The organism is Maribacter sp. UH1, assembly GCF_056839145.1.
The window spans coordinates 2,737,303-2,852,645 of sequence record NZ_CM166387.1 but is presented as its reverse complement, the minus strand read 5'-3'; the positions used below and the strand labels follow the sequence as shown (position 1 = coordinate 2,852,645).

The window sequence follows — 115,343 nt, the reverse complement described above, 5'->3', positions numbered from 1 at the left end:
TTATAGCGGTTTTGCTGTAATTGGGAAAGAAAATCCTTTTGTTGAAAAAGGATTACAACCCTTAATTTTCAAAAAAATGAATCAACAGCAAATTGATAGTAACCTAAAGAAACAAATAATCTCAGAAGATTTGGTGAACGATTCTATTTTTAAACCCTACACATCAAGTTATAAAAACATAAGTGCATTTGTAAAGGCAAATACAGAATATTCAAATTGGTCTGATTTAATTATTATAAATACACAGACAAAAGAATCTTTTGAAATTTATCAAGAAGAAGGGGAATCAAGCGGTAAGGCTGACCTAAATCTAGAAGATGCAGTGTCAGAACGCCCAGAAAACTATCAATATATCGGCAATTTATTTAAGAACAAACCGCCTGTTGTATTTGGGTTTATGTGGGAGTCTTTTGGTTGTTCTCAAATTCAGTTTTTAGATAATAATGAATTACCTATTGGAATTTTATGTGATAATAGGCATTAAAAGATAAACCCATTACTCTAGCAACATTATCACTAGAAATATCTATAATTGCCAAAACTAAAACATTAAATTAAACAGCTGTTACATATCTAAATAGGAAATGAAAAAAATAGCAATTGGTTGCGGAATATTCTTAGTGCTGGTCATAGGTACCGTTGCGATATTGTTCTATATACTTACCAGACCTAAATATAGAGATGTATCTAGCGAAAAACCGTTTACAGAAATCATAAATCAAAAATTAACTACGAAAAGACCTACACTAATTTTAAATTATGATATGCCCAAATATGAAGACTATAGCTATCACTTAGAAGATGGCAATAGCTTTGGTATGGACTCTGATTTAGAGACAATTGCAGAAATCCCTACAGGTACAGAAGTAGTCTTAGATAAAATTGAAATACACTCCAATTGGGTAAGCGGTTCATCTACCATATATCTTTTCGGTAATATATATAGCGAAGAGAAACAAAGAAGCTATCCATTTCAGTATACTTGGGGCGATTACCATCTGCTATATGAAGACAACCCATACTGGACCTTTGAGCTTGCCTTTTGGCAAAACGAAGCGTTGACTGAAAAGTATTATATAGAGCTTCCATAATAATTATATACCTGAGTGATGCATATAAAAAGAATAAGAAAGAAATTTCATATTTATGATCAATACTATACTTGGTAATTAATCTTTGCTTTAAACAGTTTTAAATTATCGGTTTAAAGGGTATTTGAAGAATTGTTTCAGCTATTATAGTTTACCGATGACTAATCAATAGATTGATATACTACCAGTATAAAAGCCAAAACACTAGGTTTTAGCATCAAAAGAAAAAACGCCAAATAAATACTATTTGGCGTTTTTTGATTTTTACTACTAACTATTTGTAGCTACGGTTATTTCATCTCATAAATAGCAATAGTACTAGATACTTCATGAGTTGCGATCATTAAATAATTTCCTGTAGGACTATCATCCTTATCCACAACAATTAACCCTTCTGGTGAAATATCTTCGGCATCATAGATCCAGGTAACAAAAACAGGGTTATATGGGTTGGTTACATTGTAAGCTAAAATTCCACTAGTTCTTTCCAAACCAACGAACAACAACGTTTCTTCTCCTACTTTTAAGGTTTTTACAGATTCTGGCTCGGCACCTTTATCATCTGACCTGCCATCTACTTCGCCTTCATCTTGGTTGAATATAGACGGTGCCAAAGCTAATGTTCTTCGTGCTATCTCAGAACCGCTATCAAACACCAATTGTCCGTTAGTATCCCAAATAGAAAAAGAGCGCGCACCGTACGAATAGATTTGCTCATATAATCCGTCATTATCTTCGTCTCCGTTTGCAGTTGTCGTTTTTAATCGACCTAAATTTTCATCTGCTTGCACTACTTCAAAATCAGGATAAAAAGCAGGATCTAAATCCAAATCCTTTACACGCACTTCTTCAGAATAACCGTCATAGTCTCTTGAATCACCTTCATTGGCAGAAACGATAAAACCGTTTCCATTAGCTGTGAAATAGTCTATTGCATCGGGCATATAAAAACCTAAAACATTCCAGTTTGCCAAATTTCCAGCAATACCGTCTCTATTGGAGGCGTCTAACTCATTACCGGAAACGTTGTGATTCTTTGTTCCTAAACCTACCAAACCGGTGATGGTCTTAGAGGTAAGGTCAACTATTGCCATTCCGTTATTCTCTTGCAAACCAATATATGCAGTGCTAGAATCATCAGAAATAGTAACATACTCCGGCTCCACATCTTGTACAAATGAAGAAGCACCATCATTACCAAATACTCTAAATCCGTTACCAGGATCCATCTGTCCGGCAAAAGAAATTTGCGTTGCAGTTTCCGTAGCTACTTCTATAACCGTTATTGAACCTTCTGGATCAACCGTATAATCATCGTTTGGCTCACCTTCATTAGCAGCAACGATATATTCCCCATCAGGAGAAAAAGCAACCATATCAGGTAACGCACCTGCTACATATGATTTGATTAAAACTTGCGAGTCAGTGTCATAGGTATCAACAGTACCCTCTAATTGTTTATCGCTATTTTCAACGGCAATTGCCAAAATACCATTGTGAACAGCTACAGAATTAGGACTACCTGTTAAAGCGATAGAAGCACCTTTTACAGGGTTTGTAGCATCTGTCAAATCTAATACCGAAATTTCATCCTCTTCCGGATTCACTATGAATAATTTGTTGGTAACGGCATCAAAAGCAGATATTTCTGCAAAAGCTTCGTCATTACCATTGGTAAACGTTCCTATTTTAGAGAAACTAAGTTGATCGATGGTTATTGGAAATTCGGCATCCATACCATCGGCTCCGTCAGCCCCGTCAGCACCATCGGCGCCATCTACACCGTCCACTCCATCAACACCGTCCATTCCATCTATACCATCATCGGCACATGAGGTACATAAAATAGAAATTCCAAGAATTGCTACACAAAAAGGTCGTAATACATTTTTCATTTTAATACAGTTTGGTTTTAAATATCAAAACAAGAAGATCAATGTAAAGTTGGGGTTAACTGCATTGTAAATAATTATTATAAAGATGTTAAATAAAAGATACAGATTTGTAAATACTTTAATAACAGCAATATGAACCTTCCATAATTTAAAAAAGTAATACCCAACAAAAATGATACGATTAAAGTGAAACAAACCTATAAGCCTAACCTAAAAGTATGTTTCACTCATTTTTCATTGTATATAAAATTACCTTGGCACAGTTTTGTATTGTAATTTTACTATGATGAAAAAGCTATATTTAATTCTAATCCTATTTATGTCCGTACAATTTGGTAGCGCCCAACAGAACAATTCTTACGATCAACTTTGGAAACAGGTTGAGAATTTTGAAGATGGGAACCTTTCTAAATCTGCATTAAAGCAAACAGAAGCCATATTTAAAAAGGCGAAAAATGAAAATAATGGGGTACAGACTATAAAGGCTCTTCTTTATAAATCTGGCTTCATCAACAGACTTGAGGAAGATTCTAAATTAAAGATCGTTAATGATTTCAAATCTGAAATAGCAACTGCAGATGGTGCCACAAAAAACATTCTCCATAGTCATTTAGCAAATTTATACTGGCAATACTACCAGCAAAACAGGTATCGATTCAACAATAGAACCAAGACAGCCGTTAAGGTTGATTCGTTAGATTTTAGAACTTGGGATTTAGATACCATATTTAAAGAAATAGATCATCATTTTACCGCCTCCTTAGAAAACGCGGGCATTACACAACAACTTCCTATTTCAGATTTTGATACAATTCTAGAAAAGAATGAAGAAAACAGAAAGTATAGACCTACGTTATTTGACGTTCTTGCACATACCGCTTTAGAATTTTACACGACCAGCGAAAATAGCATTAACAAACCCGCAGATTCTTTTGAGATTGACAACGAAGCTATTCTATGCGAAGCATACACTGCTAGTTTTCTGACTTTTGATGATAGTAAAAATCTGTCTTTACAATCTAGGGCACTTGAAATATACCAACAACTCGTAGCATTTCATTTTGGCAACCCAGATATGAGCCCGTTGGTATTGGTAGATATAGAGCGATTACGCTTTATTCATGAAAACGCGACATTTGACAATAAGGACGATCTATACTTAGAAGTACTTAAAAATTCATCTGAAAACATAAAGCACAGTCCATTATCCGGTTTATACACATTTGAAATTGCACTACAACACCAGCAAGTAGCACACAATTATACTTCTTTAGGCGACGCGGCATATCAATGGAAATTGAAAGATGCCATTGCACTTTTAGATGATGTAATAGCAAGATTTCCTAATAGTTTAGGTGCACAAAAAAGCGAGGTTTTGAAAGCAAAGATTCAAGACCACAGCGTGCAGTTAACTACTGAAAAGTACATTCCCAAAAATACGATCAGTAAACTTTTGGTTCAATACAAGAACGTTGAAAGTTTGCATCTACATGCATATAAAATCACTCAAAATCAACTATCAAAACTAGAAGAAACTTACCCAGACAGTAAAAAGAAATCGTTTATTGAAAATCTTCCTATTGCTAAAACGTGGTCTGCACAGTTAAAGACCGAGAATGATTATCAATCGCACAGCACAGAAATTATAGTGCCGGCACTAGAGAACGGAAGTTATATTTTAACCGCTGAATCTAATGATGACAAAATTGATGTATTCAGTTATACAACCATTCAAGCAACAGATATGGCCGTTATTGAATCTCAAACCAACACACAGCAACAATACCAGATCATAGACCGAAACAGCGGTAAACCAATTACTGGTGCAGAGGTTATTTTAAGTTATAGAAAAAACTATAAAGACGCACTAAAACGAGCAACTTACACTACAGATAAAACAGGTTTTATAACCATTCAAAAAAGTAAAGAAAACTGGAACAATATTAACATTACGGTTAAGACTAAAAGTGACAAAGCCCATTTTGGCGAATACTACGTTAACCGAAATTATGCTCAAAACAATGACCAAATCAACTATTCATGCTTTCTTTTTATAGACCGAAGTATCTACAGACCAGGGCAACCTGTTTATTTTAAGGGTATTGCCATTAGTCAAAATAAAGGCATATCTAAAGTATTGGAAAAAACAAATATTGATGTTACACTAAGCGATGTAAACGGACAAGAAATTAAAACACTATCATTGACATCTAATGAATATGGTTCAGTTTCGGGTGAATTTATGTTACCAAACTCCGGACTCACAGGGCAATTTTCTATTCGTGCCAAATCGGACGACCTGAACTTAAATGGATACGCAATTATTTCAGTTGAAGAGTATAAACGACCTAAATTCGAAACTAATTTTGAACCTGTTACAGACACCTTTAAAGTAAACGATAGTATCACCGTAACCGGTAAAGCAACAGCCTATGCAGGCAGTTCCATCTCAGATGCAAAAGTAGTTTACCGTGTAAAAAGAGTGGTGAATTTACCAAGATGGTATTATTGGTTCAGACCTCATTTTAATGGCTCTTCTCAAGAAATTGTACAGGGAGAAACTATTACGGATGCAGCAGGAAACTATAAAATCACCTTTAAGGCTAATCCTGACAATAGTGTTGAAAAAGAAAACCTACCCACTTTTAATTATGAAGTTACGGCAGATGTAACCGATATCAATGGAGAAACACGCAGTACTACAACCACTGTCAACGTTGGTTATCACGCATTGGACGTAAGATTGCTAGTACCCGATGCTGTAGACAAGACCCAGAAAAACGCAAGCTTTAACATTACCAGCAAAAATTTAAACGGACAATCTGTTTTTGCCACGGGTGAAGTAAAATTATACAAACTTCAGGCACCCGATCATGTGCTTAGACCAAGACCTTGGCCAGCACCTGATTATTCCGGTTTTTCAAAAGAAGAATTTAAAAAGTTATATCCGTATGAAGCTTTTAAGAATGAAGACAATTCTTCTTATTGGCAGAAAGGCAAAATGGTTTGGCAATCTAAATTTGACACTAAAAATGCTAATGAAATCAGTTTTGGTAAAATCAAAAATTGGGATTCTGGAAAATATAGAATGGAACTCTTCTCTAAAGATAAATTTGGACAAGCAGTAAAAGATATTGCCGTTTTTTCAATTACGGGAGATGAGGAAACCCTAGCCGATAACCAATTACTTTATGTAAAAACGGATAAGGAACAGTATGCAATTGGTGACAATGCACAAATCACCTTTTTTTCTAGCGCAAAAAATCTGAACATCACAGTAATTGTTGAAAAAGACCAGAAGATTTTTGAAGAAAAGGTACTGGCGCTAAACGACAATTCTAAATCAATAACAATACCTGTTACCAAAGATGATTTGGGTGGCTTTGCCATCACCTACAGCTATGCATTTGCAAATCATTTTGATGAAAATACAGTGAACGTGCTTGTTCCCTACCCTTCTAGTGATCTACAAATAGAAACTATGAGCTTTAGAGACAAAATAGCTCCTGGTGTTGATGAAACTTGGTCTTTCAAAGTCAAAGGTCCTAAAGGTGAAAAAGTCAGCGCAGAACTATTAGCAAGCATGTATGATGCTTCTCTAGATCAATTTAGAGCTCATTCGTGGAACTTTTACCCTATAAACCAGCCTCATTATTATTCTCGAAGAAGAACTGGTGCGTACAATAGTTTTTCAACCATAGGCTTTCAGACATTTTCTCACCATACCAACTTTAACTACCCAAGACTTAGCTTCGATGCTTTTGAATCATTTGGTCTGAATTTTAATTTAGGTAATTTTTACGAAAGGCCTTCTATTAATTATAGTTCCGCACCCTTAAGAAAATCTATGATGGCAGACGATGCTGCATTAGATGAGGTTGTTACCGTTGGCTATGGTACTGTCAGAAAAGAAAATGAATTATCAAGTGCTGTTGAAAGTATAGAACCAACAGAACTAGAACCAGAGACAGATAATGAAGATTTTGATTCTGTTAGTATTCGTAAAAATCTACAGGAAACCGCTTTTTTCTTTCCAAAATTACAGACCGATAAAGAAGGAAATGTAAGTTTCAATTTCACTACTCCCGAAGCATTGACGCGTTGGAATTTGCAACTTTTGGCACATACCAAAAATTTGGAAAGCACGATAACCAACCTATCTACGGTAACCCAAAAAGAATTGATGGTAATCCCAAATGCACCACGGTTTTTACGTGAGGGTGATGAGATTATAATTAGCACTAAAATTTCTAACCTTGCTGAAAAGCTACTTTCCGGTCAGGCTAAAATAGAGTTGACAGATGCGGTAAACGGCACAGATATTTCAAAAGAATTATTAGCTGCTTCCAATGCACTAGATACATCACCTTTTGAAGTTGATGCTATGGGAAATACCCAAGTATCATGGAAATTGAATATTCCTGAAGGGTTGCAATCCGTTCAATATAAAATCATAGCAAAAGCAGGTGATTTCTCTGATGGCGAACAAAACATGTTGCCTGTATTATCAAACAGAACTTTGGTAACGGAAACATTACCTATGTGGATTCGTAGCAATCAGACCAAGACCTTTACCCTAGACAAGTTAAGGAACACCTCATCAACAACACTGAAGCACCATAAGCTGACCTTAGAAATGACATCTAACCCAGCTTGGTATGCAGTACAGGCATTACCCTACTTAATGGAGTACCCGTACGATTGTAACGAGCAGACATTCTCAAGGTATTTCGCAAACACCTTGGCTAGTCATATTGCGAACAGTAACCCTAGAATTCGCGAAGTGTTTGATCAATGGGCAAATTCAGATGCGTTATTAAGCAACCTTGAAAAGAACGAGGAATTAAAATCGTTATTAATTCAAGAAACACCATGGTTACGCGATGCACAATCTGAAACCGAACAAAAGAAAAGAATCGGATTATTATTCAATTTGAATAAGATGAAAAACGAGCAACAATCAGCATTAAATAAGCTGGCTCAAAATCAGAATTCAAGTGGAGCTTGGTCGTGGTTCAATGGTGGTCCAGATAATAGATACATTACCCAGCATATTATTTCGGGAATGGGGCATTTGAATCATTTGATCACTTCAGCTACGCTTAACAACCAAAATTCGTCAACTTCGTTCAACTCTCAATCAGATATGATTGAAGAAGCAATTTCATATTTAGATGCTGAGTTTGTGAAAGAGTACGAGCAAATGAAGAAATACACATCAAATATTAACGATGATCATTTAAGTGCAAACCAGGTACATTATTTATATATGCGCAGTTTTTTTCCAGAAATTAAAACCTCTAAAAAAGTAGATGATATCACTACCTATTATATAAAACAGGCACAGAAATATTGGAAAAAAAGAGGTTTATATGCACAAGGAATGTTAGCCTTGGTTTTACACCGAAAAGACGATGTAAAAACATCTGCCAAAATTCTACACGCTTTAGAAGAAAATAGCATTACCAGCGATGAACTGGGCATGTACTGGAAAAGTAATACCAGCTCATGGTTTTGGTATCAAGCACCAATTGAAACACAAGCTTTGCTAATTGAAGCATTTTCTGAAATCCGCCCTGCGGATATTGAGACGGTGGATAATCTTAAAATTTGGTTACTTAAAAATAAGCAGACCAATCAATGGAGCACTACTAAAGCAACAACCGAAGCTGTCTACGCTTTATTATTACAAGGTAGCGAGTGGTTATCAGTTACAGACGCAGTTGAAGTTTTAATTGGCGGTGAAAAGATTGATCCTTCTACCTTAGAAGATGTAAAAGTCGAAGCAGGTACCGGTTACTTTAAAACTTCTTGGAATACTGCTGAAATTCAACCAAAAATGGGTGAAGTACAAATCAGTAAAAAAGGCAACGGTATTGCTTGGGGAGCATTGTACTGGCAGTATTTTGAAGATTTGGATAAAATTACAAGTGCCGAGACTCCGCTGAAATTGAAGAAAAAAATCTTTTTGAAAAAGAATACGGATTCTGGCGAAGTGATTTCTGAAGTGACCGATAATACCAATTTAAAAGTGGGCGACTTGGTTAAGATAAGAATTGAGCTAAGATCCGACCGAGATATGGAATTCATACACATGAAAGATATGCGTGCTGCCGGTTTTGAACCTGTAAACGTAATTTCAAGATACAAGTGGCAAGACGGCTTAGGGTATTATGAAAGCACTAAAGATGCTAGCACCAATTTCTTCTTTGACTATTTACCAAAAGGAGTTTATGTATTTGAATATGATGTACGTGTAAATAACGCTGGAGATTTCAGTAATGGCATTACTACCATACAAAGTATGTATGCACCAGAATTTAGTAGCCATAGTGAAGGAGTTCGTGTTTCGGTGGGGAATTAATGTCATTACGAACGTAGTGAAGTAATCTGTTTATGGGCTGACTAAAACTCACCCATAACTAATAACAAACAGATTGCCACGTCGCGAAAAATGTTCCTCGCAAGGACGAAATAGCACAAAAAAAAGGGCACTACAATGTAGCGCCCTTTTCGTCTTTTACTAAAAAATAATCTACCAAATACTAACTCTCTTTTCAGGAGCTAAATACATAGCATCACCTTCTTTAATATCAAAGGCATCGTAAAATTCTTGAATATTCAACAAAGGTTGTGTTGCTCTTACCATACCTGGAGAGTGTGGATCTGTTTTGATCTGAGTTCTTAAAGCCTCATCTCTACTCTTTGTTCTCCAAACTGTAGCCCAAGACATAAAGAAACGTTGCTCAGCAGTAAAACCATCAATATCTTCAGGACGACCGTTTTCAGCGTAGTATTTCTGAAGTCCATCATAAGCACCTAACAATCCGCCTAAGTCACCTATATTCTCACCTAAAGTAAATTTACCGTTTACATAAACTTCTGGCAATACCATCACGCTATCATACTGTACCGCTAAAGCATCAGCTCTTTCAGTAAAAGCAGCTAAATCAGCATCTGTCCACCAGTTTTTAAGGTTTCCATCAGCATCGAAACGAGAACCGCTATCATCAAAAGCATGAGATATTTCATGACCTATTACAGCACCAATTCCACCATAATTTACAGCTTCATCAGCAGTATAGTTATAGAAAGGAGGTTGTAAGATTGCAGCAGGAAAAACAATCTCATTGTTCAACGGATTAAAATATGCATTTACGGTCTGTGGAGACATTCCCCACTCCGTTTTATCAACAGGCTCACCAATTTCAGAGTAATTCTTTAACTCTCCCCATTTGTTAACAGCAGTCATATTTTCAAAGTAAGACTTGTCTGCAGAAACTTCCATAGTAGAATAATCTTCCCACTTATCTGGGTAAGCAATCTTAACAGTGAATTTATCTAACTTTTCAATTGCTTTGGTTTTTGTGGAATCGCTCATCCAATCCAAAACAGAAATACGTTCTTTAAAAGCATCGATTACATTCGCAATCATTAATTCAGCTTTAGCCTTAGCTTCTGGTGGAAACTTAGCATCAACATACAACTGACCTAATGCTTCACCAACTGTACCGTTTACCGTTGCCAATGCACGCTCGTCTGCAGCACGTTGTTCTTTTGCACCTCTCAAGTATTTGCTATAAAATTCCCAATCTGCGGTTTCAATATCAGTCGTTAATTTTCCAGCAGCACTATTAAAGGTATCCCATCTTACCAATGTTTTGATATCTTCAATCGGTGTTGTTTTTAAGAACTTGTCCAACGCTTCGGTATATCTTAATTGAGTAACCAAAAGAGTATCAAACTTTTTATTGATCCCCAAATCAGAGATAAGTTTTTTCATGTCAATTGTAGACATCATTTTATCTACCTCAGCAATTGTTCTTGGGTTATTGTAATTTCTAGCATCTCTACGTTCAACCTTGTTTAAACGTGGTTCTGCCAATTGCGTTTCTAGAGCTAGAATTTTATCGGCAGCTTTAGTTGCATCAGCTTCAGAATCACCTAATTTCTGCAACATTGTAGATACGTGTTTTTTGTACTCTTCACGTATTTCAACAGACTTCTCATCTTCTTCTAAATAGAAATCACGATCAGGTAAACCTAATCCGTTTGCACCTAAATACACAGCGTTCATACTACTGTTATTTAAATCTGCACCAGCGCCAATATTTAAGAAAGGAGAAGATACAGCAGCATTGGTTGCCAAAACAGTTTGCAAATCTTTTAAATTCTTTACCGAAGCAATTGCTTCAAATGCCGAATTCAACGGAGTAATACCCGCTTTGTTTCTAGCAGCAGTATCTAACTTAGTATCAAAAATTGCCAAAGCCTTTGCCTGATCGGTATCTGCAGCATAGTTACCACTTTCTTTTGCAGTAGCTAATATTTTTAAAACATCGTCGTCAGTAGATTTACGAAGTACACTGAAACCACCCCAGCTAGTTCTATCATCAGGAATTTCGGTAAACTTCATCCAGTTTCCGTTCACATAATTATAAAAATCTGACTTTGGGTTTTGAGTAGTATCCATGTTCGTAAGAACAATACCAGGTATTGTTTCTACTTCCGCAGTAGGTTTCGCTTCCTCTTTACAAGAAGCTAAGGCTACCAGTCCGGCAGCTAGAAAATAAATCTTTTTCATTTTGTGTGAGTTAGTTTTTAACGTGTCAGACTATATGACGCTCGTTTTAAGTTTTGTTACAAAAATAACAGGATTTTATTTTAAGCAGGTTTATTTCACTATCAATTTAGAACATTAACATTTGAAATAGAGTTGTTTACTCCTTTAAAACCGATTAATAAACTTAAGAATACCATGTTAACTCATTGAAAGTGCCGCTTCACTCATTATCTATTTTAAAAGACCCCGTTCCATTTTACTTTAGGGGTATAGATATAAAACCAAAATAATATGAAAAGCACATTAACAATTGACGTAAAAGAACCTTGCAAAGAAAAATTCAGTAATTTTAGTAAAACCGAAAAAGGAGGTTTTTGCCAAAGCTGTGAAAAAGAGGTTATTGATTTCACCAATTTTTCTGATAACGAACTTATAAATTATTTGAGCCAAGGCAATAAGAAAGTTTGCGGAATGTTCAAGGCATCGCAATTAAAAACATATGAAACCAACTCTTTACAGACTATGAATAATTCTATGTTACATAAAGGAATTGCAGTGATGAGTTTTTCTCTACTAGCCCTATGCGCTACTGAAGTTAAAGGTCAAGAAACTGCAAGTATTGAACCACCTATTGAAGTAGTTTCAACAGATATTATAGGCGATATTTCATATGTTGAAATTGTACAAGAAAAACACATCGTAACAGGTACCATTGTCGATGAAGCAAATGAACCATTACCAGGCGTCAACGTAGTTTTGAAAGGAACTACAGTAGGTACACAAACAGATTTTGATGGTAAATTTGAATTTCCTCAACAACTAGAAGAGAATGACATTCTAGTACTTAGTTTTATAGGATATGAAACCAAAATGTACAAAGTTGCAGCAAACGGTAGTGCTGATATAGATATCAATATTACATTCGACACCTACGATGTTGAGCTGATGGGCGAGGTTGTAATTGGTGGAGCTTATACGAGCAAAAGAAATATTTTTCAGAAGATCGGGGATATTTTTAAATAATGAGAAACCTTGTTCTACTATTTATGCTCTTATTTTCAATAACGAGCTTTGCTCAACGCGCAGATTTTCAAGAAATTGATTTTACAAAAGCGGACAGCATTGCTCATTATTATAAGGATGAGAACCTTAAAAACCTACCGGTACTAACCCATAATTTAACGGCATCATTAAAAACCGATGTTGAAAAATTTAGGGCAATATACACCTGGGTCAGTTCTAACATTGCCAATGATTATTCTTCTTATCTTAAAATAAGCTCAAAGAGAAAAAGACTTGCTAAAGACCGAGAAGCCTTTTTAGATTGGAATACAAGCATTACACCTAAAGTCTTTAAAAGTTTATTAGAAGACCGAAAAACTGCCTGTACGGGTTATGCGTATCTGGTAAAAGAAATGGCAAATTTGGCAGGATTTAATTGTGATATTATCGATGGCTACGGACGTACACCTAACTTACTTTTAAAAGAGGATAGCGCACCCAATCATTCTTGGAATAGGGTTCAGATAAATGATAAGTGGTATCTGTGCGATGCTACTTGGTCTGCCGGGGAAACTATAGTTGTTAATGGCACTCCGTTTTTTCAGCAAGACTATTTTGACGGCTATTTTTTAGCTGACCCAAAATTATTTGTAAAAAATCATTTCCCGATCAACAGCGATGAAAATCAAGATTTGAAAACGGATGCATTCAAAGACTACGTTGCAGGACCCGTTATTTACAAAGAAGCGTTTTTAGCACCGCTAATTCCTATAGCACCGGCAGTAATGCATAACAACATTAAAAAAGGCGCATCTGTAACTTTTACATTACAAGTGCCAAAAGAATTTAATGAAGACATTCAACTTTTATTGAATAAAGGAGGTAGTCAAAAGAAAGGTTATACGATTATCAATAGAGAAGAAAATGAAGTTCATCTAGAACAAAAATTTGATAAGAAAGGACTTTATGACGTTCATATTTCAGTCGAAAATCAACTAATTGCTACTTACGTAATTAAGGTAAAATAGTATCATTGTGGTGGATACTTACTAAAGATCTTATCAACCACAGCTTGAATCTTTTCTGATTTTTCTTGTGGTGTATCTCCTTCACGAAATGGACTTTCGCTAATGGCTTGCCAAATAAGCATGTCTTTGTTAGAATCTACAAAATCTATTTGAAGCTCTCTTGTCATTTTTGGTCCTCCAACGGGAATACCTATTGACACTCCGCCACCAATACCTCTGTTACCACCACCAAGCCCTACACCTACATTATTACCGGACTGTGATTTAAATACTGAACTTTTAATATTTATAAACATGTCTGGCTCTTCTGCGAACATGAATCCTTTTTCACCCAAAGTAGCATCTAAGGCATCCATCAACCTTTTCTCGTCTAATTCACTTAGACCAGTTTCCATATCTCCAAAATAGTTATAGGTAGAATAGGCTGTAAAATCGGTTTGATCATCATAATCATAATTTACTTTTGCAGCTCCGCAAGAAGTTAAAATGATTAATACAACACTAAAAAGGAAAATTCTCATGACAATGTATTTTCTTAAAATTAAAGAAATTAAAAGAGTATTATATGATTTTACCGCCATATTCGACTAAATAAGCTTCCATAGAACCTAATATTTCCATTACTCAATTCTAAAACCGTTATACCTCTTCGTTTTTATCTACAGATTTTGTTAAGGCAGAAGAAATAATTCCTGTAGGAATAGCTACAATACCCAGACCGATCATGAGAATAAAAAAAGTAAATACCTTACCACCTACCGTTATAGGATAAACATCACCATAACCCACTGTAGTTAAAGTTATAATAGCCCACCAAAGACTATCAAAAATAGAAGAAAAATTTTCTGGCTGCACTTCATTTTCAAAATAGTAAATACCTACAGCAGAAAAGTAAATCAAAATCAATGTTACTATTAAGAAAAGTAGAATTTCCTCTTTTGCTAACGATATAGCCTTTGTAAAGTGATTAATAGCCCTATTATATCGCATAAGCTTTAAAATACGGAACAATCTCAAAAACCTAAGTGCTCTTAACGATCGCAAATCTATACCCAAGGCTAAATAAAAAGGGAGAATAGCTAAAAAATCTACAATTCCATAAAAGCTGAAAATAAACTTGAACTTATTATCAGCCACATAAATTCTAAGTACATATTCTATTGAAAATACAACTACAGAAAAGACCTCGATTATTCTTAAAACTTTACGAGTATCCGGTTCCAAATCGGGTACAGTTTCATAAGAAAAGGATATAATAGATAAAAAAATCAATGCTTGTATGAAATAGGCAAAGGTTCTACTTTTCCTATTATCATTAATTTCAACAATATTCTTCAGATACTGTTTCATCACATAAACGTATTACGCGTTAAGCATTGCCCAAAGCTTATCTTTCAATTCTACAATGCCCATTTGCGCAACAGATGATATAAACATGAAAGGCATTCCGTTTAATTCTTTATTCAGTTCCTCTCTCATTTCATCCATCAACTCCTCATCAAGCATATCGCTTTTAGAGATACAGATAAGACGTTCTTTGTCTAACAACTCTGGGTTATAACGACGTAGCTCATCCAATAAAATCTCATACTCCTTGCTGATATCCTTACTATCCGCAGGTATTAAGAACAGCAAATTGGCATTACGCTCTATATGTCTTAAAAAGTAGTGTCCTAAACCTTTGCCTTCTGCAGCACCTTCAATTATACCAGGAATATCTGCCATTACGAAACTCTTAAAATCTCGATATTCCACAATACCTAAATTAGGTTTTAATGTGGTAAACTCGTAATCGGCAATTTTTGGCTTTGCTGATGTTATAACTGATAACAAAGTAGACTTGCCAGCATTTGGAAAACCAACTAGACCAACATCTGCCAATACTTTAAGCTCTAAAAGAAACTCCCCTTCTAGACCGTCCATACCGGGTTGTGCATATCTAGGCGTTTGGTTTGTAGACGTTCTAAAGTGCCAGTTACCACGACCACCCATACCACCTTTTAGAAGAATTCTCTCTTCACCATGCTCGGTTATTTCAAAAAGCACTTCTTTGGTTTCAAAGTCTTTAACTACCGTACCTAATGGCACATCTAAATATACATCTTCACCATCAGCACCAGTACTACGGCTTTTACTACCGTGTGCGCCATGACCTGCTTTAAAATGTTTGGTGTATTTAAAATTGATCAAGGTCCAAAGGTTTTCGTTACCTCTAACAATTATATGTCCGCCACGACCACCATCACCACCATCAGGACCACCTTTGGTAATAAATTTTTCACGGTGCAAATGCACAGATCCCTTGCCTCCCTTACCAGAAGTCAAACCCACTTTTACGTAGTCTACAAAATTACCTTCGGTCATTGTTATTCTTTCAATTCAAAATCCCCATCAATATCTTCAATGCGAGAATTTCTATATTATTTTAAGCCTTCTATTACTTCTGTAAGGCGTTCCGTAATTTCGGAAATGGTACCTATACCGTTTACACTATGGAACTTACCCTGTGCCTCATAAAATTCTTTTACAGGAGTAGTTTTTGCATTGTACTCGTCAAAACGATTTCTAATCTTGGCTACATCTTGGTCATCTGTTCTACCGCTAACCTTACCTCTCTCTAAAAGACGTTCAATTAAAATTTCATCATTTGCCTCTAACGCAATAGTAGCATTTATGCCCATATCTTTAGATTCTAGAAAATTATCTAAAGCTTCGGCTTGTGCAGCGGTTCTAGGGAAACCGTCAAAAATGAATCCGTCTGCATCAGCATTCTTCTCCACTTCTTCTTGCAACATTTTAATAGTCACCTCATCTGGCACTAGCTCTCCTTTATCAATATATGACTTAGCCAAAGTACCTAACTCCGTTCCGTTTTTGATATTGAATCTAAAAACATCTCCCGTAGAAATATGTTTTAAATTATATTTCTCTTTTAAGAATTGTGCTTGTGTGCCCTTGCCGGCTCCTGGCTTACCAAAGAGTACAAGATTAATCATATGTTTCTGGTTTAATTGGTATACTTCTTTTAAATTTCTTCCTTGTTCTTTATAATCTAGACCGTAACCTACAATAAAATTATCTGGTATGGCCAAACCAAAATAGTCAATGGCATATTCGCCTTTGTACACATCTGGTTTATAAAAAAGACTGGCTATTTTAAATTCTTTGACCTTGGTCTTGGAAAACAAATGCACTAATTTCTGCAAGGTACGCCCGGTATCAATAATATCTTCCAATATAATGACACTGCGCCCTTCTATATTCTCTGGTACATCTAATAAAGTCTCTACAATACCCGTAGATGTTAAGCCTTGGTAAGAACTCAATCTTACAAAAGAAACTTCGCATGGGTGCTGGTAAGCTTTCATTAAATCTGAAACGAACATAAAAGATCCGTTTAACACGCCAACAAAAATGGGTGTTTCATCTTTATAATCTACAGCAATTTTATCGGCAACCGTTTTTACCGCCTGCAAAATTTCAGATTCGCTGAGATAAGGTTTAAAAAACTTGTCGTGAATTTGTATCAATTTTCATAAATTATCAAGGTCAGCAAAGATAAGGTATTGCCTTGTGTTTTTAATTAGAAAGGAATTGGTTTCTAAGATTTAACCGTATTTTTGTAGTACTTAAGGCGTTTTTTCAACTGCCAAAAGCAACAATTATATGGATTATTTTTCTTCAGAATTTAAATTAGGCATTTTAGGTGGTGGTCAACTAGGTAAAATGATGTTATACGAAACCCGAAAATGGGATATTTACACCAAAGTATTAGATGGTTCTGCTGAAGCGCCAAGTAGAATGTCATGTAACGAATTTGTTCAAGGCAGTCTGTTGGATTTTGATACGGTTTACAATTTTGGCAAAGATGTAGATGTGTTAACCATTGAAATTGAAAATGTAAATTTGGATGCTTTAGAGAAATTAGAGGATGAAGGCGTTAAAGTATATCCGCAACCAAAGGCGTTACGCATTATTCAAAATAAAGCCAAGCAGAAATTATTTTATGTAGACAATGAAATACCTACTGCAGATTTTCAGCGATTTGCTTACCTAAGTGAAATTGAAGATAGTATTGAAAATGAAGCATTGCAGTTTCCTTTTGTATGGAAGGTTGCGCAATTTGGATATGACGGACAAGGTGTAAAAGTCGTTCGTAGTTTAGCCGATTTAGAAGGATTACCTACTGGAGAGTGCATAGCAGAAACTATGATACCGTTTAAAAACGAATTAGCGGTAATTGTTTCTAGAAATGCGGAAGGAGAAATTAAGACCTACCCAGTTGTAGAGATGGAATTTCATCCAGAAGCCAACCAAGTGGAATACGTGATTTGTCCTGCCCGTATAGATGAAAAAGTGGCTGAAAAAGCAAGAGCGCTCGCATTAAAAGTAGCGGATAAAATAGGACTTACAGGATTGTTAGCGGTTGAAATGTTCCAAACCGAAGATGACCAGATATTGGTTAATGAAGTAGCACCAAGACCACATAATAGCGGGCACTATAGTATTGAAGCCAGTTACACCAACCAGTTTGAACAACACATACGTAGTATTCTAGGGCTACCATTAGGAATAACCGATAGTAAAGTAGCAGGTGTAATGGTGAATTTGGTAGGAGCGGAAAACCATACGGGAAATGTGGTTTACAAAAACATCGAGGAAATTTTAGGGATGGAAGGTGTTACTCCACATATATATGGTAAAGCACAAACAAGACCATTTCGTAAAATGGGACATGTAACCATCGTAAATAATGATTTGGCAAAAGCGAGAGCAATTGCCGAAAAAGTAAAAGAAACAATACAAGTGATTTCAAAATAAAAAACATGAGTAAAGTAGCCGTAGTAATGGGCAGTACAAGTGATATGCCCGTAATGCAAGACGCCATAGATATTTTAAAAGGTTTTGATATAGAAGTAGATGTAGACATTGTATCTGCCCATAGAACACCTGAAAAATTGTTCGATTTCAGTAAAAACGCACATACCAACGGATATTCGGTTATTATAGCCGGTGCTGGTGGTGCAGCGCATTTACCTGGTATGGTAGCATCCATGTCTCCGTTACCTGTTATTGGAGTTCCGGTAAAAAGTAGCAACTCTATAGATGGATGGGATTCTGTACTTTCTATTCTTCAAATGCCAGGTGGTGTACCAGTAGCAACTGTAGCATTGAACGGTGCAAAAAATGCAGGGATTTTAGCTGCTCAAATTATAGGTAGCTCAGATAAATGTGTTTTAGACAAGGTGATTTTGTATAAAGAAGGTCTAAAGCAAAAAGTTATCGATGGCGCTAAAGCTGTAAACGGCAAATAGTCATCTACAAGAAATTTCAATTCTCAAATCTAATTTCTCAATACTAGAAATATGAATCCATTATTATCCCCTTTTGATACTGCTCCATTTTTACAAATAAAAAACGAGCATTTTAAACCCGCTTTTTTACAATCTATAGAAGATGCAAGAGCGGAAATAGATGCAATTACCAATAATACGGAAGCACCAACTTTTGAAAACACGATAGAAGCATTGGAATTTTCAGGTCAGCAATTAGACCGAATTTCAAGTGTGTTTTTCAACTTGAATTCTGCCGAAACCAACGAGGAAATTCAGAAAATTGCACAAGAAATTTCTCCATTACTTTCAGAATTCGGTAATGACATTACCTTAAATGAAGATTTGTTCAAAAGGGTAAAAGCAGTTTATGATCAAAAGGATGATTTAGACCTTACCGTAGAGCAAAACACCCTTTTAGATAAGAAATATAAGAGCTTTAGCAGAAACGGAGCTAATTTATCCGAAGATAAAAAGACACGTTTACGTGAGATCGATGCTAAACTGGCAAAGCTAAAACTAACATTTGGCGAAAACGTACTTGCCGAAACCAATAAATTTCAGCTACACCTTACGAATGAAGCCGACCTAGAAGGTTTGCCAGAAGGTGAAAAAGAAGCTGCCGCACAATTAGCGATTTCAAAAGGCAAGGAAGATGGCTGGATGATCACATTAGATTACCCAAGCTATATACCTTTTATAAAATATGCGAAAAACAGAGAACTTCGCAAGAAACTTTCGTTGGCATTTGGCAGCAAGGCTTTCCACAACGATGAATTGGACAATCAAGAAAATGTGCTAGAAATAGCGAAATTACGTTTTGAGAGAGCCAACTTACTAGGCTATAAAACACATGCCGATTTTGTATTAGAAGAGCGAATGGCAGAAACACCTGAAAAAGTACATTCATTCTTAAACGAGTTACTTGAAAAAGCGAAGCCGGCTGCAGAACGTGAGTTTAAACAATTAGAAGATTTCGCTAAAAAACTAGATAATATTGACCGTTTAGAAAAATGGGACAGTAGTTACTATTCTGAAAAATTAAAGCAAGAGTTATTTAATTTAGATGATGAGAAACTGAAGCCATATTTCAAGCTTGAAAATGTAATCAATGGAGTTTTTAAAGTAGCAGAAAACTTATTCGACTTAAATTTTGAAGAGGTTCATGACATTGAAAAATATCATGACGAGGTAAAAACCTATAAAGTTTATGATGCTGATAAAAACTTTATTTCATTATTCTATGCCGATTTTCACCCAAGAGCAGGCAAGCGTGGTGGTGCGTGGATGACTTCATACAAGTCGCAATGGAAAAAAAATGGCGAAAATGTGCGTCCGCATATATCTAACGTGTGCAACTTTACTCCGTCAACAAAGAGCAAACCTTCATTATTGACTTTTAATGAGGTTACAACCCTATTCCATGAATTTGGACACGGTTTACATGGTATGCTGGCAAACACTACCTACCCTAGCCTATCTGGTACCTCTGTATTTTGGGATTTTGTAGAACTGCCTAGTCAAGTTTTAGAAAACTGGTGTTATGAAAAAGAAGCATTAGAGTTATTTGCAAAGCATTACGAAACCGGAGAAACCATACCAATGGAACTGGTTGAAAAAATAAAGGAGTCTGCCACTTTTCAAGAAGGTATGCAAACGCTACGTCAACTAAGTTTTGGACTTTTAGATATGTCTTGGCACGGTATAGACCCAACAGGCATTACCAATGTAAAAGCACATGAAGATGAAGCTTTTAAAGACACCAGTCTTTACCCAGAAACGCCAGATACATGTATGAGCACAGCATTCTCCCATATTTTTCAAGGAGGGTATTCATCTGGTTATTATAGCTACAAATGGGCAGAAGTGTTGGATGCAGATGCATTTGCTTATTTTAAAGAAAAAGGAATCTTTAACAAAGAAGTAGCAACCAAGTTTAAAGACAATGTTCTTTCACAAGGGGGTACTGAAAACCCTATGACACTTTATAAAAGATTTAGAGGAGCAGAACCTAAAGTAGAGGCTTTATTGGAAAGAGCAGGATTATTGAACTAATTCAATTTCAAAAAAAACCTAGTAACTCTACATAAATATTAAAAACAACCTGATATTGATTTATGAATATGATTCAGAATCAATATCAGGTTAATTTAGTACAAAGCTCAAGAAATTACTTACTTATTATAATATTATAACTCTACCCCCATTACCGTACTATCAGGACTTATTCCTTTTAGAAATAAAGTGGCAAATAACAATTTTAATCTCTATACGGCTGCTCATCATCTTTCTTAAATTAATTTTAACTCGCCTCTATATAAATGATTAGGCACTACATGTAATAGATGTAACCAATCAAGACCATTTTCATAAACAAATTCTTAAAGCACTGAAAATTAGATGGCAGAAAACAAATGGAGAACGGATAAAAATCTAATCATCAACAAACCCCAGGTTACATCTTCGAATTGTCCATTGACGTACAACGTTGATTTAATGCATAAACGTTGCAATAACTGACTTGAGAATTCATTTAACTCACAAACCTTCTGCTAATCAAATATTTATTAATTATATTGTAGTAATATAACTACAGCACAAACCATTACAACTAGTAGTTTATTCTTTCTGCCTTTGGCGTCAATCATTAAACACATTTGACTATGGAAAAAGGGAATACTCTTTTACATCATGATCAACTATTAGTAACAAGCAATAAGGTTCCATGTATTGGTATATTTCAACTAGACATCAAATCCAACCATATTTACTGGAATAATGACTTAAAAGAAATTCACCAAGCACCTTTGAATTTCACACCTCGAACAGAAGATTTATATGGCAATTGCGACAACCTAAAACAGAAAGATTTAATTACTAAAGCTCATAAAAAAGCAATAAAAGAAGGTATTTCATTTGAGCTAACATACGACATACTAACCCAAAAAGGTGAAAAACGTATAGTAAGAACTACAGTGCAACCTGTTTTAAAAAATGAATGTTGCACTAGCCTACATGGCACCACTATAGATGTTTCGCAATTTAACAATTCAAAGGTTGAAACAGTACAACACCTAGAGCAATTAAATACCGCCGAAATTTTGGCGAACTCCGGATCATGGAAATGGAATATTATTACCGACAAATTAATATGGTCCGATAATTTCTATAGCATTTTTGATCATGATCCAAACAGTCCTATCTCTTTTGAAGTTTATTTAAATTATGTTCACCAAGAGGATAAAGAAAAAATTGCCGCAAAATTTGAACGTGCATTAAAAGATAAAATATTTCCAGAATCCATTTACCGTATTCAATTATCCAACGGCACTATTAAAACCCTAAGATCTTCGGGCAAGGTTATTATTAATGATGAAGATGATATTGTTTCATTAATGGGAACTTGCCAAGATATTACAGAACAAGTAGCAAAAGAACAGGAGCTCTTTGAAAAAAAACAACAATTAGAATTATCTGAAAGTATAAATCAAGCAGGTTCATGGCAATTTTCACTAGCGAGTGGAAAATTCAAATGGTCAGACAATCTTTATACCATTTTCGACCTGGAGGTAGGTGTTCCAATGAATTTTGAAAAATTCAAAAAAGTCATCCATCCAGACGATATTAAGCTCGTAAATGAAAAACTTGAAGAAATAAAGAGAGAAAAGAAATCTCACACTTTTACACATCGCGTTTTATTAGAAAACAATACTACTAAAATGGTAAGAGTCGTCTCCGATGCCATAACAGATTTAAACGGTAACGTTATTGAGTTAATAGGTACGACACAAGATATTACTAGAAAACTGGATATTGAAATAGAATTAACGAAGAAAAATCAACTTTTAAATTTTGCGGAACATTTAACCACCATGGGGTATTGGAGGTACAAACCTACCACAGACGAAGTGTTTTGGTCGGATAACGTTTATATCATTTTTGACCACCCAAAAGACAAAAAGATAACTTTTGACACTTACTTTCAAAAAATTCACCCAGAAGACAGGGAGGTCACAAAATTAAAAATAGATCGATCTAGAAACGATCACAAGCCCTACAATTTTACACACAGAATTATTACGGACAATAATGTCATAAAAATCATCCAAATTATTGGAAAGGTCACGTATAATAATGAGGATGGTCTACAAGAACTTTTAGGCACCTGTTTGGACATTACCGAAAACCAAACAAAAGAGTTGGAACTGGCTCAAAAAAACCATCAATTAAACAGTGCCGAAAAAATGGCAATGATTGGTTATTGGCATTGGAATACAGCAACCAATGAAGTTTTTTGGTCAGACAATTTACACGCCATATACGGTCATGACAAAAACAAACCACTAACTTTTGAGACCTACATAAATTATATTCACGAAGACGACCGCCAAACAATTACCACTAAGCTCTCTAATGCAATGCAAAATGGTGATTTTCCTAGTTCCACGTATAAAATTCAATTAGATGACGGCACAATTAAGATAATAAAATCCATTGGTAAAATTGTAAGAAACAGTAAAGGGGAGGTTGTTGAAATGTCTGGTACTTGCCAAGATATTACAGAAAATAAAAAAAAGGAACTAAAATTACTTGAAATAAACCGTCAATTAAACCTTGCGGAACAAATGGCCATGTTAGGAATGTGGGTATGGAAACCAAGTAAAAACATTTTTAAATGGTCTGATAGCCTTTATAAAATTTATGGATTTGAACTAGGCTCTGAGGTAAACATAGACAGAGCCATATCTATGATATACCCAACAGATAAGGAAAAGGTAAAAAAAGTGATTAAAAACTTATTAAATGGCATAGACGAACCAAGGTCTACATATCGAATTATAGTAAACACTAATGAAATTAAAACCTTAGAAGTTAGACGTGAAATTTCTAAAGACGAAAACGGAAATATAGAATTATTAGGCACTACACAAGACATTACTGATATTGTAAAAACAGAACAATTACTCCAAGAAAAAAACCACTTACTTTCAGTATCCGAAGAAATGGCGATGATGGGATCTTGGAAATGGAATCCTGTTACCGGGCTTTCCACCTGGTCAGATAATCTTTATAAGATATATGGGATTGAATTACATACTCCTATTACTATTGAGTTGTTTTTATCTAAAATACACCCTGACGATGTTGACAATATAAACTATCAAATAAAAAATATTTTAGATACCCATAAAAGTGATAAAACACTAGCATTTCGTATTATAAAAAATGACGGTTGCATAAGGTCATTAGAGTTATTGGCTGAAATTATTGAAGATGAAAATAGAAGTATAGTAGAATTAATTGGCTCAACACAAGATGTTACTGCAAAAGTAAAAGCCGAAGAAAAAATTAAAGAAAAAAACCAATTACTCTCATATGCAGAAGAAATAGCCCTTATGGGATCTTGGCATTACAACGTACAAACAAATAAACTAAAATGGTCAGACAACCTATATAAAATGTATGACTTAGAAGTGAACTCTCCAATGAGTATGAATATCTTTTACTCTAAAATTCACCCAGATGACTTAGAAAGTGTAAAGAACCAAGTTAAAAAATGTGTTGAAGGAGATGAGAATATTAAGTCCATATTTTTTAGAATAATTCTCAATAATGGTACTATTCTCTCTATAGAGTCCATAGCTGGAATTACGAAAAACCATATTGGGGAAGTTATAGAAATAGCCGGTACAGCTCAAGATATTACAGAACGTTTAAAAATAGAAAAAGACATCTTAGAAAAAAATCAACTGTTAAATTTTGCCGAACAGCTCTCTAGCATTGGTTATTGGAAATGGAATATTGTCAATGATGTTATGGAGAAATCGGAAAATTTATTGAAAATTTTAGATTTTGACCAAAAGACGAAACTTAATTTCAATACATATATAAACAGAGTTCACCCTGCCGATCGCGAAAAAGTAATTGATATCAATCAGAAAATTATTGAAACAAAAAAGTTCAATACCTTTCATCATAGAATTTTAAAGAATGACAATTCCATTAAAACAATAAAAATAATAGGCGAGGTTATTTTAGATACTGAAGGCAATGTTATTGAATTAATTGGATCAAGCCAGGATATTACAGAACAAATAGAAGCTCAACAAAAAATACTGGACACTAATAGAAATTTAGAAAAATCAACAATTACGCTAACTTCAAAAAACAAACAACTTGCCGAATTCAATCATATAACTTCACATAATCTACGATCCCCAGTAAGTAATTTAAATGCCCTTTTAAGCCTATACAACAAAACCGATGATGAAAATAAAAAACTAGAAATTTTTAAGAAGTTCGAAATTGTTGTGGAACACTTATCAGATACTCTCAATGCCCTAATAGAGACGATAACAATTAAACATAACGCTGCAGCCATTAAAGAAGAACTTTCTTTTGAACATGCTTTACATAAAACTAAACAAATTTTGGCTGCAGAATTAATAAAAACAGAAGGACTTATCACCTGTGATTTCACAAAAGCTAAAAATGTAAAATACAATCCTATCTATTTAGAAAGTATTTTTCTTAATTTAGTTAGTAATTCATTAAAATACAGATCACCAGATAGAATACCTGAAATTTTTATATCATCAGAAATTGTAAATGGCAGAGTGCTTTTAGAGTTCAGGGACAATGGATTAGGAATAGATATGAAAATGCACGGAAATAAAATATTTGGTCTCAACAAAGTTTTCCATAAACATCCGGAAGCTCGTGGTCTTGGGCTATTTTTAACAAAGGCACAAATATCATCAATGGGTGGTTCTATCTCAGTAGATAGTGAAGTAAACAATGGAACAACATTTTATATCACTTTAAACTAACTAAAATGGACAATAGTATTAAAGTTTGTGTAATTGATGATGATGAAGTCTTTCAGTACACTATATTCCATACTTTAGAAGCTCACAAAACCGTAGATAAGATTATTCCATTTACAGATGGCGCAGAAGCAATGAGCTTTTTCAACATGAATATTGATGACCATAACAAATTACCTGACATTGTTTTTTTAGATGTGAATATGCCGGTTATGGACGGATATAGATTTATGGATGAATATCTAAAATTAATGCCTAAAATCTCAAAGAAAATAACATTTTATATATTGTCATCTTCTGTAGACTTAGTAGATTTTGAAAAAACAAAAATGATAAAGGAAGTATCGGATTATATTGTTAAACCGATAAGAGATAATCAATTGACTAAAATTTTAGCAGAAATATAAAACTTAAGAGCTAGCTACTTAAATACGTATTTATTATTTGTTATTTCTTAGAAAAAGCATCGTAACCACCTTCTAAGTTAACCACATTTTTAAAACCAAGATCTGCCAATCTCTCTTGAGATTTTAAACTTCTACCGCCTTTTTTACAATACACAAAGATTTTTTTGTTTTTATCTAAATGCTGTATTTTTTGGTTAAATTCTTCTGAAAGCCAATCTATATTTACGGCACCGGATATATAACCTGCATTGAATTCTGCCGGTGTTCTAACATCTAATAATATTTCTATAGTTTCGTCATAGCCATTAAACTCTGATATAGGCTTTGACTCTATTTGCCCTATTGCAAATTGGGTACATAGCAGTAGTATAAAAAGCAACAAAATCTTCATAGTTTAGTGTTTATAATCAAAAATAAACATAATAGACAAAATTCAATTACTTTTGAAGCGCAGAATAAAAAATGGAAACAAACAACCTTAATCCAGATAAGTGGGTAAATCTCTATGCAGATTACCTGTTCAATTATGCCGTAACAAGAGTAAGTGATGCGGAAATCGCAAAAGACCTTGTTCAAGACACCTTTATTGCAGGTCTAAAATCTGCAAAAAACTTTAAAGGTGATGCAGCAGAGCGTACTTGGTTAATCGCTATTTTAAAACGCAAGGTCATTGACCACTATCGCAAAATAAACTCAAAAAAGGGAAAAGCAGAGGTACGCATGACTTACAGCTCCCAAACAGATGCAGAAGGCGATTGGATAGAAGAGCGTATAGCAGATCCTAACAGTAATTTTGAAAACGATTCGCTTGAAAATGAAGAATTAGGACTTGCCATTCAAAACTGTATCTCTAAATTACCAAAAAAACAAGCTCAAGTTTTTACCATGAAAACTATAAAAGGAATGGAAACTGAAGATATTTGTAATGCTTTAGGTATTAATGCGTCTAACTTGTGGGTAATGATACATAGAGCCAGAACTGGCTTAATGGGTTGTTTAAATCAAAATTGGTTTTAGTTATGATGATTTCATGTGAAAAGGCAGCAGTTATTTGCAATAAAGCTCAGTATGACGAGGCTTCTGTTTTAGATAAAATAAAATTAAAGCTTCATACATTTATTTGTAAAACTTGTGCAAAACATAGTAAAAATAATGCAAAGTTGACATCTCTTTGCAATAAGGCAAGCATAAATTTTTTGACAGATGAAGAAAAGAGAAAAATGAACGAAAATTTCAACAAAGCTAAATAATATACTTTGTACTTATTATAAAAAGCAACCACCAAAACAATGGTATTGCTTCTACCCAAAAAGACGAAAAGTACTTATTTTGGCATAATTTAGTATTATATAGTGTAAGCATTAATACAATGAAAAGTATTGTTTTAACGGCTACATGGACAATATCCAAATCTGTTTTTAGAAATGTAGCTGCATAAAAAAGAATTGTCCAGCCATAACCAATCATCTTTGTTGTTTTTACACCAACCCTTTGTGGCAATGTTTTAAGTGCTGCACTATCATATTTTAAATCCCTGATTTCAAAAGGTACTAGTAATATCAACACAAACAGAAATCGCTGCACGGTCTCTATTTTTACATTCCAAGAAATTTCATCTAAAACAGAAATAGCTGGTAATACCACTGTAGCACCGGCCCAAACAGCAGCAACAATTAAAATTTTTAATCCGCTGAAACTTCTGAAATTTTTATTCTTGGGCAATACGGGCAAAGCATAAAGCCCTGTAATTCCTGCTAAAATAAATAACCCTACAAATACCCTTTCCGATAGAAAAAACAATTGATAGCCTGCAACCAATAAACAACCTAAACTAAAAAACTGAATGTTTTTTTGATATGTATTGGCTACAAGAATATACTTCTCTGCTTCTACTCCAAATTTTACAAAATTATAACAGCTAATAGAACCAAAAAAAATAAAGAAATAGAGTTCTAAAGGTACACTTATGTTTAATGTTAAAGCCGTAACATGAACCAAGCTAAATATTGCCAAAGCGACATGAATACTAGCATCAAGGTAAAAATCAAAAATCTTTTTGATAATGGTCATTAAACAAAAGTAGTTAAAGTGTTTATAACCTTTTGTTTTGGTTAAAAACTTTCAGGATATGGGCATCTTACAACACTAATTTAAACACATAAAAGTGGTAATTTTGCAACATATATAACAATAGTATCTATGAAGACTGACGTGTTTGCTTTGCGCCATATCGGCATTAGGGAAGAAGATTTAAATACCATGTTCAACACTGTTGGTGTTGAAAATCTTGAACAGCTTATTTTCGAGACCATACCGGAACATATTCGTTTAAAAGAGCCCCTAAAATTAGATTCCCCAATGAGTGAGCATAAGTTTCTTGCACACACAGAGGCATTGTCTAAAAAAAATAAAGTTTTTAGAACCTATATTGGCTTAGGGTATCATGAAAGTTTGATTCCGTCAGTAATCAAAAGAAATATACTAGAAAATCCGGGATGGTATACGGCATATACTCCGTACCAAGCAGAAATTGCCCAAGGTAGATTAGAAGCATTATTAAACTTCCAAACCATTGTATCGGATCTAACAGGTATGAAATTGGCCAACGCCTCTCTACTTGATGAAAGTACAGCCGCCGCAGAAGCCATGACCATGCTTTTTGATGTTAGAAGTCGTGAACAGAAAAAGAATGCCATTGTTAAATTCTTTGTTTCTGAGGAAATATTACCACAAACATTATCACTTTTAAAAACACGTTCCATTCCATTAGGCATTGAATTGGTTATAGGTAATCATGAAGTGTTCGACTTCAGTTCTGATTTTTATGGTGCATTATTACAGTACCCTGGTAAATATGGACAAGTGTATGATTATGCTGGTTTTGTAGCCAAAGCAAAAGAAAATGATATAAAAGTAGCCGTAGCTGCAGATATCATGAGCTTAGTGTTATTGACCCCTCCAGGAGATTTTGGCGTAGACGTAGTTGTAGGTACCACGCAACGATTTGGAATTCCACTTGGTTATGGTGGTCCTCACGCGGCATTCTTTGCCACTAAGGAAGAATTCAAAAGAAATATTCCAGGGAGAATAATCGGTGTAACTAAAGATACTGATGGTAAGCCAGCTTTAAGAATGGCTTTGCAAACCAGAGAACAGCATATAAAGAGAGACAAAGCAACTTCCAACATTTGTACCGCACAGGTTTTGCTTGCTGTAATGGCGGGTATGTACGGTGTATACCACGGTCCAAAAGGACTTAAATATATAGCCTCAAAAATTCATGCTACTGCAGTTACTTTGGTAGATGCTTTAGAAAACTTGGGTATTTATCAAATAAACTCTGCTTATTTTGATACCATAACGGTAAAGGCAGATGCTAAAAAAATACGCACAATAGCCGAAGCTAATGAAGTAAACTTCTACTATGTAGATAATGATACTATTTCCATTGCAGTCAATGAAGCTACTTCTTTAAAAGACCTTAATCAGATTGTATCTATTTTCGCGGAGGCTCTTGGCAAGTCAGCACCAGAAGTCACAAGCTTATTGGACTCAACTTCAATACCAAATAACATTCAACGCAGTAGTTCTTTCATGGAGAACAAGGTGTTTAATTCTTATCACTCAGAGACTGAATTAATGCGTTACATTAAAAAACTAGAACGTAAAGATTTAGCCCTTAACCATAGCATGATTTCTTTAGGAAGCTGTACCATGAAGTTAAACGCAGCTAGTGAAATGCTACCTTTAAGTTCATCTAACTGGGGCAATATTCACCCATTTGTACCGGTAGACCAAGCGGAAGGATACCAAACCATTTTAAGAGAACTTGCAAAAGATCTTTCAGTTATTACAGGTTTTGCAGATACATCATTACAGCCAAACTCTGGCGCACAAGGAGAATATGCAGGATTGATGGTTATTAGAGCTTATCACGAATCTAGAGGAGAATCTGAAAGAAATATTTGCTTGATTCCTTCATCTGCACATGGTACCAACCCGGCTTCTGCGGTAATGGCAGGTATGAAAGTTGTGGTAACCAAAACGGATGAAAAAGGAAATATCGATGTTGCCGACCTAGAAGAGAAAGCAAAATTACACTCAGACAAATTAGCTGCCTTGATGGTAACCTACCCTTCTACGCATGGTGTATTTGAATCTTCTATAAAGCAGATTACAAAATTAATTCATGACCACGGCGGACAAGTTTATATGGATGGTGCCAACATGAATGCACAAGTTGGTTTAACAAACCCAGCAACTATTGGTGCAGATGTTTGTCACCTGAACCTTCACAAGACTTTTGCCATACCACATGGTGGTGGTGGTCCTGGTGTTGGTCCAATATGTGTTGCTCCACAATTAGTACCATTTTTACCAAGTAATCCTGTAATAACTACTGGTGGTGAAGATGCAATTACGGCTATTTCCGCAGCACCTTGGGGAAGCTCATTGGTTTGCCTTATCTCTTACGGATATATTAAAATGTTAGGAGAGCAAGGTCTAACTCAATCTACAAAAATTGCAATTCTTAACGCCAACTATATTAAGCATAAACTTGAAGGTAAGTTTGATGTTTTATACACAGGTGAAAAAGGGAGAGCAGCTCATGAAATGATATTGGATTGTAGACCTTTCAAGAAAAATGGTATTGAGGTCACCGATATTGCAAAGCGATTGATGGACTACGGATTTCATGCTCCGACAGTATCTTTTCCTGTAGCAGGAACGGTGATGATAGAACCTACCGAAAGTGAAAATTTAGCTGAATTAGACCGCTTTTGTGATGCCATGTCATCTATTCGTGCAGAAATTGACGAATCAAATATTGACGAGCCAAATAATGTACTTAAAAATGCACCGCACACTTTAGAAATGGCCACCACAGATGATTGGCAATTTCCTTATTCCCGACAAAAAGCAACTTTTCCTCTACCCTACATTGCCGATAATAAATTTTGGCCATCTGTACGTAGAGTTGACGATGCATATGGAGACCGTAATTTAATTTGTACTTGCGCACCTATAGAAGCGTATATGGAAACTGAATAATAGCTACAAACCCATAATACAAAGCCTTTTCACCATTTTGAAAAGGCTTTTTTTATACTCCGCATTTAAAATAAAATAGCTTGACCATCGTAAAATTTATTATGCATGCATATAATATTTTTTACAATTTGATTAAATTTCGGTTACAATTCAAAATTTAAAAATGAGCATTTCAATTACGGGAACAGGAAGTTATATTCCTGATTTAAAAATTTCTAATACAGATTTTAATAACCATAATTTTTTAAATTTAGACGGCACTTCCTTCAAACATAATAATGAGGTTATTATAGAGAAGTTCAAAGCCATAACAGGTATTGAAGAAAGGCGATATGCCCCCAAAGAATATACTACATCTAACCTAGCTTTTTTTGCCGCAGAAAAGGCTATAGAAAATGCCAAATTAGATAAAGAATCGCTAGACTATATTATCGTTGCCCACAATTTTGGAGACCTTAAAGACGGCTATATACAAGGAGATACGTTACCAAGTTTAGCTACCAGGGTGAAACATCAATTACAGATAAAAAATCCTAAATGTGTTGCTTATGACTTAATATTTGGTTGTCCAGGTTGGTTAGAAGGTATGATTCAAGCCAATGCGTTTATAAAAAGTGGTATTGCCAATAAGTGCTTGGTCATAGGTGCTGAGACATTATCAAGAATTGTAGATGATTATGACCGTGATTCTATGATTTATTCAGATGGTGCCGGTGCTACTATCGTAGAAAGATCAGATGATGGCGGAGAAATTATTGCTCATGAGTCGGCAACCTTTGCAAATGACGAAGCCAACTTTCTTTTCTTTGGTGAAACTTATAATAAAGACGACGAAAAAAAGGCATACTACATAAAAATGCTAGGAAGAAAAATTTATGAATTTGCCGTTACCAATGTACCATCCGCTATGGCATCATGCCTAGATAACAGCGGTATTAAAATTGAAGAGGTAAAGAAGATTTTTATTCACCAAGCAAACGAAAAAATGGATGAAGCCATAGTTAAACGCTTCTACAAAATATATGGCAAAGAAATGCCAGAAGGTGTTATGCCAATGAGTATTTCTAAGTTGGGCAACAGCTCTGTTGCTACCATACCTACCCTATTTGACCTCGTGAAAGAAGGTAAATTAGAAAATCAGGAAATTAAAAAGGGAGATGTTGTTATCTTTGCTAGTGTTGGCGCCGGAATGAACGTCAATGCAATGGTATACAGAATCTAAACATGTACGAGAACACTTTTCCGAACAAACGCTACAAGCATACATTACATTTTTTACGTAAACACATCAACACCAATGAGTCTATACTAGATTTAGGGGTAGAGAATCCGTTTACTAAAATAATGCAACAAGACGGTTACCAAGTAACCAATACTAGCGGAGAGGATTTAGATATTGACTTTAGTTCCGTAACCAATACAGATGCAGAGGTAATGACAGCATTTGAAATATTTGAGCATTTGTTAGCGCCGCTACACCTCTTATCCAATTCTAAATCTAAAAAACTTGTAGCAAGTATTCCATTGAAACTATGGTTTTCACCCGCATATAGAAGTGAAACGGATAAATGGGACAGACATTATCATGAGTTTGAGGATTGGCAATTTGATTGGTTATTGGAAAAAGCCGGTTGGGAAATACAAGATTCAATGAAATGGACCAATCCTGTAAAAAAGCTTGGCTTTAGACCTTTTCTAAGATTATTTACACCTAGGTACTATATTGTTTACGCTACCAGAAAATAAGAGACTATATCAAATATGGATTACTACATAGTTATTCCTATACACAACGAAGAAGCTTTTTTAAAAAGCACACTAGACTCAATTTTACAGCAGACGCTTTTACCCAAAGAAGTCATTTTAGTCAATGACAACTCTACCGACAATACAGAATCCATAATAGACCAATATTGCTCTGAGAACACCTTGTTTAAAAAACTTAATTCTACTTCTTCTACACAACACATGCCTGGTAGCAAAGTAATAAACGCTTTCAATAAGGGACTTAGTTTATTAGATAACAATTACGATTTCATTGTAAAATTAGATGCCGATGTAATTTTACCCTCTAATTACTTTGAAGTGATAAGCGCACATTTTAAAACAAATAAAAATTCGGGTATTGCGGGTGGCTTTATTTATGAGCAAAATAGCACAGGTAAATGGGTTTTAAATCACCCAATGGATAAAGATCATGTTAGAGGCGCAATCAAAGCCTATTCTAAAGCTTGTTTTAAGGCGATAGATGGATTGAAAAACGCAATGGGATGGGATACAGTAGATGAGCTCTTAGCAAGGTTTTACGGGTTTTCTATACTTACCGACTCCCAACTTAAGGTAAAGCATTTAAGACCCACCGGAAAAGCATATAACGCCAAAGCAAAAAGATTACAAGGTAAGGCAATGTATACCATGCGCTATGGATTCATAATCACCTGTATCGCCTCTTTAAAAATGGCCTTGAAAAATAAATCGGTAAAGTCATTTTACAACAACATGCTCGGATACCTGCAAGCGAAGCAAAATAGTACGCCATATTTGGTTAGCGAAAAGGAAGGAGAATTTATTCGAAAACTAAGATGGACGAATATAAAGAGAAAAATCAAAGCATAAAAAAAGCCATCTGTTTAGATGGCTTTTTTAAATTTTATGAGTTTCTAATTAGAAACCTAATTGTTTTTTAACATCAGCTAAAAGGTCTTTACCCTTTGCAACGATTAAACCACCACCTGCTTGCGCATCAATAACATAATCAAAGCCCTGTGCAGCTGCAACTTGTTCTATTGCCGCTTTTGCTTTTTCAGATATAGGAGCAAATAATTCAGCTTGTTTCTTTTGGAATTCTTGTTGAGCTCTTTGTTGAGCTTCACCAATATTCTTTTCGTAACCTTGTAATTCTACCGCTCTTTTTTCATTTTCTTCTTTAGACTTCGCAGCAGCTTCGTTTTGGTATTGCGTGTACTTGTTACGCAATTCTGTCATTGAACCTTCAATATCTGCATTGTAAGTTTCTTGTAATTTCTTAAGCTCTGCTTCTGCAGCTTTCATTTCTGGCATTGCAGATAATAATTGAGTAACATCTATATGAGCTACTTTACTTTGGGCATTTACAAAACTTGTCGTTGCTACGAACAACAATAAGGCTACCACAATTTGTTTTACTTGTTTCATGAGTGTAATTTTAATTCAATTTTGAGTGTTAATGTACGGTCGTTAAACCTATTTAAATAGTACCGTTATCATCTTTTTCGGTATCGCTATTTTCTTCTTCTTTATTGTCACTTCTTTCTTTCAACTTTTCTTGCCTTTTGGCCTCGCGTTCTTCTAACAACTTCTTTCTTCTTTCTTCGTACGCTTTCTTTCTTTCTTCTCGTAATTTTAATTGCTCCGCTTTCGCATCTGCTGCACTTTTCTCTCTTGTTTCGGCTGCTTGTGTTGCTTTATCCAAGCGTTCTTGCAATGCCTCACTTACTTCCTCTTCCTCTTCTCCTTCAAAATCATCTAATCTACTAAGATCATCTGATTTTTTCGTTGGTTTGCTAATTTTTCTTGTTCTAGCAATGCCTCTCAGTACCAAATCACTGATATCGTGCCTTTTTTCGGAATACAACATTACAACATCCGCAGATTTATCAAAAATAAAATCATACTTTTTATTTGTACCAATTTTCTGTACTTCATTGAACACTTGATCTTGTATAGGCTGTATCAACCTTCTTTTTTGCAATACTAAATCTCCTTGTGGTCCAAAACGATCTTGTTGGTACTCGATCATTTCACGTTCCAAAATTTGAATTTCCTCTTCACGTTCTTCAATAAGCTCTGGAGTTAACAGCACTTTCTCTGCCATTAAATCTTTCTTCATCTGCTCCACAACACTTTGCTTCTGCTCAACTTCAATCTTCCAACGCTGTACTTTAGTTTCTAACTGCTCGGTCGCTTCTCTATACTCATCAACATTCTGCAGTATGTACTCCATATCTACATAAGCCATTCTTACTCCTCTTTGGGCAAAACCCTGTATAGTCATAAAGATGACCGAAACTACTAATAGAACTCTTGTCTTTGTACTCATTGTTAATGTCGTTTAATCCTATAGAAAATATCGTGCCAAAATTACTAAATCTTTTAAAATTAAAGGATTAGCATAAAGCACGAATATAATAATTCAATGAAAATTAAAACTGTTGACCAATAATGAAGTGAGTTTGCCATCCGCTTGGCCCTTGACCTGCAGACGCTGGATTTAGATCTTCATCGAACCCATAACCAAAATCAATACCCAACAAACCAAATGCTGGCATAAAGATACGCAGCCCCACACCGGCCGATCGTTTTAATTCAAACGGATTAAAGTTCTGAAAATTGTTGAAAGAATTACCTCCTTCTAAAAATGCAAGTCCGTATATAGATGCAGAAGGCTTCAATGTTAATGGATATCTTAACTCTAATGAGAATTTATTATAAATCAATGCCCCATCTACAGACCCATCATCAGAATAAGGAGTAATAGCTTGTTCATCATAACCTCTTAGCTGAACTACATCTCTACCATCAAGCGTAAAATTACCTAAACCATCACCACCTACGTAAAATCTTTCAAAAGGCACATCACCAACGGCACTATTATAGTTCCCTAAAAAGCCAAATTCAGCATTACTACGAAGTACTAGTTTATCAACAAGAGTAGTATACCAATCACCTTTAAACTTCACCTTATAATACTCTAACCATCTAAAACGTTCTTGATCAATTTCTTCTAGTTCTGCTTGTTCAGCAGCTGTTCTATTTACCGATGCTATATCTTCAATCTCATCAGAACGATCTTGCAAAGACCTATAATCTTTATCACTAAATAATGACCAAGGAGGAGTGAATTTTGCGGACATTTCAAATGTTGATCCTGACGTAGGGAATATTCTACTTGGTCCCTGTGAACTTCTGGAGATACCAAAAGTGTAAGCCAATGAGTTAGCCTTACCATCACCAAAATTAAATAGACCTATGTTGTAATTTCTAAAATCATATAACTGGTAACTTAGCGAGTGTGAAATGGTGAAGAAATCATCCGGCCATTGTACACGCTTTGCCAAACCAGCAGTTATTCCCGTTATAGAGAATTGTTGATCTTTATCAATATCGATATCTCCACTACTATCATAAGAAGCTGCGAACTGTTGCGTTCTAGACATACTTAGATTAAAACGTACCGGCTTTTTACCACCTAACCATGGTTCAGCAAAGTTTAAGCTATAAACCCTGTATGTTTGACTTGCCTGTAAACGAAGTGCAAAAGTTTGTCCATCACCCATTGGTACCGGCTTGTACTTTTCACCATTAAATAAATTCTGAATAGAGAAGTTACTAAACGATAGTCCTAAAGTACCAATGAAACCACCACCTCCATAACCACCTTGTAATTCAATTTGGCTAGAACCAGATTCAACAAGGTTCCATGCCAAATCTACCGTACCTTCATTTGGGTTGGCATTCAAAACATCTGGTGTAATCTGCTCCGCATCAAAAAAGCCAAGTTGACCTAATTCACGAATAGTTCTAATAATATCTGCCTTATTGTATTTTTGACCAGGTCTTGTGCGTAATTCACGATAGATTACATGATCATTAGTTTTATCGTTTCCTGAAACTGTAACGTGATCTAGGAAAGTCTCCTTACCTTCTATAATTCTTATTTCAAAATCTATAGTATCGTTAGCAGCAGACATTTCTACCGGATTAATAGTAGAAAACAAGTACCCATTGTTTTGATACAAACTAGTTACGTCACTTGGGTCTGGTTTAGAATTATCCGCAATTCTTTCACGTAATAATACACCATTATAAGTATCGCCTTTTTGAATGCCTAAAACTCGATTTAATTGACGGTCCGTATATACTGTATTACCAACAAAGTCGATATTTCCAAAATAGTACTTATCTCCCTCTTCTACCTTTATCTTTAAATCAATGTTATTTTCATCGACCTTAATAATAGAATCTGACAAAACACGGGCATCACGATATCCATTCTCAGCAAATTTATCTACAAGTAGACCAAGATCTTCTTCATAGTCTTCTTGAATATATTTTGATTTTTTCCAGAAACGACCAAATTTTTTCTTCTTAGTATTTTTTAAAGCTTTACGTAATTTCTTGTCAGACAATTGGTCATTACCTTCAAATATGATATCACGAATCTTAACTTTATCTCCTTTATTAACGTTTACTACCATATACTGTGTATTGGTATCAGTAGTATCTTTAGAAGTAGCAATATTAACATCGGCATTTAAATAGCCTTGCTTTTTGTACTTATTGGTGATATAGTTTTTAGAATTGGAAATTAAACTTTCAGTAATTTTCTTTCCTTTTTTAAGGTCAGTATCCTTAATAAGGCTTTCAACTTTACCTTTTTTAACACCATAAAACTTAACATTAGTCAATGTTGGACGTTCAATTATGTTCAATTCCAAGAAGACGGTGTTCTCCTCTATATTAGTAATAAAGATGTCAATTTCACTAAAAAGCTCCAGACCCCATAATTTTTTTATGACTTCGCTAATTTGTTCTCCTGGCAATGTAATAGGCTGACCTACTCTTAACCCAGTATAAGTTTTCACCGTTTGCTCATTATAACTTTGCAGTCCGGTAACGTCTAAACCTCCTAAAATATAGCTTTTGCCGTCCTCATAGGAAGCATCCTGTGCGGCGGCAATAAAGGTGGTCAAAAATAAAAGGGTAGTTAAAAAGTGGTTCAATGATATGAACCTGGTCATATCTTTAAGTGAGTTGTTCGCTTGTTTTTCCAAATCTTCGTTCTCTGTTCTGGTAGTTTTTTATGGCCTCAACTAAGTGATGCTCTCTAAAATCAGGCCAATATACATCAATAAAATATAACTCTGCATATGCTATTTGCCATAATAAAAAATTGCTGATCCGATGTTCTCCACTAGTACGGATTAGCAAGTCTACGTCTGGCAAATCATGCGTGTAAAGATGGCTATTTATAATTTCTTGGTCAATGTTTTCAATTGAAATTATATTATTTTTAACTTTGGTACTTATCTCTTTCACCATAGATTGCAACTCTTCACGAGCACCATAGCTCAAAGCCAAAGTTAACGTCATGCCTGTGTTTTGCTTTGTTTGATCCATTACTTCGACCAACTCTTTATATGCCTTAGCAGGAAGCGCATCTATGTTACCAATAGTATTTAGGCGTACGTTATTTTTGTTAAAAGTTTTAAGTTCTTTCTTTAAAGAAGACACTAATAAGCGCATAAGTGTCTGCACTTCTATCTTAGGTCTATTCCAATTTTCTGTAGAAAAAGTATATAATGTTAAGTATTCAACTTTCAATTGAACACATTGCTCAACAACAATTCTGACAGTTTTTACACCGTGTTCGTGACCAAAAACTCTTAGTTTACCGCGTTCTTTAGCCCACCTACCATTACCGTCCATAATAATAGCAAGGTGCTTTGGAACATTCAGTTTATCAATATCGTTTATATCACTCATCTTAAAATTTACTCAAAACAATCCATACAAGGCTTTCTTCCAAAAGTGTACGTTAAGGTTAGACCGGAAAATACATACCAGTCATCGCTAAAAATATTACCAAATTGGAACTCTTCAAAGTTAGAACCTTCAGGATTACTACCATCTAAGTTATCCGTAAAAGTATACCTAGCCCCTATTTCGCCCCCAAAAATAAGAAACTGATTGATACGATACTTAAAACCAACAGTCATTGGCACTGCAAAACTTCCTTCTTTTTGATTTATATCTTGTAGAACACCACCATTAAAATACTGATAATCATACCTAAAATAGGTGAGACCTGTATATAAATAGGGCGTAAATGCCGGACCAAGTTTATGTAAATTATATTCCACAAAATTAAATTCCAAGCCCACAGAACCTTCAAAGATTGAATTATCTATAACATAACCTCTCTGCTGCCTTGCCGTAGAACTAGATTTATTATCATCTGCGGTAAACTTACCATAAGTTAAACTACCCCGCCATGCATATCTTTTACTAATGTTCCACTTAAACAAACCACCAAAGGCAATATTGGAAGGCAACAGATAATCTGTTCTACCAACATCACTAATTGTATTGGCACCACCGGCAAAAATACCCACCTCATAAGTCTGCGCTTGCAAACCCGACAGTGAAAAAAGTAATACTAATAACGTTATGTAACGCATAAAATAGATTTTACAATTATTGCGGATATCATATGTAAAACTGAAAATGCAATAATTTTAATGTTCTCAAAAGATAAACAGTGATTAAGGACAATTATTGTTTAAATGTTGGCTCAATTTCGCCTATCCTCACCCCAAAGAAGCTTATTTCTTAAGGTCTTTAAAAAACTTTCTGAAGTATATTCTATCATTTTAATGGTATAAGGAGCCTTACTTATAGTTATCTCCTCTCCATTTTCCAATGATGCAATTCTAGAATCTAAAGAAACCAAGTGGTTTTCTTCTCTACCAGACACTTTCAAACGAATTACAGTATCATCAGATATAACCAGTGGTCTCGCATTTAAGTTATGCGGAGCAATTGGGGTCAGGACCAATGATTTAGCAGTAGGCACAATTACAGGACCTCCACAACTTAAGGAATACCCGGTTGACCCAGTTGGGGTAGATATTATTAATCCGTCTGCCCAATATGACGTTAAGTATTCGTCATTTAAATATGTTTCTACCGTAATCATAGAGGTAGTTTCTTTTCTACTTACGGTAATTTCATTCAATGCAAAATTTAAGTCTCCAAACTCGGAATCCAATTTTTCCGTATTCAATTGTACCAAACTACGTTCAACAACGTTGTATGCACCTTGCTTGAATTCTTGAACTACTTTTCTAACATCTTCTTTTTTAAAGGTTGAAAGAAACCCTAACCTACCTGTATTAACACCCACAATAGGAATACCAAGGTCTTTCACAAAAGTTGTTGCCCTTAATATGGTACCATCACCACCAAAACTAACGAACATATCAAAAGAAGCGTTTAACCCTTCTTCCATTGTAAAAACGGAAAAGGTTTGGCTATTACCTTTGGATTTATACAATTCGTAAAAATCTTTTTCAATATGAACTTCTGCAGATACCGTTTGCAACTCATCTAACAGTTCAATGAGGTATTCAATGGCATTATCTTGATAAGTTTGACCGTAAACAGCTACTTTCATATTATACATTAAGATATTTATCTAAATAATCTGATCTGTTTTTTAGGTCTTCTAAAAATTGGTCATCGCTGTTACCAAATATAATATGGTAATTGTAACGTCTAAAAGTCTGCACTACCTTATTATAGTTATTTGCTGTAATTTTTAAGGTTACTTGAATAACATCATTTTGGGTATCGGTAATAAAACCACCAAAAAGTTTGGCATTGTTACTTTCCACTATCTGCGCAATCTCACTAAATGAATAATCCTTAACACCTTTTGCTACGACCAAAATACTACCTGGGTCGGTAAAAAACGGCGTGTCAATAAATTCCGCAACAACATCGGTTAAACAATAGTAACCCGTAACTTCTTCTTTTTCATTAAGAACCGGAATTAAATTGGCTTCATTTCTAGCAAAAACTTCCAACACATCTAGCCAATTGGTATCTCTACGAGCAAAAAAACTTTGAAGTTGATATCTAAACTCCTCAATTTTAGACTCCGGTAGCAATCCGTCAGCATCTATTTCAGAGAAAAGTCCTAAAAACCTTCCATCCTCCAAAATAGCGATATGGGAATAGGTGGTATCATGAAAAAACGCTAATACTTTTTCAGCAGTATCATTGATATCGAATACCGGTAAGCTCGTAATGATATGTTCTTGAATATTCATAGACCTTTATATAACGCAAAATAACAATTAATAATATCAAAAGGCGTGCCTTATTTGTATTTTTGATGCTCCTAAAAGGTAAATAAGACATAATGACAAAACTTAGCGTTAACGTAAACAAAATTGCAACTCTTAGAAATGCCCGTGGCGGCAATGTTCCAGATTTGCTTAAGGTTTCTAAAGATTTAGAAAGTTTTGGAGCGCAAGGAATCACTATTCACCCTAGACCAGATGAACGTCATATTAGATATCAGGATGCTAGAGATTTAAAAAACACGGTAACTACAGAATTTAATATTGAAGGTAATCCGGTTCCAAAATTTATTGAATTGGTTCTAGAAGTGAAACCAGAACAAGTTACACTGGTACCAGATGCTGTAGATGCCATCACATCAAACGCAGGCTGGGATACTATAAAGCACAAAGAATTCTTAACCGATGTCATCAAAACCTTCAAAGAAGCCGGCATCCGTACTTCAATATTTGTTGACCCCAATCCAAAAATGATCGAGGGTGCAAAAGCGGTTGGTACAGATAGAATAGAATTATACACTGAAAGTTACGCTACGGACTACGAAAAAAATAAAGAAGAAGCTATAAGACCATTCATTGAAGCTGCCAAACGTGCCAACGAATTAGGAATTGGAATTAATGCCGGTCATGATCTAAGTTTGGACAACATTGAATATTTCGCCAAAAATATCCCTAACTTACTAGAAGTATCTATTGGTCATGCGCTTATTAGTGAAGCATTATACTTAGGGCTGGACAATGTGGTAAACATGTATTTACATAGATTAAAATGAAACAGCTATTACATTCGGTAATTTTAGGAGAAGGCAAGCCTTTATGTATCCTACACGGATTTCTGGGCATGCTTGACAATTGGAAAACGCTAGGTGCACAATATGCAGAAAACGGATTCTGTGTTCACCTCATCGACCAAAGAAATCATGGTAAAAGTTTTCATTCGCCAGATTTCAACTATGACATACTTGCTAATGATTTTCTAAATTATTTAGATGCACACGATATTGAGAATACTGCATTAATAGGTCATTCCATGGGAGGCAAAACCGCCATGCAATTCGCATGCACTTACCCTGAACGGGTCAATAAATTAATTATAGCGGACATAGCCCCAAAATATTACCCACCGCATCACCAAGAAATCATTGATGGTCTAAATGCCATTGACACCACCAATTTAAAGTCTAGAAAAGATGCCGACGAACAATTAAAGCAACATCTATCTAATCCAGGCATAAGACAATTTTTATTGAAAAACCTGCAAAGAAACGATGACAAAAAACTTTGCTTTAAATTCAATTTAGAAGTATTGAGCAATAAGATGGAAGAAATTGGTGACAACATCAATAGTTCAGACAGTTTTAATGGTCAAACCCTATTTCTAAGAGGCGATAAATCTGAATATGTAACCAACAATGATTTTGATATCATACACCGTCATTTCCCTAAGGCTACAGTTGAAACAATTGACAATGCAGGACACTGGTTACATGCAGAAAACCCAAAACAGTTCTTTGAAAAATCAATTACCTTTTTAAATCAAGAATAAACTATAATCCTATAATACCATAAGCCATGAAACTAATTTTAAGAATTCTATTAAGTGCAGTTGCCGTTGTAATTCTAGCCAATGTACTACCCAATGTATCAGTAGACAGTTTTATTACCGCAGTAATCGTAGCAGTGGTTTTAAGCATTTTAAACCTACTAGTGAAACCTATTTTAGTGATTTTAACGCTACCGGTAACCGTAATCACCTTTGGTCTTTTCCTGTTGATCATTAATGCAATAATTATTTTATTGGCGGATAAACTTATTGACGGATTTGCGGTTGGAAATATTTGGTGGGCATTGATTTTTAGTCTATTGCTATCATTTTTACAATCAATCTTTTTTACACTGTTAAAAGATGACAAGTCATAGTTGCTTGTGATTTGAAATTCAATACTTTAAAAAATTGGTTGACTTTGCAAAATGTAGTATTTTTGCATCCCATTTTACACATGCAAATAGATATTAAGGAATGAATATTACGAAAGAGCAGATAGACGATTTAAATGCAGTAGTTAAAGTTGCTATCACAAAAGAAGATTACCAAGATAAGGTTGACACCATTTTAAAGGATTATAAGAAGCAAGCTAATATTCCTGGTTTTAGAAAAGGCCAAGTTCCTATGGGTCTTATTAAAAAGCAGTATGGTAAAGCCGTATTGGTAGATGAAGTAAATAAATTGTTGCAAGACAATCTTAACAAATACCTAACAGAAGAAAAGTTAGACGTTTTAGGTAACCCTTTACCAAAACAACAAGACAATTTTGATTGGGACCAAGATGAATTGGCTTTTGAATTTGAATTAGGATTAGCTCCTGATTTTGAAGTTTCTTTGAAAACCAAAAAAGCGATCACTCAATATAAAATTGTTGCCGACAAGAAAATGATCGACGAGCAAGTTGAACGTATTCAAAAACAATACGGTAAACTTGTAAGCAAAGATGTTGTTAGCAAGAATGATGAAGTAAGTGGAACTTTCGCTAATGAAGCAAAAGAAATCGACAACAAAACATTGATTGAGACTGACAAGTTGAAGAGCAAAAAAGCTTTAGACGCTTTAAAAGGCAAAAAAGTTGGCGATGTTGTTACATTGAAAACAAAGGGTCTTTTCAATGAAAATCATATGTTATCAAGCGCTTTAGGCATTGATAAACAGAAAGCTGAGGCATTGGATACTGAAGTTACTTTCACCATTTCTGAAATTAACGAAAGAGAAGCTGCTGAATTAAATCAAGAATTATTTGATAAACTTTTTGGCCCAGATAGCGTTAAGACCGAAAAGGAATTAAAAGAGCGCATCAAAGAGGATTCTGAAAAACAATTTGAGCAACAATCGGATCAAAAGTTATTGAACGATGTTACCGAATATTTTATTGACAATACAAAATTTGAATTACCAACTGGTTTCTTGACAAAATGGATTCAAATGACTGGTGAAGAGCCATTATCTGAGGAACAAGCTGTTGAAGAATATGCTAAATCTGAAAAAGGCTTACGTTACCAACTTATTGAAGGTAAAATAATAAAGGATAATGAACTACAAGTTCAGTTTGATGAATTGAAAGAATTCTCTAAAGGATTTATTCGTTCTCAAATGGCACAATTTGGTCAATTAGATCCTAAAGAAGAAGAATTAGATTCTATTGCTGCAAGAGTTCTTGGCAACCAAGATGAAGTAAAAAGACTATCAGAACAATTGATGAGTCAGAAACTATTGAATCTTTACAAAGAAAAAGCGAATCTTAAGACAAAGGAAGTTACCTATGAAAATTTCGTGAAAGAAGTTTATGGATAAATTCCAAACAATAAATTAAGTATCTTTACGGTGCCGGAAATGAAATTTTCGGCACCTTTTTTTACTCTAAAATATAGACATACAATTTATGGATTACGGAAAAGAATTCAAGAATTTCGCTATAAACGACCAAGGTATTAGTAGCACATATTACGATTCTATCATGAGCAGCATGTACCCAACGAACATGACGCCAAACATTATAGAAGAGCGTTCTATGAACATTGTTGCAATGGATGTTTATTCGCGTTTAATGATGGATCGCATTATTTTTATGGGTACTGGTATTAACGACCAAGTAGCTAATATTATACAAGCACAACTATTGTTTTTAGCAAGTGTTGACGCTAAGAAAGATATCCAAATTTACATTAACTCACCAGGTGGTAGCGTATATGCCGGTTTAGGTATTTATGATACTATGCAGTTTATCACTCCTGATGTTGCCACTATCTGTACAGGTATGGCGGCTTCAATGGGCGCTGTTCTATTATGTGCAGGTGAAAAAGGAAAACGTAGTGGTTTACAGCACTCTCGTGTTATGATTCACCAACCACTTGGAGGTGCACAAGGTCAAGCTAGTGATATTGAAATTACCGCTAGAGAGATATTGAAATTGAAAGATGAACTATATCAAATCATTGCTGAACACTCGGGCACAGATATTGAAAAAGTACGTGATGATAGTGACCGTGATTACTGGATGAAAGCTGATGAAGCTCTTAAATACGGTATGATTGATGAAATATTGGTAAGGGAGAAGAAATAATTTCGACCAATTGAATCAAATAAATTAATGATTTTTAAACCAAAAACGATTTTTGATCGTTAAGGAATAGAATAGAGAAGATAGATAATGGCAAAGGAAAATTTAGAATGTTCATTTTGCGGTAGAAAAAAGCCTGAAACAAATTTGTTGATCGCCGGTCTCGACGCACATATTTGCGACCGTTGTATTGAACAAGCTCACGGCATTGTTGCCGAAGAGTCAAAACAGACAAAGACCAATGATCTTTCTTCTGAACTTGTTCTAAAAAAGCCTCAAGAAATCAAGGAATTTTTAGACACTTTTATTATTGGACAAGAGCGTACCAAAAAGGTAATGTCTGTTGCAGTTTACAATCACTACAAAAGATTACTACAACCATCTTCACAAGAAGATGATATAGAAATCCAGAAAAGTAATATTATCATGGTTGGCCAAACCGGTACAGGTAAGACCTTAATGGCCAAAACCATTGCCAAGTTACTTAATGTACCATTGGCGATTGTTGATGCAACTGTATTGACAGAAGCTGGTTATGTTGGTGAAGATGTAGAAAGTATTTTAACCCGCCTTTTACAAGCGGCAGATTACAATCTTGAGAAAGCAGAAAGAGGTATCGTTTTTATTGATGAAATAGATAAGATTGCTCGCAAGAGCGATAACCCATCTATTACAAGAGATGTATCTGGAGAAGGAGTCCAACAAGGGCTTTTAAAATTATTAGAGGGTACATCAGTAAACGTACCACCTAAAGGAGGAAGAAAGCACCCGGACCAAAAATTCATTGAAGTAAATACAGAAAACATCTTATTTATTGCCGGTGGAGCTTTTGACGGTATTGAGCGTGCAATAACCAAGCGTTTAAATATGCAAGCGGTAGGTTATAGCGCTTCTAAATCTGATAGCTTTTTAGATGATAGTAATTTATTACAATACATCATACCAAAAGATTTAAAAGATTTTGGACTTATACCTGAGATTATTGGTAGACTTCCTGTACTAACACATATGAACCCGTTAGACAAGAAGACATTAAGAGCTATCTTGACCGAACCTAAGAATGCAATTATTAAACAATATGAAAAGCTGTTTGCTATGGATGATATTAAATTCAGCATTACAGACCAGGCTTTAGACTATATTGTAGAAAAGGCAATTGAATATAAACTTGGAGCAAGAGGTTTAAGATCTCTTTGTGAAGCGATCTTCACAGATGCCATGTTTGAAATGCCAAGTTCAGGTGATACTGATTTTAAAGTAACAAAACCTTACGCAGAAGAAATGTTATCTCATGATACCATTAAAAAGCTGAAAGCAGTTTCATAAAGTTACATTTGATTAAAGGATATAAAAAAAAGCGAAGATTTAAATCTTCGCTTTTTTTATGCTTTACTATTATCTTATTTTCAAACCACTTTCTTTACCTGTGGTGTAATTTGTGTAACTTCTTGTAATAAGTCCATACATACTTTTTGAATAATTTTCTCATCTGTATATAATGTATGGCCATAGTTAGGTAAAACTTCCATTTCCACACCTAATTTATCTGCCCATTCCTCACTTGGTCTAAACTCATCGTTAGCTCCGTATACTAATTGAAATGGAACATTGGGTCTATCGTTCTTTTTACGAATTCTCGTAGGAGAAACACCATATAATGATTTTACCGGCAAACCTTTTTTAGCAGCTTCCCAAATAATTGAGGCACCTGTACTAAACGCAAGATAATAACAAGGCTCAGTTTCTTTTTTTAGTATATGAGATACTGCAGTGTCTATACCACCTTCTAAAAAGGCATTATGTACATTTTCTTCAGTTTGTATTAGAATATCTAGATTGGCAAGTTGTTGACTATCATAAAAAGTAATATCAAAATATTGTTGAAGATACCCTAAGTATGAAGTAATCCATAGTCCTTTCTTAGCGCCCCACATATCGGAAACAATTACTAATTTCTCTGCCATAATAATAGTATTTATAGTATTGGTTAAGTTTTACTCTAGCAAGTTGGAATAATAACTCCACTTACACCTATTTAATTGTTTACGCGTTTAAAATTATCGATGTAGTCCATTTTATCGGACATTACTTCAAAGTAAATCGACTAGAATAAACATGTAATACAAAAGCTACATTTATGAAAACAAATGTATGGCAAGCATTGAAAAAATATAAAAGATTGTTGTGATTAGGTTAAAATCTAGTGTGTATGGAGCACATTACTTATTCATTAGTAAAAGTTCTTCTAAATAATCCCTTTTGTTAGAAAGTCTTGGAATTTTATGTTGACCACCAAGCTTGTCATTTTTCTTTAACCAATCATAGAATAGGTTTTTACGTGCGCTATGTACTATTGGCATATTCAAGGTAATATTATTAAGCCTTTTTGCTTCGTAATCAGAATTAAGAGATTTTAGGGCATTATCAAATATCTCTACAAAAGCATCAAAATCCCTTGGCAAAGTTCTAAATTCCATAATCCACTCGTGCGCTCCTTTTTCCTTACCAACCATAAAAACAGGTCCGGCCGTGTAGTCCATTATTTCAGCCTCGGTTTTTGCGCAAGCGATTTTCAATGCCTCCTCTGCATTCTCTATTATTAACTCTTCACCAAAAACATTAATATGGTGTTTGGTACGACCAGTAACTTTAATTCTATAAGGGCTTTTAGAAGTAAAACGTACGGTATCCCCTATTTTATATCGCCATAATCCTGAATTGGTAGTAATTACTATAGCATAGTTCTTGCTTAATTCAATTTCCCATAAGGGTATTGCTTCTTCCTCAAAAGAACCATAAACATCCATTGGAATAAACTCATAGAAAATTCCATAGTCTAACATCAACAACAGATCATCGGCACCATTTCTATCTTGAATAGCAAAAAACCCTTCAGAAGCATTATAGATTTCATAGTATCTAAAATCACTCTTCGGTAATATTTTTTTATACTGCTCTTTATAAGGGTTAAAGTTTACACCTCCATGAAAGTAGACTTCAAGATTTTCCCAAACTTGAAAAAGATTTTCTTTACCAGTTTCTTCAAGTACTTTATTCATTAAAACCAGCATCCAAGAAGGTACACCTGCCAAACTGGTTACATTCTCTTGCACACTTTCATGAATAATGGCCATAAGCTTACTCTCCCACTCGCTCATTAAAGAAACCTTATTACTGGGCGTGCTACTGTACTCTGCCCATAATGGCATATTGTCTATCAAAATAGCCGATAGGTCGCCAAACAGGGACCCATTATCCTCGTAAAGCTCTTTACTACCACCCAAGCGTAAGCTCTTACCAGTAAAAAGTTGAGAATTTTCATTATTGTTCAAATAAAGACATAACAAATCTTTACTTGATTTATAATGACAATCTTCCAATGCCTCTCCACTAACAGGTATAAATTTACTCTTGGCATCTGTAGTTCCACTACTTTTAGCAAACAGCTTTACTTTGGTAGGCCAGAATAGATTCTGCTCTCCTCTTCTGGTGCGTTCAATAATAGGTTGAACTTCTTCATAAGATACTATAGGCAATCTTTCCTTAAACACTTTATAAGACTCAATAGACTCAAAATCATAAGTTCTACCAAACTCTGTATCCTCTGCAAATTCAAGCAATTGCAATAAAACCTCTTCTTGAACCTCATCAGGATACTTTAAAAAAAGTTCTATCTGATGATATCGTTTTTTTAGTAACCAAGAGGCGATTGAATTAAATAGGGTAATTGGCATTTATAGGTATCTTTGTATTGTTAAAAATAGCGTATCTCACTATCATTTTCAAATTGATAATTCAATAAGCCAAATTTAAATGCAATACGAGGGAGTACTTAGAAAAATGCAGACAGAAATAGGAAGTCCTATTCAATATTATATGTTATTTGAATCTGATTTTCTAAATGTAAATCAAGTTCTGGACAAAACTTTGAAAATAGAATTCATTAAACATCAATGTTTAAATTGCGGTAATGACCGACCTATTTACAGACAAGGATTTTGCCGAACATGTTTTTTTGAAATACCATCTGCGGGAGATTGGATTATGAGACCCGAGCTAAGTAAAGCACATTTAGATCAAGAAGACAGAGATTTGGCTTATGAAAAGAAAGTGCAACTACAACCTCACATTGTTTACCTGGCCAATTCTAGTAATGTAAAAGTGGGAGTTACCAGAAAAGGGCAAATACCAACACGCTGGATTGACCAAGGAGCTCATGAAGCTATAGAGATTGTAGAGGTGCCGAACAGATATTTAGCCGGCGTTACCGAAGTTGCCCTAAAAGATCATGTTGGTGATAAAACCAACTGGCGTACTATGCTCACAAATACCGTTGTCGATGAAAGTCTTCAAGAATGGCGAGATAAACTAAAGCAATATATACCAGAAGAGGCACTACCCTATTTTTTAGATTCTAATGCAGAAACAGAATTAGAATTTCCGGTACTACAATACCCAACTAAAGTTAAAAGCCTAAACCTTACTAAAACGCCAACTTTTGAAGGTAAATTAAAAGGCATTAAAGGTCAATACCTGATTTTTGAAGACAATACCGTTTTCAACGTAAGAGGTAGCGAAGGTTTTTATGTAGGTTTAACGATTAGTTAGTACTATCATTTTTCTTTTTACCGAATAAGCCGCCTAAGATATCTTTTGCCTTTTCCTTTACAACCTCTTCGGTTTTAACAGGAGTAGAATCTTTCTCTACAGATGTTGTTGATACAGAATCTTTCTTGGAAGATAATATACCCCCTAAAATGTCTTTAGCAGCTGTTTTAGTATCAGTAGTTTTTTGACTAGTAGAATCTGTCGTAGTTTTATTTCCACTAATTAAACCACCTATTAAGTCTTTCGCCTTATCTGTACCCTTAGCTATTAATTTTTGCTTTTCTACTTCTATCAACTTAGTGGTTAATTGCTTTACACCAGTGGTCATATCCGTAGATACCTTAGGGCTATTATAAAGACCGCCAATATTAGCAACTACCGGTATGGTTAAATCAGCTAAAGAAGGATCGTCAATTTTTGCAATTAAATTAGTAATATCAGACCCTAAATACTTTGCAGGCACTTGTAACGTGGCTTTATAATCCAGTTTTTGATCAAATGAGTGGCTACCGTCAACATTAATGGCAATATCCTTATAATTTAATGTGAAGGGTTTTACAACAACAATACCGTCATTAAAAGTTAACGATGTTTTTAAATCTTTAAAGTTGAGCTGTTGCAAATCGATAAAATTCAAATTAGAAACTAATGAATTTAACACTGGTGCTTCTTCCGTATTTATATCCTCGGTCATTAAGTCAGCAAATAAATTTCCGCTTAATGATAATAAATTAGGCATTAAATCATCTGTTAAATTACCTGACAGAGAAATATCCGAGGTTAATTTTCCATTCAACATTTTAGCGATAGGTGCAATTGTTTGAAACAAATCCACCGAAGCAAAAGTTTCTTGAATACCCAACTGATTTAAATCTAACTTCATGTTAAAAGTCGGAGTTTCATTTTTTGTGGACACATCACCATTAAAAGCAATTTTACCACCAAACATACCTGCCGTCATATTACTAAGTGTGGCAGTTTCATCTTTAATCTTTAAAACCCCTTTAACATCACTTAAAACAATATCATCATAAATTACCTTCTTTGCATCTGCATTTATAGTGGCATCTAAGAAAGAAGGTATCTTTATCTTCTCTTCTTGAACGGTCCCTTCTCCTGTTGTACTAGCCTCACCAGTAGTTGATGTAGTTTCCGTTTCAGCAACCATAAAATCACTTAAAGCAAAAGAGTTTGATTTTAAATTGAAGTTACCCTCCACCTTTTCATCGTTAAACATAAATCCTAACAGGTTGTTGATTGTCCCAGTAGCATCAAAATCTGTAGTACCCGTGGTACCGTTCAGATTATTCAAAGTAACTGTTTTAGGATTAAAAGTTAATCTCGCCGCTTTAAACTTAACAGGATTAGCAAGCTCTTCTGAGTTATATTCAAAATCCGATAAACTTAAATCTCCAGTAGTATTTGTTTTTTCATACTGCTCATTTTCTACGGATTGCATATCAAAAGCAGTAGTAATATCCGCTTTCAACATCCCTTTTAAATTGTATTCTTCTGGTACCGGATAAGCTTTAGAGATATTTGCTAAGTTCATATCACCGTCCATATGTGCTTTAACCTTAGTATTACCCATTAACTCCGTAATATTGGAAGTAAGATTGAACTTATCTTCATCTATCTTAAATGAAGCCTTATTGATGTTCACATAAGTATCTTCCGCAATACCGGTTTTATTATCTAACTGAATATCAAAATAGACATTACTTACCGCTTTTGGTAAATCTGGATACTTAAACGATGCATTATCAGATTTTAACGCTATATGAAAAGTTGGGATATGTGTTTCATCTACAACACCTTTAAAATTACCATTAACGGCAAAATTACCAGTAGTAGTAACATCCTCTATATTCTTAGAATACACTTCTGGAATAACGCCTAAGAAGTTTTTGAAATCTGAAGAAGGCGTTTTAAAGGTTAAATCTACTTCTTGATTGGTTTCATTTAATTTAATAAAACCATCAAAAACCAAAGGCAACTGATTTAGTAATGCCTCGTTTTTTAAAAAGGAATATTTATTCTCATTTAAATCAATACCAATAAGGGCATCTAACTTAATTTTATTCTTGTTTAAATAGTTCACACTATCCATTTCCAATGAAATAAAAGCATCGGTATGTGTATCTAACTCAGAAGTAGCTAAAGACAAATCGCCAGTTCCTGTATGTTGAAAATCATCTAATTTAAAAGCAATACCCGTTGAATTATCAGTATAATATATTCGTGTATTCGTAATTTCATACGACTGTAAATCTAGATTAAAACCATCTGTAGTACCAGCCTCCTCTTCTACCGTAGCAGAAGCATCAGACGGCAAAGCTATGTCATAGTTAGCGTTCTCCTCTTTATCTACGACTACATTAATGAATGCACCGTCTAAATTGATATTATTTATTGCTATGGCGTCTCCCTCGCTTTTAAACAATTGCATGATACCCATGGTTAAGTCCAAATTTTCAGCCTTAAACAATGTATCACCTTCAAAAGGAGCTTTATTTAATAATACAACATTTTTAAAATCTACTTCCGCATTAGGAAAACTACTGACCAAACTTAAATTTGCTTCAGAAAAATCTAATGTGGCATTTACATTCTGATTAACATTGTTTTTTATGATTTCTCCTATTTTAGCTTCTAAGAAGAAGGGTGCTGCAATTAACACTGCAATAATCAACACTAATAATACTCCAACAATTTTTAAAATTTTCTTACCCATAGTATACTGTTATACTGTTTTTCTTTGATGTTCTTATTCTAAATATCTAAATCCAATTCTTCATTTGGCTCTAGATTAAAACGCTTTCTCATAATATATACGAAGAAATAGAGAAAAGGGGTGTCTAGAAATGCTATAAAAATCTTAAAAATAAACCCGCTTACTACAAGACCGAAAAAAAGATCCCACGGCAGCACTTTGAAGACACATAACAACCCCACAACGGTAAACGTATCAAGAAATTGTGAGAGGAATGTTGAAAAATTGTTACGAATCCATAAATATTTCCCTTTGGTCAATCTTTTCCAGAAATGATATATAGCCACATCAACGTATTGCGCTAATAAATAAGCTATCATTGAAGCCAAGACCGCAATAGGCGAAAGCGCAAAAACTTGAGTAAAAGTTTCATCATTTATGGGTGAAGAAGGAATTGCAGGTGCTACTTCTGCCAATAAAATAATACCCATAGAAAAGAAGGAAGCGAATATACCAGCGGTGACAATCTGGTTAGCCATTTTTCTTCCATATATCTCTGATATTAGATCTGTAATTAAAAAGGTTATGGGATAAGGTAAAATACCCACGGAAACCTCAAAAAGAGAAACCCCATAAACAGTGAAATCCCCGAAGGGATTCCAATAAAAAAACTTTTGAAATATAAGGTTTGAAACCACTAGAGAAGTGATAAACAAAGCCCCTAAATACAGATAAATACGCTGTGCTAATTTTCTATCTTTTAAGGTCATATATTATTTAATATCTAATGCAAACGGCATTCTAGCCTGTATCCCTTTTTGCTCTTTAAAAGACTGCAGCTCTTTCAACACTTTATATGCCTCATCACCTATTTCATCTTTTAACACGTTCTCTTTTATTTGTAGACTAGCTCCTTCTAAATCTTCCATAAAGCGTTCAAATCCACTTTTGTACTTAGGGAATTTCTTAATACCGTAAGCACTCAATTCAGCCATCTCTGCGGCAGCATTGATTGCATCATCTAAATTACCTAGTTCATCAACCAGACCAACCTCTAATGCTTCAGTACCACTCCAAACCCTACCTTGGGCAACACTATCCACTTGTGCCATTGTCATATTTCTACCTTCTGACACTCTTCCTAGAAATGTTTGGTAAGTTTCCTCTATACTTTCTTGAATTTGATTTTTAAAGCTTTCTTGCATTGGCTCAAAAAGCGAATAATCTACAGCATTTTTATTGGTACCTACCTGTTCAGCATTAATACCAACATTATCTGCCAACTCGGTCATATTAGGCACTGTACCAAATACACCTATTGATCCCGTTATTGTCGTTGGCTCTGCAAAAATCTTGTCTGCACCGGCAGCAATATAATAACCACCAGATGCGGCAACGTTACCCATAGATACTATTACAGGTTTCACTTTCCTGGCAAGCGCAACCTCTCTCCAAATAATATCTGAAGTTAAAGCACTACCACCTGGAGAGTTTACCCGCAATACAATTGCCTTTACATCTTCGTCTTCACGAGCTTTAATCAATGCTTCATTTATAATCCCTTGACCTATTATATTTGGACCACCTTCACCATATAAAATTTCACCTTGTGCAAATACAATTGCGATTTTATCATCACCAGATTTCAATTTCTTTTTATTCGAATACTTTACATAGTCATCTAACTTGGTATAATTGATGTCTTCATCTTTCTTGATCTTAAGCACACTTGCAATTTTACCCTCATACTCATCATAAAAAACCACATCATCAATTAAACCTGAACGCTTGGCATATTCCGGATTTCTGCCGCCTAAGGTATCCGCTATGATATTTAAATCAGACTCAGAAATAGAACGTGTTTTTGAAATATCTACAATCATAGAATTCCAAAGAGATTGAAGCAATGAAGTCAATTGGCTTCTGTTGGCTTCACTCATGTTATTCTCAAGATATGGTTCAACGGCACTTTTATACTTACCATGACGTATAACCTCCATCTTAATTCCAGATTTCTCTTGAAGCTCTTTGTAATAAAGCACCTCTGTTGACAAACCTTTAAAATCTAAAACCCCTACTGGATTAATAAAAATTGAATCGGCAACACTGGCCAAATAATAATCGCGCTGCATAAAAAAGTCTGCATACGCGTATATGAATTTTCCCTCAGCCTTAAAATCCTCCAATGATTTTCTAATAGCTTGCGTTTGAGCTAAACCAGCAATAATGAAATTATTATTGATACTGATACCTTTAATACGATCATCATTTTTTGCTACTTCAATAGCCTGTATTATTTCATCTAACCCTTGCGACTCCTCAAAAATACCTGCAAATGGATCCAACTCATTACTACCCGTATAATCTGAAATCTGTCTTTGCAATTGTAATTCCAGTACAGAGTTATCCTCAACAGCAACAGTGTCTTCACCACTACTGACAAGGCTTACAAAAATTAAAAACATGACAAACATGATCCCAAATGCAAACAAGGAACCTAAAATGGAAGCAAGAAAATTTCTTAAAAAATTCATTTAAATCTTTATTATAATAGTAAACAAAGATAACTAATGTGGATATGTTTTAGTTATTTTGCCCTAATATTATGGGAGTATACAAAACAGCATTCTTATCTATAGGCAGTAATTTAGGCAATCGTCAATTGTTATTACAAAAAGCCATTTTCGAAATTGGAAAAATAGCCGGTGAAATCAGGCAAGTTTCCGCTGTCTATGAAACTCCGTCATGGGGTTTTGAAGGGGAAGATTTCTTGAATGCCTGTTTAGAATTGCAGACATTACTTGCTCCAGAAGATTTATTGGAAAAGCTATTAGCTATAGAGACTCATTTTGGAAGAGAAAGAAACGAAAGTGACAATTACCAAAGTAGAACTTTAGACATTGACATTATCTATTATGAAAAAGATATTATCAAAACAGAGAACTTAACGGTTCCACACCCTAAAATGCAAGATAGAAAGTTTATTCTAAAACCTCTTGCAGATATTACTCCGCAATTCTATCACCCCATATTCAACAAAGACACTAGAAATTTACTGCAAGAATGTAAAGACAAGAGCACTATAACCAAACAAATAAAAAGACTTTTTAAAAGTAGACATACATTTTTTGCTAGCCTACAATATGTTGCTATAGAAGGTAATATTGGTGCAGGCAAAACAACATTGGCCACTAAGATTTCAGAAGATTTCAATGCAAAATTGATTTTAGAACGATTTGCCGAAAATCCGTTTTTACCTAATTTTTATGAAGACCAGGCCAGATATGCCTTTCCGTTAGAAATGTCGTTTTTAGCAGATCGATATCAACAATTTACAGAAGACACCAATCAATTAGATTTATTTAAAAGTTTTATGGTAAGCGATTATGATATTTTTAAATCGCTGATTTTTGCCAAGGTTACACTACAACAAAACGAATTTGATTTATACAGAAAGGTATTCAATTTCATGTATAAGGAAGTTAAAAAGCCAAAAGTCTACGTTTATCTGTACCAAACCACAGAAAGATTACTACAACAAATAAGGCAACGTGGCAGAGATTACGAACAAAATATAGAGCTTACCTATCTAGAAAAAATTAACCGGGGTTATTTCGACTTCCTAAAGACATACCCTAAAGAAAATCAATTGATTATAGATGTTAGCGAGCTAGATTTCGTAAGACACTCAAAAGATTATGAAGCCATTTTAACCAAGATAGAAAACTTTGCCTTAGCCAACTTATAACAATTATAAATTAGATTATTTCTTGCGTAAATGGAAAGAAAATCTTTTCTTGTGAAGGCATACGTGCAACTAACTAACTCAAACTATACTAAAAAACCTGGTCTACGACCAGGTTTTTTTATGCGTTTAACTTACTCCAACAATCCCAAACTACAACACCAACACTCACTGAGATATTCAAAGAATGTTTGGTGCCGAATTGCGGAATTTCCAAAACCTCATCACTAGCAGAAACTACGTTCTGAGCAACACCCTTAACCTCATTTCCAAAAATAAGCACTTGCTTTTTATCTTTTGCTGGCGCATAGTCATTTAGCTGCGTTGCATTTTCCGCCTGTTCAACAGAAATAATATGACATCCATCTTCTTTAAGCCTAGTTACCAATTCAACAGTATCTGCCACATGTTCCCAGTCAACACTATCCGTTGCTCCTAAAGCGGTTTTATGAATATCTTTATGAGGTGGCGTAGCGGTAATTCCGCACAAGTATATTTTTTCGACCAAAAAAGCGTCGGCGGTTCTAAAAACAGAACCAATATTATTTAAACTCCTTATATTATCAAGAACAATTATTATAGGAGATTTTCCGGCAAGCTTATACCCTTCCACATCAATTCTATCCAACTCCTCATTTCTTAATTTTCTCATACTTTACAATTCAATTTTCATTAGTTTGAAAAGGTTATAAACTTATCCTGAAATATCAACAATGATTTAATTTCCAGAGATTAAATTATACTTTCGTGAAGGAGCAAAATTAATGAGATAAAGATAAAGTGGCGGATAAAAGCAAGACAAAAAAGGTAACTCCTTTAATGAAGCAATATAACACCATCAAGACCAAGTATCCTGATGCATTATTACTGTTTCGAGTAGGTGATTTCTATGAAACTTTTGGTGAAGATGCAGTAAAGGCTTCACGCATATTAGGTATTATTTTAACCAACAGAAATAATGGTGGCGAAAGAACCGAGTTAGCTGGTTTTCCGCATCATTCTTTAAATACCTATTTACCAAAATTGGTAAAAGCAGGTCAGCGAGTTGCTATTTGTGATCAGTTAGAGGACCCTAAGCAGACCAAAACCATTGTCAAAAGAGGTGTTACCGAATTGGTTACCCCAGGAGTGGCAATGAACGATGACATCTTAAACTCTAAAACAAATAATTTTCTTTGTGCCGTTCACTTTGGAAGAAAGAAAATCGGAATTTCGTTCGTAGATATTTCTACAGGTGAATTTTTAACCTCAGAAGGTAGTGAAGAACAGATTGATAAATTACTTCAGAATTTCTCACCTAATGAAGTATTAATATCCAAAGCGCATAAAAAAGAATTCTTAGAGGTCTTCGGTAAAAATCATCATCTATTTTATCTAGAGGATTGGGTCTTTCAAGAAGATTATGCTTTAGAAACTCTTACATCACATTTTAACACCAACACCCTGAAAGGTTTTGGTGTTGACCATTTAACCTGTGGCATCATAGCATCTGGGGTAGTTTTACATTACTTAGGTGAAACCCAACATCGCCAATTGCAGCATATATCTAAACTGCAACGTATTGCGGAAGATGATTATATATGGATGGATAGATTCACCATTAAAAACTTGGAACTTTACCATTCCACCAATGTCAATGCAGTAACACTTTTAGATGTTATTGACAAAACCATCTCACCCATGGGTGGGCGTATGATCAAAAGATGGCTTGCCTTACCCCTTAAAAATTTAGAAAAAATTAAAAGGAGGCAACAGATTGTTTCCTTTCTATATGATGAAGAAGTTATACTAGAAAAATTTCAACATCATATTAAACAAATGGGCGATTTAGAACGATTGGTTTCTAAAGTTGCTACAGGCAAAGTCAACCCGAAAGAAGTAGTTCAATTAAAAAATTCTTTAGAAGCTTTAATTCCTATTAAGCAATTAGCCACCTCTTCTAAAAACGAATCGTTGGCCTTAACGGGAGACCAAATACAGTCGTGCGATTTATTACGAGCCAAAATAAAAGAGATGCTTAGCGAAGAGGCACCCGTTAACATTTTAAAAGGTAGCACCATTGCAGAAGGTTTTTCAGAAGAGCTAGACGAATTAAGAGGCTTGGCGACATCGGGTAAAAATTACCTGAACAATATGTTAGAAAGGGAAACTGCCGCAACAGGTATTACCTCCCTAAAAATAGCATCTAATAATGTATTTGGCTATTATATAGAAGTTAGAAACACCCATAAAGACAAAGTTCCAGAAACCTGGACCCGTAAACAAACCTTGGTCAATGCCGAGCGTTACATTACCGATGAGCTTAAAGAATATGAAGCAAAAATTCTAGGTGCGGAGGACCGTATCTCAACCTTGGAGCAACAACTATTTTCACAACTGGTGGTATGGATGCAAGAATACATTGCCCCGGTTCAAAATAACGCATACTTAATAGCTCAGCTAGATTGCCTTTGCGGTTTTGCTCAATTGGCAAAAGAAAACGCATACAATTGTCCGTCTCTAAACGATTCCACAGATTTGGAAATAACAGATGGAAGACACCCCGTTATAGAAAAACAATTACCATTAGGTGAGCAATATATTGCCAACGACTTACAGTTAGACCGTTCCAATCAACAATTTATAATGATTACCGGTCCTAATATGAGTGGTAAATCTGCATTGTTAAGACAAACCGCATTAATTGTTTTACTAGCGCAAATGGGTAGTTTTGTGCCCGCTGAAACGGCTAAAATTGGTGTTGTAGATAAAATATTTACACGTGTAGGCGCAAGTGATAATATTTCAATGGGAGAATCTACTTTTATGGTAGAAATGAATGAAACAGCATCTATTCTTAACAACCTATCTGAACGCAGTCTGGTGCTCTTAGATGAAATCGGTAGAGGTACAAGTACCTATGATGGTATTTCCATTGCATGGGCAATTTCAGAGTATCTTCACGAACACCCGGCAAGAGCAAAAACCATGTTTGCCACACATTATCATGAGCTCAATGAAATGACCAACACATTTAATCGCATCAAAAACTATAATGTAGCTATTAAAGAATTAAAAGATACCGTTTTATTCCTAAGAAAATTAGTTCCTGGTGGTAGTGAACACAGTTTTGGTATACATGTGGCTAAAATGGCGGGTATGCCCCAACAAGTAATTCAAAAGGCAAACAAGATTTTGAAAAAGTTGGAAAATAAACATGTTAGTGAAGATGTAGGTGATAAACTTAAAAGTGATTCTGACGAAATGCAACTCAGCTTTTTTAACCTAGACGACCCATTATTGGAAGAAATTAAGGAAGAAATCACACATTTAGACATAGATACGCTAACTCCGGTAGAAGCTTTGATGAAATTAAATGAGATTAAAAGGCTGTTAACCAAGGACAAAAAAGCTACTTCGTAAATTTTTTAATTCTTTTGCGCATTTTTACTTTGGTTTTTACAGAATTGTATTAAATTTGCACCCGCATCTTTTAAGAGATGCACGTTCTTTAAAATTTGCGAAAGTAGCTCAGGGGTAGAGCATCACCTTGCCAAGGTGGAGGTCGCGGGTTCGAATCCCGTTTTTCGCTCAGAAAATGTTGCCGGTCAACATTTTTTTCAATGCTAAGTATGCTCGAGTGGTGGAATTGGTAGACACGCCGGACTTAAAATCCTGTGCTCTTTGGGGCGTGCGGGTTCAAGTCCCGCCTCGAGTACCACAAACCCCTGAAATCATCTGATTTCAGGGGTTTTTTATTTTATATACATTTCAAATCGAAGTCTTCAGTTATTCATTAACTTTAGTTTTCATTATAAGTGCATGCTGAAAAAAATATTAAAAATATCTGGCTTATTACTATTAGCATTAATTCTAATGATATTTGTCTGCAATAGTATTATTTCTAGCACTGCAGAAGAAAAAACTTATTCAGATATATCCTCAATTCCAAGTAATCGTGTCGGTCTTGTATTAGGGACCTCTAACAGATTAACAGACGGTTCTCCCAACCCATACTACACCTACCGAATAAATGCAACCAAAGCACTTTACAATGCCGGTAAGATTAAATTTATATTGGTTAGCGGGGACAATGGCAGCATCTATTATAACGAACCAGATACCTTTAAAAAGGATTTGGTAAAAGCAGGTATACCAGAAAAAGTTATATTCTTGGACTATGCAGGTTTCAGAACCCTAGATTCCATGTTTAGGGCAAAGTTTATATTCGGCTTAGACAATGTTACCGTAATCTCGCAAAAGTTCCATAATGAAAGAGCTATATATATTGCCAAACAAAAAGGATTAAATGCTATAGGGTTTAATGCAAAAGACGTTTCTACAAGCCAAGGTCTAAAAGTTCAAATAAGAGAATACCTTGCCCGTGTAAAAGTATTTATAGACATGATTCTTAATACACAGCCTAAATTTTACGGCACCACAATTGAGATAAAATAAGTAGCATTAAATAGATTACATTTAACAGCACCAACCAAACCGGATTATAATGCTCCATTTTAAAACAATTCTAAAAAATTTAGGACCCGGACTTTTGTTCGCCAGTATGGCGATAGGCACATCTCATCTTGTACTATCCACTAAAGCAGGAGCGCAATATGGTTGGCTAATGGTTATCCCCATCATTTTAGCAAACGTTTTAAAATACCCTTTTTTTGAATTTGGTGTTCGTTATACAAACGTCACGAACAAAACCTTAATAGAAGGCTATTTAAACCGCGGTAAAGGCTATCTCTGGTTTTATGCCATAATTACCTTTGTAACCACTTTCACCATCTTAGCAGCTTTGTATACGGTTACAGCAGGTCTCTTTATTAATTTGTTCGATATTGGTCATAGCTCTATAGCAATGGTCGCCTTAAGTCTATTTTTAATTATAAGCGCACTACTAATTTTTGGAAAATACAAGCTTTTGGAAATTAGCTTAAAATTCGTTGTTAGCGTACTGTTTGTTGCTTTACTGGTTACAACAATTTTAGTTGTAGCAAAAGGACCGGTTAGCCATGTTCCGGACTTTAAACCACTACCCATTTTCAATGAAGTAGGCATATTATTTTTAATAGGATTAATAGGATGGATGCCTACTAGTGTAGAAGCATCTAGCTGGATCAGTTTATGGAGTATAGAAAAATGGAAAACTCAAGACAAGCCTAGCTTAAAAGAATCATTACAAGAATTTAATATCGGATATACCATTACTGCTGTACTAGCTATTTTCTTTATGATTATAGGATGGTACACCTTATACGGCACCAACATACAGCTTAGCAATAATGCCGTGAATTTTGCCGATCAAGTAGTACGCTTGTTTACCCAACACATAGGGTCATGGGCATATCTATTTATTGCCATTTCTGCATTCGCCACTATGTTCAGCACTTGTATGACGGCACATGATGCTTTAGCTAGAGTAAGTTTAGATATTATTTCTTTATTGAAACCAAAAAGTAATTGGTACACTACCAAAGCAGCTTTCGCAGTTGGGGTATTGATTTTGACCCTGATCAATTTTGTTGTGATAGCAGCATTTAGTGCCAATATGGGTAATCTGGTAGCTCTAGCAACATTTGTTTCTTTTGTTGTTGCACCTGTTATCGGATACATGAATTTAAAGAATGTGACCAGTACCGAATTAGAACCTAAATTTCAACCAGGTAAGAAATTGAGAATCCTTACCTATGCTGGAATTTTATTCTTGTCATGTTTCGCGCTATACTATTTCTATATCATTATTATCTAATAGCATAGAAACAAAACTCGTTTTATTCAACAACGAACAAGGTACGTTCATTCTGTTTATGAAGAAAATCTAAACAGTAAGCACCATTAACACAATTATTTACAATATTTTCTTCACCATAACCGGTTGCTTCAATAATATTACTTGAATTTAACCCATTACTTAAAAGATAATTCTTAATTACGTCAGCTCTTGCCTGTGATAACCTTTTGTTAGACGACGTACTACCTCTTGTATCTGTATAGGATTGTATTCTTAACCTCATCTGCGGAAAACGTACAACAGCATCTACCACTTTATTCAATTCAGTTTCAACTTGGGCGTTAATAACGGATTTTCCTTTATCGAAATAGAACTTATTAAGTTTTATTACCGTTTTATCTTCTCGTTGAGTTACCAAGTCTTCCATTCTTGCAAGCCCCATGTTATAGGACGTGTTTTGTATTTCCTCCATCCCTTCTTCAGAGTATGTAGTTGAGAAAATAGAATACCCATCACTCATCGCTTGTATAGTCACTTGAGACATCCATGGAACTTCTACTCTAAAGCTACCGTCATTACCTGCAATAACTTCTTTCAAAACATCTCCTTGTTGATTCAATAGTCTCACTTGAGCTCCTTTTAAACCAACCTTATTTCTAAGGTTAACCACTTTTCCACCTAAAGCAAATGTTTTTAATCCTGGTGCATTTTTTAGCTGAAAACCATAAAGGTCGTCTCCGCCTTTGCTTCCGGTTCTATTTGATGCAAAAAAACCTGACAATCCTGTGTTTTCAACATTTTGAATAATAAATCCGAAATCATCTGCTTTTGAATTAATTCCTTCACCAAGGTTTACCGGTATGGTGTAAGCATCATTAGGCAACATATTAGATTTATATATATCCATTCCACCAAGCCCATAGAAAATATCCGAAGAAAAATACAGACTTCCGTCAAAAACGTACGGAGCAATCTCGTTTCCTGGTGAGTTAATTCTAGGTCCTAAATTAATAGGCGCAGACATTATCTGTCCGTTATTAGTGTATACATAATATAAATCCGTACCACCATAACTATCATCAAAATTTGCAGCGAAATATAAACGCTCTGTAGCATCATCAAAGAAAGGATAGTAAAATGATGTGCTTAAATCTTTTAAGATAAACCTAAACCTGTTATTTTTTGTAAGTGTGCCTATTGCCAATGCATTTTTACCATTTTCATCATATCTAAGCTCACCATCTTCTTCATTGGAAAGGATGTAAAAAAACGTTTCTAGTTTTTCAGAATAATATGGTGTAGATTTATGAAAGTCCGTCGCAGGAATTTCCTTAAAAGTTTCCACATCTACCAAGTTGTTATTTGAACTTAGTCTTGCAAAATAGATATCTAAATAAGATTCACCTGTAGGCTCGTATACATTTTTACTGTTTCGTCCTCTACTACTACTAAACAATATTCCGTTCTTATAAAACGCAGGTGAAAAATCTCCCTGAGCGCTATTGACACCTAAATCACGTATTACGCTGTTATCTGTATTTGAAGGAATTTCTAACAAACTGTAATTAAACTCCGCATTCTCCAAAAGTTCAGGAGATAATTTGTCGGCTTTTGACTTTAAGAACATTTTTACCCTATCCCTCTCAGAGTTTTTAGAAAGGCTCTGCAACATTTTATTAAACCTATTGACAGACATAATGGTATCATTCTTATTGACCTTTAAATAAAGCTCAGATGCGCTATCATAACTACCTGTACTAAAATAAGAATCTGCAAGGTTCAGCAATTGATGATTGGTCAATGAATCTTTTTGCATTTCACTCTTATATGCTGCAATGGCTTTTTCATATTGATAACCATAAAAAAGGTTATCGGCTTTAGACTTCTTGTCTTGAGCCGTACCTAAGAATGGTACAAAAACTAGCAATACTATGATTAATTTAAATTTCATTATCGTTCACTTTAAAAGAATCTAGGCGAATCTACTTGTTTAGGTTTACCTTTTGCATTCTTATCACTACTACCTTTAGATTTCGAAGGACCTTTTCTACCTAAATAGAATTTAAGTATGATTTCATGAGATCCGTTATTGAAGTCTCCAAGTAAGTTCGTATTATAATCATATGAATACCCCGCAAACAAGGTGTTTGAAATCTGAAAACCCGCTAAACCGCTAAATGCATTATCTAAGCGATAAGAAACACCTGCAGTAACAACATCAGAAATCAAGAAATTACTAGATAAGTTCACATTTACCGGCGAACCAGAAATAGTATTTACTAAAAAGGCAGGTTTGAATTTCAAATTATCCGAAAGTTCAAAAACGTAACCTCCTATAAAGTTAAATTGAATCTTATCTTCTACTATGGATGCTATCTCATCATTATAAATACCTTCTGTCAAAAAATTAGGAACCGAAGCACCTAAATACCAATCTTCTGAGTAAAGGAATGCACCGGCACCAACCGTTGGGTAAAACTTAGTGATCATTTCATCACTAAGATTTTCGCCAGGATTCTCAAAAGTACCTTTAGAAAAATCAACATTTAAGAACGAACCACCGGCATCAATACCAAAAGACAATTTCGTTTCGTCGGTGACCATTATTTGGTATGAGTAAGAAATATCAGCGTAAGTCTGTGTAGTAGGCCCTAGTTCGTCATTTACGATGTTGATACCCAAACCTACTTTTTCATTTTTAAAAGGTAGATTGGCACCAAAACGAAATGTTCTAGGGGCACCGGGAATATCTATCCATTGGGCTCTGTACAATCCAGAAAACTCTGGTTTCTCTACTGTACCAACATAAGCCGGGTTAAAACTACCGATATTGTACATGTACTGCGTGTACTGCGGTTCTTTCTGTGCAAATGCGTTAAAGCCTAACAGAGAAAATAGTACCAAAGCAATAGTATAACTTGATTTATTAAAGTTATAATCCATAATTTATTTTATCTAATAAGCTGTATCCAACCTTTATCCAAAACTGCAGGTTGATTATTAACACTATAATTCATGATATAAAAATAAGTTCCCTTTGGCGATTCTTTACCTTCATAAGTACCGTCCCAAACATCACCATCATTTACTTTTTCAGTTTCAAAAACCAGATTCCCATAACGATCGTAAATTTTAATTTTGTACTGCAAATTCACATCTACCTGTACACCAGTTTCTGTATCAGTCATAGTTCTATTAATACGAAGAACTTCATTCTGATTATTACCGTTTGGCGAGAATTGATTAAAAAGGAATCCTGGATTAGCTGGACTTTTCTGAATCACTTCAACTTCTACAGTTGCTTCGTTGTTTTCAGTATTACCATCTCTTGGAGTTGACCTTACTATATTTGCCGTATTCGTATAAGTACCAACAGCAGGAACTCTTGCCCTTATTATCAATGTAGCGGTATCTTCCCTATTTAGAGTAGGAATATTCCAATTACCAGAAGCTTCATCATAGGTACCGTTGAAGTCTGACTCCGCAGAAACAAATTCAAATCCGTTTTCAATTAAAATCAAATCATTCACAATTATATCCGTCACCACATCAGATTCGGAAATATTGGTAACACGAATAATGAATTCTACCTCATCTCCTACCAATGCTTTATCCGGGCGCGCTTCTTTTTCTATTCTAAGGTCAACCCCTTCTGGAGCCTCTGTACTCAATTCTACAGTAGCTTCATCATTTTCAGGATTATTATCTGAAGGAATAGATTCTAGTAGAACGGCAGTGTTCGTATAAGGTCCTTGCTCAGCCACCACTACTGTAATAGATAGTTCCAAAGAAATCCCCGCTGCAAGTTCCGAAATAGTCCAGTTACCAGATACCTCATCATAATCAGTAGCTTCAGGAGCATCTGCAGCAACAAAATCAAAACCTAATTCTAAAAGATCACCAACCACAATAGCTCTTGCAGTTCTGTCAGATAAATTGGTGATTAAAATTTTGAAAATAATGGTATCACCAATTAAAGCATCCATATTATCAACAGACTTCAATACTTCTAAATCAATAGGATCATCGCAATTAGGTGTAGCCACTGGATCACAAGGATCATCTGGATCAGAACCATTTGTTTGTTCGTCTAAATCTGAAATTCCGTCACCATCGGTATCACAATTCCCATTAAAACGATTGGGCAAACACGGATTATTATTAGCAGGATCTTGTTGATCGTTTACTCCATCATTATCAGCATCTGCAGTATTAGAATCTAATGCATCGATAATTCCGTCACCATCTTCATCTAAAGGATTATCTATATCATCACCAACTTCATCACCATCATTTATTCCATCGCCATCAGTATCAGCATCATTAGAATCTGTACCAAGAACTACTTCTTGACCACCTAAAAGACCGTCTTCATCATCATCGGTTTCACAGTCACTCACATTAATAATTACTTCTACGGTAGGGTTTTCACATGGTGCCGTAGAATTTGTTGTTGTATAGCCAAATACATAAGCACCAGAAGTTGCACCTTCAAATTCCACCACATTAGTGGAACTGATATCAACACTGGTTTCAGGACCTGAAACAAAAATCCACACTCCGGGATCTGCACCAGATAGTCTCGTATCTAAATCTATCGCTGTAAGTCCGTTCGCAGCCACATTACAGATAGAACCGTTTGTTGCCGTGCCAGTGCTAGCTTGAGAACCTATTCTAGCAATAACAGGTTGTCTATCTGTTGTACATTCATTTTCGGTTGCTTCTACATAGTATGTCGCGGTAGCGTTTAAAGAAGGAGTTGTAAATGTTTCGCCCATTGCAATTGGCGTAACTGCATCCAAAGAATCATACCAATTAACAGAAGCGCCATCAGTTGGTTCAACACTTAATAATAAAGTACCAGGACCACAACGTTCATTATCATTAATAACAGTTAATTGCGGCAACACATTTCTAACTATTTGCACTTCTATGGTACCACTTGCACAATCATTGGCTTCATCATAGAAAAAACCATAATAAGACGCTGGTAAATCTACATCTTGGGCTTCTGCAGCCGTCAAGTGAGAATTTGTATTTAAAGGATTGGAAACTCTACTCCAAGTCAAAACCGTACCTGCAGGAGCCGAACTATTTGTAAAATCAAATAAGTTGGCAGAAAAATCATCTCCAGCCTCTTCTACACAATAGATATTTGAAACCGTAGTATCTAATGTTGGAGCCGCAACACAATTATCATCATCTTGAATTGTTCCCGTTGCCGTGCCACCGCTAGCACGCTGTACATTATTAGTAGGTATACCTAATTGAACCGTAAATGTTTCCGTATTTTCTAAAATAGCATCATTAGTAACGGGTACGGTAATTTCTTGAATCTCACCCGCATCACCATCAAAAATTAGCGAACCACTAATTCCTGTATAATCTTCACCCTCTGTAGCCGTATCATCCGAAAAGGCATAAGTTACCGTGGTACCACCGACAACTTCCAAATCCAATTCTACATTAAAAACCATTTCACCAGCTGCATCATCTTCATTTAATGGTACGTCTGAAATTGTTAATGTGGCTTGATCGTTATCGTTTATTTGAACGGTTGCCGTTCGTGTAGGTACAGAACCTAATACATAACCTGTACCAGCAGCCAATGTAATTATAACGGTTTCTGTTCCTTCCTGAATTACATCATTTACAGGTAAAATTTCTATCACAGCATCTTGTTCACCATCTAAAATAGTTACAGCGTTTTCATTTATTTCATCAAAATCCGTTTCATTATCAGCAGTACCACTTATTGCATAATTAACTATAATTGGACCTCCTGTATTATTTGGAGCACTTAAGCTAACCGTAAATTCTCCTGAAGAAACAGCACCATTACTTTCTGCAGCCGTGCCATCTGAGGCTGTAATTTGAGCTACATTATTATCATCGCTTACGATTATCACAGTAGCACTATCTGGACCGCCAACCGTATAATCAGGACCATTTACCAAAGTCAATACTACCGTTTCGTTAGTCTCAATATCGGTATCATTAATTGGTGTAAGCGTAATTGCACCTGTACTTTCTCCGTCTTCAATGGTAACCGAGCCTGAAAGAGTTGTAAAATCATCTCCCTCATCTGCTGTACCACTAACAATATATTCAATTTCAATAGGTGCACCGGTCGCATTTATCTTATCTACATCAACGGTAAAAATACCTTCAGTTAAAGGGCTTTCTCCGGCTGTCGCAGTTGTAGATTCAATAGAAGCTTCAAAAATATCGTTATCTATGATCGTAACAGTCTCAGTGTCAGGAGTGCCAATTGTATATGAATCGCTATCTATTGCAGTAATTGTCATAACAACTGTTTCATCAACTTCAACCAAATCATCATCTTCCGGGTTGACTAACAAATTTGTAAATGATGCACCATTTGCAATAACCGCAGTACTCGCTATAACATAATCATCACCTTCTGTAGCCGTCCCGCCAATTAAATTATAGGCAACTGTTAAAGGACTTCCGGTGTTATTAGGCTCATCTATAAAAATTCTAAACAGACCATAAGTAGCATTAGTGGTTGCGCCTTCAGTAGTTTCATCCCGTATAACGCCTAATGTTACTTCACCAAAATCATTATCCTCAATGTTGATATCCACCTCACTATTCGCTCCAACAGTATAAACTTCATCATCATTCTCTATCAATTCAATAGTAACGGTCTCATCACCTTCTACTAAATCATCATCAACAGCAATTAAATTTATTACCTCACTTCCAGAACCAAACAAAGTATAGGTAACATCTATTTCACCAGGCAAAGCAATATAATCATCACCTTCTGTAGCAGTGCTAGAAACCAGCACATTATATTTTACAGTTATGGTATTTGGGCCAAATCCTAATACGTCAATTCTAAATCTACCTGTCAATCCACCTTCTTCAGCATCTCTGATTTTAGTAATATTTACAGACTGAGCATAAGCACTTTGAGAAAAAGCACCTAAAAAAAGGAATCCAAAAATAAAAAGAAATTTCTTTAGACTCCTACTAATATGAGGAGTCAAAAAATAATTATATAAACATATTTTCATAGCATTCTTTATCATTCCCAACAATAAGACTGGAGGATGTTCTAAATCCATAACCAAAAATGAGGGTCCCAATATTACAAAAAAATCAAGGTAAACCCCTCACAAACAGTTGAAAAAAGGATTTATAGGTTAAATGGCAATATTGCGGAAACAATGGTTAGTCTGTTAGCTCTGGAGCTTGCGTATTGACCGAGGGCTCAATTTTTCTTACTAACCCTTGTAATACTTTACCAGGACCTATTTCGGTGAAAATTGTAGCACCATCTTTTACCATTTGCTGTACACTCTGAGTCCATTTTACAGGAGCTGTCAATTGCAGCATTAGATTCTTTTTGATTTCATCTGCACTATTCACTGCAGTTGTTGGTACATTTTGATAGATAGGACAACTAGGCGTAGAGAAGGTAGTATTTGCTATTGCAGCAGCTAATTCCTCTCTAGCAGGTTCCATTAATGGTGAGTGGAAAGCACCACCAACAGGAAGCATCAAAGCACGTCTTGCTCCTGCTTCTTTTAATTTTTCACACGCTTCTTCTACTGCCGATATTTCACCGGAAATTACCAATTGACCAGGACAGTTATAATTTGCAGCAACCACAATTCCTGAAATTTCTGCACATACTTTTTCTACCACAGCGTCTTCCAAACCTAAAACGGCAGCCATTGTCGATGGTTTAAGTTCACAGGCCTTCTGCATTGCCAAAGCACGTTGCGACACTAATTTTAATCCGTCTTCAAAACTAAGAGTGTTATTTGCAACAAGAGCAGAAAACTCTCCTAATGAATGACCCGCAACCATATCTGGTTTAAATGCATCACCCATTACTTTACTTAGAATAACAGAATGTAGGAAAATAGCAGGCTGGGTAACCTTGGTCTCTTTTAAACCTTCGGCAGTACCTCTAAACATTACCTCAGTAATCTCAAAGCCCAATATATCGTTTGCCTTAAGAAATAACTCTTTTGCAATAGGATATTTTTCATATAAATCTAATCCCATTCCAACAAATTGAGCACCTTGCCCAGGAAAAACATACGCGTTCATAACTTTTAGTTTTGGTGGCTCAAAAGTACGTATTTTAGATAGATTGTAACAAGCAATTGGTTTTTTTGAGTCAACCTTTACTCCTTAAACCAACCGGAATACATAGTGTAAGCTAATGCAATTCTATTGATTTCCCCAGAACTTAGTTCAGGACTGATATCCTTAATTTTTTTAGCAGGCATACCAGCAAAAATACTCCCAGATGGCACATGTGTCCCTTTGGTGAGAACGGCACCAGCAGCAATAATACTATTACTTTCTACTACACAATCATCCATAATAATACTGCCCATACCTACCAACACATTATCATGTATAGTACAACCATGCACAAGAGCATTATGCCCAATAGAAACATTATTGCCAATTGTGGTAGGAGATTTTAAATATGTACAATGTATTACGGCTCCGTCCTGTACATTTACCTTATCGCCCATTTTTATAAAATGAACATCGCCACGTAATACTGCATTGAACCAGACACTACATTGCTTACCCATGCTTACTTCACCAACAATTGTTGCGTTTTCTGCAATAAAACAATCATCACCAATAACAGGTTCTTTACCTCTAACTGCTTTTATCATTGTAATTCTTTTAATTAAAATAGGATAGAAAATCTTTTTTCTTTGATGCGGAAACCATCACTTCTTTCCCGTTAGACATTACTACACTACCACCTTTACCTTTTCTGTACTTAACTACCTCATTTACGTTTACCAAAAAAGATTTATGTACTCGTGCAAACGGATAGTCGGTTAAAGCATCTTCAAAATACTTTAATGTTTTGCTGACCAGAATTTTCTTATTTAACAAGTAGATTTCGGTATAATTATCATCGGCCTTGCAATATAGTATTTCGGCAATATTCAAAACTTGAAATCCGTCTTGCTGTGGCAATGTCAACTTCCCTTCAACTCCGTTAGATTTTGTACTTAACACCTCTCCCTCTAAACTAGCTTCTTTCTCACGAACACCTTCTACATACTCCACCGCATTTACCAACTCATCTATATTGATAGGTTTCGTCAAATAATAAGCGGCATGATTGTTTAAAGCATCTTTTGCATAATGATCATAAGCTGTAACAAAAACGGTTTCAAAGGTTCTGTTAGGTAATTGATCCAGCAAATCGAACGCATTACCAAAAGGCATCTCTACATCTAAAAACACTAAATCTAATTCGTTTTCACCAATTAAGACCAAGGCTTCTTTAATTGATGAAGCCTCACCTAACAAATTTACACTTGGACAATACTTAGCAATATAATTTCTTAATATCTCTCTACTATTTGCCTCATCTTCTACTAAAATTGCGTTTAAACTCATTTTTCTCTTTTTAAAATGAACAGGACTTTAGTTCCTGAACCATCTGACTGTAAATCTGAAATTTTGATATCTACTTTATCCGTATACATATCGTTTAAAATAGCTACACGTTTTTTAATGATGCCCATTCCTTTAGACTTTTGTTTTCGTTGATTTTGGGTTTTAATCTCGGCAGATTTCTTTCTTCCAATACCATTATCCGTAATAGAAATAATAATTGAATCTGCAGTATTCTCTTTTATAGTGACCAACAGCTCCCCCTTTTCATCCCTATATCGTAACCCGTGCCAAATAGCATTTTCTATATATGGTTGCAATAACATTGGCGGTATTTGAAATTTAGAAACCTGTACATTCTCATCAATAGTTATTTGATAATCAAACTTATCTTCGAATCTAGAATGTTCTAGTTTTATATAAAGTTCTAGCTGTTGCAATTCTTTTTCTAAGGGAATAAAATCTTCTTCAGAATTTTCAAGAACAGAGCGCATCAACTTTGAAAAATCGCTTAGGTATCTATTAGCGCTACGTTCATCACTTTTAGAAATGAAATTATTTACCGAATTCAACGCATTGAAAATAAAGTGCGGATTCATCTGCGACCTCAACGATTTCAACGCCAATAAATTATTTGCCAGTTTTTGTTGTTGATTGCTACGGTAAAAGAAAAAAGCTGCCAGTAAGGTTAATAGGAGCCCGAATATGAGGGAATAAATCACCAATTGCTGCCGCTTATTACTCTCTTTCACCAACTCCTGCTCCGTAAGTGCTAAATCATACTTGCTTTGCGATAATTCTCTTTCTTGCTCTAAACCTGTAAGTCGGTTTTCCGCATTTGCAATTTCACGATTAAATCTGGTTGCTCTAGAAATTTCTTGTTCTTTACGAACATATAGCGAATCTACTAAAGCCACATAACTTTGGTAGGTGTCTAATGCCTTGGTGAAATCGCCTTTTACTTTGTACACTTCAGACAACTTTCGCGTAGCATCTTTTTGAACCAATAAATCATCATCTGAATCTGCCTCAACAATACTTTTCTCTAAAAAAGGTATAGCCTCATTGTACCTGTCTTGAGAGATATATGCGTTTGCAATTTTATAGTTTATACGCTGTGATGTTATGGTATCACCTAATTCTAATTTCTTAACACCTGCGTTGGGCGAATTCAATTTCTTTAATTCTTGAAGACTACTTTTACGCATATTTATCTCTTCATTGAACCTACTTTTTGTATTGTAGAAATCTGCTACCTTTTCTTTTTCTTGTAATGCTCTTTTTGGTGCTGATTGAGTTGCTAATTCCAATGAACTATCATAATAAGCCTCAGCCTCCATGTTTTGGTTTCCCAAGGAGTATGTATCTGCTATTTTAGAATTTAAATCGATCATCTTTGATGTAATCTGATTTTTATCGGCAATTAACAACCCTCTATTATACAAGTCCAGAGCTTCTTGAGTTCTACCATTTCCTTTTTTTGCATCACCTAACAGTTCATATAGCTGTACACTTTGGCGCGATGGCATGGACTTAATCTCCAATAGCGGATTCAATAGCTCTAAGCTTTCATCAAATCTGTTGGTTAAGTTATACGCCCTAGCCAAAAGCAAAGAAGTTGAAATCGTCTTATTATTTTCTAAAGCATCTTCATAATTATCAATAGCTAAATCCAATTGCTTATGATATTGATAGATCTCGCCAAGTTTAGAAAGCGACCTTGCCAGTTCTTTCTTTCGTCCTCGCTTACCTAAAATTGATATAGATTGCGCAACCAAATCTATACTTCTTTCAATATCCTGGGCTTTATACTCTTCCGCTGAATCTAATAACTGCTGATGCTTGACAGATATATCTGGTAATGATTTTGAACGACTACTAATTGGTGAAGATTCAAAATCCTCTACTAAGATTAAAACATCATCATTCTTCTGTACATCGTACCGTAAAGTTTCAATATCATCATGCTCTATGACTAACTGATCACCAATTCTAGTTCTAATTTTAAATTCTCCTAATGCATTAGTAATTACAAAGTCTCCCAAATTATTATAAACGGAAACACCAGATATTGGTTTTCCAGTATTTCTAACTTCTACCCTACCCTCTAAAGTAAATCGTAATGCATCATTTTGCCCCTGGGAATAAAGCGTACTCCATCCCAAAAGAAAATATATTACGATATATATACTATAATTTTTCATCTGCTATTACTACGGTAAACTTAGCTGATTATTGTGGCACTTAAAAATACGAAATACTCAAAACACCTAATATTAAGGAATCATTTCAATGGTTAACAAACTAAGCACAACACTTTACTAAGTGAAACGGACAGTTCGCTCATTATCGTTATTCAGAGAAATACTTTGATTTTAGTTTAGCATTGAATTTAAAACAAAAAATGATGAAAACAATTAAACAACTTGGATCATTCGGCATAGCACTTCTTACTTTAACTACAGTATTTGCATGTAATACTACTGATAAGAAAAAGCCCATTGAATTAATTGCTCAAGCTTCTGAAACTATTGAACCTAAAGAAACGAATACCGTTCAGATAGCTTTGTTATTAGATACTAGCAATAGTATGGACGGACTAATAAACCAAGCAAAATCTCAGCTTTGGGATATTGTAAATGAGTTCAGTTATGCAAAATGCGATAATGACAGCAGACCAAATTTACAAATTGCACTATACCAATATGGTAATGACAACCTTTCTGCAAACGAAGGGTATATTCAGCAAGTATTAGGATTTAGCAGTGATTTAGACGAAATTTCAGAAAAGTTATTTTCTTTGACTACCAATGGCGGCGAAGAGTATTGCGGAAAGGTATTACAGACCTCTTTACACCAATTACCATGGAATAAGAACCCAGATTTACTGCGAATGATTTTCATTGCCGGTAACGAACCCTTTACGCAAGGTAGATACAACTACAGAACTGCATTAGCTAATGCCAATGAAAAAGATGTAGTAGTAAATACCATCTTCTGTGGAAATTATGATTTAGGAATAAATACCGATTGGAAAAATGGTGCTTCATTAACAGGTGGAGAATATATGGCTATTAACCACAACAAAGAAGTTGTACATATTACCACTCCTTATGACGATATCATCATAAAACTAAATTCAAAATTAAATACCACGTACATTTCTTATGGGTCGATGGGTAAATCAAAAATTATCGCACAAGAAGTTCAAGACAGTAATGCATTAGAGATGGAAGAAGCAGTTGCTGTGAAAAGAGCGGTCAGCAAAAGTTCAAGACTTTATAATAATAAAAAGTGGGATTTGGTCGATGCTTACGATGATGCCGAATTTGAAATAAGCTCAGTAGAAAATGATGAATTACCAGAAGAACTACAAGGTAAAAATGAGAAAGAAATAAGAACCTACGTCGAATCAAAAAAGAATGAAAGAGAGGAAATTCAAAAAGAGATACAAGAATACAACACAAAAAGATTAGCTTATATTTCTGAACATCAAAAAGATGAAAATTCAGGAGAGCTTGAAAATGCTATGATTAAAGCAATAAAAAAACAAGCCAAAACAAAAAACTACAGTTGGGAATAATAGAATTTCAGGTCTGCTCAATTACGAGCAGGCCTTTTTAATTTGCTGCAGGACAGTAACAATCGTACTTACGTTCTGTTTGTCCAAAATCATACCCTAAAGTAATTTGATGAAAACCTCCGTTATCAAAACGGTAATCGTTCATTTGGTATGAATAGTTATATGAAACCATAAAGTTTTTGAAGTTAGCTCCAACTATTGGGGTTACCAACTGTAAGCGTTGTTCTCCAAAAGAAGTGCCGTCTTGAAACTGTGCTCCATCAAAACTTCTTCTATATGATAGTCCGCCCCAAATACGCCCAAAATCTACATCCTTGTATACCTTAGCATTGATATCCATACTTTTTTCCTTTGTAAATTCAGTCAGTTGAAAAAGTATAGAAGGCTCAAATTGCCATTCACTTCTACCAAAAACATAACCTGCGGATACTAAAAATCTTCTAATATTATCAATAACCAATTCCTCTGGGTCGTCATTTCTATCTCTGTAATACAAGTTTCTTTTACTTCCTGTCAATGCATTGGTTACTGCAAAATGAGTATAAAACTCTTCATAATTATATGAGACACCTATATCAATATTGGAGTAAGAAGAACTTAATTTTATTCCAGAAACTGCGGGGTCTGGCGTAGCTGACCTAAACTCGGTCTCATCTAAACTACTTTGCAATATGGTTGCGCTTAAACCAAAAGATAATTGATTCAACTGTCTTACATCATCTCCCCCCATTCTTAAATGGTGAGCATATGTTAGTTTCAATCCTGTTTGAGAATGGTAACCGTTAGCATCATTAAATATGATTGCTCCAATACCACTAGGAGAATCTCCCAATCGAAAATGTGCATTTATTGTCTGTAAACTTGGTGCATCATCAACATCAAACCATTGCTTTCTAGCGGTAGCTCTAATCTTGCCTCCCTCACCAATACCGGCCATTGAAGGAAATACTAAATAATAGTTGTCAGATAAATAATCAAAATATACAGGTATACCTTCTTGCGCGTTAGATTTCAATCCAATCATAAGCACGGTAAACAATAGCAGTACGTGGTATTTCATATTGGGGCTTTAAAACTAAAGTTTAGTTTCACTAATATAAAGTTAATAACGGGTTAACCTGAACATTATTATGTAGGTACAAACTAAGAATTCCTTTGTATTTTTGCTTAAAATTTTTGAGAAATGAAAGAGTATTCGATTACGGTAGTTAAGACCAATAACCCAAATATATTAAAGTTCGAGACTAATCATATTTTAGTCCAACGAAAAAATTACGAATTCAAGAATATTGACGATGCTAAAAACTCTCCTCTAGCACAGCAATTATTTCATTTGCCATTTATTAAAACTGTATATATTTCTGGTGATTTCATTGGTTTGGAACGTTATGACATTGTTCAATGGGAAGATGTAAAGGATGAAGTTGCCCAGCAGTTGGTTGAGTATTTAAATGCCGGAGAGCCTATTGTGATAGAAGAAGATATGGATAAACCAGTTCCGGTAACAGTTTATGCCGAGGTTACACCTAACCCTTCTACTATGAAATTTGTAGCAAGCAAAAAAATAGTGGCTTCTGCATTCGAATTCAAAAATATTGATGAAGCTAGAGATTCTAAATTGGCTATGGAGCTATTTCAGTTCCCGTTTGTTAAACAAGTTTTCATTGACGAGAATTACGTCTCTGTATCTAAATTTGAAGTTGCAGAATGGGATGACATTACTATAGAATTACGTGAAGTAATTAGAAATTTCATTGCTGACGGCAAAGAGATTGTTGCGGATAATGCAAAAGCAATTGATGAAGAAGCACAGGTATCAGAAACAATATCTGCTGAAAACACTATAGAACTTGACGAAACATCTCAAGAGATCGTTGATATTTTAGAAGAGTATGTAAAACCTGCTGTTGCTAGTGACGGTGGTAACATTATGTTTAAATCATATGATATTGACAGCAAAACTGTAAATGTAATTTTACAAGGTGCTTGCAGCGGATGTCCTTCTTCAACCTTTACCCTTAAAAATGGTATTGAAACCATGTTAAAGAATATGATGGGCGATAAGGTGAATGAAGTGGTTGCGCTAAACGGTTAATTATTAAATGAATCGAATTAAACATTGCTATTAGTTTTTGTAACTTGTAGAAAATCTAAAAACAATAATTATGGCAGTTTTAAAAGTAATTGAAATATTAGCAAATTCTGATAACGGATGGGAAGACGCAGCGAAAAAAGCAGTTTCTGAAGCATCAAAATCAGTAAAGAATATTAAGTCGGTTTACATCAACGAGCAAAGTGCTACTGTTGAAGACGGTAAAATCAAAAATTATAGAGTGAACGTGAAAATCACTTTCGAAGTGAAATAACAATCATTCAACAGCATTAAAAGCGCCAAAAGGCGCTTTTTTTTGCTTTAAAAATAAAATACATATCATGCCAACCCCACAAAAGCATACAAACAATCTAATTAAAGAAAGTAGTCCGTATTTACTACAGCACGCACATAACCCGGTTAATTGGGAAGCTTGGAACGATGAAGCTTTGCTAAAGGCTAAAAAAGAAAATAAGCTAATTCTTATTAGTATCGGTTACGCAGCTTGCCACTGGTGCCATGTTATGGAACATGAGTGTTTTGAAGATGAAGAAGTAGCCGAAACAATGAACGCTCACTTTATTAACATTAAAGTGGACAGGGAAGAAAGACCGGATATTGACCACATTTATATGGATGCCCTACAAATGATGACCGGTAGTGGAGGCTGGCCTTTAAATATTCTTGCCTTGCCAGACGGTAGACCTTTCTGGGGCGCAACCTTCGTTAAAAAACAAGAATGGATACAAGTATTGAATCAACTTCAACAGCTCTATGTTGATGACCCTAATAAAATTATTGGATATGCCGAAAACATGGCAACCGGACTTAAAGAGATAAATGCCGTAACAACAGGTGAAAACCAAGGTTTAATTCAAGATTCGGAAATTGACGTAATGGTTGCAGATTGGTCAAAATACTTTGACACTTTCTTAGGAGGGTACAAACGGGCACCTAAATTTATGATGCCTACCAACCTTAATTTTTTACAATACTATTCTCATGCAAAACAGGATAATGCAGTAGATGAATATGTAAACACCACTTTAACAAGAATGGCCTGGGGCGGCATATTTGACCATGTGGGTGGTGGGTTCTCTAGATATTCAGTAGACACGAAATGGCATGTTCCCCATTTCGAAAAAATGTTATATGACAATGGTTTATTGATTAGTCTTTACGCAAATGCATATGCTAAGACCAATAACGAGCTCTATAAAAATGTCGTTGAAAAGAGTATCACTTTTCTAGAAGAAGAACTGTTAGACAAAAGCAATGGGTTTTACTCTTCTTTAGATGCTGATAGCTTGACTAGTGATAACAAATTAGTAGAGGGTGCATTTTATGTTTGGCAGGAAGAACAACTCAAAAAACTTTTAAAAGACGATTACCCTATTTTCAGTGAATACTTCAGCATTAATTCTTATGGATATTGGGAAGATGAAAACTACGTACTTATTAGAGATTCAGAAGCATTGGCTATTGCAATGAATCATTCTATTACAAAAGTAGAGTTGCAACAAATCATATCTAAATGCCTGTCTTTATTGAAAGTGGAGAGGGCCAAGAGAAATAAACCAAGATTAGATGATAAAATCCTAACTTCTTGGAATGGCTTGACATTGAAAGGACTCACAGATGCCTACAGATATTTAGAACATGAAAAATATTTGAACCTTGCTATTAACAATGCTAGTTTTATTTTAGAACATATGACCACAGAAGATGGTGGTTTATACCGTAACTTCAAAAATGGAAAAAGTACTATTCATGGTTTCCTAGAAGATTACGCTTCTATAATAGATGCATTCATTGGACTGTATGAAGTTTCATTTGATGAGAAATGGCTTAATCATAGTTTTGAATTAACAAAATATGTCATTGAAAATTTCTCAGATTCTGAAACTGGTTTATTCTTTTTCACATCTAATAATAACGACAATCTTATTAGGAAGACCTTAGAAGTATCAGATAACGTAATTCCGTCTTCCAACTCTATGATGGCTCATAATTTACATAAACTCTCTAAATATTTTCCTGAAGATAATTTTGATGGTCGTTTACATCAAATCATGAAAAGCATGAAAATTGCTATCACTGAAAATCCACAAAATCATGCCAATTGGCTTCATTTGGCACAGCTAATTAGTGAGAATTTCTATGAATTGGTCGTTATCGGTGAAAACTTTGAACTCATATGCGCAAGCCTCATGAAGAACTATATGCCAAACGCTATATTTGCTGCATCAAATACTAAAACTAGCAACTTACCTCTATTAATGAATAGGTATGTAATGAACAAAACGCTAATCTACGTTTGTAATCACGGTAGCTGTCAAATGCCCGTAGAAGAACCAAGCAAAGCTTTAGATCTTGTCTCTCCTATCAATTAACAATTGTTTAGCCTCTTACTTTTTACAGGGTAATTACAATTAGCTAAGTTGCTTGTTTTAAAAAAAACAAATTATGTTAGATAAAATAATGAATCTGCAAGAACATGCAGATAATGCTATAGCTTGGCTTTGGGATGTACTACCTAGTATATTATGGGCGATTTTTCTATTAATTGCCGGCACCTATGTCATACGTTTCATAAATAAAATGATCCGTAAATTTTTCGCAAATAAAGATTACGATTTAGCGTTAGAAACATTCTTACAAAGCTTTATCAGTATTGCTTTAAAAATAATACTCTTCATATTGGTCATTACCCAATTAGGGGTTCAAACAAGTTCTTTAGTTGCCATTTTAGCTTCTGCAGGTTTGGCTATTGGTTTAGCGTTACAAGGCTCCTTAGCTAATTTTGCCGGGGGCGTTCTTATCTTATTATTTAAACCCTTTAAAATAGGAGATTTTATATCTGCTCAGGGTGTGGATGGTACCGTAAAAGAGATTTCGATCTTTACTACCAAAGTGAGCACATTTGGAAACCAAATTGCGATTATACCAAATGGACAACTATCTAATAACACTATTACAAACTATAACGCGCAAGACACTAGAAGAGACAAAATTGATGTAGGTATTGGGTATACTTCTAACATTAAAGAAGCCAAAGAAATTCTTTTAGCCATATGTAATGAACGGGAAACAATTCATAAGACACCCGCACCTGAAGTTTATGTAGGTGAGTTAGGAGATAGTTCGGTTAATCTCACATTACGATTTTGGGCTAATAATGGTGATTTTTGGGCAGCGCATTTTTATGTGATGGAAGAAATAAAATACCGTTTTGATGCTGCCGGAATTGAAATTCCGTTCCCACAACGCGTAGTTACTCAAATGAAAACGGATTAACAGATACAAATTTAAAAAGCCCTTGATTACTCAAGGGCTTTTTTATTATTTAAACTTTTACGATTTTGCTTTCTTGGTTTGGAGCACAAAGTCTTTTAGATAATAAGGCTCAAAATAGGCTACATCTTCAAAATCAGAAGCATTAAACTTTTCCGATGAAATAGAAGCTATTTCTTTAGCAGAAGGCACTACTTCACAATGGTAGGTTATAGATTCTAATGGAAACAATTCTTTTATCTTCTCTGCTCCACTACCTAAAAAGTGAATATGTTTTGCATTGATATATTCTTTAAAAGAATTTTCATCTATTATTTCAGCTTTGGTTTCTCTTATTTCCTTACCATTCTCATCAAAAACCGAAGAATACACCTCCATACGTCTTGCATCTAAAACAGGAATCAGAACCTCATCGTTCTCAATATTTACTTGTGATGCCATACTTTTCAAAGTAGAAACAGATATTAACGGAATACCTAAAGCATAACTAAGCCCTTTTGCCGCTGAAACTCCAATTCGGAGTCCTGTATAAGAACCCGGACCTTTACTGACCGCCACAGCTTCTAAATCTTCCATTTTCAAAGAAGCTTCCTGCATTACCTCTTCAATAAAAATATGTAGTTTCTCTGCATGTGAATAGTTTGCAGAATTCAATTCCCTAATTGCAAGAATCTCGCCGTCTTTAGCAACACAGACCGAACAATTCGTTGATGAAGTTTCTAGATTTAATAGTATGCCCATACTGCAAAGGTATTACATACTATAAAATGAAAAAGCCTGTATACATTAAAATGTTACAGGCTCATCAATTATAGTTTTGTTTATTCTATTCTAACGAAATAGGAATACCAAAATAGAATTCTAATATTTTTAATCTGAATATGTAATCGTATTTTGTTCTAATAACATCTGCTTCTGCATTATCTACTCTAGACTGTGCCTGACTAAAATCGAACGAATTCATAAGCCCAACATCAAAACGTTCTTTAGAGTATTGATATGCAAGACTTCTAGCTTCCAAAGTTTTCTGAGCAGCTTCATAAGCCTTGTAAAAGCTAGTAACATCTACATATGCCTGGTTCACATCTGTCTCCAACTGTAGTCTTGTTCTTTCAAGTTCAACTCTAGATATATCCACACTAATCTGGGATCTCTTTATATTGTTTCTAACACTCCAACCATTAAAAATAGGAATACTCATTTGAGCACCATAAGAAATACCATCATTGATATATAGTTGATCTTTAAAAGGAATTGCCTCACCTGTAAAAGGATCGTTATTTTGATCAGAATATCTTGTATTATAATTGATAAATGCACCAACGCTAGGGTATTTAGCGCCTTTTGCAATCTCCAAATCTTTTTCCGCTAATTCTACACCAGATAAAGCGAACTTAATATCATTTCTAAACGTCAATGCTTTTTCAAAAATCACTTTCGCAGAGTTGTCCAATATATCAGATGGTGGAATATCGAACTCTTCTTCTGCAATATCAAAGTTTTCGTAATCAGTTATCCCAAGCATCTGCGCTAGATTTATTCTTGAAATTAAAATCAAACTACGAGAATTTATAATTTGTTGTTCTTGACCTGCCGCAGTCGCTTCCAACTCTAACAAATCGCCACGAGCAACAACACCAGACTCAACCAATTCTTTGGTTCTATTCAGGTCTTGTTCAGTAACTGCTAATTGAGCTTTAAACACTTTTAATGATTCCTTATTAGATAAGACTTGCAAATAAGCATTAGCAACATTTAACCTGATATCATCTTTTATATCATCCAAACGATATTGATTTGCTATACCACTCAATTTTGCCCTTTCGATACGATTATAATTTCTGAGACCATCAAACAAAGTAACCGATGAAGTTAAATCGCCTTGCGCTGAAAAAATAGTAGCAGATACCAAATTATTGGTAGTTGGATCTAAAGCAAGACCTGTATTTGCAGAGGCCTGCAAAGTTCCATTTAAATTTGGCAATAATGCGCCAAGAGCGTCAGATTGATCAATTTTAGCGTTCTCTAAATCTAATTCATATTGCTCCACCGTTAGATTGTTTTCTACAGCATAGTAGACACACTCTTCTAAAGTCCATTTCTTTTGCTGCGCCATACCCATTACAACAGAACATAATAGTAGTAATCCCGTGATTTTTACTTTCATTTTATTCTTTTTTAAACCAACCTATACATAGGTTGCTCGATTCGTTTTTTGATTTGATTGATTATTTTTAATCCTCGTTCGGACCATTGTCTTCACTCTTAGCTTCTAACTTGTTCCAAATTTTTATTTTAGAATCTTCATCGATACCAGAAACAATTTCTACGTCGATACCATCACTTACACCAAGCTCAAGTTCTCTTTTTTCAAATTCATTATCACCTGTCTCTACCTCAACGTATGGCTTATTGGTTTCTTTATCAAACTGCAACAATGCTTCTTTAATAGAAAGCACATCTTTCTTTTCTTCTAAGACAATTGCTGCGTTTGCGCTATAACCAGCTCTAATATTTGTACTATCAGACACTACCAAATCACCTTCTATCTTAAACTGAACGGCACCTTCTTCTTCCACTCCTTTAGGAGCAATGAACTTTAATTTGGCATTGAATTTTTCATCTTGTAAGGCACCCATGCTAATTTCTAATGGCATTCCTACTTTAAGTTTCCCCACTTCAGCTTCATCAACTTCACCTTCAAAAATCATTTTAGACATATCTGCAATAAATGCAATCGTAGTACCGTCATTGAAATTATTACTTTCAATAACCTGATCACCTACCTCTACTGGGATTTCTAATAAAGTACCAGTTACCGTAGCCCTAATATTGGTATTTGCACTAGATGAGCCACCTGCCGAACCTACTCTAATTATCTGATAGTCTGCCTGAGCATTTTGCAATTCTTGCGTAGCCTGATCAAAACGTAATTGTAACGCATTGAAATCTTGACTAGAAATCACCCCTTTATCAAATAGCGTTTTATTCCGGTCGTATTCGATCTTTGTATTACTTAAAGAAATTTTGGCATTGTTTACTCTACCACGAGCTTGATTTAAAGACTGTTCATTAGGTACTACTTTTATCGTAGCAATTAGATCACCCGCTTTAACTTGAACACCTTCTTCTAAATATACTTTTTGAATGATACCAGAAATTTGAGGTTTGATCTCAATTTCATCTTGTGGTATTACCTTACCGGTAACAACAACCTTGTTGGTAATATCTCTTTTTTCAACGGTCTCCGTTTCATATGTTTTTAAAGGAGTGCTGTTCTTTTTCATGAAATAGACTACTGCAGCCAGTATTCCAAAAACTACTAATCCTATTAATACGTACTTTACATACTTGTTCATGCTCAACTATTTGATTGTTATTTATTCTTTTGTTGTTTGGTCTGTTACTCTTCTCTTAAGGCGTCTATTGGTTTTATTCTAATGGCTCTATTCGCAGGTATCAACCCTATTAAAACACTAAGACCTACCATTAAAATAAAGGAACCTAAAAATTGTGGTATGCTGATCATAAGGTTATAAAAGGGTACATCACTATTCTCGCCTATCATATTATTCGCAATCGCTAGAAACCCTATTGCGATTGCAAAACCGACAAAACCCGCAAATACCGTAATTACTATAGACTCCAGTACAATTTGTCTTTTCACTACTTTAGGGGTTGCACCCAAGGCGCGTCTAATACCTATTTCTTTTGTACGCTCTTTTACGGTAATTAAAAGAATATTACTAATTGCAATGACACCTGCCAGTAAGGTCAAAATTCCTACGAAGAAAGAGACGCCTTGTAAAACCCCTGTAAATGCCGATACATTGTTAAACACTTCAGACATGTCGAAACTACCAATGGCGCGTTCGTCTGTTGGGTTGATATCATATTTATTCTTCAACAAACGTTTTATCTGACTTTCCACTACAGGTACTTTGGTATCTGACTGGACCGAGATTGCCATCCATCCCATTCTATCTCCAGAACCAAATGCTTTTTGGAATGTTGAAAACGGTATATACACTGAATTCTCTCCGTCAATATTTATGTTTTGATTTGGCTTATAAATACCTACGATATTAAAGAACACTCCGTTAATACGAACATCTTCCCCTATAGCATTTTCGCCTTTTTCAAATAGAAGTTTATACGTTTCTTCTCCAATAACACACACCTTTTTAGACTCGGTCATGTCATTTTCATTCAGAAATCTACCTTCTACTAGCTTCTTCTTCATGATTTCATCCACATTAGGATAATCACCATAAACTGCCGAACCACTAGTCAAACCATTTCTATATACAGTAACCACGCCCCTATGACTACCAAGTTCTATTCTTGGAGCAAGAACTTCTATTTCTGGAATCTGTTCTTTTAAAATGGTAGCATCTTCCAATTTAAATTGAATTCTACGTCCTCTTTCAAATCCTTTATAAGGCTCTGATGTACTTTGACTCCAAACAAATAGACTGTTAGATGCGGTACCTGCAAATATTTTTTGAAAACCATTGCTCATTCCGTTTGCACCACCTAAAAGCAATACAAGAATTATCATAGCGATAATAACCCCTAACATGGTTAAGAATGTGCGAAACAAGTTCTTACCTAATGTGGCAAAAATCTCTGACCATAAATCTCTATCAAATATCCACATATTATTTATCGCTTAATGCTACAATTGGTTTTACTCTTGCCGCTTTCATTGCAGGAATCAATCCTGCTAAAACTCCTGCAACAATCAATATTATAGTTGCGGTCACAACCATTGACATACTGACGGACGGATTGGCAAATGCACCTGTTTTAATACTTGGACCAATGGCCGCCAATAATCCCGTTGCAATTCCTAATCCTATAAATCCGGATAAGGCCGTTATAAAAACAGATTCGAACAACACTAATTTTATGATTGACCACGGCTCAGCACCCAAGGCTTTACGTACACCAATTTCTTTTGTACGCTCTTTAATGATAAACACCATAATATTACCGATACCTACAATACCAGATAGTAATATTAGCAGTCCCACTATAATTACCGCAATATCCAAACCACCTGTAAAGTTGCTGATGTCTTCAAAAACCTCAGCGTAGTTAAAGATTCTAATTCCCGATTGATCCTTGGGAGCAATTTTAAAACGTCTTCTAAAAACATTTTCTAATCTATCTGAAAAAGCAAGTGCTTCGGTTAAATCGTAATTAGGATTATAGGTTAAAGCAATCTGGTCAATATGATCCGTTTGACCATACATTTTTTGATAGGTAGTGGTAGGTGCGTAAATGTTTCGCTCTGCATTATCATCACCATCATCGGTAAACGTTCCAATGACCCTAAAAGGTAGCCCGTTAAACTCAACGAACTTGCCAATAGCATCTTCGTTCTTGAATAAATCTTCCTCTACTTTTCTGCCGATAACAGCAACTTTAGAAGCATTCATTAAATCGTTGGTATTGATGAACCTACCCTTATTTACAATGGTCTTTTCAATAGCCTGGTGATCCGGATGAACAGCCTGTATATTGTAACTACCCGTTTCGCTCTTATAACGTGCCGATGTATTTTGATAAACCCTAGGACTTATATATTCCACATCATTAGGAAAACTTCTTTTAATGTATTCAACATCGTCGTTTGTCATTTGAATTCTGCGCCCAGCTTCAAATCCGCCATAAGCCAGAGAAGTTGTACCTGTTCTAACAAAAATGGAGTTGGTAGCGTCATCACTAAATTGAAGCGTGAATCCGTTTTGCATTCCCTTTACAGATGCCAAAAGCAATACCAAAATGAAAATACCCCAACCTACCGAAAACCCGGTAAGGAAAGTTCTAAGCTTATTGTTGCTTATACTATGGTATATTTCTTGCCAAATGTCTCTATCAAACATATTGCTCGGCTCTTACTTGTTCTATTTTCTTGTCCTCTATGATAACCCCATCCTTCAAATGCACTATACGCTTACACATATCTGCAATATCTGGCTCATGAGTAACGATTAATATGGTATTCCCAGCATCGTTAATTTTCTGTATCAAGTCCATCACCTCGTAAGATGTTTTACTATCCAATGCTCCTGTAGGCTCATCGGCAAGCAATACCTTAGGTTCAGCAGCTAAAGCTCTTGCAATTGCAACACGTTGTTTTTGACCACCAGAAAGTTCACTAGGTAAATGACCGGCCCATTCTTTAAGACCAACTTGTTCCAAATATTTTAAAGCTTTTTCTTGACGTTCTTTTCTTGGTACTTTTTGATAGTATAACGGTAAGGCTACGTTCTCTGCTGCGCTCTTATAATTGATAAGATTGAACGATTGAAAAACAAAACCTAAAAACTTGTTTCTATATCTAGCAGCTTTAGTTTCGTTTAAATCCTTTATAGGAACATTATCTAATATATATTCTCCGGAATCAGAGCTATCCAACATTCCTAATATATTCAATAAGGTAGATTTACCAGAACCAGAAGAACCCATGATAGCTACTAGCTCACCTTCTTCAACATTAAAATTTATTCCTTTAAGAACGTGAAGTGAATTCTTGCCCATTTTATAGGACTTGTGAAGATCTTTAATTTGAATCATGTTGGTTGTTGTTTTGAACAATTTTACACTGTCTATTCATTAGACTATGTTGTGTAATATTTGTTACATCAATTGAATTATTTTTTTTGAATTTTAGTTTTCAGCGAGCTCATCTGGCACTACCTCGTTCCAAACCTTTATTTTTTCTCCTTCTTCTATACCAGAATTGATCTGTACATGAATACCATCACTAATACCCAACTCAATATCTCTTCTTTCAAATTCTTGATCGCCCGTAGCGATTTCCACGAAAGGTTTTTTTGTTTTATCATCAAACTGAACCAAAGCTTCTTTTACTGCTAAAACGCTATCAGCACGCGCTAAAATAATAGAGGCATTAGCACTTAAGCCTGCTCTAATGAATACGGAATCTTGTTTTTTAAGTGTACCTTTTATTTCGAATTGAATAGCGCCATTCTCTTCATTTCCTTTCGGAGCTATATAATCCAATACGGCATCGAATACTTTATCTTCTATGGCACCAACGGTAATTTCTAACGGAAGGTTCTCCTTAATTTTCCCCACCTCAGATTCATCTACCTTACCTTCAAAAATCATTTTGTCCACATCTGCAATAGCTGCTATGGTAGTACCTTCATTAAAGTTATTACTTTCAATTACTTGGTTACCTACTTCTACAGGCACTTCTAGTACCATACCACTAACAGTTGCCCTTATTTGTGTATTTGCAGCATTCCCAAAACCAGAAGTTGTACCCGTTTTTACAATGTCATACCTTTTATTGGCGGCTGCGTAAGATTGCTTAGACTGGTCATAACTCAACTGAGCACGCTCTAAGTCTACCTTAGAAATCACCCCTTTGGCAAACAATCCTTTTTGACGATCAAGGTTTCTTAATTGATCATCTAAATTGATTTTAGCTTCATTGATATTGTTTCTAGCATCGTTCAATGAACTTAAATTTGGCACTACTTTAATGGTACATAATAAATCGCCAGATTTTACATAATCGCCACCCTCAACGAAAATCTTCTCTATTACACCTGATATATTCGGCTTAATAAGCACTTCTTCTAACGGAAGAATACTACCCGTAGCCATTGTCTTTTTTATTATGGTCTGCTTAGAAGGTTCTTCTGTTTGATACACTACGGGATCTTCTGCATTTTTAGAATACAAATAGAACATAGAGCCACCAAAGGCTAGTACGATAATTAGCAGGATTACAATTGTTGTTGACTTTTTCATTTTTTGATTGGTTATATTTTGATGATAATTTTATTCTGTTCTCAAAGCTTCAATTGGCCTTATTTTAATAGCACTTTGTGCAGGTATGAAACCGGCTAATAATCCGGAAAATATTAAAATGACCAGTGCACTGACCACCACACCTAAACTTACACTTGGGTTCACAAACATATCTACCGGACCTACGGAATCAAGAACCGCATTAACGCCATATATAAATGCAGCACCGAAAACGATACCGATCATACCAGATATGATCGTTAGGAAAATAGACTCCATTAAAATTTGTTTTTTAATAGACCAAGGAGCTTCGCCCAGAGCCCTACGAATCCCAATTTCTTTGGTTCGTTCTTTAATTACAATGAGCATAATATTACTTACCCCAATAATTCCGGATAATAGAACCAATACCCCTACAAAGTAAGCTACCCAGCGTAATGCGCCGAACAAACTTTCTACTCTATTGAACTGTTCATACAAGTCAAAATACCCGACGGCACGTTTATCATCTGGGTGAATTTTTCTTTTCTCTTTGACCACACCTACTATCTTCTCTTTCAAATTAGATATGGAACTACCGTCATGAGCGGTAATAGCCATCCACCCAACATCATTGCCCATATTAAAAGCTTGCGAGAATGCCGTGAAAGGAACATAAATTTCTTTCTGACCTTCTTCACCACCGCCATCATCTTTCTTTTGATAGGTACCCACTACCATGAAATTGACTCCTTGAATTTTAATATACGTCCCCAATACTGTTTCACCTTGGTCATAAAGTTCATTTCTTACACCAACACCAATGACGGCCACCTTCCGTTTATCTTGAATATCGTTGTGGTTCACAAACCTACCAGATGTTATGGTCATAGGTTCTTGCCTTATTATTTCAGGATAGTCACCATAGACATTGAATGCACCTGTTTTCAAACCTCGCACTACATTATTACCACTGCCAAAACCGCCTAATTGGTTACGGGGAGAAATAAACCTTAAGTTGGGAACATTATCATTTATAGCCTGTACATCTTCAATTTTAAAACTAAAGCGTCTTCCTTTTGGCAGTCCTTTATATGACATGGTGGTATTACGAGACCACATGAACATTGTATTGGTAGCTATATCGCCAAAATCGGCACGAATACCATTTTCTAATCCTTTGCCTGCAGCAAGTAGTATAATCAAAATGAATATACCCCAACCCACGCCAAAAGAAGTAGCCAATGTTCTAAACACATTGCTAGACAATACCTCTAAGATCTCTTTCCACCGGTCTCTATTGAACATGGTTACATCTTAATTATTTAAACTTTTCATTTTTGAACTACTCATCTCTCAATGCTTCTATAACATGAATTTTAGCTGCTCTCCATGCAGGGAAAAATCCCGCTATCGCTCCTGCAAAAATTAGTACAAATACAGTGGTTAAGGCAACATTGAAGTTCACTGAGGGATTTAGTACATAATCTACCTCTATATGCGGCCCCACAATTTCCAAGAGACCCATGCTTAAAATAAGCCCCGTAAAACCTGCAATTGCAGTAATAAAAATTGCTTCGTGCAAAATCATCCCAACAATTGACCATGGCTTGGCACCAAGAGCTTTTCGAATTCCAATTTCTCTTGTACGCTCTTTAACTACAATCAACATGATATTACTAACACCTACAATACCAGCGATGATAGTACACACACCTACAAACCAAAAGAAGAATTTAATACCACCCATTAATGCATAAAAGCGCTTAGCCTCTTCCATAGGGTTATATACTTGTATTGCGCTTGTATCTTCTGGAGCGACGGTATGTGCTTTTTGTAAATACGATTTTAATTCGTTTTTAAATTTGATGGATTGTGCAACGGCAGTTTCGAAATCATCTACCGGAGGCAAAGTATAGGAAAGGTTATTTAAACGATCTGCTCCATTAAAGACCTGTTGCGCGGTACTTACAGGAATATAAATACGGTCTTCTTCTCGTTCACCCCCAATATCACCGTATACCCCAACAATTTTAAACGGGATACCTGAAAGGTCTAAAAACGCTCCTATAGGGCTTTCTAATTCTGAAAATACTTCTCGATTAATCTTATTACTGATGATGGCAACTTTAGCCTTAGAAACTCCATCTTGTTGATTAAGGAATCTACCTAAGGTCATATACTCATTTTCGATAAATTGAAATTGATCAGAAACACCCTGTACATTATAAGCTAAAGACTCGCTACCATAGTTTACAAAAACATCTCTTACAAATAACCTTGGCGATTTATTCTCAATTTGGTCATCAAACAAAGCACCTGCCATGTCATAGTTCTCGTTTCGGAACTGTATCGGTCTACCAGGGTTCATACCCTTATAACCAATAGTGGTTACTCCTGGCCAGACCCAAACACTTGTAGCAGCATCTTGTTCAAATTCTTTGGCTATACCATTTTGCATGCCTTGACCAAAACCCAATAAAATAACTAGAATGAATATTCCTGAAGCAACGGAAAGTCCTGTGAGAAAAGTGCGTAACTTATTCTTGCGAATAGTATCGAAAATTTCTTGCCAACGTTCTAAGTCGAACATAAGATGGATTGATTAGTTTGATTGATTGATGAGCGTGATACAACTATCACACAATCATAAGACTAACCAAATGGAAGATTGTTACACTTTTTGTGTAAAAAAATATAAAAAAGGCTTAAGACCTCATTTTTCTGTAGATAAAATAGAAAAGACCAGCCACTAAAACATACGGTACAGCCATTAGATAAACAATACCGTTATTTATACCTTCAGCTGCTTTACCAGAAGATTCACTTTCTAAAACCGCTCTACACATAGCACATTGCGCCTCGGCATCTATAGGAATCAACAAAAGCGTTACCACTACCAATAAGAAGATTTGTTTAGTACGCATAGTAAGGAGATATCATTAAATAAACTACTACACCGGTAACAGCAACATACAACCAAACCGGAAATGTATATTTTGCCAATGCCCTGTGCTCTTCAAATTTTTTTAAATATGCCTTGGCATATGTTCTTAAAACCAATGGTATTAAAGCAATAGACAGTACAATGTGGGTAATCAATATAAAATAATACACATATTTAATTGCACCTTCGCCACCATAACTGGTAGAATCAGATGTCATATGATATGCTATATACATAACTAAAAACAATAAAGACAATACAATATTGATAGTCATTAAATTTTTATGCAAATTTTCATTTCCATTTTTAATAGCCCATACTGCAACCAACAATAAAACAGCAGTTAGTCCATTAATAGTAGCATAGATAGGAGGCAAAAAAGAAAGCGGTTCAACATTAGGCAATTTGACACCGAAAAGAATAGCTACCACTATTGGTATAACTACTGAAACAATCGCTATTAACCTATTAAACTTTTTCTCGTTCTCAACGCTCCCCTGCATATTCTTATTCTTCTAACAATTTTTGGATATCAACTTTAAGAATACCGATTTCTTCGGTTTCGCCTTGATCGTTAACTCCTCTTTCTTCTAAAATAGCACCTCTATAGTAAACTATAGGGTTACCAAACTCATCTATTCGTGATCTTAAAAACCCGTCTTTATCTACTAAAGCAAAGAGACCCGAGTGCTCAAAGCCTCCTGGAACATCAGGCATTTCGGCAGCAAAAATATTAAATCCAGAGTTTGCCAATTGATAAATACCATCATGATCACCCGTCATTAGATTCCAATTTGCACCATTAATACCATACTTCTCCACATAAGCTCTTAAAACCTGTGGTGTATCAAAATCCGGAGTAATGCTAAAAGACGCTACAGCAAAGTCGTTAGCATCCTTAAAATGATCTTGAACATCTACTAGGTTAGTTGTCATTACAGGGCAAATACTTGGGCATCTAGTAAAAAAGAAATCTACCACATACACTTTACCCAGATAATCTTTATCTGAAACTAGAACACTGTCTTGATTTATAAATTCAAAAGAAGGCACTCTACGTCTTTTACCATCTAACAAGATATAACCTAACTTTTCTTCACTAGTATCTTTATTATCTGAATTTAGACGGTCATTTTCAACGACAGAACCAGAAGATAATCTATCAACTATTCTTGGTATTACAATAATTCCAAAAATCAGAACAATTAACGAAACCCAAACGTATGTATATTTTTTATTCATTACTTATCGTTCTGCATTATTCTTCTTTAAGGCAAGACGGTATTCCGCCAAAATGATTTTCACATCATCTACCATCTTATTATTCAAATCTGAAACCAATGTAGAATTGAAACCGTATTTGGTGCCATCATCTTCATCATCAGACCTACCTCTTAAAGTTAAATCCTTGTCAATAATAAATACATACGGAGTACTGTTTTTGGCATCCAATTCAATATCCGTCTTAAGGCTATTAAAAAGATTCTTGATTTCTTCATCACTGGCGTATACAAATTTCCATTTGTCATTATCAGCTAAAGTTGCCAACTCTTTTTTTAGCGCATCAACTTCATCATTAGTATCATCAGCTACCACCATTACAAATTGAAAGTCCGTAAACTCGTAAAAGCGCTTGTATATTTTTTGATTCAAGTTAAAGGCATTTCCCTTTCTACCTTCTACATCAGAACCCAAAAAGCCCAATACTGTAATTTTATCTTTAAATTGGGTTTGATCGGAGAAATGAAGTTCCTCTACATTTTTAGTTAGCTGAGATAATTTACCAAAATTGGTAACCCCAGAAGCAAAGAATAAATAGGCCACTATTGGTAGCACAAACAAGACAACAAGAACAAAAGTCTTTTTCATAAATAAGGAAGACCGTTTATTGAAACCTCTTAAGAAGTTTCAACAGTTATAGTCGTTAAATTACAAACTATACAAAAATAAAAAAGACGGCTATAAAACCGTCTTTTAATACTGTTAATTATAACTTAGAAGTTCCAGCTTACAAAGCCATCTTTATATACATTATAGATATAATCAGCTTCTACTAGAAGTATAAATGTCAAATAAATAACCAAGAATATTGGTGTCCAAACTATAGCTCTTCTCAATGCAGACTTCTCATCACGCAAGTGCATAAAGTCCCATGCAATATAATATGCTTTAACTAAGGTCAAAATAATGAAGATCCAGTTAATCAACTTCATTCCCAATACATAAGTATCAGTCAAAGATGCTGGCTTAATAATACCCAATACTACTTCAACAGCAGTAATTAAGGTTAAAAAAGCTAATACTCCCCAGATTTTCTGTGTGTTAGATTTGAACTTTACAAGTCCTCTAAAAATTTCTAATTTATGTCCGTCTGCCATTTTACTTTAATCTAAAATTCTTTATACAGTAATGCTGTTTATTTCTATAAGGATTATACTAGGTAGAAGAATGTAAATACGAATACCCAAACTAAATCTACAAAGTGCCAGTATAAACCAACTTTCTCTACCATTTCATAATGCCCTCTTTTCTCGTAAGTACCTAGAATAACATTAAAGAAAATGATAATGTTTATTACAACACCTGAGAATACGTGGAAACCGTGAAAACCTGTGATAAAGAAAAAGAAGTCAGCAAAAAGTCTACTTCCATATTCATTATGAATCAAATTAGCACCTTCTACAACTTGCGTTGCTTCTGCCAATTTAGCTAATGAAGCTTTTCTATCTAGTAGTGTCTTTTCCCCTTCTTCATTAATTACTTCCGTTCTAATCAAAATATTAGAATCAGCTTTAAAACCTGCAACCACTTCTTCTAAAGAAACGCTGGTCAACGCCGGTTCTTGGAAAAACCAAATTCCGTTTTTTCTTTCATGCACAATTCTATCTCCAGGTATAGAAGCAGCGAAATCAGATAACGATGCTCTTTCACCAGTATCAGCTTTTACAAATTGTAGAATTCTACCACCTTTAGTTTCTAAAGCACCAAAGTCACCTTTAATAAAGGTACCCCATTCCCATGCTTGAGAACCTACGAATATTATACCACCGATTACCGTAGCGAACATATACCATGTCACTGCGTTCTTTTTCATTTTATGACCGGCGTCTACTGCCAATACCATTGTAACAGATGACATAATAAGAATAAAGGTCATAAAGGCAACATATATCATGGGATAATTACCATGAAATAAAGGAACGTGTGTAAACACCTCGTCCGCTATTGGCCATGTTTCAATAAATTTAAATCTTGAAAAGCCGTATGCTGCTAAAAATCCAGAGAAAGTTAACGCATCCGATACAAGGAAAAACCACATCATCATTTTTCCATAGCTTGCTCCTAAAGGCTGATTGCCACCACCCCATACGCTTGTTTCCGTTCCCGTAGTCACCGTAGAATTCATATACTATTTATCGTTTTAATAAAACTTTAGCAAATTTACATTTTTTTGAACTATTTAAAAACGCAATTTGACCCAAAACTAACTTTGATTCGTTTTTTTATTTTACAAAGAACATAAATAACACCAAATAGACCCATAATAAATCTAAGAAATGCCAAAATGTTGCCCCTAAGGTAACACCTAAATAGTTCTCTTTACTATATTTTCCTTTGTTTTGATTGTACAAGACCACCAATAAAGAAATCATACCTGCCACAACGTGCACCACATGCACCATTGCTATTAAAAAAATGTATGATACTTTAATGCTACTTGTAGGTCCAGTAAAGTAATACCCTTCTGCAACCATCTGAGAAAAACCAGAAAATTGTAGAAAGATAAATAGAACTCCTAAACCTAACGTAATCCATAACCATTTAGTACTGCTAGCATTTTCTCCATCTTTTATAGCATTTTTTGCCAGCATATAACTAATACTACTTATAATGATGACAATGGTACTATACAGAAAAGAATCTGGCAACGCTACATCACTAGACCAATCTTCTCTAGAACTACTTACAATATAAGCACTTGTCCACCCTGCAAAACCCATTAACAAACTAATGATCCCAAACCATAGCATCATCTTTTTGGCTCTAGCATTTTTCTCTACCTCCGTTCCTTGTGTTAAATCCATAATTAAGCTAAAAATTTATCTATTACATATACTATTTGCATCAGTGTTATGTAACTAACACTTGCCAACATTAATTTTCTTGCGGAAACATTATCTCTCTTTCTATACAACTGAAAAGCGAATCCTAACATTACCGCTCCCATTAAAAAGATAATTACGGCTGATACAACAGATAATTGCAATCTACCCGTAATTCCAAATACCGGAATAATAGAAACTGCCATCATCCAAATGGTATACATTATTATTTGTAGCACTGTTGCCGCATCTTTCTTTCCTGTTGGTAGCATTTTAAACCCACCACTTCTATAATCATCATCCAACATCCACCCTAATGCCCAAAAATGTGGAAACTGCCAGAAAAACTGAATCATAAATAAAGTACCCGGTTCTATTCCAAAATCATCTGTAGCGGCTACCCAACCCAGCATAAAGGGGATTGCTCCAGGTATTGCGCCTACAAATACAGCAAGCGGCGTAATTGTTTTTAAAGGAGTATAAACACTGGTATATAGAAATATGGAAATTGCCCCAAACATTGCCGTTTTAGGGTTTAAAAGATACAAAGACAATACACCAAGCAATGTTAACACAATAGCAAGGCTCATAGCTGTATTTACCGTCATACGACCGGCAGGAATAGGCCTATTCTTAGTACGCTTCATTAAAACGTCCAAATCTTTCTCAATAACTTGATTGTAAGCATTACTGGCACCCACCATACAATAACCCCCAAATGCCAATAATAACACTTGCACCCATTGTATCTCGTACGCACCAAGAAAGTAACCTGCAATAGAAGAAAAAACGACACTAACAGCTAATCTAGCTTTGGTAATCTCCTTAAAATCGGCAAAAAGCAATGCAAAAGCACTTTCTTTTTCCGAACCAACTGCCATTTTCATATTTTTTAATAGGTCTGCAAAGATAACGCCCCTACTATATTTCTGCAACCTTAAACCTTTATTTCTAGTATATTTGAAAGCTAACGAGTTAACACTTTAACACTTAAAAATGAAACATTTAAACTTACTTATTTTACTATTTCTAATTCACTCCATTTGCCGGAGCCAGGAGAAAGAAGTTATTATCAAGGTTGACACGCTAACTAGTGAAGTATATATGCTTACTGGACAAGGAGGAAATATTGGTCTATATGTCAATGCAACCAATTCTTTTATGATAGATGATCAATTTGCACGCTTAAGCCCAAAAATTAAACTGGCTGTATCTAGTATTACGGACAAACCGTTAAAGTATTTAATAAATACACACATGCATGGCGATCACACTGGTGGTAATGCAGAATTCAATTCCGAATCGACCATCCTAATAGCTCAAAATAATGTTAGAACGAGTCTTGAGAAAAAGCTAGAAGAGAAACCTGAATTGGGTAAAGATATTTTACCCGAAATTACTTTTTCAGAAGAATTACAATTGTTTGAAAACGATGAAACCATAATGGCTTTTCATGTACACAATGCCCATACAGATAGCGATGCCATGATTTATTTTATGAAAAACAATGTACTACACATGGGTGATACCTATTTTTCTGAGCGTTATCCTTATATGGACTTAAAGAATGGCGGTAGTGTTGAAGGTTATATATCCGCTATAGAAAAAGCGATAATGGTCATTGATGACAATACTATAATTATACCAGGCCACGGAAGACCTTCTAACAAACAAAAACTTATTGATTACCTTGATATGATAGAAACTATTAAAGAGAATATTCTTAAAGCTATAGGATCTGGAGACACTCTAGAACAAGTAGAAAAAAATTCATCTATCTCTTCTAAATACGATGATGACTTTGGAACTGGATTTATAAGTCCGGAACGAATGAGAACTATTTTCTATACCAGTTTAAAAAAATAGATTTTTTAGAAAAAGTAAACGTAAAAAAAAATCCCGAGCAATTAGCTCGGGATTTTTTTTATGATTAAAACAGTAAATAAATACTATTGTAATTTAAAGTTAATTGGAATACTAAAAGGAACACGTACTGCTCTACCTCTTTGCTTACCAGGAGTCATTTTCGGTAATTTACCGATAATTCTCGCAGCTTCTTTTTCTAGGTTTTTATCTGGACCACGCATTCTAACGTTACCGATACTACCATCTTTCTGAATTACGAACATTACACTAACCCTACCTTGAACACCCATTTCTTGAGCAATTTCCGGGTAACGGAAGTTTTTACCAATATGCTTTTGAATCATTTTGTTGAAACAAGCTCTTTTATCGCTTTCATTTTCACAACCTGGGAAAACAGGCACATCTTCAATAACTGCGAAAGGTACATCAACGTCTTCTTCGATTTCATCAACAACAACATCTTCAACCTCAACGATTTCTTCTTCTTGACTAGTTTCAGTAGACTCGATTACAGTTTCCTCAACCTCTTCTTCATCTTCTACAACTTCAATAATTTCCGGTGCAGCTGGTGGCGGTGGCGGTGGTGGAGTCTTGATCTGTTCTGTCATTGGAACTTCTTCATCTAAAAGATCATCCACATTCATAGAAATATCATAATCATTCACCTCATCATACGTTTTCCACTCAAATGCTACATAAGTAAATAGCATTACTGCAAACAAACCGATAACGAAATAAAGACTGCTGTTCTTTGTTAAATCCGCTTTTGGATTCTTTTTAGGTTCCATATATTTTCAATTTAGTGATTGCTAATTTAACTAATTAATCCATAAATATGCAACTAAAATTTTCATTTTAACGAGGGCACCCGAAAAAACAGAAATCTTACGGCTAACATTCCTACAATAGCTCCAGTAGAATTTGCAAGTGCATCTAGCGGATCTCCGTGTCTATCAGCAGTAGCTACATGCTGTATTACTTCAATAATTATGCCGTACAGCACAGCGAATAAAACAATGTACCACAATAACTTAGACTTGCCTATAACTTGTTCTTTACTTTTAGGTATTGCCAAATAACCCAACACCACCATAACGGAATAGAACGTAAAATGAACGGCCTTATCCATATGCGGAATATTGAACCTTGAGGTACCAATTCCTGAAAAAGAAAATAAGCTGGAAAATGTTACAAACATCATCCAGCTTATGAAAAGTACTTTATAAATAGTGTTTTTAACCACCTATTATCTCTTTATATGCAGCATCGCTCAACAAATCTTCCAATTGGCTAGCATCGCTAAACTTAATTTTCACCATCCAACCATCACCGTAAGGATCAGAATTTACTTTTTCCGGCTCATCTTCTAACGCTTCGTTGAATTCTACAATTTCACCAGATAAAGGAGAAAATAAATCAGAAACAGTTTTTACAGCTTCAACCGTACCAAAGATTGCTTCGCGATCTAAAGTCTCATCAAGAGTGTCTACTTCAACATAAACAATATCACCTAATTCACCTTGAGCGAAATCTGTAATACCTACAATGGCAACATCACCTTCTATCTTTACCCACTCGTGATCTTTCGTATATTTTAATTCAGCTGGTATATTCATTATAATCGTTTATTATTTTTTTACTTCGGCAAATGTAAAGTTTTCAACTTAGGTTATCAAAATAATTACAAATGTTATGATTTGATCAAAAGTGCAGCTAATTCTTAAGCTTAACCTTTATTATACCGCCCTATTAATTACCAAAATTGTAACGAATTGTAAATCCGGTGTTAATGGTTGTTTGCGGAAAAGCGGTTGAGACAGCAAATTGAGAGAACGAATGATCGTAAAAGAACAATGCATTTAAGTTCTTACTTAAGGCATAATCTGCCGTAAATTTCAATGACATTAGATTTTGACCTGAGGTTATTTGATTATTATTGATATCTAAATTTCTAATAATAGTAATGTTATCACGTAAAGTTAAATCAGCTTTTAAATTTAAATCGCCCTTTAACCTTGTTTTGTTTCCACCTATATTGGTTACAAATTTCACATCTTTAAAACGATATCCTAAACCAACCGTATATTCCTTACCATTGATCTCGGTCATTAAATCATTATCGAAACTTAATGACAATGCTCTATCTGTTCTTACTTCTGCCAATACACTAACAGAATTTTTCATTTCAAAATCTACTCGAATTAACGGGTTAAATTGATCTGTAAGTACCACATTATTTAAAATCAAATCTGGCAATATATCAAGGTTTTCTGCATTAATAGCATCTTGGCCATCGCTAATTAACTGTACCTTCTCTAAATTCGTTTGGTACGAGTTTATACTATATGATGCACGATACCCATGACTCAAAGAAAAACGCTTAAATTTCTTTTTAAACCATTTGCTCTTCATAAGCCCTGTATATTTAATACTCCAATTTGGTATTGGAATATCTCTAAACGTATCTAAGTTTACACGTTCAGCATCTTGTCCCGTATATGCAGCAAAAAACGCCGGCAACAATACATCTTGTTGAGTTTTACCGTATAACTGAGGAAAACCATCTTCATCCAAATCACCTACCGGTTGTGATCTATCAGAAATCAATCTATTCGCTATGGTAATTCTGTTATCCTTAAACTGCTGAAAAGTACTTGAATCAAATTCATCACTCTTTCCAAATGCAGTACCGATCATCATAGTAGAAATACTAAAACTACCATAGTTGTTACCCAACTGAAGGTTATATTCTTGATCTACAACATTAAAATTCTCCTGATAACTATCTGAATATTGCCTGTCTGCCACCAAGTCAATAGTTATATCTTTTGTTGGCTGAGCCGTGGCGGTAATATTCAACTGTTTATTTGTTCTTTGGATGAATTGCTCGTTAAATTCCTGAAAGCCTGTTAACCAACCATTTCTAGCGGCTTCATAACGCACATCTGACTGACTACCAAATAGGAAACCAATAGTTGGTTTGGTAGTACCTACGAAACCAACAGATTGTGTATAACCCGGAAGCACTGTACCATTGTTTTCACTATAGTTGAAATTCACTCGTTTTACCATGGTAACAATATCCACAACGGTATTGAACAAATCACTTGTCTTACCTTTAATCTTTTCTTGATCTTCGGATAATGCACCAGATTTATCTCTTCGTATTGGTCCGGTGGTAGATGCTCTAGGAGCCTCACGTTTTTTAAGTCCGATCAAATCATAGAACTTCTGCATGGTCAAAGACGATGTCAACGTATGCGTATTTGCATTTTGCACCGTGTTAATATATTCTCCTGCTACTTCAAAAAGTGCATCACCTCCCCTTTGCCAATCAAAATTACTAGTATATGAATATTGAGTACTTATAAAGTCTAACGCAGGTATTTTAGAAAAAGGAACTTCATAATTCAGCTGCATTTGTTGAGAATGCCTGTTTGGTTCACCTACATCAAAAAAGCCGTCCCATAAACCTAATTCATTTCTAATCCTATCTATTGATTCTACAGGCTCATCCTCATTTAAATAATTTCTAACAATATTATTATTGGAACCTGTTAAATTTAATCGCAACGATTTTGTCAAATTATAGTTAATCGCATACTGCCAATTAAATAAATAATTACGTTGTTGAAGCTCTGGTAATTCTATTCTGTCTTCACCATCAGTATACACATCTCTAAAACGTTGAGCGTTAAACTGCCTATTAATATTAGATGTAACCCCAATGTTGGAAGGCAACAAATTCAGATTCAAATCTTTTAACCATTGCCAGTACTTACCTGTAAAAAGCGAATCTTTTTTAGCAAACGGAGCAACCTCTACGGGTTCAAAACTATGATTATACACAAAACCAGTATTTACATTTTGCTCCTTTAATTCCGCAATTTCAAAATCTCTATGATCAGTTTCGTTGTAACTATAATTAAATGTAAAGTTCTCTATATCGTAGAAATCGGCATCTGCTTCTTCTCCACGATCTTTACGAACACCAATTAAATTGATGCTAGTACGCTTCGTATAATCTTCAGCTTGCTCCAACACCTCATCCTTACCTTCTTGGGTATCTTCAGCCGCAATTCTATCTTCTAATTTTAAATCATCATATACAGGATCAAACTCCGGAGTAATTAATTGCTCTGAAATTCCGTAATTGAACGGTAATTGAATTCCCCACTTTTTAGGAAGTAATTGCCCAACGTTAACATTGGTAACTACATCATAAGAAACCGCATCTTCACGTGCACGTTCATTTGGCATTTGATCTATTGATCCAAAACCAGAAGTACTCTTACTACCTGTTGCACTAAAATTGGCAAAATCTGCAATATTACCATCTACTGCGGCAATTGCAGCCCAACCGCCATTATTATCCAATCCTGCAAGACGAAGTTCATTGAACCAAACTTCACCTCTTGCCGGTAAGATATCTTGGTTTTTAACACCCACCATCATGGTACGTATACTACCTAAAGACGGATTACCTTTTATACCGATTCGGATTCTACCAGGAGTACGAACATCAAACTCACCAACAGGAATCACTTCGTCATTTTCAATTTCAAAGAAACGAACATCAGTTAGATCACCATCTGCTATCCATTGCGATTTCACCTTCGTTAAATCACTAAGCAAAATATTCATCTCATTATTCTCTGGCCATATTTCATCATCTGCAACTGCAGTAAAAGGTGTGAACTCTAACGGCAATTCTATTTGATAGTAATTTTGAGTAAAATCTGTACCCATACGCAAGAAACCAACTAAAGGTGTAGAGGTATCAGCATAGTCACTATCTATAATTTTTTCGGCATGTATGAACATTTTCAATTTCTCATATTGACGAATATCAACATTCAAATTTTTGAATACCCCTCTAGAATCTTCAGACTCTAGATTAGATACCGTCAACGAAAGTGATTGCTCGTTCTGCCTAATAATAGTATTGTTATTGTTTAACTGCTCTCTAACAACACCAGGAGGCAACACATATGGTATTGGTGTTCTACTACTATTTTCTTCTATATTAACAGTATTTACATCTAAGGTAGTACCATCATCAGAAGGATCACTGTCAATATTTGTGTCTTGTAAAGTATTTGTATACGTACGCCAATCTCCTCTAACTAAATCCAAAGTTGCAAAACGTAATATAGTAGGGCTATTGAAACCTGTCATATACATACGCATAAAACTAATAGATCTAAAATCTGTAATACCACCAATAGCATCTGTAAAGTCGCTTAATGGAATTTTATATTGAATCCAGCGGTAGTTAACATCATCACCATTCGGTATTCTAACATCACCAGTTGCGGTGCCTTCAATAATATCGGTTACATATTCATCATTAATAGTAGTATTCGGCTTTATAGCAATACGGTACTCATAGTAACTATTTACCGTATTCATGGTTAAATCCCTATCTACATCTTCTACATCCGGTAATGTTGTAGAACCCCTATCCGTATTCGTTACCGTTACAGGCGAATTCCCTTGCGGGTTATTAAAATCTAAATACCTATCTAAAATACTACCATCTCTATTTAAATAATATCCGTAATTATCTAATGCCGGGTCATCACCACCGTTATTAGTATACACATCCGCTTCACGTACATCATCTAAACCGTCAAAACCAATATCCTGTAAACCTCTGTTATTTTCATCTGCATCAAAAGCATACACCAAAGATTGTGTTGCCGGTACTTCACCCCAAGAGGTAGGCGAAACAAAATCATTACTATCAACCCCCGGTAATCCGTTTTCATATTGCTTTTTACCGTCACGCAGAATATCTTCAGAAATATTACCTAGGTTAAGCACTAATTCACCCGCTCCATTTGCAATACCGTCAACATAAGGGTCCATTACCCAAAATTGAACGAATTCAACGTTACTCTGTTCAAAATCCGTACTGCTCAAAGAACGCATCATACCACCCCACTTTTCAGTTGGAGCTTCAGTGTCAAAATCCGGATTATTGTTATATGGTCCTTTAGTATTTGGATAGTACACCATATCTAAAGTAGACTGTACTTGGGTTTGACCTTGGGCAACATCTGTCTCTGGAAAAACCTCATCAATATACACTCTACGAGTAGCATTGGTAGAAATATCATCATCGCTGATCTCATCTGGTCTTTGCGTAGTAAAGAAAATTGGATCAATAGTATACCAAGATAACTTTGCCCTACCATAACCGTTTAACAGGTTATTTGCATCTTCTGGAGAACTACCAAAAGGTTGGTCCCCGTTACCATATTCCAAAGGCATACTCGCAAGAGACCATCCAAGGGATGCTCTAATATCTATTAACGCCTGCGCTCCTTCAAAATCATCTAAGTAAGTAGTAGTCTCTCCTTCAAAATCAGCATTTTTGGGTGAACTGGGAATTAATGCCGCCATTTCTGCTCTTACCGAAATATTAGAAGGTACATCTGTATCAATATTTGGTAACTTATTCACCATACGTGTCAAGAAAGGCACCTCTGTAGAAAAGTTAGTATTTAAACCGAAAATAGTATTATTAACAGACTCTACACCATATGTAGATTTTTGGGTCAAAGGTCTTTCGTTCATATTTAACAATGTACCGCCCAAAACAAATTTTTCATTGAATTGATGCTCTACATTCACCCCTGTAAAACGACGTGTTTGTTGACCGAATACCGCATTATTCTCTACCGATATATTGATAGGCACATTTGAAGCCTCTAAACTAGGATCTAAAATTTGTACCGTACCAGACTGATAATTTACCGTATAATCTATACCCTCTTGTAATGTTCTACCATTAGCCGTTACCGTTACAGAACCTTGGGGTACATTAAATGCTCCTATAGAAATACCGTTACTACCCTCTGATTTGTACGAACCTTTTAATAAGAACTTATTTTTTTCTGGATCTTGTAGGGCTGCCGTTTTTGTTAAAGCATACATATCTCTAAATACATACTGCTCTTGGTTGGCATTATACCCAGAAGTAACATCATATTGACCGCTGTTACCATTTTGTAGTTTCTCGTACAAAGACTCCCCAAAAGGTTCTACTGTGGTAAAGATGATACGACCATTCTGGACATCTATGGTTTGCCCACTAATGAAATCAAAGAAACCATCACCACCGGGTTGAATATCATTATACACATTTAACCTATCTAGATTAAAAACATTTAAAAGAATAGTCTCTTCTAATCCTTCTGGCCAACCAGAACCGGGACCTTCTTCTATTGGTGTAATATAATTTCTTGCCGTAGGATCAGAATATAAAATATTCATCTTAAAATCTTCTTGACTTAAGCTATAGGCACCAGTAGCGTAGATATTCTTCATCATTAAATCCCATATAGGATCAGTGATATTGGTAATATTACTTTTAAGAAGTTTAAGTATTAGAGTATTGTTTTCTATAACGGTACTAACATCTTGAGTAACCGTAGTTGCCTCTATACCACCATTTGCAAATTCACCTACTTGGTATACTTGGCCTTGAAATGTATATTGGTAAGCAACACCTAAAACCTCGTCATTACTTAAACGTTGGTTTAAAGATATATACCCTAATTGCGTATTGAAATCGAAATCTCTACCCTGTTCCAATTTTCTTGCATTCTCTAAATACGCATAATCAAAACCTTGGTTAGGAGAATATCCACCGGTAAAACTACCAGCATTAAAACCACTCTCTACGGTTGCAATTTCTCTAATATTATCATTTAAAGCACCACTATTAGTAAGTATTAAAGCCGGGTCATAATCATTTGCGTTGTTTCTAGGTCTTAAATCTGCAGGACCATTAAAGAAACCACTACCGCTACCATTATTTTGACCTACTCTAGTCTTTGTAATATCTGATTCTCCTAAATCTTGAATAGCCACTACATTACGCACATTTAATGTCTGCTGCGTTCTGTTCGTAATCCAAACCTCTATACGCGTAATCTGAACTTGACTTTGTATATAAGGATAAGAAGAAAGTGCTTCATCGTAATTATCTCTAAAGTATTGCGCTAAGAAAAAGTGTCTGTTTTCATCATAGTCCAAAGCCGTTAGAGAGAAATCATTTAATGTACCACCACCTTGTGCTACTACCGTATTATTTTGCGAACGTTGCTCAGAAAAAACCGCGGTAACCGAAGTTTTACCAAATTGTAACTTCGTTTTTACACCAAATAAACTCTGTGCACCAGAAATTAAAGAACTATTAAGTGGCATATTTACGTTACCAACTTCTATAGACTGAATTATGTCATCTTCTGTTGGTGTGTAATCTAACTTAACAATGTTCTGAAAATCGAATGTTGCTTCTGTATCGTAATTTGCGGTCACTTGTAAACGCTCACCAATTTGACCCAACATACTTAGACTTATACGTTGATCAAAATCGAAAGAAAGGTTTGTTCTGTTTCTTGGCGATAAAGAAGGGTTATCATTTTTCTGCCAGATAACACCCAAATCCATTGCCACAGATCCTTGTGGAATAATCTCAATAGTATTACCACCAAAAATGGTAGAAAAGAAATCATTATTTACATAAAAATTAGGAAGTAAGTTTTTACGAGCTTCTTCACTACCTTCTTTTTTACCTGAGTAAGCATCGGATTTTTCCTTGAAGTAAGATTTAATTCCTTCTTCCCTAATCAATTTAAAATATTGATCTGGTGTAAGAATTATAGGATAACCAATATTAAAATCACCCACACTCTCATTATAGATATAACGATCAAGTTCAGGGTCATAAATATATTTTGACACGATACTTTCTGGATTCTCAATTAGAATTCTACCCAGATCATATCCTGTCTTTACCGAATCAATTTCCTGTTCTTCTGTTTCTTGCGCCATAACAGTCGTTATAGAAGCTAAAAACATAAAGAATGCAAAGATGCCCTTAAAAGAAATTTTAAGAAATTTAGTTACCCCGTTTTTCAAACTTATTACAAATTTTTGAGCGCGAGTTTTATTATATCCTCGACACTTAGCGAAGCATCTTGACCAAGCACTTTATCGACAACCCTCTCTGATTGTTTACGTGCGAAGCCCAGAACTTCTAAAGCAGATAACGCTTCATCTTTATTTGTATTGTTTGTACTTAGTGAAAGTTCGTCTATATCGTAAACTTTTAAGACCTTATCTCTAAGATCCAAAATTACGCGTTGTGCGGTTTTCGCCCCTATACCTTTTACAGCTTGTATTGATGCAACATCACCGTTAGCAATAGCATCTCTAACTTGAGACGGAGACATAGAAGAAAGCATGGTTCTTGCTATACTTGATCCTATGCCCGAAACGGACAATAATAATCGGAATATCTCACGCTCTGATTTTTCAACAAACCCGAACAGTGTGTGAGAATCTTCTTTCACCTGAAGGTGCGTAAAAACAGAGATATTTTCTTGCTCCGGCAACTTAGAAAAAGTATTTAAAGAAATATTTACAAAATAGCCAACACCACCACATTCGATAATAACATGAGTTGGGTTCTTCTCTACTAGTTTTCCTCTTAAGTGATGTATCATGATTTTTCTAAAATTAAAAAGGGAAAGAAGTATGTCTACCAATTTCCCTATTTGAGTTATTCTTTAATTATAATTTATTTTGAACCTTTCGCTTTCTTGCGTTTTTCACGCTCTTGAGCATCAATTACAGCAACTGCAGCCATATTTACTATTTCATCAACACTAGCTCCTAATTGCATAATATGAACGGCTTTTCTTAAACCTACCATGATTGGACCGATAGAATCTGCACTATTCAATTCTTTCAACAACTTATAGGTAATGTTTGCGGATTCTAAATTAGGAAATATTAAGGTGTTCACCTTTCTACCAGCTAGCTTAGAAAAAGGAAACTTACTCTCGTGAAGCTCTCTGTTTAAAGCAAAATCTGTTTGTATTTCACCGTCAACCACCAAATCTGGCTTTGTTTCATGAAGAATTTGAACTGCCTCTCTAACCTTTTTCGCGTTAGGATGTGTTGAAGAACCAAAGTTTGCATAACTCAGCATTGCCAACACGGGATTGAATCCGAAATTTGAAGCAACATTTGCGGTCATTTGTGCTATATCTGCCAGTTCTTCGGCATTTGGTTCTATATTGATTGAAGTATCGGCCAAAAATAACGGCCCTCTATCCGTAATCATAATGTTCACCGTAGCCACTTTCTTAACCTGACTTGCTCTACCAACAACTTCTAAAATTGGTTTTACAACCGTAGGGTATGCCCTTGAGTAACCAGAAATCATACCATCCGCATCACCCTCCATCACCATCATGGAACCGAAATAATTACGCTCGCGCATTTTTATTTTCGCACTGTAAAAAGTCACCCCGCTTCTCTTACGGCTTTCCCAGTATTTAGTAGCATAACGAACATGGCGCTCGTCAAACTCCTCTGACATAGGATCAATAATAGCAAGATCAGCATCAAACTCCAACTCTTTCTTTAATTCAAGAATAATATCTTTTCTACCTAAAAGAATAGGAATTGCTATACCCTCTTCATGCACTATCTGCGCCGCTTTTAAAACATCTAAATGATCAGCTTCTGCAAATACAATTTTCTTGGCATTGCTACGAGCCCTACCATGAAGTTGACGAACAACTTTATTATCATTCCCAGAACGAAGCATTAACTCCTCTCTATATTTATCCCAATCGTCTATAGGAGCTTTGGCAACACCACTTTCCATAGCAGCTTTAGCTACAGCAGGTGGTATTTCATATATTAATCGTTGATCAAAAGGTTTTGGAATAATATACTCCTTACCAAATGTTAGTCTAGTTTCACCATAAGCAATATTCACTTGCTCAGGTACCGGTTGTCTTGTTAAATCTGCCAAAGCTTTTACTGCAGCCATTTTCATAGCTTCATTAATCGCCGTAGCCCTCACATCTAATGCACCTCTAAATATAAATGGAAAACCAAGTACATTATTCACTTGGTTAGGATGATCTGATCTTCCTGTTGCCATTATAACATCCTTACGTGTAGCAACTGCCAAATCATAAGCAATCTCTGGATCTGGATTTGCCATGGCAAACACTATAGGGTTCTCTGCCATAGATTCCAACATCGCCGGACTTACAACATTCGCTATGGAAAGACCTACAAATACATCGGCATCTACCATAGCTTCATCTAGGGTATCTATTTTTCTATCGGTTGCAAATTCCTTCTTTGCTGGAGATAAATTATCGGCATCTTTTCTAATAACACCTTTACTGTCAAGCATTACTATATTTTCTGCTTTGGCACCAAATGCCTTGTACAATTTAGTACACGAAACAGCGGCAGCACCTGCACCACTAATAACGATGCGTACATCTTCCATTTTCTTTTTAGAAAGCTCTAAGGCATTCAATAAAGCAGCAGCAGAAATAATAGCCGTACCGTGTTGGTCATCATGCATTACAGGAATATCCAATTCCTCTTTTAATCTACGTTCAATCTCAAAAGCTTCAGGCGCTTTGATATCCTCTAGGTTAATTCCACCAAAAGTTGGAGCAATCATTTTAACGGTCTCAATGAACTTATCTACATCTTCAGTATCCACTTCAATATCAATACCATCAATATCCGCAAAAATCTTAAAAAGAAGACCTTTACCTTCCATTACCGGTTTTGAAGCCTCAGGACCAATATTTCCTAAACCCAAAACAGCGGTACCGTTAGATATAATGGCTACTAAATTACCTTTAGAAGTATATTTATAGGCGTTGTCCTTATCCTTTGCTATTTCTAAACATGGCTCTGCAACACCGGGCGAGTACGCCAGAGCAAGATCACGTTGTGTACTATATGGTTTAGTAGGAACTATTTTTATCTTACCAGGTTGTGGTTTTGCATGATAAATAAGTGCCTCTCTTCTTAGCTTTTCATTGCTCATACTCTTCTATTTTAAAAAAAACAAATTTAAAGGTATTCTGTAAGAAAGCGTTAAGCAGACCTGTATTTATATGAACAAAATAAATAGTTCTGTTATGATAGACCTAAAGTAAAATTTCAAATTACAAATTAGCTGCCTTTTCTTTACTAGACACATTAAGTCGCAATGCCAAAAACCCCGATATTGCAAAGAATGCACCTGCAAACAACATGGCATTAATCGCATTATTTCCAAGTAAATATTTATAAATAGGTCCAAAAGTAAGCGTCTCTATTCCCATAGGAATTACAATCATCATATTTAAAATACCCATATAAACACCACGTCTTTCTTGCGGAACCACTTTTGACACCATGGTATAAGGAATACCCATCATTGCCGCCCAACCAATACCGAACAATACCATTGGAGCCAGCACCATAATAGGATCTGTGATATACGGAATCGCAAATAAAGAAATAGCAGTACCGAACAAGCTTAATGCATATATTTTTTTACCACCATATTTTAATGTAAGCGGCACCAAAGCCAAAGCAACGACCATGGTTACTATATTATAGGTCAAACTCATTTGTGCAGATTGTGAAGCTGCTTCTCCTGTAGTGTAACCCATTGTCAATTTAAATAATGGCGTTGTATACTGCCAGTAAATAAATAAAGCATACCATTGAAACAAATACACTGCACCAACTCTCCACATAAATTTGGGCATTTTCTTTATAGATTCTCCAATTTCTCTAAAAGGCAAAGCAATTCGTTCGGTCAACGGTTTAGCTTTTGCATGATTAATTGCAGTCAACTCTTCTGATGAAGGCGGAATTTCGGGAGTTTTTAAAACTGAATAAAGGATAGTGGTGATAGAAAGAATTGCACCAATATAAAAGGAGTAGTACAACCAAGTAGGTATCGTTCCCGCAACTTCCACAGATTCACCTCCAAATAAATATTGGAATAGTACAATAGATCCATTAGCCAAGAGAATACCTGCACCCACAAACAAACTTTGCATTTGGTACCCCAAACTCAATTGTTTCTCAGGGAGTTTATCGCCAACAAATGCTCTATAAGGCTCCATTGCCATATTGTTACCCACATCTAAAATCCAAAGTAAACCAACCGCAAACCATAAAACGGGACTCGTTGGAAAAGCGAATAAACATAAACTACCCAAAATTGCCCCAATCAAGAAATAAGGCTTTCTTCTACCCCAACGTTCAGACCAAGTTTTATCTGACATTGCTCCAATAATAGGTTGCACAATTAACCCTGTTACCGGACCCGCAATATTTAAAATGGGCAGCATATCTTCTGGTGCACCTAAGTATAAGAAAATAGGATTAATAGCCGTTTGCTGCAACCCAAAACTATACTGGATTCCTAAAAATCCAACATTCATATTAAATATCTGCCAAAAACTAAGACTCGGTTTTTTGATTTTCATCTAAAAAAAATGTTATTGATTCGGTGGTAAATTTTATTACATTCTTACAAAAATCATGTGTTTTATTAGAAAAACATAATTTTACATGACTAGCAATATAATATAATTAAGTCTCCTCTATGTCATCAGCAAAGAAAAAAGCTAACGAAAACGTTTGAAAATAAAATATTATTTCAAAAAATTGATGTTTCTGGTGAGTCCACCATACTTTGTTCGCTTCAATGCAGATTTTTGAAACACCTTTCTAAACACATCCTCGGTGATTTCTTCCCAATCTTTTTTGGTCATACTCAGCAATTCTGGATTAGGATTGAACAAAGGTTCATTATGAGGTTTGGAAAATCGGTTCCACGGACAAACATCTTGACAAACATCGCAGCCGAACATCCAATCATCAAATGAGCCCTTCATTTCGTTAGGGAGTTCATTTTTTAATTCTATAGTAAAATAAGAGATACATTTACTACCATCAACTACATAAGGATCTACAATGGCTTGTGTTGGGCAGGCATCTATACAAGCAGTACAAGTACCGCAATGATCTGTCACCGCATGATCGTATTCCAATTCTAAATCAACAATCAACTCTGCTATAAAATAGAACGAACCAACCTTTTGTGTAAGCAGATTACTATGCTTACCTATCCACCCTAACCCACTTTTTGCTGCCCAAGCTTTATCAAGTACCGGAGCAGAATCTACAAAAGCTCGCCCATTAACTTCACCTATTTCTTCAGATATGAATTCCTGTAGCTGCCTAAGTTTTGTTTTTATCACATGATGGTAATCGTGGCCATATGCGTATTTAGAAATCTTATAAGAATCTTCTCGCTGGGTTTCTTCCGGATAGTAATTTAAAAGAAGGGAAATAACGGATTTTGAACCTTCAACCAATTTTCTTGGATCTAATCTTTTATCGAAATAATTAGCCATATAGCTCATTTCGCCGTTCATATTATTATTGAGCCACTGCTCTAATCTAGGAGCTTCCTCTTCTAGAAAATCAGCTTTGGATACACCGCATGATAAAAAACCGAGGCGTTTGGCTTCGGTTTTAATACTATTTGTCCATTTATGTTTTATATCGATACTCAAAACAAACCAGGTTGAATTCCTCCTTTTATTCTTCCAAGGTGTTTATACGCCAATTCGGTTACTTCACGACCACGAGGAGTTCTCATAATAAAACCTTGTTGAATTAAAAACGGCTCATACACCTCTTCTATCGTTTCTGCACTCTCAGAAACCGCAGTTGCCAAAGTGGTAATACCAACAGGACCGCCTTTGAATTTATCAATTATAGTTGTTAGTATTTTGTTATCCATTTCATCAAGACCATGGGCATCTACATTCAATGCCTTTAAGCTAAACTTTGAAATTTCCATATCAATAGAGCCATTCCCTTTAATCTCCGCAAAATCACGCACCCTTCTAAGTAAGGCATTACAGATTCTAGGTGTACCTCTGCTTCTACCGGCAATTTCTATAGCGGCATCTTGAGAAATAGGTACGCGCAAAATTTCTGCACTACGCTCTACAATAGTAGAAAGTAGTTCTGTAGAATAATATTGCAATCTACTTTGAATACCAAAACGCGCACGCATAGGCGCAGTCAATAATCCAGACCGTGTGGTTGCACCAATTAATGTAAACGGATTTAAATTTATCTGTACAGACCTGGCATTTGGTCCAGATTCCAACATAATATCTATTTTATAATCCTCCATTGCAGAGTACAAATACTCTTCCACAATAGGGCTTAATCTATGAATCTCATCAATAAACAACACATCACGCTCATCTAAATTAGTCAATAACCCTGCTAAATCTCCTGGTTTATCCAATACAGGACCAGATGTTATTTTAATTGACACCCCCAATTCATTCGCTAAAATATTAGCCAAAGTAGTTTTACCCAAACCCGGAGGACCATGAAACAAGGTATGATCCAATGCTTCTCCTCTTCTATTTGCGGCTTCCACAAAAACCTTAAGGTTTTCAAGCACCTGATCTTGACCGGCAAAATCGTCAAAATTTACAGGTCTTAATGCTCTTTCAATATCAAGTTCCTCATTAGAGAAACCATCAGCAGATGGGTCTAAATACTCGTTCATACACTAACAAAGATAGACAAACACCAGATAACTTTTAACTTAAACCCATAGCTAATTCAATTTATCAAAATACCCAAATGACCGTTAAATACCTGTAAGAAATCTAACTAAAAATTGTAATTTCATGGCATGACAAAAGAAAATTACACAGCACAAGTATTACAATATATTCCGGTCTTTTATATTATCTGGTCAGACGACCTCTTGTCGGCATCAGAAATAAACGTTGTTGAAAACGCCATATCAAATGATGTTACCTTATCCTCAGATGACAAAAAACAACTTAAAGCGTGGATGAATGTCAAAAATCCGCCAAAAAACGAGTTATTCAAGTCTTGGAAACAATTGATTATAAATAGTGGTGTAAAGTTAGTGGAGCACGAAACGTATCCATTAACGGCTTTCAGTCAAAAAGTAACATCACACTACCACAATGACATATCGTATAACGATCAAATAAAAACTATAGAAATTAATTTGGGCATTCAACCCAATCATTACAATCATTTATTTGACGTACATATTGACTTAGAAAAAAAATCCTCTCAATATTCGGCAAAAACCATAGACACAATTTTAAAAGGAAATCATGCAAAGGCAATAGATTCTTTTAGAGCCGTACTTAGTGATCCAATTTTCTCTTGGGAAGTAAGACGTAACAAAGAAGAGTTTCGAAATCATGTTCTAAAACAAGTTGAGTTTTTGGCGGATAAGGGTTACGGCGCAATGGCATATCCCGAAGCATATGGTGGTACCAATGATATGGAAGGCTACGCTTACATTTTTGAGAATATGATGTGGGCAGACGGAAGTCTATCCATAAAATTTGGGGTACAATTTGGGTTATTCGGTGGCAGTATTCAGAAATTGGGCACCAAGAAACACCATGATAAGTATTTAAACGATACAGGTAAGGCTGAATTATTAGGCTGTTTTGCCATGACAGAAACCGGACACGGATCTAACGTTCGCGGAATTAAAACAACAGCCACTTATAACAAAGATTCCGAAACCATTGTCATACATACCCCAGGTAAAAACGATAATAAAGAATATATAGGGAATGCCATACATTCTAAAATGGCATCTGTTTTTGCTCAACTTATTATAAACGGAAAAAATGAAGGAGTACATGCTATTCTAGTTCCTCTTAGGAATGAAGCACATGAGTTACTACCAGGTATAATGGTTGAAGACAACGGTTACAAACTGGGACTTAACGGGGTTGATAACGGCAAAATTTGGTTTAACCAAGTTGAGGTGCCAAAAGAGAATCTATTGAACAAGTACGGTACTATATTAGGTAATGGAGATTATTATTCAGAAATAAAGAATCCGAACAAACGCTTTTTCACCATGTTGGGTACTCTGGTAGGAGGTAGAATATGCGTTGCCAGGGCAGGTTTAGGCGGAGCTAAATTCGCATTGACAGTTGCCATTAAGCATGCTTTAAAAAGAAGACAATTTAATGATAGCGTTAAAATACAAGAAGACCTTTTGATGGATTACCCATCTCACCAACTACGCTTGACTCCCTTAGTAGCCAGCGCATATGTATATCACATAACGTTAGACAAAATGATGGTGCTCTATTGCGATGAATCTCAACCAGACAAAAGACAAGTTGAAACGCAGGTAGCAGGACTTAAATCCATTATTACTTGGTACGCCAACGATGCCATTCAGGAATGTAGAGAAGCTTGTGGCGGCAAGGGTTATCTTTTAGAGAATAGAATTGCAGACCTAAAAGGTGATGTTGATATATTCACAACTTTTGAAGGCGATAATAATGTATTATTACAACTAGCCGCTAAGGGTGTTCTTTCAGATTTTAAAGCGGAGTTCAACAGCGCAGGCTTTTCAACTGTCTTGAAATTATTAAGCTCTCAGCTAAGTGATAAACTGTCCACCATAAACCCGTTGTATACGAACAAGACAGATAAAGACCATTTATACAATCCTAATTTTCATGTACACGCTTTAGAACATAGAACAAGAAGATTAACCTATACTATTGCAATGCGTATTAGAGGTTATATTAAGAAAGGAATTCCGTCATATCAAGCCTTCTTAAAGGTACAAACACACTTAATGACACTTGGTAAGGCATATAGTGCCGAACTAGCGTACAAATCATTTATAGCACACAACAACACAATGACCGACCCCGAGTATAAAGCGCTATTTGAAAAACTAGGTACCTTATATGCTCTGCATGAAATAAGAAAAGATGCATCATGGTATTTAGAGCAAGGCTACATTAGCGGAACTAAGTCCAAAGCTATACGCCAAAGAGTTGAACGCCTGTGTACAGAACTGAGACCGCATCTTAATAGCCTTGTAGATGGTTTTGGAATACCGGATCACTTAATGACCGCGCCAATAGCTAACTAATTACGCTCTTTCTCTAATCTTGATGTATCTAAAAAATCAAGAATAGTTATTTCCGGTTCACCATATAGCTTGGTTCTAGTACCACCTTTAGAACTAAGCTGTAATGTGTTCAACGCCCTAACTTCTATATCTGGTGAATCTTCGGCAACTACAAGAACATAGTTAGCTTGAAGATCAGATGCTTTTAGAGATGTGTTACCATACAACTTAGCCATTAAAAAATCTGTTGTACCCTCAACTTTAGCAGAGGCATTTTTATACATATAAATATTATTACTAGCACCAGTGGTATATAATTTCACATCTATTCTATCTTTTAATGTAAGATTTAATGAGTCGCTCGCTAAGTTAAAATCTCCAGAACTAATTTCTTCCATGTTAATATCCATAATATCAGCAGTGGCATTTAACTCCAGTCTAGATGTACCAAAAGTT

At 35.2% G+C, this 115,343-nt stretch carries 90 protein-coding genes and 2 tRNA genes (2 of these 92 only partly in view); 36 read left to right on the top strand and 56 right to left on the bottom strand.

The annotated features are described in order from the left end of the window. Both UH1x_RS12295 and UH1x_RS12290 read left to right on the top strand, forming a co-directional pair. Positions 1-484 carry the final stretch of an SH3 domain-containing protein gene (locus UH1x_RS12295; protein WP_482621934.1) on the top strand. 794 nt of this gene lie to the left of the window's left edge, so only the last 484 of its 1,278 coding nucleotides appear in the window; its start codon lies beyond the left edge, outside the window; its stop codon occupies positions 482-484. Between the two features lie 100 nt (positions 485-584). Then, positions 585-1,091: a hypothetical protein gene (locus tag UH1x_RS12290; protein WP_482621933.1), complete on the top strand. Its 507-nt coding sequence runs from the start codon at positions 585-587 to the stop codon at positions 1,089-1,091. Between the two features lie 290 nt (positions 1,092-1,381). Here UH1x_RS12290 and UH1x_RS12285 read toward each other — a convergent pair whose 3' ends face one another. Continuing rightward, positions 1,382-2,986: a choice-of-anchor I family protein gene (locus tag UH1x_RS12285; RefSeq protein ID WP_482621931.1), complete on the bottom strand. Its 1,605-nt coding sequence runs from the start codon at positions 2,984-2,986 to the stop codon at positions 1,382-1,384. Positions 2,987-3,269: 283 nt separating this feature from the next. On the opposite strand from UH1x_RS12285, the gene UH1x_RS12280 reads away from it, so the two are divergent. Continuing rightward, positions 3,270-9,350, top strand: coding sequence for an alpha-2-macroglobulin family protein (locus UH1x_RS12280; protein WP_482621930.1), 6,081 nt, complete (start codon positions 3,270-3,272; stop codon positions 9,348-9,350). A 171-nt stretch (positions 9,351-9,521) separates the two neighbouring features. Here the strand turns inward: UH1x_RS12280 and UH1x_RS12275 are convergent, their stop codons facing one another. Beyond that, complete coding sequence (locus UH1x_RS12275) at positions 9,522-11,570, bottom strand: M13 family metallopeptidase (RefSeq protein WP_482621928.1); 2,049 nt, start codon at positions 11,568-11,570, stop codon at positions 9,522-9,524. A gap of 270 nt (positions 11,571-11,840) precedes the next feature. Between UH1x_RS12275 and UH1x_RS12270 the strand changes: the two genes are divergently transcribed. Continuing rightward, positions 11,841-12,572 (top strand): carboxypeptidase-like regulatory domain-containing protein, encoded by a 732-nt coding sequence (locus UH1x_RS12270; RefSeq protein WP_482621926.1) that lies wholly within the window; start codon positions 11,841-11,843, stop codon positions 12,570-12,572. After that, a complete protein-coding gene (locus UH1x_RS12265; RefSeq protein ID WP_482621924.1) occupies positions 12,572-13,579 on the top strand; it encodes a transglutaminase domain-containing protein in 1,008 nt (335 codons plus the stop codon). Before UH1x_RS12270 ends, UH1x_RS12265 begins: the two co-directional genes overlap by 1 nt. 2 nt (positions 13,580-13,581) lie before the next feature. Here the strand turns inward: UH1x_RS12265 and UH1x_RS12260 are convergent, their stop codons facing one another. The 4 genes from UH1x_RS12260 to UH1x_RS12245 form a co-directional block, all read right to left on the bottom strand. Then, positions 13,582-14,100 carry a DUF4136 domain-containing protein gene (locus UH1x_RS12260; RefSeq protein WP_482621923.1) on the bottom strand — a complete coding sequence of 173 codons (519 nt, stop codon included), beginning with the start codon at positions 14,098-14,100 and terminating at the stop codon, positions 13,582-13,584. Between the two features lie 118 nt (positions 14,101-14,218). After that, the gene (locus tag UH1x_RS12255; protein WP_482621922.1) at positions 14,219-14,929 is read right to left on the bottom strand and encodes an ion transporter; all 711 of its coding nucleotides are present in this window, start codon (positions 14,927-14,929) and stop codon (positions 14,219-14,221) included. A gap of 12 nt (positions 14,930-14,941) precedes the next feature. Further along, positions 14,942-15,943: a GTPase ObgE gene (obgE, locus tag UH1x_RS12250; RefSeq protein ID WP_482621921.1), complete on the bottom strand. Its 1,002-nt coding sequence runs from the start codon at positions 15,941-15,943 to the stop codon at positions 14,942-14,944. Between the two features lie 56 nt (positions 15,944-15,999). Further along, positions 16,000-17,109 carry an adenylate kinase gene (locus UH1x_RS12245; RefSeq protein WP_482621920.1) on the bottom strand — a complete coding sequence of 370 codons (1,110 nt, stop codon included), beginning with the start codon at positions 17,107-17,109 and terminating at the stop codon, positions 16,000-16,002. A 136-nt stretch (positions 17,110-17,245) separates the two neighbouring features. Between UH1x_RS12245 and UH1x_RS12240 the strand changes: the two genes are divergently transcribed. The 5 genes from UH1x_RS12240 (at position 17,246) to UH1x_RS12220 (ending at position 26,146) form a co-directional block, all read left to right on the top strand. Continuing rightward, entirely contained in the window at positions 17,246-18,400 is a 1,155-nt protein-coding gene (locus tag UH1x_RS12240; RefSeq protein WP_482621919.1) for a 5-(carboxyamino)imidazole ribonucleotide synthase, read from the top strand. A 5-nt stretch (positions 18,401-18,405) separates the two neighbouring features. After that, complete coding sequence (gene purE / locus UH1x_RS12235; protein WP_076547358.1) at positions 18,406-18,894, top strand: 5-(carboxyamino)imidazole ribonucleotide mutase; 489 nt, start codon at positions 18,406-18,408, stop codon at positions 18,892-18,894. 51 nt (positions 18,895-18,945) lie between these two features. Further along, on the top strand, positions 18,946-20,967 hold the full coding sequence (locus UH1x_RS12230) for a M3 family metallopeptidase (RefSeq protein ID WP_482621918.1): 2,022 nt from the start codon (positions 18,946-18,948) through the stop codon (positions 20,965-20,967). A gap of 608 nt (positions 20,968-21,575) precedes the next feature. Continuing rightward, on the top strand, positions 21,576-25,742 hold the full coding sequence (locus UH1x_RS12225) for a PAS domain-containing sensor histidine kinase (protein WP_482621917.1): 4,167 nt from the start codon (positions 21,576-21,578) through the stop codon (positions 25,740-25,742). Between the two features lie 5 nt (positions 25,743-25,747). Further along, positions 25,748-26,146 (top strand): response regulator, encoded by a 399-nt coding sequence (locus UH1x_RS12220; protein WP_482621916.1) that lies wholly within the window; start codon positions 25,748-25,750, stop codon positions 26,144-26,146. Positions 26,147-26,186: 40 nt separating this feature from the next. On the opposite strand, the gene UH1x_RS12215 is transcribed toward UH1x_RS12220, so the two are convergent. Beyond that, positions 26,187-26,537 (bottom strand): rhodanese-like domain-containing protein, encoded by a 351-nt coding sequence (locus UH1x_RS12215; protein ID WP_482621915.1) that lies wholly within the window; start codon positions 26,535-26,537, stop codon positions 26,187-26,189. A gap of 71 nt (positions 26,538-26,608) precedes the next feature. On the opposite strand from UH1x_RS12215, the gene UH1x_RS12210 reads away from it, so the two are divergent. Both UH1x_RS12210 and UH1x_RS12205 read left to right on the top strand, forming a co-directional pair. Continuing rightward, complete coding sequence (locus UH1x_RS12210) at positions 26,609-27,163, top strand: sigma-70 family RNA polymerase sigma factor (protein ID WP_482621914.1); 555 nt, start codon at positions 26,609-26,611, stop codon at positions 27,161-27,163. A 2-nt stretch (positions 27,164-27,165) separates the two neighbouring features. Continuing rightward, complete coding sequence (locus UH1x_RS12205) at positions 27,166-27,396, top strand: hypothetical protein (protein WP_482621913.1); 231 nt, start codon at positions 27,166-27,168, stop codon at positions 27,394-27,396. Here UH1x_RS12205 and UH1x_RS12200 read toward each other — a convergent pair. Beyond that, positions 27,389-28,216, bottom strand: coding sequence for a UbiA prenyltransferase family protein (locus tag UH1x_RS12200; protein WP_482621912.1), 828 nt, complete (start codon positions 28,214-28,216; stop codon positions 27,389-27,391). The genes UH1x_RS12205 and UH1x_RS12200 overlap by 8 nt on opposite strands. A 129-nt stretch (positions 28,217-28,345) precedes the next feature. Here UH1x_RS12200 and gcvP point away from each other — a divergent pair, with 129 nt between their 5' ends. The 4 genes from gcvP to UH1x_RS12180 all read left to right on the top strand — a co-directional run bounded on the left by gcvP (position 28,346) and on the right by UH1x_RS12180 (position 33,814). Further along, entirely contained in the window at positions 28,346-31,198 is a 2,853-nt protein-coding gene (gene gcvP / locus UH1x_RS12195; RefSeq protein WP_482621911.1) for an aminomethyl-transferring glycine dehydrogenase, read from the top strand. Between the two features lie 163 nt (positions 31,199-31,361). Continuing rightward, positions 31,362-32,420 carry a 3-oxoacyl-ACP synthase III family protein gene (locus UH1x_RS12190; RefSeq protein ID WP_482621910.1) on the top strand — a complete coding sequence of 353 codons (1,059 nt, stop codon included), beginning with the start codon at positions 31,362-31,364 and terminating at the stop codon, positions 32,418-32,420. 2 nt (positions 32,421-32,422) lie between these two features. Next, a complete protein-coding gene (locus UH1x_RS12185; RefSeq protein ID WP_482621909.1) occupies positions 32,423-32,944 on the top strand; it encodes a methyltransferase in 522 nt (173 codons plus the stop codon). A 15-nt stretch (positions 32,945-32,959) separates the two neighbouring features. Further along, positions 32,960-33,814 carry a glycosyltransferase family 2 protein gene (locus UH1x_RS12180; RefSeq protein ID WP_482621908.1) on the top strand — a complete coding sequence of 285 codons (855 nt, stop codon included), beginning with the start codon at positions 32,960-32,962 and terminating at the stop codon, positions 33,812-33,814. A gap of 48 nt (positions 33,815-33,862) precedes the next feature. Here UH1x_RS12180 and UH1x_RS12175 read toward each other — a convergent pair whose 3' ends face one another. The 7 genes from UH1x_RS12175 to UH1x_RS12145 form a co-directional block, all read right to left on the bottom strand. After that, positions 33,863-34,372 carry an OmpH/Skp family outer membrane protein gene (locus UH1x_RS12175; RefSeq protein WP_036152017.1) on the bottom strand — a complete coding sequence of 170 codons (510 nt, stop codon included), beginning with the start codon at positions 34,370-34,372 and terminating at the stop codon, positions 33,863-33,865. A 52-nt stretch (positions 34,373-34,424) separates the two neighbouring features. Beyond that, positions 34,425-35,276, bottom strand: coding sequence for an OmpH/Skp family outer membrane protein (locus UH1x_RS12170; protein ID WP_482621907.1), 852 nt, complete (start codon positions 35,274-35,276; stop codon positions 34,425-34,427). Between the two features lie 103 nt (positions 35,277-35,379). After that, positions 35,380-37,977, bottom strand: a complete 2,598-nt coding sequence (locus UH1x_RS12165) for a BamA/OMP85 family outer membrane protein (protein WP_482621906.1) — start codon at positions 37,975-37,977, stop codon at positions 35,380-35,382. Positions 37,978-37,981: 4 nt separating this feature from the next. Next, on the bottom strand, positions 37,982-38,722 hold the full coding sequence (locus UH1x_RS12160) for an isoprenyl transferase (protein WP_036152012.1): 741 nt from the start codon (positions 38,720-38,722) through the stop codon (positions 37,982-37,984). An 8-nt stretch (positions 38,723-38,730) separates the two neighbouring features. Beyond that, a complete protein-coding gene (porG, locus tag UH1x_RS12155; RefSeq protein WP_036152010.1) occupies positions 38,731-39,417 on the bottom strand; it encodes a type IX secretion system protein PorG in 687 nt (228 codons plus the stop codon). A gap of 113 nt (positions 39,418-39,530) precedes the next feature. After that, positions 39,531-40,412: an NAD kinase gene (locus UH1x_RS12150; RefSeq protein WP_482621905.1), complete on the bottom strand. Its 882-nt coding sequence runs from the start codon at positions 40,410-40,412 to the stop codon at positions 39,531-39,533. A 1-nt stretch (position 40,413) separates the two neighbouring features. Next, the gene (locus UH1x_RS12145) at positions 40,414-41,070 is read right to left on the bottom strand and encodes a CBS domain-containing protein (protein ID WP_482621904.1); all 657 of its coding nucleotides are present in this window, start codon (positions 41,068-41,070) and stop codon (positions 40,414-40,416) included. A gap of 92 nt (positions 41,071-41,162) precedes the next feature. Here UH1x_RS12145 and UH1x_RS12140 point away from each other — a divergent pair, with 92 nt between their 5' ends. The 6 genes from UH1x_RS12140 to clpX all read left to right on the top strand — a co-directional run bounded on the left by UH1x_RS12140 (position 41,163) and on the right by clpX (position 46,538). Next, positions 41,163-41,876: a pyridoxine 5'-phosphate synthase gene (locus UH1x_RS12140; protein WP_482621903.1), complete on the top strand. Its 714-nt coding sequence runs from the start codon at positions 41,163-41,165 to the stop codon at positions 41,874-41,876. After that, on the top strand, positions 41,873-42,649 hold the full coding sequence (locus UH1x_RS12135) for an alpha/beta fold hydrolase (protein ID WP_482621902.1): 777 nt from the start codon (positions 41,873-41,875) through the stop codon (positions 42,647-42,649). Before UH1x_RS12140 ends, UH1x_RS12135 begins: the two co-directional genes overlap by 4 nt. 26 nt (positions 42,650-42,675) lie before the next feature. Next, a complete protein-coding gene (locus tag UH1x_RS12130) occupies positions 42,676-43,023 on the top strand; it encodes a phage holin family protein (protein ID WP_084684625.1) in 348 nt (115 codons plus the stop codon). 100 nt (positions 43,024-43,123) lie between these two features. Beyond that, the gene (tig, locus tag UH1x_RS12125) at positions 43,124-44,446 is read left to right on the top strand and encodes a trigger factor (protein ID WP_482621901.1); all 1,323 of its coding nucleotides are present in this window, start codon (positions 43,124-43,126) and stop codon (positions 44,444-44,446) included. 88 nt (positions 44,447-44,534) lie between these two features. Beyond that, positions 44,535-45,215, top strand: a complete 681-nt coding sequence (gene clpP, locus UH1x_RS12120) for an ATP-dependent Clp endopeptidase proteolytic subunit ClpP (protein ID WP_036151998.1) — start codon at positions 44,535-44,537, stop codon at positions 45,213-45,215. An 87-nt stretch (positions 45,216-45,302) separates the two neighbouring features. Continuing rightward, positions 45,303-46,538, top strand: coding sequence for an ATP-dependent Clp protease ATP-binding subunit ClpX (gene clpX, locus UH1x_RS12115; protein ID WP_348354955.1), 1,236 nt, complete (start codon positions 45,303-45,305; stop codon positions 46,536-46,538). 80 nt (positions 46,539-46,618) lie between these two features. Here clpX and UH1x_RS12110 read toward each other — a convergent pair whose 3' ends face one another. Then, positions 46,619-47,176, bottom strand: a complete 558-nt coding sequence (locus UH1x_RS12110; RefSeq protein WP_482621900.1) for a hypothetical protein — start codon at positions 47,174-47,176, stop codon at positions 46,619-46,621. A 255-nt stretch (positions 47,177-47,431) separates the two neighbouring features. After that, positions 47,432-48,946, bottom strand: coding sequence for a GH3 auxin-responsive promoter family protein (locus UH1x_RS12105; RefSeq protein ID WP_482621899.1), 1,515 nt, complete (start codon positions 48,944-48,946; stop codon positions 47,432-47,434). 79 nt (positions 48,947-49,025) lie between these two features. Here UH1x_RS12105 and UH1x_RS12100 point away from each other — a divergent pair, with 79 nt between their 5' ends. Then, positions 49,026-49,820, top strand: a complete 795-nt coding sequence (locus tag UH1x_RS12100) for a DUF2797 domain-containing protein (protein WP_482621898.1) — start codon at positions 49,026-49,028, stop codon at positions 49,818-49,820. Here UH1x_RS12100 and UH1x_RS12095 read toward each other — a convergent pair. From UH1x_RS12095 to sppA, 3 genes are read right to left on the bottom strand one after another with little or no spacing between them, the layout of a single operon-like run. After that, complete coding sequence (locus UH1x_RS12095) at positions 49,813-52,554, bottom strand: AsmA family protein (protein WP_482621897.1); 2,742 nt, start codon at positions 52,552-52,554, stop codon at positions 49,813-49,815. The two genes, UH1x_RS12100 and UH1x_RS12095, sit on opposite strands and share 8 nt — an antisense overlap. Before the next feature lie 38 nt (positions 52,555-52,592). Next, positions 52,593-53,303, bottom strand: a complete 711-nt coding sequence (locus tag UH1x_RS12090; RefSeq protein ID WP_482621896.1) for a queuosine precursor transporter — start codon at positions 53,301-53,303, stop codon at positions 52,593-52,595. Positions 53,304-53,306: 3 nt separating this feature from the next. Continuing rightward, entirely contained in the window at positions 53,307-55,067 is a 1,761-nt protein-coding gene (gene sppA, locus UH1x_RS12085) for a signal peptide peptidase SppA (RefSeq protein ID WP_482621895.1), read from the bottom strand. Between the two features lie 71 nt (positions 55,068-55,138). Between sppA and folK the strand changes: the two genes are divergently transcribed. Beyond that, positions 55,139-56,281 (top strand): 2-amino-4-hydroxy-6-hydroxymethyldihydropteridine diphosphokinase, encoded by a 1,143-nt coding sequence (gene folK / locus UH1x_RS12080; protein ID WP_036151984.1) that lies wholly within the window; start codon positions 55,139-55,141, stop codon positions 56,279-56,281. A 118-nt stretch (positions 56,282-56,399) separates the two neighbouring features. On the opposite strand, the gene UH1x_RS12075 is transcribed toward folK, so the two are convergent. Beyond that, positions 56,400-56,930 carry an RNA methyltransferase gene (locus UH1x_RS12075; RefSeq protein ID WP_482621894.1) on the bottom strand — a complete coding sequence of 177 codons (531 nt, stop codon included), beginning with the start codon at positions 56,928-56,930 and terminating at the stop codon, positions 56,400-56,402. A gap of 167 nt (positions 56,931-57,097) precedes the next feature. On the opposite strand from UH1x_RS12075, the gene mutS reads away from it, so the two are divergent. The 5 genes from mutS (at position 57,098) to UH1x_RS12050 (ending at position 62,015) form a co-directional block, all read left to right on the top strand. Next, positions 57,098-59,680: a DNA mismatch repair protein MutS gene (mutS, locus tag UH1x_RS12070; protein WP_482621893.1), complete on the top strand. Its 2,583-nt coding sequence runs from the start codon at positions 57,098-57,100 to the stop codon at positions 59,678-59,680. Between the two features lie 97 nt (positions 59,681-59,777). Continuing rightward, positions 59,778-59,849: transfer RNA gene (locus UH1x_RS12065), tRNA-Gly, on the top strand. A 42-nt stretch (positions 59,850-59,891) separates the two neighbouring features. Next, positions 59,892-59,978, top strand: a tRNA-Leu gene (locus tag UH1x_RS12060). A 101-nt stretch (positions 59,979-60,079) separates the two neighbouring features. After that, positions 60,080-60,715 carry a SanA/YdcF family protein gene (locus tag UH1x_RS12055; RefSeq protein WP_405410552.1) on the top strand — a complete coding sequence of 212 codons (636 nt, stop codon included), beginning with the start codon at positions 60,080-60,082 and terminating at the stop codon, positions 60,713-60,715. 49 nt (positions 60,716-60,764) lie between these two features. Then, positions 60,765-62,015 (top strand): NRAMP family divalent metal transporter, encoded by a 1,251-nt coding sequence (locus UH1x_RS12050; protein ID WP_482621892.1) that lies wholly within the window; start codon positions 60,765-60,767, stop codon positions 62,013-62,015. Positions 62,016-62,037: 22 nt separating this feature from the next. On the opposite strand, the gene UH1x_RS12045 is transcribed toward UH1x_RS12050, so the two are convergent. From UH1x_RS12045 to UH1x_RS12015, 7 genes are all read right to left on the bottom strand, one after another. Beyond that, on the bottom strand, positions 62,038-63,948 hold the full coding sequence (locus UH1x_RS12045; RefSeq protein WP_482621891.1) for an OmpA family protein: 1,911 nt from the start codon (positions 63,946-63,948) through the stop codon (positions 62,038-62,040). Between the two features lie 11 nt (positions 63,949-63,959). Then, positions 63,960-64,940, bottom strand: a complete 981-nt coding sequence (locus tag UH1x_RS12040; protein ID WP_482621890.1) for a PorP/SprF family type IX secretion system membrane protein — start codon at positions 64,938-64,940, stop codon at positions 63,960-63,962. Between the two features lie 8 nt (positions 64,941-64,948). Continuing rightward, positions 64,949-69,040 carry a Calx-beta domain-containing protein gene (locus UH1x_RS12035; protein ID WP_482621889.1) on the bottom strand — a complete coding sequence of 1,364 codons (4,092 nt, stop codon included), beginning with the start codon at positions 69,038-69,040 and terminating at the stop codon, positions 64,949-64,951. 157 nt (positions 69,041-69,197) lie between these two features. After that, complete coding sequence (gene fabD, locus UH1x_RS12030) at positions 69,198-70,085, bottom strand: ACP S-malonyltransferase (protein ID WP_482621888.1); 888 nt, start codon at positions 70,083-70,085, stop codon at positions 69,198-69,200. 77 nt (positions 70,086-70,162) lie between these two features. Beyond that, complete coding sequence (locus tag UH1x_RS12025; RefSeq protein ID WP_482621887.1) at positions 70,163-70,672, bottom strand: gamma carbonic anhydrase family protein; 510 nt, start codon at positions 70,670-70,672, stop codon at positions 70,163-70,165. Positions 70,673-70,682: 10 nt separating this feature from the next. Then, the gene (locus UH1x_RS12020) at positions 70,683-71,414 is read right to left on the bottom strand and encodes a LytR/AlgR family response regulator transcription factor (RefSeq protein ID WP_482621886.1); all 732 of its coding nucleotides are present in this window, start codon (positions 71,412-71,414) and stop codon (positions 70,683-70,685) included. Further along, on the bottom strand, positions 71,411-73,615 hold the full coding sequence (locus tag UH1x_RS12015; RefSeq protein ID WP_482621885.1) for a tetratricopeptide repeat-containing sensor histidine kinase: 2,205 nt from the start codon (positions 73,613-73,615) through the stop codon (positions 71,411-71,413). Before UH1x_RS12015 ends, UH1x_RS12020 begins: the two co-directional genes overlap by 4 nt. A 203-nt stretch (positions 73,616-73,818) precedes the next feature. Here UH1x_RS12015 and UH1x_RS12010 point away from each other — a divergent pair, with 203 nt between their 5' ends. Then, positions 73,819-74,994: a VWA domain-containing protein gene (locus UH1x_RS12010; RefSeq protein WP_482621884.1), complete on the top strand. Its 1,176-nt coding sequence runs from the start codon at positions 73,819-73,821 to the stop codon at positions 74,992-74,994. 37 nt (positions 74,995-75,031) lie between these two features. Here UH1x_RS12010 and UH1x_RS12005 read toward each other — a convergent pair whose 3' ends face one another. Continuing rightward, positions 75,032-76,054 carry a PorP/SprF family type IX secretion system membrane protein gene (locus UH1x_RS12005; RefSeq protein WP_482621883.1) on the bottom strand — a complete coding sequence of 341 codons (1,023 nt, stop codon included), beginning with the start codon at positions 76,052-76,054 and terminating at the stop codon, positions 75,032-75,034. A 123-nt stretch (positions 76,055-76,177) separates the two neighbouring features. Between UH1x_RS12005 and UH1x_RS12000 the strand changes: the two genes are divergently transcribed. The 4 genes from UH1x_RS12000 (at position 76,178) to UH1x_RS11985 (ending at position 80,383) form a co-directional block, all read left to right on the top strand. After that, on the top strand, positions 76,178-77,089 hold the full coding sequence (locus UH1x_RS12000; RefSeq protein ID WP_482621882.1) for a NifU family protein: 912 nt from the start codon (positions 76,178-76,180) through the stop codon (positions 77,087-77,089). 70 nt (positions 77,090-77,159) lie between these two features. Continuing rightward, positions 77,160-77,360, top strand: a complete 201-nt coding sequence (locus tag UH1x_RS11995; protein ID WP_027064938.1) for a dodecin family protein — start codon at positions 77,160-77,162, stop codon at positions 77,358-77,360. 67 nt (positions 77,361-77,427) lie between these two features. Then, positions 77,428-79,479, top strand: coding sequence for a thioredoxin domain-containing protein (locus UH1x_RS11990; protein ID WP_482621881.1), 2,052 nt, complete (start codon positions 77,428-77,430; stop codon positions 79,477-79,479). A 73-nt stretch (positions 79,480-79,552) separates the two neighbouring features. Beyond that, positions 79,553-80,383 carry a mechanosensitive ion channel family protein gene (locus UH1x_RS11985; protein WP_482621880.1) on the top strand — a complete coding sequence of 277 codons (831 nt, stop codon included), beginning with the start codon at positions 79,553-79,555 and terminating at the stop codon, positions 80,381-80,383. A gap of 57 nt (positions 80,384-80,440) precedes the next feature. Here the strand turns inward: UH1x_RS11985 and tsaB are convergent, their stop codons facing one another. From tsaB to cyoE, 17 genes are all read right to left on the bottom strand, one after another. Beyond that, positions 80,441-81,121 carry a tRNA (adenosine(37)-N6)-threonylcarbamoyltransferase complex dimerization subunit type 1 TsaB gene (tsaB, locus tag UH1x_RS11980; protein WP_482621879.1) on the bottom strand — a complete coding sequence of 227 codons (681 nt, stop codon included), beginning with the start codon at positions 81,119-81,121 and terminating at the stop codon, positions 80,441-80,443. A gap of 85 nt (positions 81,122-81,206) precedes the next feature. Continuing rightward, the gene (locus UH1x_RS11975; RefSeq protein ID WP_482621878.1) at positions 81,207-82,547 is read right to left on the bottom strand and encodes a TolC family protein; all 1,341 of its coding nucleotides are present in this window, start codon (positions 82,545-82,547) and stop codon (positions 81,207-81,209) included. Between the two features lie 67 nt (positions 82,548-82,614). Next, positions 82,615-83,739 carry an efflux RND transporter periplasmic adaptor subunit gene (locus UH1x_RS11970; protein WP_036151949.1) on the bottom strand — a complete coding sequence of 375 codons (1,125 nt, stop codon included), beginning with the start codon at positions 83,737-83,739 and terminating at the stop codon, positions 82,615-82,617. 44 nt (positions 83,740-83,783) lie between these two features. After that, complete coding sequence (locus tag UH1x_RS11965) at positions 83,784-85,040, bottom strand: ABC transporter permease (RefSeq protein WP_482621877.1); 1,257 nt, start codon at positions 85,038-85,040, stop codon at positions 83,784-83,786. A gap of 1 nt (position 85,041) precedes the next feature. Beyond that, positions 85,042-86,271, bottom strand: coding sequence for an ABC transporter permease (locus tag UH1x_RS11960; RefSeq protein ID WP_405410578.1), 1,230 nt, complete (start codon positions 86,269-86,271; stop codon positions 85,042-85,044). Then, positions 86,264-86,965 carry an ABC transporter ATP-binding protein gene (locus tag UH1x_RS11955; RefSeq protein WP_027064946.1) on the bottom strand — a complete coding sequence of 234 codons (702 nt, stop codon included), beginning with the start codon at positions 86,963-86,965 and terminating at the stop codon, positions 86,264-86,266. The genes UH1x_RS11960 and UH1x_RS11955 overlap by 8 nt, the downstream gene beginning before the upstream one ends. Positions 86,966-87,058: 93 nt before the next feature. After that, positions 87,059-88,174 carry an efflux RND transporter periplasmic adaptor subunit gene (locus UH1x_RS11950; RefSeq protein ID WP_482621876.1) on the bottom strand — a complete coding sequence of 372 codons (1,116 nt, stop codon included), beginning with the start codon at positions 88,172-88,174 and terminating at the stop codon, positions 87,059-87,061. Positions 88,175-88,204: 30 nt separating this feature from the next. After that, the gene (locus UH1x_RS11945) at positions 88,205-89,461 is read right to left on the bottom strand and encodes an ABC transporter permease (RefSeq protein WP_036151940.1); all 1,257 of its coding nucleotides are present in this window, start codon (positions 89,459-89,461) and stop codon (positions 88,205-88,207) included. 37 nt (positions 89,462-89,498) lie between these two features. After that, on the bottom strand, positions 89,499-90,746 hold the full coding sequence (locus UH1x_RS11940; protein ID WP_405410583.1) for an ABC transporter permease: 1,248 nt from the start codon (positions 90,744-90,746) through the stop codon (positions 89,499-89,501). Positions 90,747-90,861: 115 nt separating this feature from the next. After that, positions 90,862-91,080 carry a hypothetical protein gene (locus UH1x_RS11935; protein ID WP_396632205.1) on the bottom strand — a complete coding sequence of 73 codons (219 nt, stop codon included), beginning with the start codon at positions 91,078-91,080 and terminating at the stop codon, positions 90,862-90,864. Continuing rightward, on the bottom strand, positions 91,070-91,603 hold the full coding sequence (locus tag UH1x_RS11930; RefSeq protein ID WP_482621875.1) for a DUF420 domain-containing protein: 534 nt from the start codon (positions 91,601-91,603) through the stop codon (positions 91,070-91,072). The genes UH1x_RS11935 and UH1x_RS11930 overlap by 11 nt, the downstream gene beginning before the upstream one ends. Before the next feature lie 4 nt (positions 91,604-91,607). Beyond that, on the bottom strand, positions 91,608-92,342 hold the full coding sequence (locus UH1x_RS11925; RefSeq protein ID WP_482621874.1) for an SCO family protein: 735 nt from the start codon (positions 92,340-92,342) through the stop codon (positions 91,608-91,610). A 3-nt stretch (positions 92,343-92,345) separates the two neighbouring features. Further along, positions 92,346-92,969 carry a hypothetical protein gene (locus UH1x_RS11920; RefSeq protein WP_482621873.1) on the bottom strand — a complete coding sequence of 208 codons (624 nt, stop codon included), beginning with the start codon at positions 92,967-92,969 and terminating at the stop codon, positions 92,346-92,348. 125 nt (positions 92,970-93,094) lie between these two features. Beyond that, positions 93,095-93,478 (bottom strand): cytochrome C oxidase subunit IV family protein, encoded by a 384-nt coding sequence (locus UH1x_RS11915; RefSeq protein ID WP_482621872.1) that lies wholly within the window; start codon positions 93,476-93,478, stop codon positions 93,095-93,097. Positions 93,479-93,531: 53 nt separating this feature from the next. After that, a complete protein-coding gene (locus UH1x_RS11910) occupies positions 93,532-94,506 on the bottom strand; it encodes a cytochrome c oxidase subunit 3 (RefSeq protein ID WP_482621871.1) in 975 nt (324 codons plus the stop codon). Between the two features lie 97 nt (positions 94,507-94,603). Beyond that, positions 94,604-95,185, bottom strand: coding sequence for a cytochrome c oxidase subunit 3 (locus UH1x_RS11905; protein WP_482621870.1), 582 nt, complete (start codon positions 95,183-95,185; stop codon positions 94,604-94,606). A gap of 2 nt (positions 95,186-95,187) precedes the next feature. Beyond that, positions 95,188-96,090 carry a heme o synthase gene (gene cyoE / locus UH1x_RS11900; RefSeq protein WP_482621869.1) on the bottom strand — a complete coding sequence of 301 codons (903 nt, stop codon included), beginning with the start codon at positions 96,088-96,090 and terminating at the stop codon, positions 95,188-95,190. 109 nt (positions 96,091-96,199) lie between these two features. Here cyoE and UH1x_RS11895 point away from each other — a divergent pair, with 109 nt between their 5' ends. Then, positions 96,200-97,069, top strand: coding sequence for an MBL fold metallo-hydrolase (locus tag UH1x_RS11895; protein ID WP_482621868.1), 870 nt, complete (start codon positions 96,200-96,202; stop codon positions 97,067-97,069). 83 nt (positions 97,070-97,152) lie between these two features. Here UH1x_RS11895 and UH1x_RS11890 read toward each other — a convergent pair whose 3' ends face one another. The 9 genes from UH1x_RS11890 to ruvB form a co-directional block, all read right to left on the bottom strand. Further along, positions 97,153-97,857 (bottom strand): energy transducer TonB, encoded by a 705-nt coding sequence (locus tag UH1x_RS11890; RefSeq protein ID WP_036151915.1) that lies wholly within the window; start codon positions 97,855-97,857, stop codon positions 97,153-97,155. A 62-nt stretch (positions 97,858-97,919) separates the two neighbouring features. After that, positions 97,920-98,267: a VanZ family protein gene (locus UH1x_RS11885; protein WP_482621867.1), complete on the bottom strand. Its 348-nt coding sequence runs from the start codon at positions 98,265-98,267 to the stop codon at positions 97,920-97,922. Between the two features lie 37 nt (positions 98,268-98,304). After that, positions 98,305-98,685, bottom strand: a complete 381-nt coding sequence (gcvH, locus tag UH1x_RS11880) for a glycine cleavage system protein GcvH (protein WP_036151913.1) — start codon at positions 98,683-98,685, stop codon at positions 98,305-98,307. A 133-nt stretch (positions 98,686-98,818) separates the two neighbouring features. Then, positions 98,819-106,003, bottom strand: coding sequence for a T9SS outer membrane translocon Sov/SprA (gene sov / locus UH1x_RS11875; protein ID WP_482621866.1), 7,185 nt, complete (start codon positions 106,001-106,003; stop codon positions 98,819-98,821). 5 nt (positions 106,004-106,008) lie between these two features. Next, positions 106,009-106,590 (bottom strand): Holliday junction branch migration protein RuvA, encoded by a 582-nt coding sequence (gene ruvA, locus UH1x_RS11870; protein ID WP_036151909.1) that lies wholly within the window; start codon positions 106,588-106,590, stop codon positions 106,009-106,011. Between the two features lie 74 nt (positions 106,591-106,664). Continuing rightward, positions 106,665-108,959 (bottom strand): NADP-dependent malic enzyme, encoded by a 2,295-nt coding sequence (locus tag UH1x_RS11865; protein ID WP_482621865.1) that lies wholly within the window; start codon positions 108,957-108,959, stop codon positions 106,665-106,667. A 121-nt stretch (positions 108,960-109,080) separates the two neighbouring features. Further along, positions 109,081-110,400 carry an MFS transporter gene (locus tag UH1x_RS11860; RefSeq protein ID WP_482621864.1) on the bottom strand — a complete coding sequence of 440 codons (1,320 nt, stop codon included), beginning with the start codon at positions 110,398-110,400 and terminating at the stop codon, positions 109,081-109,083. A 168-nt stretch (positions 110,401-110,568) separates the two neighbouring features. Further along, positions 110,569-111,489 (bottom strand): tRNA epoxyqueuosine(34) reductase QueG, encoded by a 921-nt coding sequence (queG, locus tag UH1x_RS11855; protein ID WP_482626507.1) that lies wholly within the window; start codon positions 111,487-111,489, stop codon positions 110,569-110,571. Between the two features lie 2 nt (positions 111,490-111,491). Beyond that, entirely contained in the window at positions 111,492-112,514 is a 1,023-nt protein-coding gene (gene ruvB, locus UH1x_RS11850; RefSeq protein WP_036151894.1) for a Holliday junction branch migration DNA helicase RuvB, read from the bottom strand. Positions 112,515-112,643: 129 nt separating this feature from the next. Here ruvB and UH1x_RS11845 point away from each other — a divergent pair, with 129 nt between their 5' ends. Continuing rightward, positions 112,644-114,908 carry an acyl-CoA dehydrogenase family protein gene (locus UH1x_RS11845; protein WP_482621863.1) on the top strand — a complete coding sequence of 755 codons (2,265 nt, stop codon included), beginning with the start codon at positions 112,644-112,646 and terminating at the stop codon, positions 114,906-114,908. On the opposite strand, the gene UH1x_RS11840 is transcribed toward UH1x_RS11845, so the two are convergent. Beyond that, a protein-coding gene (locus UH1x_RS11840) for a GIN domain-containing protein (RefSeq protein ID WP_036151892.1) crosses the window boundary here: on the bottom strand, positions 114,905-115,343 show its 3' portion. The gene runs 389 nt beyond the window's last position; 439 of the gene's 828 nt are visible here — the last part of the coding sequence; the start codon falls outside the window, past its right edge; the stop codon is at positions 114,905-114,907. The two genes, UH1x_RS11845 and UH1x_RS11840, sit on opposite strands and share 4 nt — an antisense overlap.

What these genes read in the sequence shown, in the direction of transcription:
- folK (WP_036151984.1), top strand. Translation starts at nt 55,139, where the DNA reads ATGGGAGTATACAAAACAGCATTCTTATCTATAGGCAGTAATTTAGGC.
- UH1x_RS11985 (WP_482621880.1), top strand. Translation starts at nt 79,553, where the DNA reads ATGTTAGATAAAATAATGAATCTGCAAGAACATGCAGATAATGCTATA.
- UH1x_RS12215 (WP_482621915.1), bottom strand. Translation starts at nt 26,537, where the DNA reads ATGAAGATTTTGTTGCTTTTTATACTACTGCTATGTACCCAATTTGCA.
- fabD (WP_482621888.1), bottom strand. Translation starts at nt 70,085, where the DNA reads ATGAACGCGTATGTTTTTCCTGGGCAAGGTGCTCAATTTGTTGGAATG.
- UH1x_RS12105 (WP_482621899.1), bottom strand. Translation starts at nt 48,946, where the DNA reads ATGCCAATTACCCTATTTAATTCAATCGCCTCTTGGTTACTAAAAAAA.
- UH1x_RS12010 (WP_482621884.1), top strand. Translation starts at nt 73,819, where the DNA reads ATGAAAACAATTAAACAACTTGGATCATTCGGCATAGCACTTCTTACT.
- UH1x_RS12255 (WP_482621922.1), bottom strand. Translation starts at nt 14,929, where the DNA reads ATGAAACAGTATCTGAAGAATATTGTTGAAATTAATGATAATAGGAAA.
- UH1x_RS12140 (WP_482621903.1), top strand. Translation starts at nt 41,163, where the DNA reads ATGACAAAACTTAGCGTTAACGTAAACAAAATTGCAACTCTTAGAAAT.
- UH1x_RS12000 (WP_482621882.1), top strand. Translation starts at nt 76,178, where the DNA reads ATGAAAGAGTATTCGATTACGGTAGTTAAGACCAATAACCCAAATATA.
- UH1x_RS12160 (WP_036152012.1), bottom strand. Translation starts at nt 38,722, where the DNA reads ATGAGTGATATAAACGATATTGATAAACTGAATGTTCCAAAGCACCTT.
- UH1x_RS12075 (WP_482621894.1), bottom strand. Translation starts at nt 56,930, where the DNA reads ATGAGAAAATTAAGAAATGAGGAGTTGGATAGAATTGATGTGGAAGGG.
- obgE (WP_482621921.1), bottom strand. Translation starts at nt 15,943, where the DNA reads ATGACCGAAGGTAATTTTGTAGACTACGTAAAAGTGGGTTTGACTTCT.
- UH1x_RS12090 (WP_482621896.1), bottom strand. Translation starts at nt 53,303, where the DNA reads ATGACCTTAAAAGATAGAAAATTAGCACAGCGTATTTATCTGTATTTA.
- UH1x_RS11965 (WP_482621877.1), bottom strand. Translation starts at nt 85,040, where the DNA reads ATGTGGATATTTGATAGAGATTTATGGTCAGAGATTTTTGCCACATTA.
- UH1x_RS12020 (WP_482621886.1), bottom strand. Translation starts at nt 71,414, where the DNA reads ATGAGTTTAAACGCAATTTTAGTAGAAGATGAGGCAAATAGTAGAGAG.
- UH1x_RS11845 (WP_482621863.1), top strand. Translation starts at nt 112,644, where the DNA reads ATGACAAAAGAAAATTACACAGCACAAGTATTACAATATATTCCGGTC.
- UH1x_RS11945 (WP_036151940.1), bottom strand. Translation starts at nt 89,461, where the DNA reads ATGTTCAATAGAGACCGGTGGAAAGAGATCTTAGAGGTATTGTCTAGC.
- UH1x_RS12095 (WP_482621897.1), bottom strand. Translation starts at nt 52,554, where the DNA reads ATGGGTAAGAAAATTTTAAAAATTGTTGGAGTATTATTAGTGTTGATT.
- UH1x_RS12130 (WP_084684625.1), top strand. Translation starts at nt 42,676, where the DNA reads ATGAAACTAATTTTAAGAATTCTATTAAGTGCAGTTGCCGTTGTAATT.
- UH1x_RS12005 (WP_482621883.1), bottom strand. Translation starts at nt 76,054, where the DNA reads ATGAAATACCACGTACTGCTATTGTTTACCGTGCTTATGATTGGATTG.
- tsaB (WP_482621879.1), bottom strand. Translation starts at nt 81,121, where the DNA reads ATGGGCATACTATTAAATCTAGAAACTTCATCAACGAATTGTTCGGTC.
- UH1x_RS11925 (WP_482621874.1), bottom strand. Translation starts at nt 92,342, where the DNA reads ATGAATAAAAAATATACATACGTTTGGGTTTCGTTAATTGTTCTGATT.
- UH1x_RS11960 (WP_405410578.1), bottom strand. Translation starts at nt 86,271, where the DNA reads ATGTTTGATAGAGACATTTGGCAAGAAATATACCATAGTATAAGCAAC.
- UH1x_RS12275 (WP_482621928.1), bottom strand. Translation starts at nt 11,570, where the DNA reads ATGAAAAAGATTTATTTTCTAGCTGCCGGACTGGTAGCCTTAGCTTCT.
- UH1x_RS12055 (WP_405410552.1), top strand. Translation starts at nt 60,080, where the DNA reads ATGCTGAAAAAAATATTAAAAATATCTGGCTTATTACTATTAGCATTA.
- UH1x_RS12135 (WP_482621902.1), top strand. Translation starts at nt 41,873, where the DNA reads ATGAAACAGCTATTACATTCGGTAATTTTAGGAGAAGGCAAGCCTTTA.
- UH1x_RS12290 (WP_482621933.1), top strand. Translation starts at nt 585, where the DNA reads ATGAAAAAAATAGCAATTGGTTGCGGAATATTCTTAGTGCTGGTCATA.
- UH1x_RS12045 (WP_482621891.1), bottom strand. Translation starts at nt 63,948, where the DNA reads ATGAAATTTAAATTAATCATAGTATTGCTAGTTTTTGTACCATTCTTA.
- UH1x_RS12240 (WP_482621919.1), top strand. Translation starts at nt 17,246, where the DNA reads ATGGATTATTTTTCTTCAGAATTTAAATTAGGCATTTTAGGTGGTGGT.
- UH1x_RS12110 (WP_482621900.1), bottom strand. Translation starts at nt 47,176, where the DNA reads ATGGCAGAGAAATTAGTAATTGTTTCCGATATGTGGGGCGCTAAGAAA.
- UH1x_RS11895 (WP_482621868.1), top strand. Translation starts at nt 96,200, where the DNA reads ATGAAACATTTAAACTTACTTATTTTACTATTTCTAATTCACTCCATT.
- UH1x_RS11935 (WP_396632205.1), bottom strand. Translation starts at nt 91,080, where the DNA reads ATGCGTACTAAACAAATCTTCTTATTGGTAGTGGTAACGCTTTTGTTG.
- UH1x_RS12050 (WP_482621892.1), top strand. Translation starts at nt 60,765, where the DNA reads ATGCTCCATTTTAAAACAATTCTAAAAAATTTAGGACCCGGACTTTTG.
- UH1x_RS12185 (WP_482621909.1), top strand. Translation starts at nt 32,423, where the DNA reads ATGTACGAGAACACTTTTCCGAACAAACGCTACAAGCATACATTACAT.
- UH1x_RS12230 (WP_482621918.1), top strand. Translation starts at nt 18,946, where the DNA reads ATGAATCCATTATTATCCCCTTTTGATACTGCTCCATTTTTACAAATA.
- UH1x_RS11905 (WP_482621870.1), bottom strand. Translation starts at nt 95,185, where the DNA reads ATGGATTTAACACAAGGAACGGAGGTAGAGAAAAATGCTAGAGCCAAA.
- UH1x_RS12150 (WP_482621905.1), bottom strand. Translation starts at nt 40,412, where the DNA reads ATGAAAGTAGCTGTTTACGGTCAAACTTATCAAGATAATGCCATTGAA.
- purE (WP_076547358.1), top strand. Translation starts at nt 18,406, where the DNA reads ATGAGTAAAGTAGCCGTAGTAATGGGCAGTACAAGTGATATGCCCGTA.
- UH1x_RS12145 (WP_482621904.1), bottom strand. Translation starts at nt 41,070, where the DNA reads ATGAATATTCAAGAACATATCATTACGAGCTTACCGGTATTCGATATC.
- UH1x_RS12035 (WP_482621889.1), bottom strand. Translation starts at nt 69,040, where the DNA reads ATGAAAATATGTTTATATAATTATTTTTTGACTCCTCATATTAGTAGG.
- UH1x_RS11975 (WP_482621878.1), bottom strand. Translation starts at nt 82,547, where the DNA reads ATGAAAGTAAAAATCACGGGATTACTACTATTATGTTCTGTTGTAATG.
- UH1x_RS12260 (WP_482621923.1), bottom strand. Translation starts at nt 14,100, where the DNA reads ATGAGAATTTTCCTTTTTAGTGTTGTATTAATCATTTTAACTTCTTGC.
- UH1x_RS12025 (WP_482621887.1), bottom strand. Translation starts at nt 70,672, where the DNA reads ATGATAAAAGCAGTTAGAGGTAAAGAACCTGTTATTGGTGATGATTGT.
- UH1x_RS11930 (WP_482621875.1), bottom strand. Translation starts at nt 91,603, where the DNA reads ATGCAGGGGAGCGTTGAGAACGAGAAAAAGTTTAATAGGTTAATAGCG.
- ruvA (WP_036151909.1), bottom strand. Translation starts at nt 106,590, where the DNA reads ATGATACATCACTTAAGAGGAAAACTAGTAGAGAAGAACCCAACTCAT.
- UH1x_RS11950 (WP_482621876.1), bottom strand. Translation starts at nt 88,174, where the DNA reads ATGAAAAAGTCAACAACAATTGTAATCCTGCTAATTATCGTACTAGCC.
- porG (WP_036152010.1), bottom strand. Translation starts at nt 39,417, where the DNA reads ATGCGTTACATAACGTTATTAGTATTACTTTTTTCACTGTCGGGTTTG.
- UH1x_RS12040 (WP_482621890.1), bottom strand. Translation starts at nt 64,940, where the DNA reads ATGGATTATAACTTTAATAAATCAAGTTATACTATTGCTTTGGTACTA.
- UH1x_RS12280 (WP_482621930.1), top strand. Translation starts at nt 3,270, where the DNA reads ATGATGAAAAAGCTATATTTAATTCTAATCCTATTTATGTCCGTACAA.
- UH1x_RS12175 (WP_036152017.1), bottom strand. Translation starts at nt 34,372, where the DNA reads ATGAAACAAGTAAAACAAATTGTGGTAGCCTTATTGTTGTTCGTAGCA.
- UH1x_RS12210 (WP_482621914.1), top strand. Translation starts at nt 26,609, where the DNA reads ATGGAAACAAACAACCTTAATCCAGATAAGTGGGTAAATCTCTATGCA.
- clpX (WP_348354955.1), top strand. Translation starts at nt 45,303, where the DNA reads ATGGCAAAGGAAAATTTAGAATGTTCATTTTGCGGTAGAAAAAAGCCT.
- UH1x_RS11860 (WP_482621864.1), bottom strand. Translation starts at nt 110,400, where the DNA reads ATGAAAATCAAAAAACCGAGTCTTAGTTTTTGGCAGATATTTAATATG.
- clpP (WP_036151998.1), top strand. Translation starts at nt 44,535, where the DNA reads ATGGATTACGGAAAAGAATTCAAGAATTTCGCTATAAACGACCAAGGT.
- gcvP (WP_482621911.1), top strand. Translation starts at nt 28,346, where the DNA reads ATGAAGACTGACGTGTTTGCTTTGCGCCATATCGGCATTAGGGAAGAA.
- UH1x_RS11915 (WP_482621872.1), bottom strand. Translation starts at nt 93,478, where the DNA reads ATGGCAGACGGACATAAATTAGAAATTTTTAGAGGACTTGTAAAGTTC.
- UH1x_RS12200 (WP_482621912.1), bottom strand. Translation starts at nt 28,216, where the DNA reads ATGACCATTATCAAAAAGATTTTTGATTTTTACCTTGATGCTAGTATT.
- UH1x_RS12165 (WP_482621906.1), bottom strand. Translation starts at nt 37,977, where the DNA reads ATGACCAGGTTCATATCATTGAACCACTTTTTAACTACCCTTTTATTT.
- UH1x_RS12100 (WP_482621898.1), top strand. Translation starts at nt 49,026, where the DNA reads ATGCAATACGAGGGAGTACTTAGAAAAATGCAGACAGAAATAGGAAGT.
- UH1x_RS11940 (WP_405410583.1), bottom strand. Translation starts at nt 90,746, where the DNA reads ATGTTCGACTTAGAACGTTGGCAAGAAATTTTCGATACTATTCGCAAG.
- UH1x_RS12190 (WP_482621910.1), top strand. Translation starts at nt 31,362, where the DNA reads ATGAGCATTTCAATTACGGGAACAGGAAGTTATATTCCTGATTTAAAA.
- UH1x_RS12285 (WP_482621931.1), bottom strand. Translation starts at nt 2,986, where the DNA reads ATGAAAAATGTATTACGACCTTTTTGTGTAGCAATTCTTGGAATTTCT.
- UH1x_RS12265 (WP_482621924.1), top strand. Translation starts at nt 12,572, where the DNA reads ATGAGAAACCTTGTTCTACTATTTATGCTCTTATTTTCAATAACGAGC.
- UH1x_RS12220 (WP_482621916.1), top strand. Translation starts at nt 25,748, where the DNA reads ATGGACAATAGTATTAAAGTTTGTGTAATTGATGATGATGAAGTCTTT.
- UH1x_RS12270 (WP_482621926.1), top strand. Translation starts at nt 11,841, where the DNA reads ATGAAAAGCACATTAACAATTGACGTAAAAGAACCTTGCAAAGAAAAA.
- ruvB (WP_036151894.1), bottom strand. Translation starts at nt 112,514, where the DNA reads ATGAACGAGTATTTAGACCCATCTGCTGATGGTTTCTCTAATGAGGAA.
- UH1x_RS11995 (WP_027064938.1), top strand. Translation starts at nt 77,160, where the DNA reads ATGGCAGTTTTAAAAGTAATTGAAATATTAGCAAATTCTGATAACGGA.
- tig (WP_482621901.1), top strand. Translation starts at nt 43,124, where the DNA reads ATGAATATTACGAAAGAGCAGATAGACGATTTAAATGCAGTAGTTAAA.
- cyoE (WP_482621869.1), bottom strand. Translation starts at nt 96,090, where the DNA reads ATGAAAATGGCAGTTGGTTCGGAAAAAGAAAGTGCTTTTGCATTGCTT.
- UH1x_RS12180 (WP_482621908.1), top strand. Translation starts at nt 32,960, where the DNA reads ATGGATTACTACATAGTTATTCCTATACACAACGAAGAAGCTTTTTTA.
- UH1x_RS12225 (WP_482621917.1), top strand. Translation starts at nt 21,576, where the DNA reads ATGGAAAAAGGGAATACTCTTTTACATCATGATCAACTATTAGTAACA.
- mutS (WP_482621893.1), top strand. Translation starts at nt 57,098, where the DNA reads ATGAAGCAATATAACACCATCAAGACCAAGTATCCTGATGCATTATTA.
- sppA (WP_482621895.1), bottom strand. Translation starts at nt 55,067, where the DNA reads ATGAATTTTTTAAGAAATTTTCTTGCTTCCATTTTAGGTTCCTTGTTT.
- UH1x_RS12170 (WP_482621907.1), bottom strand. Translation starts at nt 35,276, where the DNA reads ATGAGTACAAAGACAAGAGTTCTATTAGTAGTTTCGGTCATCTTTATG.
- UH1x_RS11885 (WP_482621867.1), bottom strand. Translation starts at nt 98,267, where the DNA reads ATGTTTGTAACATTTTCCAGCTTATTTTCTTTTTCAGGAATTGGTACC.
- UH1x_RS11990 (WP_482621881.1), top strand. Translation starts at nt 77,428, where the DNA reads ATGCCAACCCCACAAAAGCATACAAACAATCTAATTAAAGAAAGTAGT.
- UH1x_RS11890 (WP_036151915.1), bottom strand. Translation starts at nt 97,857, where the DNA reads ATGGAACCTAAAAAGAATCCAAAAGCGGATTTAACAAAGAACAGCAGT.
- UH1x_RS11910 (WP_482621871.1), bottom strand. Translation starts at nt 94,506, where the DNA reads ATGAATTCTACGGTGACTACGGGAACGGAAACAAGCGTATGGGGTGGT.
- UH1x_RS11970 (WP_036151949.1), bottom strand. Translation starts at nt 83,739, where the DNA reads ATGAACAAGTATGTAAAGTACGTATTAATAGGATTAGTAGTTTTTGGA.
- UH1x_RS11865 (WP_482621865.1), bottom strand. Translation starts at nt 108,959, where the DNA reads ATGAGCAATGAAAAGCTAAGAAGAGAGGCACTTATTTATCATGCAAAA.
- gcvH (WP_036151913.1), bottom strand. Translation starts at nt 98,685, where the DNA reads ATGAATATACCAGCTGAATTAAAATATACGAAAGATCACGAGTGGGTA.
- UH1x_RS12205 (WP_482621913.1), top strand. Translation starts at nt 27,166, where the DNA reads ATGATGATTTCATGTGAAAAGGCAGCAGTTATTTGCAATAAAGCTCAG.
- UH1x_RS11955 (WP_027064946.1), bottom strand. Translation starts at nt 86,965, where the DNA reads ATGATTCAAATTAAAGATCTTCACAAGTCCTATAAAATGGGCAAGAAT.
- UH1x_RS11920 (WP_482621873.1), bottom strand. Translation starts at nt 92,969, where the DNA reads ATGAAAAAGACTTTTGTTCTTGTTGTCTTGTTTGTGCTACCAATAGTG.
- UH1x_RS12015 (WP_482621885.1), bottom strand. Translation starts at nt 73,615, where the DNA reads ATGAAAAATTATAGTATATATATCGTAATATATTTTCTTTTGGGATGG.